Origin of the sequence: Aminobacter sp. LjRoot7, assembly GCF_964252895.1 — a bacterium.
Classification (GTDB): Bacteria; Pseudomonadota; Alphaproteobacteria; order Rhizobiales; family Rhizobiaceae; genus Aminobacter; species Aminobacter aminovorans_B.
Genome location: NZ_CAXUPX020000008.1, coordinates 1 through 112,893, shown reverse-complemented (window position 1 = coordinate 112,893; position 112,893 = coordinate 1). Strand labels below are relative to the sequence as shown.

General features: G+C 64.7%; 97 protein-coding genes, 2 tRNA genes and 1 pseudogene. 45 read left to right on the top strand and 55 right to left on the bottom strand.

The window, feature by feature from the left end:
* Positions 1–72: 72 nt before the first annotated feature.
* The gene (locus ACSQ3E_RS21380; protein ID WP_436124238.1) at positions 73–954 is read left to right on the top strand and encodes a glycosyltransferase family 2 protein; all 882 of its coding nucleotides are present in this window, start codon (positions 73–75) and stop codon (positions 952–954) included.
* On the opposite strand, the gene ACSQ3E_RS21375 is transcribed toward ACSQ3E_RS21380, so the two are convergent.
* Entirely contained in the window at positions 938–2,530 is a 1,593-nt protein-coding gene (locus ACSQ3E_RS21375; protein WP_436124367.1) for an alkaline phosphatase family protein, read from the bottom strand. The two genes, ACSQ3E_RS21380 and ACSQ3E_RS21375, sit on opposite strands and share 17 nt — an antisense overlap.
* Positions 2,531–2,762: 232 nt before the next feature.
* Between ACSQ3E_RS21375 and ACSQ3E_RS21370 the strand changes: the two genes are divergently transcribed.
* Entirely contained in the window at positions 2,763–3,137 is a 375-nt protein-coding gene (locus tag ACSQ3E_RS21370) for an SPW repeat domain-containing protein (protein ID WP_310325448.1), read from the top strand.
* 79 nt (positions 3,138–3,216) lie between these two features.
* Here the strand turns inward: ACSQ3E_RS21370 and ACSQ3E_RS21365 are convergent, their stop codons facing one another.
* From ACSQ3E_RS21365 to ACSQ3E_RS21305, 13 genes are all read right to left on the bottom strand, one after another.
* On the bottom strand, positions 3,217–4,065 hold the full coding sequence (locus tag ACSQ3E_RS21365) for a hypothetical protein (RefSeq protein WP_436124237.1): 849 nt from the start codon (positions 4,063–4,065) through the stop codon (positions 3,217–3,219).
* A gap of 235 nt (positions 4,066–4,300) precedes the next feature.
* The gene (locus ACSQ3E_RS21360) at positions 4,301–5,176 is read right to left on the bottom strand and encodes an outer membrane beta-barrel protein (protein WP_436124236.1); all 876 of its coding nucleotides are present in this window, start codon (positions 5,174–5,176) and stop codon (positions 4,301–4,303) included.
* 251 nt (positions 5,177–5,427) lie between these two features.
* Entirely contained in the window at positions 5,428–5,919 is a 492-nt protein-coding gene (locus ACSQ3E_RS21355) for a YbjN domain-containing protein (protein WP_436124235.1), read from the bottom strand.
* Positions 5,920–6,217: 298 nt separating this feature from the next.
* A tRNA-Leu gene (locus ACSQ3E_RS21350) sits at positions 6,218–6,302 on the bottom strand.
* 224 nt (positions 6,303–6,526) lie between these two features.
* The gene (locus ACSQ3E_RS21345) at positions 6,527–7,144 is read right to left on the bottom strand and encodes a 2,3-bisphosphoglycerate-dependent phosphoglycerate mutase (protein ID WP_436124234.1); all 618 of its coding nucleotides are present in this window, start codon (positions 7,142–7,144) and stop codon (positions 6,527–6,529) included.
* Positions 7,145–7,177: 33 nt separating this feature from the next.
* Positions 7,178–7,987, bottom strand: coding sequence for a 4-hydroxy-tetrahydrodipicolinate reductase (gene dapB, locus ACSQ3E_RS21340; protein ID WP_436124233.1), 810 nt, complete (start codon positions 7,985–7,987; stop codon positions 7,178–7,180).
* Position 7,988: 1 nt separating this feature from the next.
* Positions 7,989–9,878 carry an ABC transporter ATP-binding protein gene (locus ACSQ3E_RS21335; protein ID WP_436124232.1) on the bottom strand — a complete coding sequence of 630 codons (1,890 nt, stop codon included), beginning with the start codon at positions 9,876–9,878 and terminating at the stop codon, positions 7,989–7,991.
* A 51-nt stretch (positions 9,879–9,929) separates the two neighbouring features.
* Positions 9,930–10,952, bottom strand: coding sequence for a glucokinase (locus tag ACSQ3E_RS21330; protein WP_436124231.1), 1,023 nt, complete (start codon positions 10,950–10,952; stop codon positions 9,930–9,932).
* 26 nt (positions 10,953–10,978) lie between these two features.
* Positions 10,979–11,362 carry a methylglyoxal synthase gene (locus ACSQ3E_RS21325; RefSeq protein WP_436124230.1) on the bottom strand — a complete coding sequence of 128 codons (384 nt, stop codon included), beginning with the start codon at positions 11,360–11,362 and terminating at the stop codon, positions 10,979–10,981.
* A gap of 110 nt (positions 11,363–11,472) precedes the next feature.
* On the bottom strand, positions 11,473–12,567 hold the full coding sequence (gene mepA / locus ACSQ3E_RS21320; RefSeq protein WP_436124229.1) for a penicillin-insensitive murein endopeptidase: 1,095 nt from the start codon (positions 12,565–12,567) through the stop codon (positions 11,473–11,475).
* A gap of 90 nt (positions 12,568–12,657) precedes the next feature.
* Positions 12,658–13,572 carry an SDR family oxidoreductase gene (locus ACSQ3E_RS21315; RefSeq protein WP_436124228.1) on the bottom strand — a complete coding sequence of 305 codons (915 nt, stop codon included), beginning with the start codon at positions 13,570–13,572 and terminating at the stop codon, positions 12,658–12,660.
* A complete protein-coding gene (gene queG, locus ACSQ3E_RS21310) occupies positions 13,569–14,732 on the bottom strand; it encodes a tRNA epoxyqueuosine(34) reductase QueG (RefSeq protein ID WP_436124227.1) in 1,164 nt (387 codons plus the stop codon). The genes ACSQ3E_RS21315 and queG overlap by 4 nt, the downstream gene beginning before the upstream one ends.
* Positions 14,713–15,405, bottom strand: a complete 693-nt coding sequence (locus ACSQ3E_RS21305; protein ID WP_115729940.1) for a glutathione S-transferase family protein — start codon at positions 15,403–15,405, stop codon at positions 14,713–14,715. The genes queG and ACSQ3E_RS21305 overlap by 20 nt, the downstream gene beginning before the upstream one ends.
* Before the next feature lie 159 nt (positions 15,406–15,564).
* Between ACSQ3E_RS21305 and ACSQ3E_RS21300 the strand changes: the two genes are divergently transcribed.
* Entirely contained in the window at positions 15,565–16,371 is an 807-nt protein-coding gene (locus ACSQ3E_RS21300) for an undecaprenyl-diphosphate phosphatase (protein ID WP_436124226.1), read from the top strand.
* A gap of 251 nt (positions 16,372–16,622) precedes the next feature.
* Here the strand turns inward: ACSQ3E_RS21300 and ACSQ3E_RS21295 are convergent, their stop codons facing one another.
* The 3 genes from ACSQ3E_RS21295 to ACSQ3E_RS21285 form a co-directional block, all read right to left on the bottom strand.
* A complete protein-coding gene (locus ACSQ3E_RS21295) occupies positions 16,623–17,390 on the bottom strand; it encodes a sulfite exporter TauE/SafE family protein (protein WP_436124225.1) in 768 nt (255 codons plus the stop codon).
* A 14-nt stretch (positions 17,391–17,404) separates the two neighbouring features.
* A complete protein-coding gene (locus tag ACSQ3E_RS21290; RefSeq protein WP_310325411.1) occupies positions 17,405–18,379 on the bottom strand; it encodes a complex I NDUFA9 subunit family protein in 975 nt (324 codons plus the stop codon).
* Positions 18,380–18,565: 186 nt separating this feature from the next.
* Entirely contained in the window at positions 18,566–19,024 is a 459-nt protein-coding gene (locus tag ACSQ3E_RS21285) for a DoxX family protein (RefSeq protein WP_310325408.1), read from the bottom strand.
* 216 nt (positions 19,025–19,240) lie between these two features.
* Between ACSQ3E_RS21285 and ACSQ3E_RS21280 the strand changes: the two genes are divergently transcribed.
* The gene (locus tag ACSQ3E_RS21280) at positions 19,241–19,438 is read left to right on the top strand and encodes a CsbD family protein (protein WP_067955618.1); all 198 of its coding nucleotides are present in this window, start codon (positions 19,241–19,243) and stop codon (positions 19,436–19,438) included.
* Positions 19,439–19,667: 229 nt separating this feature from the next.
* Here the strand turns inward: ACSQ3E_RS21280 and ACSQ3E_RS21275 are convergent, their stop codons facing one another.
* From ACSQ3E_RS21275 to ACSQ3E_RS21250, 6 genes are all read right to left on the bottom strand, one after another.
* Positions 19,668–20,048 (bottom strand): hypothetical protein, encoded by a 381-nt coding sequence (locus ACSQ3E_RS21275; protein WP_115729934.1) that lies wholly within the window; start codon positions 20,046–20,048, stop codon positions 19,668–19,670.
* Between the two features lie 692 nt (positions 20,049–20,740).
* The gene (locus ACSQ3E_RS21270) at positions 20,741–21,766 is read right to left on the bottom strand and encodes an Ldh family oxidoreductase (RefSeq protein WP_436124224.1); all 1,026 of its coding nucleotides are present in this window, start codon (positions 21,764–21,766) and stop codon (positions 20,741–20,743) included.
* Positions 21,767–21,771: 5 nt separating this feature from the next.
* Complete coding sequence (locus tag ACSQ3E_RS21265) at positions 21,772–22,581, bottom strand: ABC transporter permease (protein ID WP_436124223.1); 810 nt, start codon at positions 22,579–22,581, stop codon at positions 21,772–21,774.
* Positions 22,578–23,300, bottom strand: a complete 723-nt coding sequence (locus tag ACSQ3E_RS21260; RefSeq protein WP_436124222.1) for an ABC transporter permease — start codon at positions 23,298–23,300, stop codon at positions 22,578–22,580. The genes ACSQ3E_RS21265 and ACSQ3E_RS21260 overlap by 4 nt, the downstream gene beginning before the upstream one ends.
* A 196-nt stretch (positions 23,301–23,496) precedes the next feature.
* On the bottom strand, positions 23,497–24,276 hold the full coding sequence (locus ACSQ3E_RS21255; protein ID WP_436124221.1) for a transporter substrate-binding domain-containing protein: 780 nt from the start codon (positions 24,274–24,276) through the stop codon (positions 23,497–23,499).
* 69 nt (positions 24,277–24,345) lie between these two features.
* Entirely contained in the window at positions 24,346–25,158 is an 813-nt protein-coding gene (locus tag ACSQ3E_RS21250) for an ABC transporter ATP-binding protein (protein WP_310325388.1), read from the bottom strand.
* A 235-nt stretch (positions 25,159–25,393) separates the two neighbouring features.
* Between ACSQ3E_RS21250 and ACSQ3E_RS21245 the strand changes: the two genes are divergently transcribed.
* From ACSQ3E_RS21245 to ACSQ3E_RS21235, 3 genes are all read left to right on the top strand, one after another.
* Positions 25,394–26,041, top strand: coding sequence for a TetR family transcriptional regulator C-terminal domain-containing protein (locus ACSQ3E_RS21245; protein ID WP_310325386.1), 648 nt, complete (start codon positions 25,394–25,396; stop codon positions 26,039–26,041).
* On the top strand, positions 26,038–27,615 hold the full coding sequence (locus ACSQ3E_RS21240; RefSeq protein WP_436124220.1) for a 5-guanidino-2-oxopentanoate decarboxylase: 1,578 nt from the start codon (positions 26,038–26,040) through the stop codon (positions 27,613–27,615). Before ACSQ3E_RS21245 ends, ACSQ3E_RS21240 begins: the two co-directional genes overlap by 4 nt.
* A gap of 124 nt (positions 27,616–27,739) precedes the next feature.
* Positions 27,740–28,447: an SDR family NAD(P)-dependent oxidoreductase gene (locus tag ACSQ3E_RS21235; protein ID WP_436124219.1), complete on the top strand. Its 708-nt coding sequence runs from the start codon at positions 27,740–27,742 to the stop codon at positions 28,445–28,447.
* A 62-nt stretch (positions 28,448–28,509) separates the two neighbouring features.
* Here ACSQ3E_RS21235 and ACSQ3E_RS21230 read toward each other — a convergent pair whose 3' ends face one another.
* The 5 genes from ACSQ3E_RS21230 to aroA form a co-directional block, all read right to left on the bottom strand.
* A complete protein-coding gene (locus ACSQ3E_RS21230; protein ID WP_436124218.1) occupies positions 28,510–29,652 on the bottom strand; it encodes an alpha/beta hydrolase in 1,143 nt (380 codons plus the stop codon).
* Between the two features lie 220 nt (positions 29,653–29,872).
* Entirely contained in the window at positions 29,873–31,570 is a 1,698-nt protein-coding gene (gene rpsA, locus ACSQ3E_RS21225) for a 30S ribosomal protein S1 (RefSeq protein WP_115729925.1), read from the bottom strand.
* Between the two features lie 170 nt (positions 31,571–31,740).
* Positions 31,741–32,379, bottom strand: coding sequence for a (d)CMP kinase (cmk, locus tag ACSQ3E_RS21220; RefSeq protein ID WP_436124217.1), 639 nt, complete (start codon positions 32,377–32,379; stop codon positions 31,741–31,743).
* A gap of 20 nt (positions 32,380–32,399) precedes the next feature.
* A complete protein-coding gene (locus tag ACSQ3E_RS21215; protein WP_436124216.1) occupies positions 32,400–33,101 on the bottom strand; it encodes an SDR family oxidoreductase in 702 nt (233 codons plus the stop codon).
* Between the two features lie 41 nt (positions 33,102–33,142).
* The gene (aroA, locus tag ACSQ3E_RS21210) at positions 33,143–34,483 is read right to left on the bottom strand and encodes a 3-phosphoshikimate 1-carboxyvinyltransferase (RefSeq protein WP_436124215.1); all 1,341 of its coding nucleotides are present in this window, start codon (positions 34,481–34,483) and stop codon (positions 33,143–33,145) included.
* A 174-nt stretch (positions 34,484–34,657) separates the two neighbouring features.
* Between aroA and ACSQ3E_RS21205 the strand changes: the two genes are divergently transcribed.
* Both ACSQ3E_RS21205 and ACSQ3E_RS21200 read left to right on the top strand, forming a co-directional pair.
* Positions 34,658–35,044, top strand: a complete 387-nt coding sequence (locus ACSQ3E_RS21205) for a TIGR02300 family protein (RefSeq protein WP_436124214.1) — start codon at positions 34,658–34,660, stop codon at positions 35,042–35,044.
* Between the two features lie 145 nt (positions 35,045–35,189).
* A tRNA-Ala gene (locus ACSQ3E_RS21200) sits at positions 35,190–35,265 on the top strand.
* Positions 35,266–35,595: 330 nt separating this feature from the next.
* On the opposite strand, the gene ACSQ3E_RS21195 is transcribed toward ACSQ3E_RS21200, so the two are convergent.
* Entirely contained in the window at positions 35,596–35,724 is a 129-nt protein-coding gene (locus tag ACSQ3E_RS21195; protein WP_436124213.1) for a hypothetical protein, read from the bottom strand.
* A 192-nt stretch (positions 35,725–35,916) separates the two neighbouring features.
* On the opposite strand from ACSQ3E_RS21195, the gene ACSQ3E_RS21190 reads away from it, so the two are divergent.
* The gene (locus tag ACSQ3E_RS21190; RefSeq protein WP_436124212.1) at positions 35,917–36,981 is read left to right on the top strand and encodes an SIP domain-containing protein; all 1,065 of its coding nucleotides are present in this window, start codon (positions 35,917–35,919) and stop codon (positions 36,979–36,981) included.
* Between the two features lie 9 nt (positions 36,982–36,990).
* On the opposite strand, the gene ACSQ3E_RS21185 is transcribed toward ACSQ3E_RS21190, so the two are convergent.
* From ACSQ3E_RS21185 to ACSQ3E_RS21155, 7 genes and pseudogenes are all read right to left on the bottom strand, one after another.
* The gene (locus ACSQ3E_RS21185) at positions 36,991–38,370 is read right to left on the bottom strand and encodes a serine hydrolase domain-containing protein (protein WP_436124211.1); all 1,380 of its coding nucleotides are present in this window, start codon (positions 38,368–38,370) and stop codon (positions 36,991–36,993) included.
* An 89-nt stretch (positions 38,371–38,459) separates the two neighbouring features.
* A complete protein-coding gene (locus tag ACSQ3E_RS21180) occupies positions 38,460–40,037 on the bottom strand; it encodes an ABC transporter substrate-binding protein (RefSeq protein WP_436124210.1) in 1,578 nt (525 codons plus the stop codon).
* Positions 40,038–40,084: 47 nt separating this feature from the next.
* The gene (locus tag ACSQ3E_RS21175; RefSeq protein WP_436124209.1) at positions 40,085–40,951 is read right to left on the bottom strand and encodes a MurR/RpiR family transcriptional regulator; all 867 of its coding nucleotides are present in this window, start codon (positions 40,949–40,951) and stop codon (positions 40,085–40,087) included.
* A 243-nt stretch (positions 40,952–41,194) separates the two neighbouring features.
* Entirely contained in the window at positions 41,195–41,500 is a 306-nt protein-coding gene (locus tag ACSQ3E_RS21170; protein WP_436124208.1) for a hypothetical protein, read from the bottom strand.
* A gap of 130 nt (positions 41,501–41,630) precedes the next feature.
* Positions 41,631–42,854, bottom strand: coding sequence for an alanine racemase (locus ACSQ3E_RS21165; protein ID WP_436124207.1), 1,224 nt, complete (start codon positions 42,852–42,854; stop codon positions 41,631–41,633).
* Between the two features lie 49 nt (positions 42,855–42,903).
* Positions 42,904–44,783, bottom strand: a pseudogene (locus ACSQ3E_RS21160) (ABC transporter ATP-binding protein).
* A 260-nt stretch (positions 44,784–45,043) separates the two neighbouring features.
* Positions 45,044–45,997: a LysR family transcriptional regulator gene (locus ACSQ3E_RS21155; RefSeq protein ID WP_436124206.1), complete on the bottom strand. Its 954-nt coding sequence runs from the start codon at positions 45,995–45,997 to the stop codon at positions 45,044–45,046.
* 165 nt (positions 45,998–46,162) lie between these two features.
* On the opposite strand from ACSQ3E_RS21155, the gene ACSQ3E_RS21150 reads away from it, so the two are divergent.
* From ACSQ3E_RS21150 to ACSQ3E_RS21125, 6 genes are all read left to right on the top strand, one after another.
* Complete coding sequence (locus ACSQ3E_RS21150) at positions 46,163–48,049, top strand: ABC transporter substrate-binding protein (protein WP_436124205.1); 1,887 nt, start codon at positions 46,163–46,165, stop codon at positions 48,047–48,049.
* A 110-nt stretch (positions 48,050–48,159) separates the two neighbouring features.
* On the top strand, positions 48,160–49,170 hold the full coding sequence (locus ACSQ3E_RS21145; RefSeq protein WP_436124204.1) for an ABC transporter permease: 1,011 nt from the start codon (positions 48,160–48,162) through the stop codon (positions 49,168–49,170).
* Positions 49,167–50,039: an ABC transporter permease gene (locus ACSQ3E_RS21140; protein WP_436124203.1), complete on the top strand. Its 873-nt coding sequence runs from the start codon at positions 49,167–49,169 to the stop codon at positions 50,037–50,039. The genes ACSQ3E_RS21145 and ACSQ3E_RS21140 overlap by 4 nt, the downstream gene beginning before the upstream one ends.
* Positions 50,040–50,060: 21 nt before the next feature.
* Positions 50,061–51,737: a serine hydrolase domain-containing protein gene (locus ACSQ3E_RS21135; RefSeq protein WP_436124202.1), complete on the top strand. Its 1,677-nt coding sequence runs from the start codon at positions 50,061–50,063 to the stop codon at positions 51,735–51,737.
* Between the two features lie 8 nt (positions 51,738–51,745).
* The gene (locus ACSQ3E_RS21130) at positions 51,746–52,837 is read left to right on the top strand and encodes an aminotransferase class I/II-fold pyridoxal phosphate-dependent enzyme (RefSeq protein WP_436124201.1); all 1,092 of its coding nucleotides are present in this window, start codon (positions 51,746–51,748) and stop codon (positions 52,835–52,837) included.
* 16 nt (positions 52,838–52,853) lie between these two features.
* Positions 52,854–53,651, top strand: a complete 798-nt coding sequence (locus tag ACSQ3E_RS21125; RefSeq protein WP_310325331.1) for a M55 family metallopeptidase — start codon at positions 52,854–52,856, stop codon at positions 53,649–53,651.
* Between the two features lie 10 nt (positions 53,652–53,661).
* On the opposite strand, the gene ACSQ3E_RS21120 is transcribed toward ACSQ3E_RS21125, so the two are convergent.
* Positions 53,662–54,744, bottom strand: coding sequence for a glycosyltransferase (locus tag ACSQ3E_RS21120; RefSeq protein WP_436124200.1), 1,083 nt, complete (start codon positions 54,742–54,744; stop codon positions 53,662–53,664).
* A 234-nt stretch (positions 54,745–54,978) separates the two neighbouring features.
* On the opposite strand from ACSQ3E_RS21120, the gene ACSQ3E_RS21115 reads away from it, so the two are divergent.
* The 6 genes from ACSQ3E_RS21115 to ACSQ3E_RS21090 all read left to right on the top strand — a co-directional run bounded on the left by ACSQ3E_RS21115 (position 54,979) and on the right by ACSQ3E_RS21090 (position 61,682).
* Positions 54,979–56,019 (top strand): ABC transporter substrate-binding protein, encoded by a 1,041-nt coding sequence (locus tag ACSQ3E_RS21115; protein WP_436124199.1) that lies wholly within the window; start codon positions 54,979–54,981, stop codon positions 56,017–56,019.
* Positions 56,020–56,213: 194 nt separating this feature from the next.
* Positions 56,214–57,038 carry an ABC transporter permease gene (locus tag ACSQ3E_RS21110; RefSeq protein WP_436124366.1) on the top strand — a complete coding sequence of 275 codons (825 nt, stop codon included), beginning with the start codon at positions 56,214–56,216 and terminating at the stop codon, positions 57,036–57,038.
* Positions 57,038–57,826, top strand: coding sequence for an ABC transporter permease (locus ACSQ3E_RS21105; protein ID WP_436124198.1), 789 nt, complete (start codon positions 57,038–57,040; stop codon positions 57,824–57,826). Before ACSQ3E_RS21110 ends, ACSQ3E_RS21105 begins: the two co-directional genes overlap by 1 nt.
* Before the next feature lie 6 nt (positions 57,827–57,832).
* On the top strand, positions 57,833–58,894 hold the full coding sequence (locus ACSQ3E_RS21100; RefSeq protein WP_436124197.1) for an ABC transporter ATP-binding protein: 1,062 nt from the start codon (positions 57,833–57,835) through the stop codon (positions 58,892–58,894).
* Positions 58,895–58,908: 14 nt separating this feature from the next.
* A complete protein-coding gene (locus ACSQ3E_RS21095) occupies positions 58,909–60,231 on the top strand; it encodes an amidohydrolase family protein (protein WP_436124196.1) in 1,323 nt (440 codons plus the stop codon).
* 41 nt (positions 60,232–60,272) lie between these two features.
* Positions 60,273–61,682, top strand: a complete 1,410-nt coding sequence (locus ACSQ3E_RS21090; protein WP_436124195.1) for a M20/M25/M40 family metallo-hydrolase — start codon at positions 60,273–60,275, stop codon at positions 61,680–61,682.
* Between the two features lie 198 nt (positions 61,683–61,880).
* Here ACSQ3E_RS21090 and ACSQ3E_RS21085 read toward each other — a convergent pair whose 3' ends face one another.
* Positions 61,881–63,755 (bottom strand): adenine deaminase, encoded by a 1,875-nt coding sequence (locus tag ACSQ3E_RS21085; protein WP_436124194.1) that lies wholly within the window; start codon positions 63,753–63,755, stop codon positions 61,881–61,883.
* Between the two features lie 157 nt (positions 63,756–63,912).
* On the opposite strand from ACSQ3E_RS21085, the gene ACSQ3E_RS21080 reads away from it, so the two are divergent.
* The gene (locus ACSQ3E_RS21080) at positions 63,913–64,836 is read left to right on the top strand and encodes a nucleoside hydrolase (RefSeq protein ID WP_436124193.1); all 924 of its coding nucleotides are present in this window, start codon (positions 63,913–63,915) and stop codon (positions 64,834–64,836) included.
* Between the two features lie 35 nt (positions 64,837–64,871).
* Here the strand turns inward: ACSQ3E_RS21080 and ACSQ3E_RS21075 are convergent, their stop codons facing one another.
* On the bottom strand, positions 64,872–66,053 hold the full coding sequence (locus tag ACSQ3E_RS21075) for a M20 aminoacylase family protein (protein ID WP_436124192.1): 1,182 nt from the start codon (positions 66,051–66,053) through the stop codon (positions 64,872–64,874).
* A 90-nt stretch (positions 66,054–66,143) separates the two neighbouring features.
* Here ACSQ3E_RS21075 and ACSQ3E_RS21070 point away from each other — a divergent pair, with 90 nt between their 5' ends.
* The gene (locus ACSQ3E_RS21070) at positions 66,144–66,845 is read left to right on the top strand and encodes a phosphoribosyltransferase (RefSeq protein ID WP_436124191.1); all 702 of its coding nucleotides are present in this window, start codon (positions 66,144–66,146) and stop codon (positions 66,843–66,845) included.
* Positions 66,846–66,941: 96 nt separating this feature from the next.
* On the opposite strand, the gene msrA is transcribed toward ACSQ3E_RS21070, so the two are convergent.
* Complete coding sequence (gene msrA, locus ACSQ3E_RS21065; RefSeq protein WP_436124190.1) at positions 66,942–67,676, bottom strand: peptide-methionine (S)-S-oxide reductase MsrA; 735 nt, start codon at positions 67,674–67,676, stop codon at positions 66,942–66,944.
* A gap of 332 nt (positions 67,677–68,008) precedes the next feature.
* Here msrA and ACSQ3E_RS21060 point away from each other — a divergent pair, with 332 nt between their 5' ends.
* Genes ACSQ3E_RS21060 through ACSQ3E_RS21035 form a run of 6 tightly spaced genes read left to right on the top strand, consistent with a single transcriptional unit; the run spans position 68,009 to position 73,006 of the window.
* Entirely contained in the window at positions 68,009–68,425 is a 417-nt protein-coding gene (locus ACSQ3E_RS21060) for a Rid family hydrolase (protein WP_436124189.1), read from the top strand.
* Positions 68,422–69,642 carry a pyridoxal phosphate-dependent aminotransferase gene (locus ACSQ3E_RS21055; RefSeq protein ID WP_436124188.1) on the top strand — a complete coding sequence of 407 codons (1,221 nt, stop codon included), beginning with the start codon at positions 68,422–68,424 and terminating at the stop codon, positions 69,640–69,642. The genes ACSQ3E_RS21060 and ACSQ3E_RS21055 overlap by 4 nt, the downstream gene beginning before the upstream one ends.
* Complete coding sequence (locus tag ACSQ3E_RS21050; RefSeq protein WP_436124187.1) at positions 69,639–70,430, top strand: ABC transporter ATP-binding protein; 792 nt, start codon at positions 69,639–69,641, stop codon at positions 70,428–70,430. Before ACSQ3E_RS21055 ends, ACSQ3E_RS21050 begins: the two co-directional genes overlap by 4 nt.
* Complete coding sequence (locus tag ACSQ3E_RS21045) at positions 70,427–71,155, top strand: ABC transporter ATP-binding protein (RefSeq protein WP_436124186.1); 729 nt, start codon at positions 70,427–70,429, stop codon at positions 71,153–71,155. The genes ACSQ3E_RS21050 and ACSQ3E_RS21045 overlap by 4 nt, the downstream gene beginning before the upstream one ends.
* Positions 71,152–72,054 (top strand): branched-chain amino acid ABC transporter permease, encoded by a 903-nt coding sequence (locus ACSQ3E_RS21040; protein WP_436124185.1) that lies wholly within the window; start codon positions 71,152–71,154, stop codon positions 72,052–72,054. The genes ACSQ3E_RS21045 and ACSQ3E_RS21040 overlap by 4 nt, the downstream gene beginning before the upstream one ends.
* A gap of 7 nt (positions 72,055–72,061) precedes the next feature.
* Positions 72,062–73,006, top strand: coding sequence for a branched-chain amino acid ABC transporter permease (locus ACSQ3E_RS21035; RefSeq protein WP_436124184.1), 945 nt, complete (start codon positions 72,062–72,064; stop codon positions 73,004–73,006).
* A 37-nt stretch (positions 73,007–73,043) separates the two neighbouring features.
* Here ACSQ3E_RS21035 and ACSQ3E_RS21030 read toward each other — a convergent pair whose 3' ends face one another.
* The 5 genes from ACSQ3E_RS21030 to ACSQ3E_RS21010 form a co-directional block, all read right to left on the bottom strand.
* Positions 73,044–73,742 (bottom strand): GntR family transcriptional regulator, encoded by a 699-nt coding sequence (locus ACSQ3E_RS21030; protein WP_310325286.1) that lies wholly within the window; start codon positions 73,740–73,742, stop codon positions 73,044–73,046.
* 105 nt (positions 73,743–73,847) lie between these two features.
* Positions 73,848–74,813: an ornithine cyclodeaminase family protein gene (locus tag ACSQ3E_RS21025; protein WP_436124183.1), complete on the bottom strand. Its 966-nt coding sequence runs from the start codon at positions 74,811–74,813 to the stop codon at positions 73,848–73,850.
* 51 nt (positions 74,814–74,864) lie between these two features.
* Positions 74,865–76,169 (bottom strand): NAD(P)/FAD-dependent oxidoreductase, encoded by a 1,305-nt coding sequence (locus tag ACSQ3E_RS21020; protein ID WP_436124182.1) that lies wholly within the window; start codon positions 76,167–76,169, stop codon positions 74,865–74,867.
* Positions 76,166–78,463, bottom strand: coding sequence for a molybdopterin guanine dinucleotide-containing S/N-oxide reductase (locus ACSQ3E_RS21015; RefSeq protein ID WP_436124181.1), 2,298 nt, complete (start codon positions 78,461–78,463; stop codon positions 76,166–76,168). The genes ACSQ3E_RS21020 and ACSQ3E_RS21015 overlap by 4 nt, the downstream gene beginning before the upstream one ends.
* A 23-nt stretch (positions 78,464–78,486) precedes the next feature.
* Complete coding sequence (locus ACSQ3E_RS21010; RefSeq protein WP_310325274.1) at positions 78,487–79,761, bottom strand: ABC transporter substrate-binding protein; 1,275 nt, start codon at positions 79,759–79,761, stop codon at positions 78,487–78,489.
* 562 nt (positions 79,762–80,323) lie between these two features.
* On the opposite strand from ACSQ3E_RS21010, the gene ACSQ3E_RS21005 reads away from it, so the two are divergent.
* Both ACSQ3E_RS21005 and ACSQ3E_RS21000 read left to right on the top strand, forming a co-directional pair.
* Positions 80,324–81,115 carry a cyclase family protein gene (locus ACSQ3E_RS21005; protein WP_436124180.1) on the top strand — a complete coding sequence of 264 codons (792 nt, stop codon included), beginning with the start codon at positions 80,324–80,326 and terminating at the stop codon, positions 81,113–81,115.
* 226 nt (positions 81,116–81,341) lie between these two features.
* Entirely contained in the window at positions 81,342–81,893 is a 552-nt protein-coding gene (locus ACSQ3E_RS21000; RefSeq protein ID WP_436124365.1) for a MarR family winged helix-turn-helix transcriptional regulator, read from the top strand.
* A 17-nt stretch (positions 81,894–81,910) separates the two neighbouring features.
* On the opposite strand, the gene ACSQ3E_RS20995 is transcribed toward ACSQ3E_RS21000, so the two are convergent.
* The 4 genes from ACSQ3E_RS20995 to ACSQ3E_RS20980 all read right to left on the bottom strand — a co-directional run bounded on the left by ACSQ3E_RS20995 (position 81,911) and on the right by ACSQ3E_RS20980 (position 87,625).
* Positions 81,911–83,443, bottom strand: coding sequence for an indolepyruvate oxidoreductase subunit beta family protein (locus ACSQ3E_RS20995; RefSeq protein WP_436124179.1), 1,533 nt, complete (start codon positions 83,441–83,443; stop codon positions 81,911–81,913).
* 17 nt (positions 83,444–83,460) lie between these two features.
* Positions 83,461–85,614 carry a thiamine pyrophosphate-dependent enzyme gene (locus ACSQ3E_RS20990; protein WP_436124178.1) on the bottom strand — a complete coding sequence of 718 codons (2,154 nt, stop codon included), beginning with the start codon at positions 85,612–85,614 and terminating at the stop codon, positions 83,461–83,463.
* A 278-nt stretch (positions 85,615–85,892) separates the two neighbouring features.
* A complete protein-coding gene (locus ACSQ3E_RS20985; protein WP_436124177.1) occupies positions 85,893–86,696 on the bottom strand; it encodes an arginine deiminase family protein in 804 nt (267 codons plus the stop codon).
* 98 nt (positions 86,697–86,794) lie between these two features.
* On the bottom strand, positions 86,795–87,625 hold the full coding sequence (locus ACSQ3E_RS20980) for an AraC family transcriptional regulator (RefSeq protein WP_436124176.1): 831 nt from the start codon (positions 87,623–87,625) through the stop codon (positions 86,795–86,797).
* Positions 87,626–87,794: 169 nt separating this feature from the next.
* Here ACSQ3E_RS20980 and ACSQ3E_RS20975 point away from each other — a divergent pair, with 169 nt between their 5' ends.
* Genes ACSQ3E_RS20975 through ACSQ3E_RS20965 form a run of 3 tightly spaced genes read left to right on the top strand, consistent with a single transcriptional unit; the run spans position 87,795 to position 90,401 of the window.
* Positions 87,795–89,051: a cytochrome P450 gene (locus ACSQ3E_RS20975; protein ID WP_436124175.1), complete on the top strand. Its 1,257-nt coding sequence runs from the start codon at positions 87,795–87,797 to the stop codon at positions 89,049–89,051.
* 15 nt (positions 89,052–89,066) lie between these two features.
* Positions 89,067–89,387 carry a 2Fe-2S iron-sulfur cluster-binding protein gene (locus ACSQ3E_RS20970; RefSeq protein WP_436124174.1) on the top strand — a complete coding sequence of 107 codons (321 nt, stop codon included), beginning with the start codon at positions 89,067–89,069 and terminating at the stop codon, positions 89,385–89,387.
* 60 nt (positions 89,388–89,447) lie between these two features.
* On the top strand, positions 89,448–90,401 hold the full coding sequence (locus tag ACSQ3E_RS20965) for a ring-cleaving dioxygenase (RefSeq protein ID WP_436124173.1): 954 nt from the start codon (positions 89,448–89,450) through the stop codon (positions 90,399–90,401).
* A gap of 18 nt (positions 90,402–90,419) precedes the next feature.
* On the opposite strand, the gene ACSQ3E_RS20960 is transcribed toward ACSQ3E_RS20965, so the two are convergent.
* Both ACSQ3E_RS20960 and ACSQ3E_RS20955 read right to left on the bottom strand, forming a co-directional pair.
* On the bottom strand, positions 90,420–91,976 hold the full coding sequence (locus ACSQ3E_RS20960; protein ID WP_436124172.1) for a VOC family protein: 1,557 nt from the start codon (positions 91,974–91,976) through the stop codon (positions 90,420–90,422).
* A 127-nt stretch (positions 91,977–92,103) separates the two neighbouring features.
* Positions 92,104–94,281, bottom strand: coding sequence for a malate synthase G (locus ACSQ3E_RS20955; RefSeq protein ID WP_436124171.1), 2,178 nt, complete (start codon positions 94,279–94,281; stop codon positions 92,104–92,106).
* Between the two features lie 183 nt (positions 94,282–94,464).
* On the opposite strand from ACSQ3E_RS20955, the gene ACSQ3E_RS20950 reads away from it, so the two are divergent.
* Positions 94,465–95,397, top strand: coding sequence for a sugar phosphate isomerase/epimerase family protein (locus tag ACSQ3E_RS20950; protein ID WP_436124170.1), 933 nt, complete (start codon positions 94,465–94,467; stop codon positions 95,395–95,397).
* Positions 95,398–95,527: 130 nt separating this feature from the next.
* Complete coding sequence (puuE, locus tag ACSQ3E_RS20945; protein ID WP_436124169.1) at positions 95,528–96,934, top strand: allantoinase PuuE; 1,407 nt, start codon at positions 95,528–95,530, stop codon at positions 96,932–96,934.
* Positions 96,935–96,967: 33 nt separating this feature from the next.
* On the opposite strand, the gene ACSQ3E_RS20940 is transcribed toward puuE, so the two are convergent.
* Complete coding sequence (locus ACSQ3E_RS20940) at positions 96,968–97,678, bottom strand: GntR family transcriptional regulator (RefSeq protein WP_436124168.1); 711 nt, start codon at positions 97,676–97,678, stop codon at positions 96,968–96,970.
* A 303-nt stretch (positions 97,679–97,981) separates the two neighbouring features.
* Positions 97,982–98,743: an aspartate/glutamate racemase family protein gene (locus ACSQ3E_RS20935; RefSeq protein ID WP_436124167.1), complete on the bottom strand. Its 762-nt coding sequence runs from the start codon at positions 98,741–98,743 to the stop codon at positions 97,982–97,984.
* Between the two features lie 444 nt (positions 98,744–99,187).
* Between ACSQ3E_RS20935 and ACSQ3E_RS20930 the strand changes: the two genes are divergently transcribed.
* The 6 genes from ACSQ3E_RS20930 to ACSQ3E_RS20905 are packed head-to-tail and all read left to right on the top strand — an operon-like array spanning position 99,188 to position 105,629.
* Positions 99,188–100,765: an ABC transporter substrate-binding protein gene (locus ACSQ3E_RS20930; RefSeq protein ID WP_436124166.1), complete on the top strand. Its 1,578-nt coding sequence runs from the start codon at positions 99,188–99,190 to the stop codon at positions 100,763–100,765.
* A gap of 12 nt (positions 100,766–100,777) precedes the next feature.
* On the top strand, positions 100,778–101,821 hold the full coding sequence (locus tag ACSQ3E_RS20925; RefSeq protein ID WP_310325237.1) for an ABC transporter permease: 1,044 nt from the start codon (positions 100,778–100,780) through the stop codon (positions 101,819–101,821).
* On the top strand, positions 101,818–102,681 hold the full coding sequence (locus ACSQ3E_RS20920) for an ABC transporter permease (protein WP_436124165.1): 864 nt from the start codon (positions 101,818–101,820) through the stop codon (positions 102,679–102,681). Before ACSQ3E_RS20925 ends, ACSQ3E_RS20920 begins: the two co-directional genes overlap by 4 nt.
* Before the next feature lie 19 nt (positions 102,682–102,700).
* Positions 102,701–103,699, top strand: coding sequence for an ABC transporter ATP-binding protein (locus ACSQ3E_RS20915; RefSeq protein ID WP_436124164.1), 999 nt, complete (start codon positions 102,701–102,703; stop codon positions 103,697–103,699).
* A gap of 2 nt (positions 103,700–103,701) precedes the next feature.
* The gene (locus ACSQ3E_RS20910) at positions 103,702–104,520 is read left to right on the top strand and encodes an ATP-binding cassette domain-containing protein (RefSeq protein ID WP_436124163.1); all 819 of its coding nucleotides are present in this window, start codon (positions 103,702–103,704) and stop codon (positions 104,518–104,520) included.
* Positions 104,521–104,540: 20 nt separating this feature from the next.
* Positions 104,541–105,629 carry a sugar phosphate isomerase/epimerase family protein gene (locus tag ACSQ3E_RS20905; protein ID WP_436124162.1) on the top strand — a complete coding sequence of 363 codons (1,089 nt, stop codon included), beginning with the start codon at positions 104,541–104,543 and terminating at the stop codon, positions 105,627–105,629.
* A 290-nt stretch (positions 105,630–105,919) separates the two neighbouring features.
* On the opposite strand, the gene tdh is transcribed toward ACSQ3E_RS20905, so the two are convergent.
* Entirely contained in the window at positions 105,920–106,942 is a 1,023-nt protein-coding gene (tdh, locus tag ACSQ3E_RS20900; protein ID WP_436124161.1) for an L-threonine 3-dehydrogenase, read from the bottom strand.
* A 16-nt stretch (positions 106,943–106,958) separates the two neighbouring features.
* Positions 106,959–108,161 (bottom strand): glycine C-acetyltransferase, encoded by a 1,203-nt coding sequence (locus tag ACSQ3E_RS20895; RefSeq protein WP_436124160.1) that lies wholly within the window; start codon positions 108,159–108,161, stop codon positions 106,959–106,961.
* Positions 108,162–108,311: 150 nt separating this feature from the next.
* Between ACSQ3E_RS20895 and ACSQ3E_RS20890 the strand changes: the two genes are divergently transcribed.
* Positions 108,312–108,893, top strand: a complete 582-nt coding sequence (locus ACSQ3E_RS20890) for a helix-turn-helix domain-containing protein (protein WP_436124159.1) — start codon at positions 108,312–108,314, stop codon at positions 108,891–108,893.
* 121 nt (positions 108,894–109,014) lie between these two features.
* On the top strand, positions 109,015–112,893 hold a 3,879-nt coding region (locus ACSQ3E_RS20885; RefSeq protein WP_436124158.1), incomplete at its 3' end, for a hydantoinase B/oxoprolinase family protein.

The following is a 112,893-nucleotide window of genomic DNA, read 5'->3' as shown; positions in this document are numbered from 1 at the left end:
CCGAGACGCTAGGATGTGCGCATAGTCCGGTCCGCCGGTTGTTGGGTGTGGGGGCAATTGACCGAACTCGGCTTGACGATCGCGATCTGCACCCGCAACCGGGCGTCTCTGCTCGCGCGATGCCTCGCGTCGCTCGTCGCTGCCGAGCGACCGACTTCAGCTTTTGAAATTCTGGTTGTCGCCAATGACTGCAGCGACGAAACCTTGCCCGTTGCCCAGGGTTTTGCCGCCCGGCTGCCGATGGTGGTCGTGGAGGAACCGCAAGCGGGACTGTCCCACGCCCGCAATCGGGCCATTGCCGAGGCGCGAGGACAGCTGATCGTCTGGCTCGACGACGACGCCCTGGTGCGGTCCAGCTTCCTGCGTGCCTACGAGGCCGCGATGGCCGCGTCGCCGCGATGCAGCATCTTCGGGGGCGTGATCGTTCCATGCCTGGACGGGGAGCCGCCCGCCTGGCTATTGGCCGGGCTGGACGTGGTGGAGAGCGCCTATGCGGCGCGGCGGCGAGCCGCTGCTGACATCTTTGCCGATGTCGATGCCGATCTTCCGTTCGGTGCCAACTACGCCATGGTGGCCGATGTCCAGCGCCGCTTTCGCTTCGACCCCGAGCTCGGCCGGCGGCCAGGCAACCCGTTCGCGGGCGGCGAGGAGATCGCGGTCATGCGTGCGGCACTTGCCGCGGGTCACGTCGGCCGCTGGGTTCCCGAGGCGATCGTCGATCATCTGATCGGGCCGGAACGGCAGACCGAGGCCTGGCTGTGGGGCTACTTCCATGCCGATGCGAAGCAGCGCGCCTCCGGGCGCCCGGCGTCGCTGTGGGGCCGGTTCAAGGCCGGCAGGGCATTTCGCCGCTATTGGCGGGCGCGAACAAGAGCGCAGCCCCAGGAGTGGCTGGCGTTGTTCGTCAAGGCGGCGCAGCTGGCTGGAAAAGCCGGCGTCAGGCCGGATCTTTAAGCAGCGTCTTTCCGCTAGGGGCCAGCTCCGGGGATACGCCCAGCAGATCCAGGATCGTCGGCACGACGTCAAAGGAACTGGTGATGCCGGATCGGCCGGCTTCGAGGCCCGGACCGGCACCGAACACAAACCCCCAATCGCCGGTATGGCCACCCGTGCGACGCCAGGGCAGCGGGCCGACGGTTCCCAGCCGCTCATGCGTCATGCCGAGAAGGCCCTTTCGAAAAAGCACGTAGAGATCGGCCTCATGCGGCCCGACTTCGAATGGGGACTTGCCAGCCCGGAAGGTTTCACGCACTGCCGGTTCGCCGCTCAGCGGATCGCGGCACTGCGACAGCAGCAATTCGAGTTCATCGAGGAGTGCATCATAGCCTTCGGGGCTCACAGTTCCCGATGCTTCCCGGCCGCACAGGTTCACGCGAATCTGTCCGTCGTAAAAGGCTGGAATGGCGAATGCGTCCATCTTTGGCCAGAAGGCGCGATAGCGCGTCGTGGGCATCCAGCCGATTCCGCGAGGCTCTCGCTGACGGCGAAGCGTTTCGGCGTCGCGCTGCCGTCCGATGCCAGTCTTGACCAGCGCGCGAGCGATGGGGCCGGGCCTGTCGGGCCATGGAACGAGCTTCCGCAGCGTCGGCTCCCAGCTCTCGTTTTCTTCGAGCAGCGGCGTGCCGTCGGCAAAGCGTGCCGCGGGCGTTAAGTCGCGCATATAGGCTTTGCCGAAGCTGCGCCGGTAGAGCAGCTCGGGCAGCAGAGCCATCGCGGGTACGTCGCCCTCGTTCATGCCCATGCCATGCATGGAAAAGGCTAGCACTGTCGCATCGGGGAAGGCGTCGGCGAGATCGCCGACCAACCGGTCTAGCGCTTCGTAGATACCGATCATCCCTTGTCTTGCCGGCGCTGCCGAGGCGTGATGATGGAGTGGATGCTCGGTGTCGATGCCGTGCCAGAACGGCTCGCTGCCGGAGTGCGCCTCGGATGGAACGACGATCGCCAGATCCCAGTCGGGAAGCCGATCGCGCAGCAGCCACAGGGCGATCTCGCGACGCCTTTCGACTGCAGTAATCAAGGCGGCGGCGGCCGCTTCCGTCTTGGCGACAGAAGGCCAGCAGAAGCCGTAAATCCATTCCGGAGCGGGGTAGGGGCCGAACTTGCCGGCGATTTCGGCGGCGAGATCAGGCGGGTTGGAATGGGCTTCGACACCGGGATCATGGGCACCCCAGGCGGCGAGGCCAAGGACATTTCCACTGTCGTCCAGCCGGCAATAAGGCAGGTCGAATGCCACCACCCTTCGGCCGGTGGCTTGCAGGTAGGAAGGGGCTGTGACCTCTTCCTGGATGACGTCGTATGTGGCTGGATCGAAACGTACCGCTGACCAGCGGCCGCCGTCGGACGGTGCAAGCCCGGTCGCGACGTGCTCCCAGGCCAGGCCCGAAAGCTTGTCGCGCCCATGGTCGAGCTGCAGGCCAATGCCGTTACGGCGCAGCCGGTTTAGATTGGGCAGGCGTCCTTCGCCGATCATTCGCTCGACGAGGTCGTAGTCCATCCCGTCGAGTCCAATTGCGATTACGCGCGGCATTTCCCCTCCAGCCTGAGTTCCCCGCGACCAGTATTGCCGAGCCAGCAAAGGTCGACAATGCCCGGATAGGGTGCGCCGGGCTGCGACGCTGGCGGTTCATTGAATTTCTTGCGGATTTCTGAGATAATATTCCCAGTGCGAGAACGCCCGACTGAGGAGTTCGACTAGCACGCACATAGTCCTCACGGGCGCTCGAGCTTAACTCGAACGTAGCCAAAGAGGATTTTTCGTCATGGCAACGCTTAATGTAATGGAGCCCCTGGGGCTCACCCGGCATCGGCGCTGGGAGGACATCGTGTCGATGATCCTCGGCGCTGCTATCATCGTGTCTCCGATGTGGTTCGGAGTGACCGAGATGCCGACAATGATGGCGGTTACCGCGCTCGTGGGTGCGGCGATCGTCGTGCTTTCCGGATTGGAGCAGATCTTCCTGCGGCGCTGGGAGGAAATCCTGCTGCTGTTCGGTGGCGTCTGGATGGTGGTGCAGCCGTTCGTCTTCGAATATGGCGGCGCGCTGCGCAGCTGGCACATCGGCCTCGGCATAGCCGTGGCGGTGCTGGCGGCCCTTGAACTCTGGCAGGACCGCGACCGCAGCCTCGAGGCATAGCAGCGGCGAGACAAAGGAGAGGGGGACTTTTTGGCATTGGCGAGCGCGGCTGCTCGAAACGCTGCGCACTTGCCTGAGGTCAGTCGGGGCGCCCCAACATCATCCTGCGCAGCTTGCGCAGGCGGTTCTGCGGTTTGCGCGCTTCGGCCTTTGTGTTCAGCCGGGCGATTTCGGCGCGAAAGGCGTCCTCCCGCGCCAGGCTCTCGGCAAGCTGCAATTCCAGACGTCGGATGCGGGCAGCCGCGGGCATCTGGCTGACCGCCGGATTGCGGGAGCCCAGATCGCGATTCCGCCCCACCGTATGTGGCCAGAGGTGCAGGTCGGAGTCCTGGTTGTCCACTGCCCATGCCGTCGGGCGGAAGTTGGCGGCGCGAAAGGCCACGTTGATAGAAAGCTGGTCCCGGCGCGAGTAGCGCATTACGTGGGAGGCCCAGGTTTCGAGCATCGAGATGACCTGCGCCGAGCGATGGTCGCGGATCAGGATACCCGTCCACCATGGGCGCTCCTCCAGCACTTCGGGGCAGCTCAGCGTGTAATGGTTGAGCTGCTCGAAAATGCGGCTCGGATCGTCAAATCCCTGCCTCGCCACCTCGAGGAATTCGTCCAGTACGGCTTCCCGGTAGGAGTGTGGCGCGACGAGGAAGCCGATCTCGGGGTCGAACAGCTCCAGCAGCCGTTCGGGCGGCTGTTTCAGGATCACGGAATTGTCGATGTAGATGGAGCAGTCATAGTCCAGCAGGTAGACATGCGGGCGGATTTTCAGCTCGCGCTGGCTGCGTATCGGATCTTCAGGAAACAGGGGCTCGACCACGCGACAGTTCCAGCTCTCGCTGCGCAGCGCAGGGTCGTCGGTCAGGCAGATGAAGGGAAGCTGGGAAGGGGAAGCGGCCGGCTGCTCGTTGAGGTGCTCATAGCCGCCGACAAGCACTGTGTAGACGCAGCATTTCATTCCGGACGCCTCAAGGTCTCAGGCCATGTGGCCATTCCGAACGTGAACGGCACGCCGTCGAATTTTCGGCGCTGCCGGGTGCTGCTTGCAGTCTGAAGATAGTTCGGGCGACTCGCAAGGTTCTGATGAAACGGCAGGTTGTAGATATCAGCAGAAGATAAAATAAAGGGCGCCGATTGGCGCCCTTCTTTCTACCTCTTCGGAACCGGCCGGCTTACTCGACCTCGTTGGCGTTGAAGGCGACCCATTTGCCGAAGGACGGCAAGTCGAGCGATCCGGGTGCACGGTCGGCATCGCGCAGGGTCGTACCCGAACGGAACTTCAGCCCGACCATGACGGTATGGAAGTTCTCGCCGTAGCGGTATTGGTCGCTATCGAGCGCGTGGTAGGAAATCTGGGTGAATTCATACCGGGCGAACAGCGACACCGGCCAGGTTTCCGGGCGGATTTCGCTCTCCACGTTGAAGTCGAAGACCCGGTTGGGCAGGTTATCGGTCCACTTCTTGCCGCCGGCATAGGCGCCGTCCAGCTTCACCGACCAGTTGTCGTTGAGGAAGTAGTTGATGCCAAGCCGGGCGAATGGCGCCTCGCGCGTGCCTTCGTCGTACCTGTCATAAGAATCGAGGTAGCCCGCCTGGGCGAAGACCGAGCCCCAGCCGGTCAGCAGCTTGCCTTCGGCGCCGGCGAACCAATAGTTCATCTCGCGGTTGGAATCGCCGCGGTCGTCGTGAATGCCGAGGCCGCCCAGGGCGCCGACGAGAAAGCTGTCCGTGCGATGGTAGAGGTGGACGGCGCCATGGCCATAGGCATTGGTCCTGTCGCCATCGGCGACGTCGGGCTTGCCCAGCGCTGCGGCCTGCAGATCGCCCTGGATGCCCCAGTTGGGCGCGAAGTCGTAACCCAGTGTCCCATCAAAAATCACGGTTGGACGGGTGTCGGCAACGCTCACGCCGCCTGATGATTCTATCCCCATCCCGCCAAGTGTGTTGTGGACGCCGGCGAAGGCGAGGCCGATGCGGTAGCCGATGGCCTGCTGGTCGGAAGTCTGTTCGCCCGCGATGGCTGTCGACGACATGCAAAGAAGAGCCATGGCGCTGGCTGCGCCAAGATAATTTTGAGATTTCACTGTGCCACCCCGGCTTTTGCTAAAAATTTGATGGTTCAAATATTCTAGGACTGAGCAATTATTGGCCAGCCCATAGCAATGGGCCAGACGAGAACTTTACGAAAACTTGGGAAGTTAAGAGGTCGTGTGGCATATTTGCCGCAGCTTGTTTATCGCGCGCTCAAGCGCGCGATTTGGCTGCGGTGCTTCCGGTTCTGCCTTCCTTGGGGCCTCGCTCAGCGCCAGCCGATATAGGTGGTGAACTCGGCCATCAGCGTGTCGAAGCGCTCGAGGTTCTGTGACAGGTTGGTCGACGTAACACCACCGCCACAGTCGATCAGGTAGTCGAAATAGGTATTGTCCTTGTCGTTGGAGGCGCGGCCGGCGACCTTCTTGTTGTTCCATTCGAGCGCCTTGTCCTGCATCGCCTTGTCGGTCTTGAAGCTGCTCTGGAACTGCACGCGCCGGCACTTCTGCGGCTCGCCACCCTCGCAATTGTAGAAATAGACCCAGAAGTTCATGCCCGACGCCTTGGAGTCGATGACCGGCAGGTTGTCGCTGTCGACGCCGACCTTGGCCTGGTATCCGGCCTTGGTCATGATCTCCCCGAACTCTGCGACGGTGATGCCTTCGACGACGGCCGGCGCGGCCTGTGGCTTGTCTTCCGCCTTTGCTGCGGTACCGGCAGCAAGGGCCAGTGCAGTGGCAAGAAGGGCAAAGCGCAGCATCGGCATGCTCCTCAGCAAGGTTGTGCAGTAATATTAGCACAACCTGATATTATCATCGACCATGGGCCAGCGGAAAGCTGACCATTTGGGCGATGATCGAAGGCAGCGGTGGTGGCGAGGATTGGCCGGCAAACACTTGCGCGTGCCGCTGGTGCCTTGCCGGGAAGCCGTTCAGGCTGGGCCTCGGGCGATGGCGGCGTGGCTCGAACCGGGCCTGGAAATCCGGGCAACAAAAAAGCCCGGCGAACCGGGCTTCTTGAATGTCTTCAGACAGTTGAAGCTGTCTAAGACAGGAAACTGGTGCCCAGAAGAGGACTCGAACCTCCACGCCTCGCGGCACACGGACCTGAACCGTGCGCGTCTACCAATTCCGCCATCTGGGCTGGTGGCGGTGATGTAAGCGGGCGAAGCGACTGTGTCAACGCGCTTTTTCAGCTTTTGCCGAGGAATGCTGCGGCAGGCCGCAAATGTCGCATTCAGCCAAAGGAGATGACGCAGGGGCCGACAGGCTTTCGAAGCCGGCGAAGGGTCGGGAGCCGCGCAGGCACGGCTCCCGAATGATCAAAAAAGCTGCGGCGTCCGGTTGGGCGCGCGGTGCTTTCGTGGCTTAGGCCAGCACGTCCTTGGATGCGACGGTCGAATCGGCGTTGAGCTTGTAGACGATCGGCACGCCAGTCCCGAGTTCGAGCTTGACGATGTCTGGGCCCGAAATGCCTTCGAGCGCCATGATCAGGGCGCGCAGCGAATTGCCGTGGGCGGCGACAAGCACGGTGCCGCCTGACAGCACGTGCTTTTGCATGTCGTGCATGTAGTAGGGCCAGACGCGCGCGCCGGTATCTTTCAGGCTTTCGCCGCCGGGGGGCGGGGTGTCGTAGGAGCGGCGCCAGATGTGGACCTGCTCCTCGCCCCACTTGGCACGGGCGTCGTCCTTGTTGAGGCCGTTGAGGTCGCCATAGTCGCGCTCGTTCAGCGCGGCGTTGCGGATGGTCTGGAGATCGCTCTGGCCGAGCGCGTCGAGGATGTGCTGGCAGGTGGTCTGGGCGCGTGACAGCGCCGAGGTGAAGGCGATGTCGAACTTCAGGCCGCGCGCCTTGAGCTTCTCGCCGGCCGACTTGGCCTCGGCATGGCCCTGCTCGGTCAGGCCGGGATCGCGCCAGCCGGTGAACAGGTTCTTGAGATTCCATTCGCTCTGGCCATGGCGGACGAGCACGAGAGTACCGGACATTTTTGCTCCCTTGGGTGGATGAAAGTTGAGAAGTTAAAGACCAAGCACGTCGCGCATCGAATAGAGGCCGGGCTTGCGTCCATGCGCCCACAGTGCTGCCTTGACAGCGCCACGGGCAAAGATGGTGCGGTCCTCGGCGAGATGCGACATGACGATGCGCTCGCCGGTGCCGGCGAGGATGACAGAGTGTTCGCCGACGACCGAGCCGCCGCGCAGCGCGGCAAAGCCGATCGTGCCGGTCTCGCGCACGCCGGTGTGGCCGTCGCGGACGCGCACGCTCTTCTCAGTGAGCGCGATCTTGCGGCCTTCGGCGGCGGCCTCGCCGAGCAGGAGTGCCGTGCCCGACGGCGCGTCGACCTTGTGGCGGTGGTGCATCTCGACGATCTCGATGTCGAAGTCGTCGGGTCCCAGCGCCTGGGCGGCCTTCTCGACAAGCACGGAGAGGAGGTTCACGCCGAGGCTCATATTGCCCGACTTGACGATGGTGGCATGGCGCGCCGCAGCGGCGATCTTGGCATCGTCCTCGGCCGAGCAGCCGGTCGTACCGATGACATGGGCGATGCGGGCCTGCGCGGCGTAGCCGGCGAATTCGATCGTCGCTGCCGGTGCGGTGAAGTCGAGCACGCCGTCGGCCTTGGCGAATGCGGACAGCGGATCGTCCGAAATAGGCACGTTGATGATGCCGACGCCGGCGAGTTCGCCGGCATCCTTGCCGAGATGCGGCGAGCCGGCCCGCTCGACGGCGCCGACGACACGCACGCCTGCCATGCTGTGCACGGTGCGCAACAGCACCTGACCCATCCGCCCGGCGGCTCCGACGACGACAAGACCCATCTCGCTCATATCAGGCTCCCTGAGGCAGCGCGTGCTGCCGCTCTACCATTGCAGTCTCGGCGGTATCATCCACCAGTCCAAGTGCGGCTTCGTCATGCAGATTGTGGAAGCGCGCATAGACGCCGTTGAGGTCGGCCATCAGCGCGGCATGGGTGCCTTGCTCGATCAGCCGGCCTGCGTCCAAAACGACGATATGGTCGGCATTGATGACCGTCGAGAGGCGATGCGCAATCACGATGGTGGTGCGCCCTTGCGTGGCGGTGGCGAGTGCCTGCTGGACGCGCGCCTCGGACTCGTTGTCGAGCGCCGAGGTTGCCTCGTCGAGCAAGAGGATCGGCGCGTTGCGCACAAGGGCGCGGGCAATGGAGACACGCTGGCGCTGGCCGCCCGACAATGTCGAGCCGCTCTCGCCGACCGGCGTGTCGTAGCCTTCCGGCTGGTCGAGAATGAAGTCGTCGGCGAAGGCCTGCCTGGCGGCGTCGCGGATGTCCTCGTCGGTCGCGTCGGGGCGGCCGTAGCGGATGTTGTCGGCGATGGTGCCTTCGAACAGATAGGGGTGCTGCGAGACATAGGCGATGGATTGGCGCAGCGAGCGCTTGGTGACGCCTGAAATGTCCTGGCCGTCAATGACGATGCGGCCGCCGTCGAGATCGTAGAAGCGCTGCAAAAGCGCGATCAGCGTCGACTTGCCGGCGCCCGAGGCGCCGACGATGGCCGTTGTCTTGCCACCGGCTGCGATGAAGCTCAGCTCGCGCAGGACGGGGATGTCGTCGCCATAGCCGAAGGAGACGTTGTCGAAGCGGATTTCGCCCTGACCGACGGCGATCGCCTTGGCGCCCTCGCTGTCTTCCTGGCGCGGCGGCGTGTCGAGGATCTCGTAGAGCATGCGGGCGTTGACCAGTGCGGCCTCGAGCCCGACCTGGGTGCGGGCAAGGCGGCGGGCCGGATCATAGGCAAGGATGAACGAGAAGATGAACGAGATGATGTTGCCGGGCGGCTGCATGTCGACAGCGGAGCGGTAGCCGGCGTAGCCGATGATGCCGGCGAAGATCGCGCCACCGAGCATCTCGGTGATCGGCGAAAGCCGCTCCGAGACACGGGCAATCTTGTTCGACCGTGCCTCGACGTCGCCGATCAGCCCGTCCATGCGCCTGGCGAGCTGGTCTTCCATGGTGAAGGCCTTGACGATGGCCATGCCCTGGACGGTTTCCTGCATCGAGCCGAACAGACGGGCCCCGACGAGGATGGCATCGCGGTTGAGGCGGCGCAGCCGGCGCATCAGGTAATTGACGGCAAAGACCAGCGGCGGGCCGATCAGCAGGACCAGCAGCGACAGCATCGGGTCCTGGTAGATCATGACGCCGACCAGCACGACGAGCGAAACGGCGTCGCGGGCGATCGAGGTGACCAGGATGTTGAGCAGGTCGCGCACGCCAGCGACGTTCTGGTTGACCTGGGCGATCAGCTGGGCCGAGCGCTGCGACGAGAAGAAGTCCATGCCGAGGCTCATCAGGTGGTCGAAGATACGACGCTGATAGCGGGCGATGAGGTTGTTGCCGACCTTGGCGAGGACGACCGCCTGGCCATAGGTGGACAGGCCGCGAATGACGAAGGCAGCGAAGATGGATAGGCTGATCAGCAGGATCAGGTCGGCGCGCCGTTCGTAGAACACCAAGTTGACCACGTCGCGCATGACCCAGGCGAGAAAGCCCGTCGTGCCCGAGATGGTGAGTAGGAAGATCGCCGCGAAGGTGTAGTTCCAGACGTAGTCGCGACCGTTTTCGGCGACGATGCGCTTGATGACGCCGACGATCTCGCTGCGCTTCGACGTCGTTGTCTGGTTTTGGTCGATGGTCAAACAGGCAGTCCTGTCGCTACTTGCGGAAACTGCGCCCCTCATAAAGCATGACGCCGCGAGGGGAAACCGCCATTTGCCGCAGTGCGGCAGTGGTTAGATCCGCCAGCGCCGATCGCCGGTCTCGATGCCGAACAAATCGGGATTGCGCGCATAGGCGGCGAGCCCGGCAAGGGCCGCCAGCGGGTGGGTGATGACATAGACCGGCATAGAGGCCATCAGCTCGCGATGCGGCGCCTTGTCTTCGAAGGCCTCGCGGAAATTGCCCTGTTTCAGCGCCGGCACGATCTTCTGGGCGATGCCGCCGGTGAGGAAGACGCCGCCCTTGCTCTTGAACACCAAAGCGAGGTCGCCGGCGGTCCGGCCAAGGCAGGTGACGAACAATTCGAGCGCCTCGACCGCGACAGGGTCGCTGCCATCAAGCGCGGTTGCGGTGACCTGCGCCGGCTGGGTCAGGACAGGCGTCTTACCGTCCGCCTTGGCAACGGCGCGGTAGGTGTTGACCAGCCCGCGGCCGCACAGGATCTGCTCGCCCGAGATGCGGCCGTCGAGCTTTTCGATATGCGGGAAGACCTCGAAGTCACGCTTGGAGCGCGGACCGATGTCCATGTGGCCGCCTTCGCCGGGAATAGGGATCCAGCGCCCGAGCGCGTGGATCAGGCCGGCGACGCCAAGACCGGTGCCTGGCCCGAGCACGACGCGGCCGGCGCCTGGTTCGGGCTCGCCGCCACCGATCTTTTCCATGTGCTCGTCGCCAAGCGCCACTACAGCCAGCGCCTGGGCCTCGAAGTCGTTGAGCACGAGGATGTCGACCAGCCCAAGCGTCGAAAACATCTGCCGGGGGCGCACGACCCAGGGGCAGTTGGTGAGCGCGATCTCCTCGCCCTCGACCGGGCCGGCGACAGCAAGGACCGCCGAGCGCGGACGCACCGGCGCGCCGTCGAGCACGGCCAGGATGGCGTCGTCGATGGTGGCGTAGCTGGCGGTCTGGACGATGCGCGGTTCGCCGGCATCCTTGTCGGCGCTCTCGACGATGGCAAAGCGCGCATTGGTCCCGCCGATGTCGCCGATCAGGATCGGAAAGGGGAGAGCCTGCGACTGGTCGCTCTGATGTGACATGCCCTGTTTCGTCCCCGTGCCGGCGTTCAGCCGTTCTCCTGGTTTTCCAGCATGATCTCGGCCGTCGCCCGGTTCAACGCCATGGGTATGTCGTAGACGATGGCAAGCCGCATCAATGCCTTCACATCGACGTCATGCGGCATCGGCGTCAGCGGATCAACGAAGAAAATCAAAAGGTCGATTTTGCCCTCGCTGATCAGCGCGCCGATCTGCTGGTCGCCGCCGAGCGGACCGCTTTTCAGCGGTGTCAGGTTGAGGTTCGGGCAGGCCGCCAGGATGCGCTGGCCGGTGGTTCCGGTGGCGACGATGTGGCAGGTCATGAGGAAGTCGACGTGATCGCCGGCGAAGGCGACGAGGTCATCCTTCTTCTCGTCATGGGCGATCAGTGCGAGACGCAAAGCTGGTGTCACTTAGGGTTCGTCCAGGCAAGCTAAATCGGTTGAAATTCCATAGACCGATTTTGGTCGCTTTGGAAGCGCGGGGTTGCGGCGATCCGCGCCCACCTACTTGTTGGCGGGGCCTATTTGTTGGCAGGCCGGGGGCGCGGCAGCGGGATGTCGACCGAAGGCCGGGGTGCGAAGGCGCTTGCCTCAGCCGGCACGCCGGGGTCGGCGATCACAGGCGTCTCCGCCACTGCCGGTGCCGAGGGGGCCGGTGTTGCCGCATATCCGGTATCGCCGGGGCCGTGGTAAGTGACGGCGGCTTCCGAGGTCGGCGAGGGGGCATCAAGCACGGCGCGGCATGCCTTGGGCAGGCTCGCCATCGTCATGATGTCACGCGCCCTGGGCTTGGCCGGGCCGGTTGCCGGGCGCCACGGCTCCTCGGTGAACCACCAGGCCAGCGACTTGTCGCAGCCGTCGCCTCGCGGCGTGGCATCCTGTTCCTTGCAGCCCTGCGAGCCCGGCTGGCAGCCGATGCGGACGTGGAAATGATAGTCATGACCCCAGAACGGACGGACCTTGCGCAGCCAGGAGCGGTCGCCGGTGACGGTGTCGCAGAGCTTCTTCTTGATGCCCGGATTGACCAGGATGCGCTCGACCTCGGGGTAGCTCGCGGCGCGCTCGAGCAGGCGCGTATGCGCCGGCGTCCAGCGCTTCTCGATGACCAGATGGGTCTTTTCGTTGACCATCGACACGGCGCTCATGTTCTCGCGCTCGGTTGGCGACAGCCTGCGGTCGGGCATCGGCGTCAGCCAGATGTCGGCGTCGAGGCCGATCTGGTGCGAGGCGTGGCCGGTCAGCATCGGGCCGCCGCGCGGCTGCGAGATGTCGCCGACGAGCAGGCCGGGCCAGCCGTCCTGGGTGGCTTCGCGCGACAGCTTTTCGATCAGCGCGATCATCTTGGGATGCCCCCAGCGCCGGTTGCGTGACAACCGCATCGCCTGCCAGGTCGGGCCGTCGGTGGCGATAGCCACGCCGCCGGAGAAGCAGCCCTTGGAGTAGAAGCCGAAGGATGCGGGCGCGATTGCCGCCGGCAGCTTCTTGTTGCCGAACAGGTCCTTGGCGAGCTCCGAAGCGCTGGCCGCCTGGATGTCGGTGCCGACAAGGCCAAGCGTCGCGGCCGCCATCAGGAGGCGCCCCGCCTTGCCAAGAAATCCGCTGAAAAATGCCGTCATGGAACCCGATCCTCTCAGCCAGCTTCGGCTGCCACGGTTACCTAGAGGTAAATTTCGGCACCCGCACCGCATTCTTTGCGCGACTTCCGCTCAGCCCTGCCTGATCGGGCTGCGCCTGTCGCTTTCGCCTTCGCCACGCCAGCTGCCGTCGGTCCACATGCTGTCCAGCGCCTTGCGGTAGTTGGGTATGCCGAACGCGTAGCCGAGCGCCTTGATCGTGGTGTTGGCGACACGCTTGTTTTCGCCATAGAAGGACCGCGCCATGGGCGAAAGTTGGGCAGTCTCGAAAGGAATTTCAGGGGGCGGTGTAACACCCATCTTTTCGGCGGCGTAGGCGACAACGTCCTGCGGCGGTGCGGGCTCGTCGTCGGTGACGTTGAAGATGCCGCCATAGTCGCCCTCGGCGAGGAACCACAGCGCGCCAGCGATGTCCTGGACATGGATGCGGTTGAATACCTGGTCCTTCTTGACCAACCGCTTGGCAGTGCCGTTTTCGAGATTGACGAAGGCATTGCGTCCCGGGCCGTAGATGCCCGACAGGCGCAGGATGGCGACCGGACGGGCGATCTGTTCACCAAGCTCGTGCCAGGCCTGCTCGGCGTCGAGGCGCATGGAGGAGCGCCCAGGCTTGGGCCGGCATGTGGCGGTCTCGTCGATCCAGGCGCCACCATGGTCGCCATAGACGCCAACGGTCGAGAGATAGCCGATCCAGCGCAGCAGCGGCATGCCGTGCGCAATCGCCTCGCGGGCGGCGTTGAGCACCGGGTCGCCGTCGTCGCCGGGGGCGGCGGAGACGACGAGATGCGTGGTCCTGGCCAGTTGCGCCCTGATTTCAGGAGTGAGATGGCCGTCAAAGACGAAGGGTTTTAGGCCCACGGCTTCGAGCGCCGGGAGCTTGTCCGGCGAGCGCGTCGTGCCCGATACCGCCACGCCGGCCGGCGCCTGTTGGGCGAAAGCCTTGCCGGAATAACCGGCGCCGAAGATGAAGAAGTTCTGCTCGGTCATGCCTGCGCCCGCGACTGTTCGACTTGGGTGAGCGCGGCCTGCCATTCCGCGATCACGTCGTCTTCGGTTTCGACCTTCAGCGCCTGATGCGCAAGAGCCGAAAATGCCTCAGCGCCGGCTAGCTGCGACAATGCCCAGACGGCGGCGCCCCGGACCAGCGGGGAGGCATCCGAGAGCAGTGCTTGGCACGGCTCGATCAGCGTGGCATCGGCGGAGTTGCCAGCTGCGATCATCACATTGCGGACGAAGCGGTCGCGGCCGATGCGCTTGACCGGAGAGCCGGAGAAGAAGGTCCGGAACGTTGCGTCGTCGAGGGCCAGCAACTCAGCGAGGCGCGGCTCGCGCAGGTCGTCGCGGGCGGCGAGCTTCTGCTCGGATGCGGCCTGGGCGAACTTATTCCACGGGCAGGCGGCAAGGCAGTCGTCGCAGCCATAGATGCGGTTGCCGATTTTTTGGCGGAATTCGAGCGGGATCGGGCCCTTGTTCTCGATGGTGAGGTAGGAGATGCAGCGCCGCGCGTCGATGCGGTAAGGAGCGGGAAAGGCGTTTGTCGGGCAGGCGTCGAGGCACGCGCGGCAGGAGCCGCAATGGTCGACCTCGGCGTCGTCGGGTGCGAGCTCCGCCGTCGTGAAGATCGTGCCGAGGAACAGCCAGGAGCCAAACTCGCGGCTGACTAGATTGGTGTGCTTGCCTTGCCAGCCGAGGCCGGCAGATTCTGCCAGCGGCTTTTCCATCACCGGTGCGGTGTCGACGAACACCTTCACGTCGCCGCCGGCGCGGGCGACGATCTTGCCGGCGATCTCCTTCAGCCGGCCCTTCATCACGTCGTGGTAGTCGCGGTTGCGGGCATAGACCGAGACCGCCGCGCGGTCAGGCATGGCCTGGAGCGCACGCGGATCGCTGTCGGGGCCATAATTCATGGCGAGCACGACGATCGAGCGCACCTCGGGCCACAGCACGGAAGGTTCGCTGCGCCGTTCCAGCGTCTCGGCCATCCAGGCCATGGAGCCGTGCAGGCCTTCGTCGACGAACTGTGCGAGGCGGGCAGGTGCGAGCGGGATGGCGTCGGGGCGCGTGACGGCGATGGCGGCGAAGCCGGCGCGGCTGGCTTCGCGCTCGATCAGCTGGCGCAGCGCGCTCTCAGAAATCGAGGTCCGCATAATGCGATGCCGGGGTCAGCCCGCGCACCCGATCAGTGAGCAGGGGCCGGAAGGACGGGCGCGACTTGACGCGCGTGTACCATTCGCGCGCCGAGGAATATTCGCGCCAGTCGATCTCGCCGAGATAGTCGAGCACCGAAAGCGATGCGGCGGCGGCAAGGTCGGCATAGGTGATGCGCGAGCCGGCGAGCCAGTGGCGCGTGCCGGCGAGCCAGTTGGTGTATTTCATGTGCTGGCGGATATTGGCGCGGGCGGCACGGATCGCCGCCGAATCGGGCGAGCCGCCACCTGCCGCTTCCGGCATCAGCGGCTTCAGCACGCGCTCACGGACGAGGTGCCGGGTGACTTCGCTTTCGGTCTTGGTCAGGTACCAGTCGGTCAGGCGGCGGATTTCGGCGCGTTCCATCGGGTCTTCGGCAAACAGCCGGCGCTCGCGCTTCAGCACGCCGCGGGTTTCGTCGATATATTCGGAAATGATCATCGCGCCGACGATCGGCACGTCGCCTTCGGCCAGAAGCACAGGTAGCGTTCCGGCCGGATTGAGCGACAGGAACTCCTTGCGCCGCGTCCACGGCTTCTCCTCGATCAGCGCCAGCTCCTCGCCATATTCGCCGAACGCCAGACGGACGAAACGGCATGTGGCAAACATCGGGTGGTGGAAAAGCGTCAGCATGGTCCTGCGAAATTCGTGATCGATGGCGCTCTGGCGAATCGCCTGATGCGTCGCTAGAGCTTCTGGGCCCGGCTCGCCGGGCTCTCGGGCGACCCGACCTATAGGGTGAGTTCCGCCGCATGACAAGCAATCGCGCATGAACGCCTCGCGGGGATTGGAATGGATAGCCAGACAATCATCAATGCACTGCTGCTCGGCCTGCTCGAGGGCCTGACAGAATTCATCCCCGTGTCCTCGACCGGCCATATCCTGCTCGCTGGGCATTTCCTCGGTTTCAACTCGACCGGCAAGACCTTCGAGATTCTGATCCAGCTCGGCGCGATCCTGGCGATCCTGTCGGTTTACGCCACCAAGCTGTGGCAGATGCTGGTGACATTGCCGTCCGACCCGAAGACGCAGCGTTTCGTCGCAGGCATCCTGATCGCCTTCCTGCCGGCGGCGATCATCGGTGCGGTGGCGCATGACTTCATCAAGACGGTGCTGTTCGAATCGCCACGCCTGATCTGCGTCATGCTGATCCTCGGCGGCCTGGTGCTGTTGTTCCTCGACAAGCTCGATCTCAAGCCGCGCTATGGCGACGTCACCAATTTCCCGCTGTCGGTCTATCTCAAGATCGGCCTGTTCCAGTGCCTGGCGATGATCCCCGGCACCTCGCGTTCGGGCGCCACCATCGTCGGCTCGCTGCTGATGGGTGTGGAGAAGCGCGCGGCGGCCGAGTTCTCGTTCTTCCTGGCGATGCCGACAATGGCCGGCGCCTTTGCCTACGACCTCTACAAGAACCGCGACATCCTGTCGGTGGCGGATTTGCCGGTGATCTCGGTCGGCTTCCTCGCCGCCTTCCTCACCGCATTGTTGGTCGTCCGCCACCTGCTCGATTACGTCTCGCGCAACGGCTACGCGTTGTTTGGCTGGTGGCGTTTGCTTGTCGGCGGCGTCGGGCTGATTGCACTGATAGTCTGGGGGTGATCGTCCCGAGGCGTCTGTGAAGGCAGGGTCGCCCTTCAGAAAATTGCAATGACGACGACGATCACCACAGCCCATACGGCACCGCTCACGACCGCGCCGAAGGCTATGCCCCTGCCGAAATTGTCCTCTTCCATGACACCCTCCGCACTGCAGAATCTGCGTCCGGTAGCCTGAAATAACAACGGCGCGGGGTCGAAAAGGTTGCAACCTGCGATAGGGGCTGCGCCTTCGTCAGGCAATGCCAGCCTGTCTCAGGTAAGTGCCATGAGACCGCGCCTGAGCAGGTCCAGCGCCAGCACGGTGATGGCGATCTTGAACCATTTGCGGAAGCTCTCTTCCGGCATGCGTTCGAGCAGCTTGGTGCCGTAGACGGTGCCGAGATAACCCGAGACGATCATCGCGCCGATCAGCGGCAGCCAGGCCCAGAAGGCGAAGCCGGCGAGGCCGAAGACGATGATCTTGAGCCCGTGTTGGGCGACCATGCCGGCGGCATGGGTGGCAACGAGCGCCTTGCGGTCATTGGCGAAAAACTGCGCGAACAGCACCGAGACCAGCGGCCCGGTGGCGCCGACGAGCATGCCGATCAGCGCGACGAGGACGCTGCCGATGGCAAGCCCGGTGCGGGTCAGCTTGTCGATGCCGGGGACCTTGGTCCAGGTGATGGCGATGACAAAGGCGCCGAGCACCAGCTTGAGCCAGGCGTCGGGCAGCTGGATGACGACGAAGGCGCCGATGACGGCACCGACGACTGAGCCGGCAATGAAGGGGGCGGCGACGTCCATGCGCACATTGGCGCGTTGGTGCCAGGCGCGGCCGGTGTTGGAGCCGAGCTGCACCGCGCCATGGACGGGGATAAGCGCAGCCACCGGCACGAACAGACCCATCAGCGTCAGCATGGCGATGCCGCCGCCGACACCGAAAGCTGCGGTCAGCGCCGAGGTAAAGGCGCTGGCGACGATGAGGACAATCCCGATGAGCGGGTCGAGTCCTTGCGGCAGAAGGGAGGCGAGGGCGTCCATGCGCCCTCAGCCGGTCAGGCTTCCGTCCGGCGCGTGAACTGTCCGGCGGCGCGGTAGCGCCAGAGGTAGCTCGGCAGGATAGATGCGGTCGACTTGGGCGCGATGCCGACGGCTGAGATGGTGCGGCCTTCGTCGAGGGCTGCCTTCGACACGACATTGTCGGAACGCAGCAAAAGGACCTGGTCCTTGGTCAGCAACGGATTGGGCAGCATGCCGAGGATCGAGGCCTGCAGGTTGGCGATCGACCACGGCACCGGCACCAGCGAGCGCTTGCGGTCGATGACCTCGAGCATCTCTTCCATGCACTGCTTGAAGCTCAGCACCTGCGGGCCGCCGAGCTCATAGATCGAGCCGCCCTTGACCTTGCCGTCGACGGCGCGCGCGACTGCTTCTGCGACGTCGCCGACATAGATCGGCTGGAACCGGGTCTCGCCGCCGCCGATCAGCGGCAGCACGGGCGAGAAACGCGCCATGTTGGCGAAGCGGTTGAAGAACTGGTCCTCGGGGCCGAAGACGATCGACGGACGGTAGATCACCGCGTTCGGCAGCGTGTCCAGAACGGCCTTTTCGCCGCGCGCCTTGGTCTGGGCGTAGGCGGATGGGGAGTTGGCATCGGCGCCGAGGGCCGACACATGGGTCAGCGAGGCACCGACGGCACGGGCGGCCTCGGCAACCGCACGGGCGCCGAACTCCTGCACCGTCGAGAACCGCTGGCGGCCGCCTTCATGCAGGATGCCCACGAGGTTGACGACGTGCGATGCGCCCTGGACGGCGCGATCGACCGACCAGCGCACGCGCAGATTGGCCTGCACCGGCTGGATCTGCCCGACATTGCCGAGCGGCTGCAGGTGGAAGGCGAGGTCGGGCCGGCGGCAGGCGACGCGCACGAGATACCCGCGCTTGGCCAGTGCCCGCACGACATGGCGGCCGAGAAAGCCGGACCCGCCGAAAACGGTCACGAGTTGCGGGGTCTGCAGAATTTCAGTCATCGCTGGCTCCGGTCGCCAAAAGGGGCAGAAGATGTAGCGTTTCTTAGCCCGTTTCGCGAAAAAGGCAATCATCGAGCGACTGCACGGAGCGGCCCGCGCCGATCTGGCGCGGGCATGCGGCTTGCCTTGGGAGGCAGGGTTCAGGGCATGATCGAAATCCGGTTTCCCGAAACGATCATGCGGGAACTAGAACTCGCGGCCGAGGCGCGCGTCGACCGAGTGGCGGTTGCCGCCGCGAATGACGAAGAACAGGAAGATCGCCGCCCAGATGATCGACTTCTCGGCGCCCTGGTAGCCCTGGCTCATCGTGACCCAGTGGAACCAGACCGTGACCAGAAGCACGAACATGGCGGCGAAGGCCGCCGGGCGCGTGAACAGGCCGATGGCGATCAGGATGCCGCCAAAGAACTCGGTGCAGGACAGAAGCAGCGACCAGAAGGCGCCGGGGTAGAAGCCGAGGCCCTCGACCATGCCGGCTGCGCCGAACGGATCGGAGATCTTGCCAAGGCCATGCGTGACCAGAGCTGCGCCGGCGACGACGCGCAGGACGGTTTCGGCTGAGTCGTGAAGGTTCGAATAAAGGCCGCGGAGCGCGGGGATGAACAGTCGGCGGCCGGAAGTTTCGGTCGTCAGGGTCAAGGACATGTCTCCGATTGCGGGGCTATGCACGATTGAAAATATTGCAACGCACCAACGCCGCGATGGCAGGGTCACGGTCAAGTCAACAAGGTTTGATATAAAGGTGATTGACAAAGTCAACTTTAAAAATTGTCGGAACCCTGCGCTGGCCGAGGCGTTGACCCCTCAGTGCGGCGGACCTGTCGTGCCAATCCAGACCAATCCCCGAAAGGAGAAAACGCGATGAATTGGAACCAGATCGAAGGCAATTGGGAGCAGTTCAAGGGCAAGGTGCAGAGCCAGTGGGGCAAGCTGACCGACGATGACCTCGACGTCATCAAGGGCAAGCGCAAGGAGCTCGCCGGCAAGCTGCAGGCCCGTTACGGCAAGGCCCAGGAAGAGGCCGAAAAGGACATCGACAGCTGGCTCTCCCGCCACTGAACCGTCTTTCGCAACGTGCCGCGGGCGATTTGCCCGCGCAAAGCCCCGCCAGCGTGCGGGGCTTTTTGATGCAGACAGCGCCGACAGTTCGCCAATGCAGAAAACCCCGCGCGAGGCGGGGCTTTCCGGATGGCCGCGATGCGGGCGACCGACGCCGAGCTAGGCCGTCGCCTTAGCGAGGGCATGATCCGAAAGCCGGTTCGAGACTTCCGGGATCATGCCCGAGGCGTCAGGAGGGTTCCCGGCAGGTCTTGCCACCCCAACCCTGCTGGCCCGACATGTTGCCACCTGCGGCCTTGCAGTCCTGGATGAACTTGGTGTTGCAGTCCGGGAACTTGCTCGAGCCGTTCTTGCAGTACTTGTCTTCGGTCGCGCCGCCATTGCCCGACGAAGCCTTGCCGCTTGGGCCGGACGGCTTGTCGTTGTCAGGGGCGTCGGAGATGTCGCCGGGGCCCGACGGGCCGTTGCCGCCCGGTGCGTCGGAAATGTCGCTCGGACCCGACGGACGGTCGCCGCCGCTCGGGCCAGCCGAGAAGCTGGCCGCATTGGCGCTGCCGATGGCACCGGCAAGCAGCAGGACGGCGGTCAGGATGGTGATCTTGGTTTTCATGGTCGTGTTTCCCTTTTCGAGGTTGCGTTTCGGGGTCGCAGAAACGCTCTGGTTTCCACGTCGGAACGATCTTTCGGTTTGGGTTCCCCCCGGTTGATCTGGCGAGCTCACCTCGCCTTGGACATGACTGGGTCGCCGTGGCTGCGGGAAAGGTTCAAAGGGAGTTCGAATTATTTTCGTGGGGGTTTCGCGGGGGCGTTTCTGAGACGCTGGGTGTAGTACTGGGCCATCGGAATAGCAGAGAAGTCACGGCATGGATCCCCGGGTCTCCTTGGCCCTTCGCTGTCGCTTCGGGCGTTCGTCACTCGAAAAGCCAAGCAGTTGGCTTTTCGTCCGCTTCGCGGACCGCTCCTCACCGCTTCGCTCCTGTTCCGCCCGAGGATGACGAAGGCACATAGGTTTTCGGCTAATCACCAAGGTTGGCGCTTGGCAGGCTTCGAGGTTTGTATTTGGCAGAGAGTTCAGTTCTTGGCCAACTTCCGGGCAACGCGGGAACAAGAACCTGGAAGCTCTCTGCCAATCTCTGACGTCGCCGATTGGCCTCGAGCCCCATGCCTTCGTCATCCTCGGGCGGAGCAGGAGCGAAGCGAACTGCGGAGACCCGGGGATCCATGCCGTGACGATGGAACCGCCGCCACGGTTCAGGGTGTGCCGGTGGTGACGCCCCAAAGCGGAGCAGAAAACGCTCTCACTCAGCCCACCTGTCGTGCGGTAAACTCGCTGATACGGGCGTGCAAGGTCGTAGGGATCGTGATGCCCCCGGCCTCCGAGCGGGCCCGCGCCGCGGCTTTTGCCGGGCCGGGGATATGGACGTGAAACTCGCCCGACAGCCGATCGAGCTGTTCGCGCATGCGGGTTTCGAAGCCGGGATCGAACAGCTTGGGGTCGAGCGCGACGATGAACAGCCCGGTGCCGGGCGTCTGGTGGCCGTCTGATATCGATGGCGCGTCGATCGACCAGTTGGCGCCCGAGACGCCGGCGGCAAGCACCTCGACCATCAGCGCGACATTGGCGCCGCGCGCGCCGCCGAAGGCGAGCAACACGCCTTTCATCGCCTTCCTGGCGTCTGTCGTCGGCTTGCCCTTGGCGTCGAGCGCCCAGCCCTCGGGGATCGCCTCGCCTGTTTCAGCCGCATGGCGGACATTGACGAAGGCGGTGGCGCTCGACGACTGGTCGATGATCAGAGGCGGCCCGTCAGCGGCGGGGGCGGCAAGCGAGATCGGGTTGGTGCAATAGACCGGCTTGGTCGAGCCGGAGCCGGCGACAAGTGCCGGGCCGTTGGTGGCGGCGAGCGCGACGAGGCCGGCCTCGGCGAGGCGGCCGGTGAAATAGCCGAGCGCGCCGCAGGTGTAGGCATTCTTCTGCGAGAATACGGTGACCCCGAACAGCCGGGCTGCCTTGGCGATCTCGTCGAAGCTGCGGTCGAAGCCGGTATGCGCAGCACCACCCTGCCCATCGGAGAGGTAGATCGCCAGCGCCGGACGGGTGACGACGGGCTCGGCCTTGCCGTCGATGCGCCCGGCCTCGAGCGCCCCGAGATAGTCGACATAATGCGACAGCCCGACGCTCGCCTGGCCGTCGGCCTCGGCGGCGACCGCAGCAAGCGCGATCGAAATCGCCGTTTCCTCGCTGGCGCCGGCACCGATGGCGGCGGAGATGCACAGGGAGCGGGCCTCGTCGAGGTTGAGCGTGACGGTTTCTGTCTTTGTCTGCGGCATGGGCGTCATCCCAGTCTGGACGGAATCTTCGCCTCCAGCTTGCGGAAGCCGAAGACGAGGATGCCGGTGATGATCAGGTAGATGAGGGCGAGCAGCAACAGCGGCTCGTAGACGATGAAGGTGTCCTGGCGCACGCGCGAGGCGACCGCGTAGATGTCGATGACGGTGATGGTGGCGACAAGCGGCGTCGCTTTGAGCTGCAGCACGGTTTCACCGGCCAGCGTCGGCAAGGCGCGATGGATCGCCTGCGGCAGCCAGATGCGGCGGAAGCGCTTCCACGGGCTCATGCCGAAGGCGCGCGCGGCTTCGAGCTGCCCCCTCGGCACGCCGGCGAAGGCGCCGCGCATCACTTCGCCTTCATAGGCGGCGTAGGACAGCGTCAGGGCGACGACGGCATAAGGCCATGCCTGCCTCAGGATCGGCCATAGTTCGGACTGCCTGATCCATGGATATTGCGGGAACAGCGAGCCGAGGCCGTAATAGAGCAGCCAGAGCTGCAGCAGGAGCGGGGTGCCGCGGATGACGGTACAGAAGGCCTTGGCCGGCCAGGCCACCCAGAACGGACCTGCGGCCTGGGCAAGCCCGAGCGGCACGGCGAGCATGAAGCCGAGTGTCACGGTGACGGCGAGGATCCAGATGGTGCGCCAGATGCCGAGCAGCGCCAGGTCGTAATATTTGGGCAGCCAGTCCCAGCGCATGAAGATGGCGGCGGAGAGTACAAGTGCTGCAGCGATGGCGATGAGCACGATGCGGTGCGGCTGCAGCCACTCGGAGCGGATGGCGGGCACAGTCGTGGCGGGCGTGGCGGTGCTCATCGGCCGGTCTCAGCTATCGGCGGCATGCCGCGCCGTGCCCAGCGCTCGATGCGGCCGATGATGACGTTGGAGAACAGCGTCAAAAGCAGGTAGAGTACGCCGGCAGCGACGAAGAAGGTGAAATAGGCCTTGGTGGTGGCGCCGGCCTGGCGCGTTTCCTGGGTCAGCTCGTTGAAGCCGACGACAGCCAGAAGTGCAGTGTCCTTTGTGGCGATCAGCCAGAGATTGGCGAGGCCGGGAATGGCGAAGGGCAGCATCGCCGGCAAGGTGATGCGGCGCAGCATCTTGCCCGGCGGCATGCCATAGGCGCGCGCCGCCTCGATCTGGCCCTGCGGTATGGCCAGGATGGCGCCGCGGATGACCTCGGTGGCATAGGCGCCCTGGACGATGCCGAGCACGCCGATGCCGGCGGCGAGGCCGGAGATGTCGACGGCGGCGTAGCCCATGCTGTCGAGGGCGCGGTTGATGAGGTCGGTGCCGGCGTAATAGAGCAGCAGGATCAGCACCAGTTCGGGCACGGCGCGGACAACCGTGGTGTAGATCTCCATCAGGTCGCGCACCATCGGGCTGCCATAAAGCTTGCCCCAGGCACCAGCAATGCCAATGGCGAGGCCGAGCCCGAAGGCGCCAACGGCGATCTGGATCGAATTGGCGAGCCCGCGCAACAGGTTGGCGCCCCAGCCGGGCGGGGAGATCGACAGCAGCTCGACAGCGCTCATTTGCAGCAGCGGGTTCAGCAGATGCTCGATATCAGTGGTCCTCTTGAAGACTGAAGAAGACGGAATTCCCCTCCCCCTTGTGGGGAGGGGCTAGGGGGGGCGCGCATCCGGTGCCCGAAAGACCCCCACCCGGAGGGCGTCGGCCTCGCGCCTCACGTCTGCGGGCGGCCCGCGCGTCTGCGTTCAGCCCCCTCACTCACTTGCCGTAGATGTCGAAGTCGAAATACTTCTTGGTGATCTCGGCGTATTTGCCGTTGTCGCGGATGCCCTTGATGGCGGCGTTGAACTTGTCCTTCAGCTCGGTGTCGCCCTGGCGCAGGCCGACGCCGACACCCGGTCCGAGCACTTCGAGGTCTTCGGCAACGTCGCCCTTCATGTCGCAGCAGGCCTTGCCGGCATCGGTGGCGAGGTAGGTGTTGAGCGACAGCGAATCCGCCTGCACCGCGTCGATGCGGCCGGCGGCGAGGTCGGCCTGGGCCTCGTCCTGGGTCTGGTAGATCTTGATCTCGGCGGCGGTGGCGCCGAAGTGCTTCTTGGCGTAGGCCTCATGCACCGTCGACACCTGGACGCCGATGATCTTGCCTTTCAACCCCTCAGGCGTGGCGTCGAACTTGGCGTCCTTGGCGCCGATGATGCCGGTCGGGGTGTTGTAGTACTTGTCGGAGAAGTCGATCGACTTCTTGCGCTCGTCGGTGATCGACATCGAGTTGATGATGGCATCGATCTTCTTGGAGTTGAGCGCCGGGATCAGACCGTCCCAGGCGGTCATGGTGACCTCGCACTGCAGCTTGGCTTCGGTGCAGAGCGCCTCGATCATGTCCATTTCCCAGCCGCTCCATTTGCCGGAAGCGTCGGGCGAGGCGAAAGGCGGGTAGGGTTCGGGCGCCATGCCGACCTTGATCGACTGGGCGCTGGCGCTTCCGGCGCCCAGGCCGAGCACCAGGGTCAGGGCTGCGGTTGCAAGCAGTGCTTTCATGCTGTCTCTCCCGTTATCGTTGTTTTGTCGTTCCCGTGATTTCGTCCGTCGATGCAGTTCCGGCTTGAGCTAGCCGATGCTGCGGATGAATTGCTTTAGGCGTTCCGACTTCGGCGCGCCGAAAATCTGTTCCGGCGGCCCTTCTTCCTCGACCTGCCCGTTGAAGAGATAGATCACATGCGTCGCCACCTCGCGGGCGAACTTCATCTCGTGCGTAACCAGCACCATGGTGCGGCCCTCGCGGGCGAGGTCGCCGATGACCTTGAGCACCTCGCCGACAAGCTCGGGATCAAGCGCCGAGGTCGGCTCGTCGAACAGCATGACCCGCGGCTGGACGGCGAGCGCACGCGCGATCGCGGCGCGCTGCTGCTGGCCGCCGGAAAGATAGGCGGGGTAGACGTCGCGCTTCTCGGCGAGGCCGACACGGGCCAGAAGCTTCTCGGCCTCGACGATGGCATCGGTGCGCTTGATGCCCAGCACATGCACCGGCACCTCGATGACGTTTTCCAAGAGCGTCATGTGGCTCCACAGATTGAAGCTCTGGAACACCATGCCGAGGCGCGAACGGATGCGCTCGATCTGGCGGCGGTCGGCGGGAATGCTGTCGCCGAAGCCGTTGGGCTTGAGGCGGATCTCTTCGCCATTGACCCGGATGATGCCGCTGGTCGGGTTCTCCAGGCAGTTGATGCAGCGCAGGAGCGTCGACTTGCCGGAGCCAGAGCCGCCGATGATCGCCACCACCTCGCCGTCGCGCGCCGACAGCGACACGCCCTTCAGCACATGCAGCTGGCCGAACTTTTTGTGCAGGTTCTCGACATGGATGGCTTCGGCGGCGACGCCGTTGGTCGGGGCAGGGTGCCGGGCTGCATCGACCGCAACCATCAGCGATGGCACCGGCGTGTGAAATTTGTCCCGTCAGCTGGCAATCGGCTGCTCATGGTCGCGTCGCGATGTTCCCCTGGGCGGTGAGGATGGACCCTTCTGCCTCGCGGCGTCAACGGCACCATATCCCGCTTCTTATGTGCCCATTACGGCACTTGCGGCGTTGTTATGCAAGTGTATAAATATTGCGGAGGGCGGGCTTCGGCGATTTTTTCCAGATGAAGCGAAGGTGGGCATGGCAGTCGCTGCGCGGAGAAAATTCCGCCGCGAAGGCGAGGAGCGCCGGCGGCAGGACCTGATCGAGGCGACGCTGGATTGCGTCGCCGAAAACGGCCTTCAGGGCGCTACCGTCAGGGCGATTGCGCTGCGCGCCGGCGTCACTGCAGGGCTGATCAGGCACTATTTCCCCGGCAAGGAAGAGCTGCTGCAGGCAGCCTATGCGACGATCATGGGGCGCATGACCGACCTGGCCAAGACCGCACTTGCGACCGTCGAGGAGAAGCCAAGGCTTAGGCTTGCCGCTTTCGTCGGTGCCAGTCTGGTGCCGCCGGTCATCGACGTCAGGACATTCTCGCTTTGGGCGAGCTTCATTGGCCGCGCCGGCTCGGACCCGGCATTGGGCGTGGCGCACAGGGCCGGCTATCTCGGTTTCCGCGACGAGGTCGAAACACTTGTCGCCGAGGTGTTTGCGGACGCCGGCCGACGGGCGAGCGAAGGCGAATTGCGCCGCCACGCCATCGCCATCAATGCGATCATCGACGGACTGTGGGTCGAGGGCTGCCTCGCCGGCGACATGTTCGCCAGCGGCGAACTGGCGGAGATCGGCATCGGCGCGGTCGAGGCGATGCTGGGCCTGAGCTTGCGGCAGGGAGAAATGGCATGACGACGATCGGCGAGGCGCTCATCGGGCAGCTGGAGGCGCATGGCGTCGACACGGTGTTCGGCATTCCCGGCGTGCACACGATCGAGCTCTATCGCGGGCTGGCAAGCTCCAGCATTCGCCATGTCACGCCGCGCCACGAGCAGGGCGCGGGCTTCATGGCCGATGGTTATGCCCGTGCCTCGGGACGGCCGGGCGTGGCCTTCGTCATCACCGGGCCGGGATTGACCAACACCATCACCGCCATGGCGCAGGCACGCGCCGATTCCGTGCCGATGCTGGTGATTTCAGGCGTTAACGCCCGTGCCACGCTCGGCAAAGGGCTGGGCTACCTGCACGAACTGCCCGACCAATTGGGCATGATGCAGAAGGTGGCGCTGTCGTCGCGGCGGGTGACCTCGGCGGACGAGCTGCCCGGCGCGATTGCAGAGGCCTTCGAGCTCTTCGCCACGGCGCGGCCGGGTCCGGTGCATATCGAGATCCCGCTCGACGTCATGCCGCTGCCGGCTGATGGTATAGCCTCAGTCGCAAGGCGCGCCACGCCTGATCTGCCGGACGAGGCGGCGGTTTCAGACGCTTTGCACCTGATCCGCACGGCCCGCCGTCCGCTGATCCTCGCCGGTGGAGGCGCGAAGCGGGCGGAGGCGGATCTGAGGGCGTTGGCCGAAGCGCTTGACGCGCCTGTGGTGACCACCACAAACGGCCGCGGACTTATGTTTCGCCATCCGCTCAACGTGCCGGCGAGCCCGAGCCTCAAGGCGGTGCGCGCGCTGATGGCCGAGGCCGATGTGGTCATCGCCGCCGGCACCGAGTTCGGGCCGACAGATTACGACATGTATGGCGACGGCGGCTTCGTGGTTCCCCAGACGCTCATCCGCATCGACATCGATGACGGGCAGCTGGCGCGGCGGCCGGTAACCGTGTCGATCCGCTCGGATGCGGGTGTGGCCCTGGCGCGGTTGAGGACGGCGTTGGGCGAAGCACATCCGAAAACTGGTGGCGAGGCGTGGGCAAGGGCGACACGCGAGGCGGCGTGGCAGGAAATCGGTCCGGCGATGCAGGCGCAGGTCATGGCCGTGGAGGCGATCCGCGACGCGTTGCCGGGCGCGATCATCGTCGGCGACTCCACTCAGCCGGTCTATGCCGCCAATCTCTATTACGACCATGATCGGCCGGGCGGCTGGTTCAATGCCGCGACGGGTTACGGTGCGCTCGGCTTCGGGCCGCCGGCGGCGATCGGCGCGGCCCTTGCCGTTCCGAATGCACCCGTTGTCTGTCTCAGCGGCGACGGTGGCTTCCAGTTCACTCTGCCCGAGCTGGGTGCCGCGCTCGATGCGCAGGCACCCGTCATCTTCGTCGTCTGGAACAATCGCGGCTATCGTGAGATCGAAACCTCGATGCTCGACGCCGGCGTCGAGCCCGTCGGTGTCTCGCCGGCGCCGCCGGATTTCGTCCTGATCGCGCAAGCCTATGGGCTTGAGGCGGAGCGCTTTCAGGATGTTGGCTTGCTTGGCGATGCCTTGAAGAAAGCACGCTCGACGGGAAAACCCTGTCTGATAGAAGTCTCCATAGACTAGGCCGCGCGTCGCGGCCTGGGCATTTTGCAGCCAAGTCACCACCTGGTGTCGCATGGATGCGGCCACAACAGAGAGATGGGGCGGCAGTCGGGCTGGATCTGGCGTCGGCTCCGGGGAGTTGAGCATGAGCAAGAATTTCGAGGGCCGGCACGTCGTTGTCACGGGTGCCACCGGTGCGTTGGGTGCGGCCGTGGCCAGGCATCTGCTGGCCGAGGGCGCCATCTGCCATTTGCCGATCAGCCGGGCGAAAGCGCCGGAGGGGTTCGAGTTTGCCGGCAACGACCGCGTCCATGTCGCGACCGGCGTGGACCTGACTGACGCCAAGGCGGTCGACGCCTTCTACGACGCTATTCCGGGCCCGTGGGCCTCGATCCATTCGGCCGGCGGCTTCGACATGGGGTCGATCGACAAGGTCGATCCCGATCAGTTCGGCCAGATGATGGACATCAACGCCAAGACCGCCTTCCTGTGCTGCCGTGCTGCCGCGCGCGGCATGATCGCCGGTCAGGCCGGTGGTCGCATCGTCAACGTCTCGGCCCGCGCGGGCATCGAGCCGCGCAAGGGCGGTGGCATGGTCGCCTATGCCGCGAGCAAGGCGGCGGTTGCGGCGCTGACCGAGGCGCTCGCCGAAGAGCTGAAGGGTGCCGACATCCTGGTCAACGCGGTGGCGCCGTCGACGCTCGACACCAAGGCCAACCGCGATGCCATGCCCAAGGCGGATTTCGCCAAATGGGTCAGCCTCGAAGCGGCCGCTGCTGCAATCGCGCAGCTCGCATCGCCGGCCAATCTGGTCACAAGTGGTACGGTGGCCGAGATCTACGGACGCGCTTGAGGATAGCCGCCTAGGGGCGGTCAGGCCGTAGTGGGGATCGCCGTTGCGCGATCCCTGGGCTGCTACTGTGTCAGCAGGCCGCCATTGGGCACGCCGAGCAGCTTGGCCGGCAGGTAGATGACCAGCGAGGCAGCACCCTTGATGACCTGGCCGCCGTCGGCCAGGATCGTCTCGGCCGGGGCGCCTTCGCCCCGTTCGGTGACGTCGTTCATCAATCCACCCGAGGTCGTCAACGCCATCAACGTTGGCGAGCTGGCGAAGACGCCATGGCTGCCGCCGTCAAGGTTGGACGTGTCGAGTACGGTGATGTTTTCGGCCTGAAGGGCGGCGACATCGGCGCCTGAGCCGACGCGCGGATGGCCACCGGTCAGCCCGCCCGACAGGTTGAGCGCCTTGTCGCGCTTCGACACCAGGATCATGAACGGGTTCGGCAGCTTGTCTATGTCGCGCAGCTGGCTCTGGAACACGTCGATGTCGATGTCGGGTGCAGCCAGCACGAGGCCGTTGATGCGGCTGATGTATTTTTCGCGGCCGCTCAGCGACAGGCTGCGCAGCGCCTCCATCACGACATAGCTACCCATCGAGTGGCCAACGAGCACGATGCGCTTGGCTTTGCTGCGCGCGGCGATCTCGATGGTGTCGGCAAGGCCGTCGCGGCTGTAGGCGGCGCTGTCGCGGTCGTAGACATAGAGCGGCAGCGATCCGGCCGACGGCCAGGCGTAATGCAGCGCCACCGCCTTGACCTTGTAGTCGTGGACGATCTGGGCATTGCGGAAGATGCTGTCGGCGAAATTGTTGTTGTAGCCGTGGACGAAGATGAAGATCTCGCGCTCGGCCTCGGGACGCCGCATCAGGTCGGCGTCGAGGGCGGCGACGAACTGCGCCTTGTCGTCATAGGGCTGGAAGGTGCGGGCGATGAAGTTGCGTTCCGGGCTTGGCGTGCGGCTCGTGCTTTCGACCTCGCCGGCGACATGCGTCTTGGGGATGCCGATCTCGAACTTGGCGAAGTTGAGCTGCTTGGCGCGTTCCGCCGAAAAAGGCAACGACAGGTCGTTCGAGCGGGCGCGCATGGTCGAGACGTAGATCTGCACAGTGGACGCGGATTCGCCTTGCTTGCCGTCGTTGAGGCCAAGCACGGCCCGGCCGCCGCAGCCTGACAGGACCAGCAACACGAAAAGGACGGTCAGAAAACGCAAACTGGGCATGGGCAGGCTCTGAACGCAGGCAGCAAGTCCTGGATTAATGCGCAGCAATTCCCGGCCACGGCAACCTTGGACAAGCCGATCACGCCCGGGACGGAAGCATTCGGATCAGCCGTGAAGCATTCCGGCATCACTTCGGGCCGTGCTCGGCATGCTCGCCAAAGAAAAACCCCGCCGGATCGCTCCGGCGGGGTCTTTCAGTTCACGACAATGAGCTGTTGGCTCAGTTGTTGCGGTTCTTCAGGGCTGCGCCCAGGATGTCGCCGAGCGAAGCGCCGGAGTCGGTCGAGCCGTACTGAGCGACTGCTTCCTTCTCTTCAGCGATTTCCAGCGCCTTGATCGAGACCTGCAGCTTGCGGGTCTTCTTGTCGAAGGCGATGATGCGGGCGTCTACCTTCTGGCCGACGACGAAGCGCTCGGGGCGCTGCTCGTCACGGTCACGCGACAGGTCCGAACGCTTGATGAAGGTCTCGATGCCGCTCTCGACGAGACGGACTTCGAGGCCACCATCCTTGATGCCGGTGACTTCGCAGGTGACGACGGCGTTCTTGCGCAGTTCGCCCGAGGTCGAAGCTTCACCGACTGCATCCTTGCCGAGCTGCTTGATGCCGAGCGAGATGCGCTCCTTCTCGATGTCGACGTCGAGAACCTGAGCCTTGACCATGTCGCCACGGTTGTACTCTTCGATGACCTGCTCGCCCGGACGGTTCCAGTCGAGGTCGGACAGGTGCACCATGCCGTCGACGTCGCCGTCGAGACCGATGAACAGGCCGAATTCGGTCTTGTTCTTGACTTCGCCTTCGACTTCGGTGCCGACCGGGTGGTTACGGGCGAAAGCTTCCCACGGGTTCTCGAGCGTCTGCTTGAGGCCGAGCGAGATGCGGCGCTTGGCCGGATCCACTTCGAGCACGACCACGTCGACCTGCTGGGTGGTCGACAGGATCTTGCCGGGGTGCACGTTCTTCTTGGTCCACGACATTTCCGAAACGTGGATGAGGCCTTCGATGCCCGGCTCGAGCTCGACGAACGCACCGTAGTCGGTGATGTTCGTGACGGTGCCGGTGATCTTCTTGCCGATCGGGAACTTGGTGCCGATGTCCGACCACGGATCCGACTCGAGCTGCTTCATGCCGAGCGAGATGCGGTGGGTTTCCTGGTTGATGCGGATGATCTGCACCTTGACCGTCTGACCGATGTTGAGGATTTCGGTCGGATGGTTGACGCGGCGCCATGCCATGTCGGTGACGTGCAGCAGGCCGTCGATGCCGCCGAGGTCAACGAACGCACCGTAGTCGGTGATGTTCTTGACCACGCCCTCGACAACCTGACCCTCTTCGAGGTTCTGGACGATCTCCGAGCGCTGCTCTGCACGGCTCTCTTCGAGAACGGTGCGGCGCGACACGACGATGTTGCCACGACGGCGATCCATCTTGAGGATCTCGAAGGGCTGCGGGTTGTGCATGAGCGGGGTGACGTCGCGGATCGGACGGATGTCGACCTGCGAACGCGGCAGGAAGGCAACGGCGCCGTCGAGATCGACGGTGAAGCCACCCTTGACCTGGTTGAAGATGACGCCTTCGACGCGCTCACCCTTGGTGAACTTCTCTTCGAGCTTGACCCAGCTCTCTTCGCGGCGAGCCTTGTCGCGCGACAGCATGGCTTCGCCAAGCGCGTTTTCGATGCGCTCGACATAGACTTCGACGGTGTCGCCGACCTTGAGCTGGCCGTCCTTGGCCTTGGCACCGAATTCCTTCAGCGGAACGCGACCTTCGACCTTCAGGCCGACGTCGATGATGGCCATGTCTTTTTCGATGGCCGTAACGATACCCTTGACGACCTGGCCTTCGCCCGAGTGACCGTCCGAGAAGGACTCTTCGAGCAGGCTCGCGAAATCGTCGCGGGAGGGATTAGCTTGTGACATTGGATCTCCTGGTGCGTCCCGTCTTGCGGGAGCGGCGCCGTGGGTTAGCGTTGCGTTGACCTGCCAACATCCCGGGCCAAAGGCCCTTGGCCGCCTAAAGCGGCAAATCGGCGCAAGAAGAATGCGGACAGGTCGGTTAAGTGGCGAAATCCGGAGATTTCAGCCTGTTCTCAGCTTCCAAGGACCCGATCAACGATATCCCTGGCTGCGGAAAACGCGGCTTCTATATCCATTTCCGACGTATCGAGCAAGTGCGCGTCGTCGGCGGGACGCAAAGGCGAGTCGGCGCGGCCGGTGTCGCGCTCGTCGCGGCGGACGATATCGGCGAGGATACCAGTGAAATCGGCGCTGCCCCCATTGGCCTCGATCTCGGCCAGCCGGCGCTGGGCGCGAACCTCGGCGCTGGCCGTGACATAGAGCTTCACGTCGGCATCCGGGCAGACGACGGTGCCGATGTCGCGGCCGTCGAGCACCGCACCTTGCGGTGCCTTGGCGAATGCGCGCTGCTTGTCGACAAGGATCTTGCGTACCTCGGGGATGACCGCGACCTTCGATGCCGCCTCGCCGACGGCATGCGCCGACAGCACCTTGCGGTCGAGATGGCCGAGATCGACGAGCTTCGCCGCCTCGATGGCGTGCGCTACGTCGTCGAGTGGCCAGCCCTTCTCAATCAGCATGTGGGCGACGGCGCGATAGGTCAGCCCGGTGTCGAGCAGCGCCAGGTGGTAATAGTCGGCGAGCCGGCGGGCGAGCGTGCCCTTGCCGGCGCCCGCCGGGCCGTCGATGGCGATTGTGATTGAAGCAGGCATGTCCTGGCGCGGATCCTTGGTCAGACGCCGCGCATCAGGCCGCCATCGACCTTCAGGCTCTGGCCGGTGATGTAGGCGGCGCCCTCGGAGGCGAGGAAGGCGATGGTCGCGGCGATTTCGGCCGAGGTGCCATAGCGCTGCATCGGCACGCCGTCGCGGCGCTCGTCGGTCTGCGGCAGGCTGTCGATCCAGCCCGGCAGCACGTTGTTCATGCGGACATTATGCGGGGCGTACTGGTCGGCGAAGAGCTTGACGTAGGCGGCGAGGCCGGCGCGCGCCACAGCCGAGGTCGGGAACATCGCCGCCGGTTCGCCGACCCATGCGGTCGAGATGTTGACGATGGCGCCGCCCTTCTGGGCAACCATGATAGGCGCCACGAGGCGCGTCGCGCGCACGACATTCAAGAAATAGACGTCGATGCCGGTGTGCCACTGCTCGTCGGTGATCTCGAGCAGAGGCGCGCGTGGCCCATGGCCAGCGCCGTTGACCAGCGTGTCGATGCGGCCCCACTTTTCCATCGTCAACTCGACGAAACGCTTGAGGTCATCATTCGACTGGTTGGACCCGGTGAAGCCGAGCCCACCCAGCTCCTTGGCCAGCGCCTCGCCCTTGCCCGATGACGACAGGATGGCGACGGCATAGCCGTCTGCCGCCAGCTTCTTCGCCGCCGCAGCCCCCATGCCGCTGCCGCCGCCGACGATCATCGCTACTTTGTTGGTCATAAGCTCGCTCCTCGGTTGCGTTGCCGGTATTATGCGGCGGTCTACTCGATCTCCGCTCCCAGATCGGCCATCAGGCCCATGAATTCCGGGAAGCTCGTGGCGATCATCGCCTGGTCGTCGACGGTGACGGGCTTTTCGGAAGCCAGGCCCATGACCAGGAAGCTCATGGCGATGCGGTGGTCGAGGTGGGTCTTGACGGTGCCGCCGCCGAGGCCCTTGCCGCCGGGCACGCCGCGGACGGAAAGCGTTGTCTCGCCTTCGGTGCAGTCGGCGCCATTGGCTTCGAGGCCGCGGGCGACAGCCGCTAGGCGGTCGGATTCCTTGACGCGCAGCTCTTCCAGCCCCTGCATCAGCGTTTCGCCCTCGGCGAAACAGGCGGCGACGGCAAGAACGGGGTACTCATCGATCATCGACGGCGCGCGCTCGGCAGGCACCTTGACGCCCTTGAGTTCGGAGCCGCGCACGCGCAGGTCGGCGACGTCCTCGCCGCCGGCATTGCGGCGGTTGAGGATCTCGATCGAACCGCCCATTTCGATCAGCGTCGTGATCAGGCCGGTGCGGGTCGGGTTCATCAGCACGTTTTCAATGGTTACGTCGGAGCCCGGAACGATGAGCGCTGCCACCAGCGGGAAGCCGGCCGAGGACGGGTCGCCGGGAACGGCGATGACCTGGCCGGTGAGCTTGCCCTGGCCTTCGATGAAGATGTGGCGCACGCCCTGCTCGTCGGTCTGCACCTCGATGTTGGCGCCAAAGCCCTTGAGCATCTTTTCGGTATGGTCGCGGGTCATCACCGGCTCGATGACGGTGGTGATGCCGGGCGTGTTGAGGCCTGCGAGCAGCACGGCGGACTTGACCTGGGCGGACGCCATCGGCACGCGGTAGCTGATCGGCGCTGCCTGGCGCGGGCCGCGCAGCGTCAGCGGCATGCGGTCGCCGGGGGAAGCGTTCAGCACCTGCACGCCCATCTGGCGCAGCGGATCGAGCACGCGGCCCATCGGCCGGCCCGACAGCGAGGCGTCGCCGATGAAGGTGGTTTCCATGTCATAGGTGCCGACCAGGCCCATTGTCAGGCGCGAGCCGGTGCCGGCATTGCCGAAGTCGAGCGGCGCTTCAGCCTGCAGAAGCGCGCCGTTGCCGGTGCCCTTGATGACCCATTCGTCGCCGCGCTTTTCGATATGGGCGCCCATCGCCTTCATCGCGTCGCCGGTGCGCATCACGTCCTCGCCCTCGAGCAGGCCGGTGATCCGGGTTTCGCCGGAGGCCAGGCCGCCAAACATGAAGGAGCGGTGCGATATCGACTTGTCGCCGGGCACGCGGGCGGTGCCAGACAGGGATTTCGACTTCCGGGCGACGGCCGGCTGGGGCACAGCTTGATGCGACATGGTGGTTCCTCGTGCGGGACGCCCGCGAAACCGGGCTTTCCCAATGATTGCGGCGGTGTCGTAGCATCGATTGTCGTGATGGTCATCCCCCATTGCCCCTGCCGGGGGATTTGGCTTTGACAGCGCCACAAACTGCGGCTAAGGGGACCAAAATCGAGAAAGACGAGGCCTGACGTGGCGAAATCCGAACTTGGCACAAAACGCGTCGACCCGGAGACGGGCCGAAAATTCTATGACCTGAACAAGGACCCGATCGTCTCGCCCTACACGGGCAAGGCATATCCGCGTTCCTACTTCGACGATGGCAAGATCGCCGCCATCCTCGAGGAAGAAGAGGAAGTCGAAGCCAAGGAGCTCGACGCCGAGGATGAAGGCGCCGAAGTCGTGTCCCTGGAGGATGCCGACGACGAGGCCAAGGGCGGCGACGACCTGCCGGATCTGGACGACGATGATGTCGATCTGGGCGACGACGATGACGATACCTTCCTCGCCGACGAGGAAGAAGAAGACGACGACGTATCCGACATGATCGGCGTCGGCGACGACGACGACGAGATCTGACACGGCTTTTCGGGAAACCGAAAAAAGGTTTCGATCAAGGCTTGCCAATGGTCGAATGCGGCGCTAGAAGCCGCCAACAACACCGGCGCGGACGACAAATTCGCGCCGACCTTTGCCGGAAACGGCACCCGGTCCAGGCCGGTGTGGGGCCATAGCTCAGCTGGGAGAGCGCCTGCATGGCATGCAGGAGGTCAGCGGTTCGATCCCGCTTGGCTCCACCAAATTTCTTCACGAAGTCAGCACGTTAGAGACAGTGGCCAGCAGGCCGCTTCGTCGTGCCGAACCTGTTTTCCTTAGTCACATCAAGATTTCGGCCGCATCCGCTCAGTTGGCTGGCGTACCCGCCTTGTCCGGATGGAGTGCTGCGGCCAGATCGCGCACCGCGTCCGCCGTGCGTGGGCTGAACGCGATCATATAGGCGCCGTCGAGCACGACCAGTGCCCCGATTCGCCACGGCGGGCGTGGTGCTCAGCGCCGGGATGGAAAACACCTGCTCCGGCGTCGGCCTCCTTTGCCGTCGTTCATCATCAGGACGACGTCCCACCCGCGCGTCACGATTCGCTGGCCGGCATGGTGAGCGCCGCGAGCAGCAGGCAAAGCAGGGCAGCGCGGGCGATGGCGCGCGACCGGAGCAAGGCTGTCGGGCTTGCCGGGAAGCTGAAAGGCTCTGCACGGTCCATGTCGTCGGTCCTGGGGGCTGCGGCAATGAATTAACTTGACTATCATAATCAAGTTTAACTACTCAAGCCCATGACGCGGGGAGACCGATACCCGTCGAGCCAGCTCGGTGCGGCACCCGCACATTCAGCCAGCAATTTGCCCAGGTGGATGACCTGGGGGCCTGAAGTGACACGAACCGGAAGCGAACTGACATGACCGACCTTCAATCCCGCGCTGAACTGCAGCTGCAGCTTTCGCCTGATCAGCTCGAGAAGATCCGCGACCGGCTGGAAAGCTTCGACGCGAGCGCAAGCGAAGAGGGCGATGCCGTCAATTTCCGCTTCCTCTTTGGCGAAGCCTCGCTGGTGATGCCCAAGGGTGCACTGATCATGCGAGCCAGGTCGCCGCATCCCGACGGCCTGGCCCGGCTCAAGGATTTGATGGCGACGTCGGTGGAGTTCTACGCCAGCGAGAGCCAGCCGCAGATCGTGTGGCAGGGCGACCTGTCGGGCCAGGGCGAGCTGGAGCAGTTTCGCCTGGCGACCGTCGTCGACGCGATGGAGCTTACGCCGCACATGAAGCGGGTCCGGCTCAAGGCGACTAACCTCGAACGCTTCGCCTCGTTTGGCGGCCTGCACATCCGCATGCTGTTTCCGACGGCCAGCGTGCCGGACCCGGTCTGGCCGGTGCGCGGCAACAACGGCCTTGTGTCGTGGCCGGACGAAACCAGGCGCCCGCCATCGCGGGTCTATACCATCCGCAGGCTGGATGTGGCCGGCGGGCATTTCGACGTCGATTTCCTGATCCACGAAGGCGAGAGCGTCGGCTCCAACTGGGCGTCGGCTGCACGCGAGGGGGACAAGGTCGGCATATTGGGACCGGTCGGACGTCCGCTCAGGCCGGCCGACTGGTTTGTCATGGGCGCCGACGAAACCGGCCTGCCGGCGGTAGGACGCATGCTCGAAAGCCTGCCGGCAACGGCGCGCGGCGTCGCCTTCATCGAAGTTGCCGACGAGGGCGAACGCCAGCAGATCGACAATCAGACCGCGATCGAGGTGAAGTGGCTGTACCGCAACGGTGTAGCAGGCGGCGAGAGCACTGTTCTCGCCGATACGGTCATGTCGGCTGCCTGGCCGGAGCAGGTATCAGGCTTCGGCTGGTTCGCGGCGGAAGCCGAGGCGGCAAAACGCGTGCGTGACCACTGGCGCAGCGATCTGTCGCTGGGCCGCGATCAGACGATCGCCTCGGCCTACTGGACGCGAGGCGACGCCGGCTGATCGCGGCGATCACTCCATGTGAAAGCGCATTGCGCTGACGCGGCCGTCCGACTGGCGGGCGACGGTCCAGTGCATGTGATAGCGCCCGGTCGGCAGGCGGTAGCGGCGTCGGCCGTTGCCGTCGTCGTCGACGAGTTCGAGCGGCGCCGGGCCAAGGTCGGATTCGCTCTCGACGATGACCTGTTCGAACCAGTGGTTGCTCCATAGCTGCCAGGCCTCGCCGGTGAAGGCGTCGCGCGGTGCATTGCGGGCAGCTATCGCCCTGATCAGGCCATTGTCCGCGTTTGTGCGCTCGGGTGCGCTGTCGGCGATCGGCTCGTATGGAGCCACGGCAGCGTCGACGATGCCGGCGATCTCAGCCGCGATGCGCGCGACCTGGGCGTCGTCGATATTGGCCAGCACCGCGACCGACAGTTTCTGGGCCGGGAAGCGGGCGAGCTCGGCGCGGAAGCCATACCAGGTGCCGCCATGCCTGATCTTGCGCTGTCCGCGCACTTCGGAATTCTGCCAGCCAAGCGCATAGCCATTGATCGCCGGGCGGCCGTCGCGCATCAGCGCCGGTTCGAACATCTGGTCGACGATGTCGGGGCGGAACACCTGCGGCCGGTCCAGCTCGATGAACCAGCGGGCAATGTCGCGCGGCGAGAAAAACAGTCCGCCATCGCCGGTGCGCAGCAACGTCGGTGCGGTCCAGCAGCGGTTGCGCAGCTCGCCATTGTCGCGGCTGTAGCCCTGCGCGCGGTTGGGCACGATGTCCGTCCAGCTGGCGTCGCGGGCGCTGGCCATGCCGGCCGGCGCAAACAGCTGCTCGCGCAGCAGCGCGTAGTAAGGCTTGCCACTGACGAGGGCGACGATCAGCGATGCCAGGATGTAGCTGGTGTTGGAATAGCGGTAGCTTTCGCCAGGGGCGAAGGCGAGCGGCGAGAGGCTGGCCAGTGCCAGCAGCTGGGCGTCGCTGTGGTCCTGCCAGAGATTGAGCGGCACGACGTCGTTTTCGATCGGCGCCGGCGCAAAGGCATCGCCGAAATTGCCGAGGCCGCTCATCATCGTCAGCAGCTGGCGGATGGTGATAGCAGCCCATGTCTCCGGCCCTTCGGTCAGATAGCGCCTGACCGGATCGTCGAGATCGAGACGGCCCTGCTGCACCAGAAGCAGCACGGCGGCGGCGGTGAACATCTTGCCGGTCGAACCCGAATGGAAGATCGAGTCCGATGTGGCAGGCACGTTGTGCTCGACGTCGGCAAGGCCGTAGCCACCGAGATGCAAGATCTCTCCGTCATGGACGATGGCCACGCCAAGGCCGGGGATTTTGCTGTGCTCCATCTCCTGTTTCAGGTGGTGTGCCAGCGCGGCGGCGAGGCCGGTGGCGGGTTTTTCCAAAATGTCCATTGCCAGTGTCTTTCATTGCGTGCGGTGGCATGCATGCGGCGCTGTCGCGCCGCATGGTCCGATGCCGACTTTCGGTTCGGGTTGGGGCGTCAGTCGGCGGGCTTGACGTCGACGAGCGAATAGGGCGCCCGGAACGGCTGGGGTGCAGCAAGCCGGGTCTTGTTGAAGACCATGGTCTGGGCCGGTTCGTGGACCGGCGCGCCGACGAAATTGGCGAGCAGCTGGCCGTGGAAGTTGCGGAAATTCGTGACGCGCTCGTCCCAGGACTTCGAGCCGTACATGGCGAGCTCGCGCAGCTCCTCGGACTTCGGGTCGTTCCACATCGACAGGTTCCAGGAATCCAGCCGCTTGGCGCTGAAGAACCAGTCGAGAATGTCGGCATTGGTCCAGGAATAGGGCTGCAGCACAAGCTCGCGTTCGGGCTTGCGGAACTGGTCGCGATAGGTACCGGCGTCGAACACGGTGATCTCGGCCTTCACGCCGATGGCCTTGAGCTGCGCCTGGATGATCTCGGCGGTGCGCTTGTATTCGGTGTCGGCGCGGGCCCAGAGCTGGACTACGAGCGGCTTGCCGTCCTTGGCACGGACGCCATCGGCGCCGCGCACCCAACCGGCCTCGTCGAGCAGGCTGGCGGCCTTGGCGGCGTCGTGCCTGATCTCCAGCACCGGATCGACCTTGGCTTCGCCCAGTGCCGCGACCAGGAACTGGTGCGCTTCCTTGCCGACACCGCCATAGACGCTCTTCAAGATAGCAGCCTGGTCGATGGCAAGTGCTGTCGCCTGGCGCACGCCGATGTCGGTGAAGGGTGCTGCCTGGGTGTTGATGGCGACGAAAGTCACGCCATAGCCGGGGAGCTCCCGGAGGTCGATGTCGGCCTCGTTCTTCAGCTGCGGCAGGAAGTCGGTCGGCACGTCGAGCAGCATGTCGACGCCGCCGGTCTTGAGTTCGAGGAAGGCGGTCGAGGCGTCGGGGATTTCGCGCGCGGTCAGGCGCTTGATGTGCGGCGCGCTTTTGTTCTCCGTCAGCGCGCTGCCCCAGTTGTAGTCCTCATTGGCGACGAGGATGGTTTCCTGGCCGACGACGAAGCTTTCGAGCTTGTAGGGGCCGGTGCCGACGGCTTCGATGACGCCATAGTCCTGGCCACCCGCCTCATAGGCCTTCGGGCTCGGAATGCCCATGTTCATCATGGCGAGGTTGAAGATCAGGTTCGGCTCGGGACGCTTCAGAACGAAGCGCACGGTGTGGTCGGCGACGACCTCGACACGCTCGATGGCGTCGACCATGTACTCGTTCTCGGTGCCCTTGAACTTGGGAATCCACCAGGCGATGGTCGCCGCATTGAACGGCTCGCCGTCGGTGAAGGTCACGTCCTTGCGCAGCTCGAAGGTCCAGCTCAGGCCATCGGGGCTGACCTCCCAGGAACTGGCGAGATGCGGATGATAGGACTGGTCTGCGGCCTGCTCGACGAGGCGGTCGTAGATCAGCCCGGCGGCCATGTTGAGGGTAACGGCGCGGATCGGATCGTAGCTGGCGGCACCCGACTCCTGTCGGCCGATGACGATTGTCGCTTCGGTTTCCTGGGCCATTGCAGGCGCGGGCGAAAGCAGCCCGACGGCGATGCCAAACGAAATGATGGATGCAGAAAATAGGAACCTGCGACGGTTCATGAACCCCTCCCAAGGATTGCGTTGTGAAGTGTGTGCGGGTAGCGGCGCTACGTCTTGCGGCCGGCGTGGCCGACGAAGTCGCCATAGAGACCGGACAGCCGGTCGAGCCGGTCCTCGACCTCCGGCCCGAGCTCGCCGATGATGCCGTTGAGCATCAGGTGGATGAGGGTCAGCATCGGCCCGTTGGTGTCCCAGAACAGGTTGATTTCCGAAGGCACTGCGAAGACCTCGCTGGTGCAGTCATGCGCCCAGTCGCAGAACAGGTCGGTGACAAGCGTCACCGGCATGCCGGCGTCGGTGCTTCGGCGCGCCAGAAGGGCCGCCTGGCGGGAATAGCGGCGGGCATCGAACAGGACGAGCGCCGAGTCTTTCGGGTCGGCGAGCAGCACCTCGGAAAAATTGCCCGAGGAATGATCGACAAGATGCACGCCGTCCCTGACATATTGCAGCAGGTGGGCCATGGTCGCTGCGATGCCGCGCTCGCTCTGGAAGCCGGTGATGTAGACATGCTTCACCGTCGCCAGGCGCTTGACCACGGAAGCCCATTGCGGCGTCCGGACCAGCTCGTAGACCCGAACGGTGGCGGCGAGTTCGAGCTCGAGGCTCCTTGCCAGGTCGCCGCCACCTTCGCGGGTGCTCGCTTGGAACTCACGCAGCCGGTCGCCGATCAGCCACGGGCTGTCGGAGACATCGATCTTGAGGTCGGCCTTGAGATCCTTGAAGTGCTGATAGCCGATCGAGCGACAGAAACGGCCGACCGTCAGTTCGCTGACGCCGACCTTTTCGGCGACGGCCATCGCAGTTTCGAACGGCAGTTCACTGAGATTGGCCAGCATGTAGGTGGCGATGGCCCGGCTCGCACCGGCGCCATTCTGCAGGCTGTCTGTCAATCGTTGGCGTACCGTTCCGCTCATCTGTTCTCCTCCTGCAAATCAGACTGTCAGTTTTCTGAAATTTAATCAACAGTGTTATTTTTCTGACATTATGGATGAGCGAGAGGCGCACGCGATGCACTGTGCTCGGTCCTGCCAGAGAGGAATTGGCCATGAGGACTGTGAAGGCGAATGCGGTCGCCGGTCGCCTCTAGTCAGGCAACTTTGGACGTCATCGAGCCCGGAATTGATGGGGTCAGCGCAGGTGTGTTTCGCGCAGTGAACTTAGCGGCACTTGCGCTGCCTGACCGAGTCGATGGCGGCCTGCTCCTGGCGCAGGCCGTAGATCCTGGCCGTCTGCCGGTCCTGGATGGCGGTGACGGCCTTGGTGCCGCCCGGTGCCCAGGCCGGAACGTTCCACTGGCCGACGCTGCCACGGCTGATGGCGGTGCGCGAAATGCCAGCGGCTGTTGTGCCCATGGCGACGTCGAGTTCGGCGCAGGCCATGGCGTCGTATTTCAGGGGATCGACCGGGCCGACCGAACCGGGCCCGGATGCGCAGCCAGCCGCCAAGGCCAGGGCGAGGAACAATGCGGTCCTCGCTGAAGCACGAGCAATTGCCTTCATCAGACCAGACTAACAAGCCCGGCCGGCAATTGGAACCGGGTGGCGCGCCTGTTGGCGCGAGCGGCGTGGGACGCTTGTGGCGGGCGCGCCCCGCTCAGGTCTGGCAGTTGCGGGCGTTTACCGGCAGCGCCAAAGCTTCGCCTTCGTCGCGGCGGAGGACGAAACTGTCGAAATTGGCGATGGTGGCGCAGGAGTGGTTGGGGAAGACTCTGACGCGGCTGCCGAGCGGCAAGGTGCGGCCGGCCACCGGCACGAAGCCGTGCTCTTCCGACATCCGCTCGAGCGTCCACACGCCGGCGTCGCTGCCGCCTTCGGCGCCTATGACGATGCCAAAACCGTTGCCGCCCATGCCATGGGCGCCACGGTCGGAACTCATCGTCTTGGAGCCGGCGTCGATGATGAAATGCGTGTCGTTGGAGGCAACGACGCGGGCAACGACGGACAGGGCAAGATCGTCGGCGCCGCAGATGCCGAGGCGGAGCGCGGTGCCGTCAAGGAAGACGTAGTTGCCGGGGCGGATGCAGTCGACAGCCTGCAGCGGCGCGCCGAGGCAGGTCGGCGTTGCCCCGACCGACAGGCAAGGCACTGCGAGGCCCAGGTTCTTGAGCTCGGCGGCGAGGCCCGCCAAGGCCGCTGCCTCGTTGCGCGCGACAGCGGCAAGGTTGTCCGGATCGGTGGCGGCATAGGAGTGGCCGGCATGCGACAGCAGGCCCGCGAAGTGCAGGCCGGGTGCGGCGGCGATCTTTTGGCAGACAGCGATCGCCGCGGGATCGTTCGGCTTGAGGCCGACGCGACCGAGACCGACATCGACCTTCAGGAAGACGCCGATGTCGACGCCGTGGCGCACGGCAGCGGTGGAGAGCGCGTCAACGCCTGTTTCGCTGGCGGCAATCGTGCGCAGTTCGGTGCCGTTCGCCTTCACCGCCGGCAACAGGCGGTCGAGCGAGCCGGCATTGACGATCGGATAGGCAACGATGACCGAGGGGATGCCGGCCTCGACGAAAACCAGCGCCTCGCTCGGCTTGGAGGCGGTGATGCCACGGGCGCCAAGTGCCAGCTGCCGCTTGGCAAGGTCGATGCTCTTGTGTGTCTTGACGTGCGGGAACATGACGAGGCCGGCGGCATCGGCGCGGGCCTGCATGGCTTGCATGTTGCGGGTCAGGCGCGTCTCGTCGATCTCGACATAGGGTGTCGGCCTTTCCACCGCCGCCGGGCGCCGGAGGCCGTCGATCTTCAGCTGCGCCTGGGGTGCGGCAATGTCGTGGGCTGTGCTGGCGGACGCCGGGGCGGCCGCCAACGACATGTTCGAAGGGGTCATTTTGGGAATGCTCTGATTTGAAAACCGGGAATGCTTGATAGGGCAGTCGTTAGCCCGCCGCCACCTGTCGCACGTAGTGGGTGGATGAAATCTGGTGCATCGGCAGCTCGACGGGTACGAAGTCGGGCGCGCGCATGGCGCTCGGGATTTCGTCCGACATCGGCACCCGTCCTTCCGGACGGCGCGTCGGATCGGCGATGGGAACGGTCGACAAAAGCTTGCGCGTGTAAGGATGCTGCGGGTTGCCGAAGACCGAGCGGCGGTCGCCGATCTCGACGATTTCGCCGAGATACATCACCGCGACGCGGTGGGCGATGCGCTCGACCACGGCCATGTCGTGGCTGATGAACAAAAGCGCGATCTGCATGTCGCGCTGCAGGTCCATGAGAAGGTTGATGACCTGCGCCTGGATGGTGACGTCGAGCGAGGCGACGGCCTCGTCGGCGACGATCAGGCGCGGGTTGAGGGCAAGGGCACGGGCAATGCAGATGCGCTGGCGCTGGCCGCCTGAGAAGGCATGCGGGTAGCGCTCGAGCAGCTCCGGCGCGAGGTCGACCTTGGCCATCAGGTCGGCGGCGCGGGCGCGCATGGTCTCCAGCGAGCCGAGCTTGTGCACCCGCATCGGGTCGATCAGCGACTGCTCGATGGTCATGCGCGGGTTCAGCGATGAAAACGGATCCTGGAAGACCATCTGGGCCTGGCGTCGAAACTTCGCCACCACCTGCCGCGGCGCACCGAGCAACTCGACGCCGTCGAAGCGGATCGAGCCGGAGCGCGGCTTGTCGAGCTGCATGATCGAGCGCGCGACGGTGGACTTGCCGCAGCCCGACTCGCCGACGAGCGCAAGTGTTTCGCCGGGGAAGATGTCGAAGGAGACGTTCTCCACCGCATGGACGCGGCCGGAGACGTGGCCGAACAGGCCGGCCTTGAGGTCGAAACGGGTGACCAGGTTGCGGACTTCGACCAGCGGCCGGCCAATTTCCTTCATCGGGGAGGATGCGTTCATTTGCTTGCCTCGGCGAGCTGGCGCTCGGGCTCGAACACCAGCAACGGGAATTTTTCCGGTGCGTCCTTGTCGGCCATGCTGCCGAGGCGCGGCACCGCCGAAATCAGCGCGCGGGTGTAGGCGTGCTTGGGCTTGGCGAAGACGTCGTAGACGGTTCCCGTCTCGACGATCTCGCCCCTCAGCATGACACAGACCCGGTCGGCGACTTCGGCGACGACGCCCATGTCGTGGGTGATGAACAGCACCGACATGCCGATCTCCTGCTGCAGCGCGCGGACAAGATCGAGGATCTGCGCCTGGATGGTTACGTCGAGCGCCGTTGTTGGCTCGTCGAGGATCATCAGCGATGGCCGGCAGGCAAGCGCGATGGCGATCATCACGCGCTGGCGCATGCCGCCGGAGAGCTGGTGTGGATACTGGTCGAGGCGGCGCTCGGCATCGGGCACGCGCACCAGCTTGAGCGTATTGAGCGCGATCTGGCGTGCCTGCACCAGTGTCTTGCCCTGATGGTGGACGACGGCCTCGGCGATCTGGTCGCCGACGGTGAAGACCGGGTTCAGGCTCGACATCGGATCCTGAAAGACAATCGAAATTTCGGCGCCCCGCAGCGCCTCGACGCGCTTTTCGGAGAGCTTGGCGAGGTCGGCGACCTTGCCGTCCTTGAACCGCATCAACACCCGTCCGCCCGTAATGGCGGCGCCGTCATATTCGGTCAGCCGCATGATGGTCATCGCGGTCACCGACTTGCCCGAACCGGATTCGCCGACCAGCGCCACGGTCTCGCCGCGCGAGATGGTGAAGGAGATGCCACGCACTGCGCGGAACCTGGCGCGGGAGCGGACGGCGAAGGAGACCTCGAGGTCCTCGACCGAGAGGATGACATCCTCGGGCAGTTCAGGCGGGGAGGGCTTGGCAGGGATCATCGGCACATGGACCCGGTTTCAACGACGAGATGTCGTGTCGGGGCATCGAACGCAACGGTGCCGTGTTCTGTCAATAGGGCCGGCTGGGGCGGTTGCCTGCCTCGGGGCGGTCAGGCGTGGACCGTGAAGCGGTATGCCGACGTAAAAGCCAGCGAAATCAAGGTGTCGCGATAACCGGGGTAAAAACTATGCGCATCACGCATTGCCTCATCTGTCTTCGCATATCGTGACCAAAGTACAATTCGTGACGCTTACGACCGTCAGGCTGCGTCCAGAGCAGCCTCGAACGTGCTCTTGTACTGGGGCAGCTCGGCGCATTCCCTGAGATGCTGCCACAGCGCGTCGCTGTCATGGCTGCCGGCGCCGGCCCGCCTGAAGATCCTGATCTCCATTTCAAGCGACATCTGCTGGCCGCCGATCTGGACGAGCTGGCCCTGCTTCATCGCCTCGGCGACGCAGATCTGCGGCAGCCAGGCAACGCCGCGGCCCGCGACCGCCATGTGCTTCAAGCCATCGGCAAGTGCGGACTGGTAGACGGTGCTGAGGTTGAGCGGCCGGCGCCAGCGCGACTGGATCAGCGTCGCCAGCTTGCCGATGTAGCCGTCGCTCCAGGAATAGGCGAGGTAGGGAATCTCAGTGCTCTCCGGCACGTCGAGGTCGAACAGCGCCCTGCCGTTCTCGTCGGTTCCGGACACCAGAATGAGCCGATCCTTGCCGATTAGCAGGGTTTCGAAGGGTCCACCCTCCAGAACCGGCGGGCCGTCGGGGTGGACATAGGTGATGCAGAAGTCGCACTGCCCGGAGCACAGATGGTCTACGCTTTCGAGGAAATCGGCCGCGTGCATGCTGGTGCGCAGCGGCATGCGCGAGATCAGCGGCGAGCTGATCCACTTCGGAAAGAAGTACATCGCCAGCGTGTGCAGCGAGGTGAAGGTCAGCATTGCCGAGCTTTCACCGGCGACGTTTCGGCAGTCAGTGCGCAGCCGATAGGCCTCCCGCACAAGCCGCTGGCAGCCTGGCAGGAACATGTTGCCGGCGCGGGTCAGCTGTACCGGATAGGTGCTGCGGTCGATCAGGTCGGCGCCGATCCAGCTCTCCAGCGATTTGATGCGGCGGCTGAAGGCCGGCTGCGAAATATTCCGCGCGGTGGCCGCCGTCGAGAAATTGCGCGTCGCGGCGATTTCCAGGAAATCTTCAAGCCATTGCAGTTCCATGCCGGCCCTCATGCGTGTTTTGCATAGTCCATCCTATCTACACATTGGACAGACCGGCAAGCGCTCTTCTAGCCTTTCCGCAACGAGAAGAGAAACTTCCGCCTCCACCACAAGGGAACGATGATGAAACGAGCCTTAGCCCTAGCCCTGAGTTTAGGGCTCGGCATGACGGTTGCCCCCGCCATGGCCGAGACCAAGAATCCTGGAACCTTCGTGTTCCTGTGGACCGACGACATCCTGTCGTTCGACCCGGCCTACATCGACAACACGCCGAGCTCGTATGGCGTGCTCAACGTTTACAGCCGGCTTTTGAACTACAACGGCTCGAAGATTTCCGAGTTCGTGCCGTCGCTGTCGACAGAGGTGCCGTCGCTCGAAAACGGCCTGATCAAGCAGGGTGACGACGGCTCGGTGAGCTACACCTTCCCGATCCGCAAGGGCGTCAACGCACACAAGGTCGGCATCAAGGGCGCCGACGGCAAGATCGCCTGGGAATACTATGACAAGCTGACCGATGCGCAGAAGGCCACGATTGAGCCGGGCTATGGCCAGATCACGCCCGAGGACGTGCGTTATTCACTGCTGCGCGCCATCCTCCAGGGCCGGTCGTCGATGTCCAGCGCGATTGCCGAAGTGATCAGCGCGGGCAAATACACCGATATCTCCAAATGGGTCGAGGCCGAAGGCAAGGTCAAATCCATTAACGATGCGACGCCCGAGACGCTGCGCAAGGTTTACGACCAGCTCGCCTCGCAGATCACCGTCGAAGGGGACAATGTCACGCTCAAGCTGCCGAAGTCGTTCCCGGCGACACTCGGCGTCATCGCCCTGCCATTCGGCACTTCGATCGTCGACAAGGAATGGGTCGCCTCCGTCGGCGGCTGGGATGGTTCCGGCGACGACTGGAAGAAACATTATCGTCCCGAACTCGGCGACAACCCGCTGTTTGCCGCTGAGAACGGCACCGGCCCGTTCATGCTCGAGGAGTGGGACCGCACCGACCGCCGCATCACGCTGAAGCGGTTCGACAACTATTTCATGGGTCCAGCCAAGCTCGAACGGGTCGTCATGCGCACCGTTCCGGAATGGACGACGCGGCGTCTGCAGCTTTTGTCGGGCGACGCCGATTTCGCCACCACGCCGGTGGAGTTCCTCGACGAGCTGAGCAAGACCGACGGCATCAAGGTCATCGACGGCCTGCAGAAAGTGTTCTCGCGCGGCATCTTCTTCGCCTGGCCGCTCGACGACAACGACAACCCCGCCATCGGTAGCGGCAAGCTGGACGGCCAGGGCATTCCGCCTGATTTCTTCGGCGATATCGACGTGCGCAAGGGCTTCAACTACGCGCAGAACTATGACGCGCTGCTGAAGCAGGTGCTGCTTGGCAAGACTGTCCAGTCGCGCGGCCCAACCGTGCGCGGCATCATGGGCTATCGCCCGGATTCGCCTGTTTACAGCTACGATCCGGTTAAGGCTGAAGAGCACTTCAGGAAGGCGTTCGGCGGCAAGCTGTGGGACACCGGCTTCACCTTCACGGCCTATGTGACGGAAGGCTATCCACAACTGACCGCCTCCTTGTCGGCACTGCAGCAGGGCCTGTCGCGCATCAACCCCAAGTTCAAGATGCAGATCCAGGCGCTGCCATGGGCTTCTGTTTCGGATAAGATCAACAACCGTGAAAAGCCGGCGGCTCCACTGACCGTCATGGGCTGGGGTCCCGACTATTCCGATCCGGGTGGTCCACTGGGTGCTGCGACCTACTACCTCTCGCCGACCGGTCTCGTTGGCGGCATGGTCGGCCAAGGCTACCGCGACCTGATGGCGGAGAAGTTCAAGCCGCTTTTGGACGAAGCCTGGGCGTCGAACGATCCCGCCGTGCGCGAGCCGATCTACGCCAAGCTGCAGGACATGTCGTACGAATACGCCACGACCCAGTTCCTGTGGGAGGACTTCGGCTATGTCGTCACCCGCAGCAACATCGACGGCTATGTCGATAACATGGTCCTCTATGGCGCCTGGGACTTCTACCCGGTGACCAAGGCCAACGACTGATTTGGCCATTGGCACGTCGGGCGGCAACGCTTGCCCGACGTGCCCACTGCTTCATTTTCCCTGAAATCGGAACGTGTGAACCCGTGCTGAATTACGCACTCAGACGACTGATGATGTTGCCCATCGTCTTGTTCGCTCTGTCGTTGATGATCTTTGCGCTGCAGATGTCGCTCTCGCCGACACAGCGTTTGGCGGCTTACGCGCCGTCGCCTGACTACCTCAAGGGTGGCCAGGAAAGCATCCGCAGGATGATCGAGCAGTACGGGCTCAACGATCCTTTCTACATCCAGTACGGCCGCTGGATCGGCGGCATCCTGACCGGCAATCTCGGCTGGTCGGAAACGGCCCGGCAGCCGGTGTCGACGGCTCTGATGTCGTTGTTTCCGGCGACGCTGGAGCTGGTGGTCCTGGCCTTCGTTCCATGCCTTTTGCTTGCCGTTTTCCTCGGCTCGCGCGCTGGCATCTACCTCAACCGCTGGCCCGACCACATCATCCGCATCTTCACCATCCTCGGCTGGTCATTCCCGGTCTATGTCTTCGGCCTGTTGATGCTGCTGATCTTTTATTCGGCGCTCGACTGGTTTCCGCCCGGTCGGCTCAGCCAGTGGGCGCAGACGATCGTCAGCTCCGACGAGTTCATACGCTACACCGGCGCCAACACTGTCGATGCGCTGCTGAACGGCAATTGGGCGATCTTCGGCGACTCGCTTCGCCATCTCGCCGCACCCGTCATCACGCTGACCTATGTCAACGTTGCCAGCATGACGCGCGTGATGCGCACCTCGATGCTGGAGACGCTGCGCCAGGATTATGTCCGCACGGCCCGCGCCAAGGGCCTGCCGCGTCGCGTGGTGGAGCTCAAGCACGCACGGCGCAACGCGCTGTTGCCGGTGGCCACCGTCGCCGGCATGGAACTTGCCGTCATGATGGGCGGCGTCGTCATCACCGAAACCATCTTCGACTATGCCGGCCTCGGCCAGTTCGCGGCCAAGACGGCAGCCGGTCTCGACTTTCCCGCGGTTCTTGGCTTCGGGCTGTATTTCGCGGTCGTCCTCGTGGTGATCAACCTGATCGTCGATCTCATCTATCCGCTGCTCGATCCGAGGGTGAAGACGCAATGAAGGCCCTTCGTTACCTTGCGCGCAACCCGGTCTCCTTGCTGGGCGTTGCGATCCTTCTCGCCTTCGTCTTGATCGCCATCTTCGCGCCGGTCCTGGCACCGCCGCAAAGCTACCAATTGTCGCCCTATGACACGCCGCGCGCCGGCTTCCTGGCCACGCCGCAGCCGCCGTCTCCGGAAGCGATCTTCGGCACCACCCAAGGCCAGTATGACATCTTCTACGGCATTGTCTGGGGCACGCGCACGGCCTTCAAGATCGGCTTGGGCGTTGTGGCCATCTCCGTCCTGATCGGCACGGTGGTGGGCGCGGTCGCCGCCTACTATGGCGGTCGGCTGGACGAGCTTCTGATGCGCATCGTCGACGTCTTCATGGCGGTGCCGTTCCTGATCGCCGCGATGGTGCTGACCGCGCTGCTCGGCAAGGGCATCACCCCGATCACCATCGCGCTGACGACATTTGGCTGGATGAGTTACGCCCGCATCGTTCGAAGTGAGATCCTGAGGATCCGCGAGATGGACTACATCCACGCCGCCAGGAGCTATGGCGCCAGCGACCTCAGGCTGATCGTGCTGCACATCTTGCCCAACGCGATGTTCCCGGTGCTCGTGCTGGCGACAATGGCCACCGGCTCGATGGTGCTGTCGGCGTCGGCGCTCAGCTTCCTCGGGGTCGGCACCGAAGAAGGTTATGCCGACTGGGGCCAGTTCATCGCCTATTCGCGCAACTGGATCGTCGGCCAGCCCGGCAATCCGTTCCAGTTCTGGTACACGCTGGCCTTCCCCGGCGCTGCCATCTTCCTTTTCGTGCTGTCGTGGAATCTCGTCGGCGATGCGCTGCGCGACATGCTCGACCCCCGCCATTCCCATTGAGACCTGCCAAGGAGCATAATCATGTCTTCCCTGTCCGCTGCATCGATCGAGCTGTTAGAAGACCTGATCCGCTACGAGGTCGAGGACAAGGCGATCCCGTCGATCTCCTATGCGCTCGTCGGCCGCGACGGCGTTCTGGCCGAGGGCCACATCCAGCGCCATGACCGCCATTTCGACATGCGCGAGGACACCTGCTTCCGCATCGGTTCGATCACCAAGACCTTCACTTCGCTGGCGATGATGCAGCTGGTGGAGAAGGGGCTTGTCGACATCGACGTCGACGTGTCGACCTACCTGCCCGGCTTCCATCCGATCAACCCGTTCGCCAGTGCCGAAGGTGGTCCGCATGGTTCGGTCATCAGCCTGCGCAAGCTGATGACGCACACCTCTGGTCTCGTGCGCGAGCCGAAGAGTGGCCACTATCTCGACGCCACCCGCCCGCCGCTCGAGGAGACAGTCAATGAGCTCGCAACCTCGACGCTGAAGCAGGATCCGAGCATCGGCATCATGCACTACTCCAATGCCGGCATCGCCGTCGTCGGGCGGGTCATCGAGGTGGTGACCGGCCAGAGCTATTCCGACTACGTCGCCGAAAACATCATGAAGCCGCTCGGCATGAACCAGTCGTCCTGCGGCATGGCGCCGGGTATCCGCGAGCGGCTCGCGCCCGCCGACATGTGGACCCTGGACGGCGACACGCCGGCACCGGTGTTCAGCCTCGGCGGCTCGCCGGCGGGCAACATCTTCTCCACGACCGGCGACATGGCGCGTTACGTCCAGTGCCTGCTGCGCGGCGGCTTCAATGCCGAGGGCAAGTCGATCATTTCGCCGGCCTCGCTGCGCGAGATGTGGACGCCGTTCGGCAAGCGCCCCGACAGCCTGGACAAGTCGATGGCCGGATATGGCCTGTGCTACGGCGCCGGCGAGGTCGATGGCTGGGAGTCTGTCGGCCATGGCGGCGCGGTCTATGGCTATGCCTCGCACATGCTGATCCTACCAGGTGCGGGCATCGGCGTGCTGATGTTTGCGACGCTCGACTTCGCCAACCAGATCGCCTCGCGCCTCGGCGTCGACGGCCTGCGTATTGCGCTGTCCGAACGCAAGATGGGCATGCCGCTGCAGCGCGTGCAGCGTCCGCCTGTCATCGCCGACGAGCAGTTCAAATCCTTGCCCGGCTATTACAGCGACGACGCCACGCAGGAGGTCGTCGAGGTCAAGGCCAAGGACGGTAGGCTGTATCTGATGGGCGACGGCGTGCCGCTGCAGATCCGCCCCGTCGCCGGCAAGGACTTCGTCATCGACGGCCGCATCTACGGACGCGGTGCCGGCTATGCCCACATGAACCTGTCCTTCCCCGAACCGGGCAAGCTGGTGTGGAAGGACGCGAGTTGGACACGCATCGAAGCGCCTGTCGACGAGGCGGTGCCGGTGGAGATCGAACCGCATCTCGGCGAGTACGGCCCGGACTTCAACATCACCTATCTCAGCTACAGCCATGGCGGGCTGAAGTGCCTGATCGAGTATTTCTGCACCCACACGTGCGAGCCGGTCGAGGCGGGGCGCTTCCGCATGCATGGCAAGCTCTATGAGGACGAAATCCTCGAGCTCGACGCTGTCGACGATCATGGCAGGCGCGGCATCCGCGTCGGACCGATGTTCCTCGAGCGGCGCCCCTTGTCCCGGGCGGAGGCAGCCTGAGCAGCAGCATGACCGTACCCTTCAAGATGGAATCGCCGATCGGCGCCCGCATGGTGATCGGCGGGCGCGAGGTCGACTACTACTGCGGCACCTCCTACTTCTGCCTGCACGGTCATCCCGAGGTGATCGAGGCGGCCTGTGCTGCCACCAGGCAGTATGGCATGGGGCCGGGCACGCTGGCGCATATGCAGGTCTATGCCGACCTGCAGGAGCGGCTGCGCCAATGGTTTGGTACCGAGGAGGTCGTCTACATGATCTCGGGCTACACCAGCCCGATGGTACTGCTGCAGGGCCTGCGCGAGGATTTCGACGTTATCTTGATCGACGCAGCGACGCATTACAGCACCCGCGACGCGATCCCGACGCTGGGCAAACCGGTGCACGAGTTCCGTCATGGCGACGCCAATGACCTGGCAGAGCAGCTGGCGCGGCATGTCGGGGCAGGGCAGCGGCCAGCGGTGCTGACCGACGGGGTGTTTCCGTCCTCCGGCCGGCTGGCGCCACTCAACGATTTCAGGCAGGCGATGGCACCCTATGAGGGCGCCTTGCTGTGCATCGACGATTCCCACGGCGTCGGCGTGCTCGGCGAGAGCGGGCGCGGTTCGCTGCAGCATGCCGGGCTCGAAGGCGAGGGCAATTTCCTCGCCGGCACGATGAGCAAGGCCTTCGGTGCGCTGGGCGGTGTCGTTCCCGGTGATGCGGCATTGGCAGAGAAGATCACCCGCAACGCGATGATCATGCGCGGCGCCTCGCCCGCGCCGCCCGGGTTGGCGGCCGCCGCCGCCGCGTCGTTGCGGATCCTGCAGACGACGGACAGGCGCGCCAGGCTGGCCCGCAATGTCGGCCAGATGCGCAGCGGCCTGCGCGGCCTCGGCTTCGAGGTTGCCGACACGCCGGTGCCGATCGTCACCATCAAGGGCGCCACCGACCTCGAGCTTTTGCGCGACCGTCTTGCCGAGCGCGACATCATCGTCAGGGTCCAGCAGCCGGGCGGCTACTCCGATGCGTCGGATGTGCCGAGCATGCGGCTGGCGGTGTTTTCCGAGCATTCCCCCGAGCAGATCGACCGGCTGCTGCGGTCGATGGCCGAACTTATCTAGAACGAGGATTATCATCATGAAGGTGTTCATCAGCGCCGACATCGAAGGCACCGCCGGCATCACCGTCTGGGACGAAGCCCGCAAGGGTCATGCCGCCTACGAAGAATTCCGCGAATACATGACCGACGAGCTGGTGGCGGCCTGCGAAGGCGCCAAGGCCGCCGGTGCGAAGGAAGTGCTGGTGAAGGATGCGCACTCAACCGGGCGCAACCTGATCCTGTCGAAGCTGCCGGCCTATGTTACCATCGTCAGGGACTGGAGCGGCCATCCCGACATGATGATGTTCGGCATCGACGACAGCTTTTCGGCCGCCCTTTACACCGGCTACCACAACAAGGCCGGCACCGACACCAACCCGCTGGCACATACGCTGACGGGCACGGTGTCGCGGCTTTTGATCAATGGCGAGGTGGCGTCCGAATACACGCTCAACGCGCTGTGCGCGGCGCGTTATGGCGTACCTTCGGCATTCCTTGCGGGCGACGCCGGCATGTGCGCGGAGGCCAAGCTTCTGGTGCCGCGCATCGGCACCGTGGCGACCAGCGAGGGTTTTGGACCTGCCACGAAGTCGCTGACGCCGAAGGCCTCGGTCGCTGCGATCCGCGCCGGGGTAGAAGAGGCGCTGTCGCGCGATCTCAAGACCTGCCTGCCGAAACTCGCCGATAGCTTCGAACTGGTGGTCGAATACACCAACCCGCACGAAGCCTATCGCGCCAGCTGGTATCCCGGCGTCGAGCATCCGGCCCCCCGCACGCTGCGCTTCCACGCCAAGGACTTCTTCGAGATCCAGCGCGCCATACGCTTCATCGTGTAGCGGGAACGGGTTATGGCCGGCGTCGCCTGAACGAGCGCGCCAGCCGCTTCACCGCAGCCTCCACTGTCCGGCCCGGAGCGAGCGGCAAGCATTGCGCATAAAGCGCGAGCTTGCCCGGCACTCCGCCCGGCGGGCTGGCGAGCATGCGGGCAACGATGCTTTTGCGGAGCCGGTGGCGGTCTTCGGCGTCGGCAGCACGCGCGAAGGGCTGCTCTACCTTCAGGAACGCCTTCAGAGCCGTCAGCATCCTGGCATAAGCAGCGGCCCGCCGCTCCTTGGCGACATCGCCACCATTGAGGAAGTTGGCGATGTCGAGCGCCAGCGCATCGTCGTAGAGATCGTATGTCAGGCCGATCCTTGGCCACAGCGCTTCGCGGATGCGATGTGTGCGGTTGCGCGGTCTGACCGCGTTGGTGGCCGTCAGGCCCTGGGAGTTTATGCGGTAGCGGGTCAGCGGCTCGACAAGATTTCGCATACGGCAGTGCGGCAACATCTCGAACCACAAATAATGATCCTGCGAGACAAGCTCTTCCGGACGGTAGCGTCCAGCGGCCTCGTAGCAGCTGCGGCGGAAGGCGACGGTCGAATGGTAGAACGGGCACTGGAACAGGATCGTCCAGCGCACGTCGGCGTCGGTCAGCGGCATGGGGCGCACATACAACACCCGGTCGTTTTCGTCGATCAATGTCACGGCACTGCCGACCAGCCCGACCTCGGGATCCTCGTCGAGCGCCGCCACCAGGCGCCCGATACGCGCCGGCTCAGAAATGTCGTCGGCATCGAGCCGGACGATGATGTCGGCGCGCGATGCCTCGATGCCGCGATTGGCCGCAGCGGCGGTGCCGATGTTGGTCGGATTGATCACCAGTCGGATACGGGGATCGCGACGCGCGAGGCTGTCGAACAACTCCGCCTGGCCGGTGCCGTCGTCAACGATGACAAGCTCGAGGTCGCGAAAATCTTGAGTGAGGATGCTGTCGACCGCCGCATCGAAGAAGCGCAGGTCGTTGTAGACGGTCATCACCACCGACACGCGTGGGCGGGTGTCGCTGTGCTGGGCGGATTGGCTGGCTGGGGCGTTGGGCTGGGTCATGGCGCGGCACCATATCCCGGCTCTTTCGCATTTCACAACCTGCAGCGGTAAGACGGCTATAGTAAGCGAGCACGCCAGGCGACGCCTGGAAAGCGCCTATCCGCCTCATGATGCAGCAGATTATGATGTGCGTTGCACAACATTTGGAGTTGCACCTTAGCTGTCACGAAAATAGGCTGGATTGTCCCTCCGTGCGCCCGCAGGTGCCAGGGCGTCAAACAACAGAGGCTTTCCATGACACGACTTCACACCCTTCTCGCGGCTGGCGTTGCCGGCCTCGCGACGACCCTCGTCGCCGCGCCGGCGCTCGCCCAGGGCAAGACCCTGACCATCTCCTGGTGGGGCTTCAACGGCGACAAGCTCGACGAGTACATCGTCAAGCCGTTCAAGGAGAAGTGCGGCTGTGAGATCGTGTTCGAGACCGGCAACAACGCCGACCGCCTCAATAAGATCAAGATCCGCAACGGCGAGGGCGTCGACGTCGCCTACTTCACCGACGCCTATTCGCAGATCGGCATCAAGGAAGGCCTGTTCCAGCCGATCGACAAGTCGAAGGTGCCGAACCTCGAAGGCCTCTACGATCTCGCCAAGGCACCGCAGGGCGAATTCGGCCCGGCCTACACCATCGGCCGCGTCGGCGTGATCTACGACACCGCCAAGGTCAAGGCGCCGATCACCTCGTGGAACGACCTCTGGAAGGAAGACTTCAAGGCCTCGCTGTCGCTGCCGGGCATCACCACCACCGCCGGCCCGATGGCCGTGATGATCGCTGGCACCCATGCCGGCGTCGATCCCTTCACCGACACTGACGGTGCCTTCAAGGCGATCGAGGCGCTGAAGCCCAACGTCGTCAAGAATTACAACACCGGATCCGAGTTGGTGAACCTGTTCTCGACCGGCGAGATTTCGGCTTCGGTCGCCCAGGACTTCACGCTCGCCCAGATCCAGGCCGCCGTGCCGACCGCCGCATGGGCCAATCTGTCGGACGGTGCGATCGCCACGCTGAACACCATCAACATCCCGAAGGGCGCTGCCAACGTCGAACTCGCCCACGAGTTCATCAACTTCGTGCTGTCGAAGGAAGTGCAGCAGAAGACCGCCGAGAACGGCGTCGATGCGCCGGTCGTCAAGGCCGTCGAGCTGACGCCGGAGCAGGCCAAGCTGTGGACCTACGGCGCCGACATGATCGCCTCGCTGAAGCAGGTCGACTACGAAAAGCTCAATTCGGCCAAGACCGACTGGGTCGATCGCTGGAATGAAGTGTTCGGCATGTAATTGCCCTCAGGGCGGGAAGGCATGGCTTTCCCGCCCGCCATTGTGTGCTCGGGGCCACGCCCGAGGCATTTTCTTGCCGCTGTCACAGCCCTTGCGGCATTCTGCGCCTTTCGCGGCCGCCCGATGAAGGGTAGCACGCCGCAACAAGATGTCCCGGACGCCATCTGTCCGTGGAAACTGGAAGAGATTTCATGCTGAAACGCTTTGCCGGATGGTGGCTCGCAGGGCCGGCTACGCTGGCCGTATTGGTGTTCCTGGTGCTGCCCGTCGCGGCCACCATCGCCACGACCTTCGGCGAGGATGGCGGCATCTTCGCCCCCTACATCGCCTTCTTCAACAGCGGCTTCCGCCGCACGGTTCTGTGGCGCACCATCGAGATTTCGCTGGCGACCACCACCATCTCGCTCGTCGTCGGCTTCCTGACCGCCTATGTCGTGTCGAAGTCGCCGGGCAAGCTGAAGAGCCTCTTGATCATTGCAGCGGTCTTCCCGCTGCTGACCGGTGTCGTCGTCCGCTCCTTCGCCTGGCTGATCATCCTCGGCAAGAACGGCATCCTGAACAACTTCCTTGTCGGTATCGGCGCGGTCAGCGAGCCGCTGTCGATGCTCTACACGCAAGGGTCGGTCATCGTCGCGATGGTCTATCTGTTCGTACCGCTGATGATCCTGACGCTCGTCGGCGTGCTGGAGAACATTCCCGACGACGTCGTCCAGGCCTCGTCGTCACTGGGCGCCACGCCGGCTGCCACCTTCCGGCAGGTCATCCTGCCGCTCGCCGTGCCCGGCCTCATCGTCGGTGCCGTTCTCGTCTTCACCGGTTCTTTCACCGCCTATGCCACGCCCCAGCTTCTCGGCGGCGAGCGCCAGATGGTGATGGGCACGCTGATGTACCAGCGCGCCATGGTGTCGTTCGACTGGGTCGGCGCATCCACAATCGCAGCAATCATGGTGGTGATCACTGTCGCCGTCGTTCTTGCCATGAGCCGCGTCGCGCGGCGCCTCAACCCGATGGCGACATGATGACCAGCCGTATCAATCCCCTGCTGATCCTGTTCACCGTCCTGGTCTACATCTTCCTGATGGGGCCGCTGATCATCGTGCTTGGCGCGTCGGTCAGCGACACCACCTATCTGACCTTCCCGCCGCAAGGTCTGACGCTGCGCTGGTTCGAGAACATCTTCGAGATCAGCGCCTTCCGCCGCACCATCATTACCAGCCTCGAGCTCGCCTTCCTGGCGACCGGTCTGGCGTTGCTGGTCGGCATCCCCGCCGCCTATGCGCTCAACCGCTACCGCATCAAACTGCCGACCTGGCTGTCGACTGTCTTCGTGCTGCCGATCCTGGTGCCCGAGATCGTGCTCGGCTTCTCGCTGCTGAAATCGGTGGCGGTGGGCATGGAGACGCCGATCTTCCTGACGCTGCTCGTCGGCCACATGCTCCTGGTACTGCCCTATTGCGTGCGTGTCGTCTCGGCCAGCCTTGCCTCCTTCGACTTCTCGATCGAGGAAGCCGCCGTCAGCCTCGGCAGCCCGCCGGTGAAGACCTTCTTCACCATCGTATTGCCCAATGTCCGATCGGGCGTGATCGCGGCCTTCATCCTCGCCTTCATCACCTCGATCAACGACGTGTCGACGTCGCTGTTTCTCACCGGTCCCGGCATCTCGACCTTGCCGATCCAGATCCTCGCCCATGTCGAGCAGTTCTTCGATCCGACGATCGCGTCGGTGTCGGTGCTGCTGATGCTGCTGACCGTCGCAGTCATGGCCATCGTCGAGCGCACGCTCGGCCTCACCTTCCTTGCGAAGTAGACCCATATGACCCAGGCACTTACTGTCCAGAATCTCACCGCCCACTACGGCGCCACCAAGGTGCTGGAGGACCTGTCGCTGTCGGTCGGCAAGGGCGAGCTCGTCTCGCTGCTCGGCGCCTCGGGCTGCGGCAAGACAACGACCTTGCGGCTCATCGCTGGATTCCTCGAGCCGACCTCCGGCTCGATCCGCCTCGGCGACAAGGACCTGACCCGGCTGCCCGCCTACAAGCGTGACATCGGCCTGGTGTTCCAGAACTACGCGCTGTTTCCGCATCTTTCGGTGCTCGACAATGTCGCCTTCGGCCTCAAGCAGCGCGGCGTGGCCCCGGCCGATCGCGAGAAGCGCGCCAAGGCGATGCTCGAACGCGTTGGTCTTTCGCAACTCGCCGACCGTCTGCCGGGCGCACTGTCGGGCGGCCAGAAGCAGCGCGTCGCGCTCGCCCGCGCACTCGTCATCGAGCCGCCGCTTTTGATGTTCGACGAGCCGCTGTCCAACCTCGATGCCAAGCTGCGCGTCGACATGCGTGTCGAAATCCGTCAGCTGCAGCGCGCCAATGGCACGACCTCGGTCTACGTCACCCACGACCAGGAAGAAGCGTTCTCCATCTCCGACCGCGTCGCCATCATGAATGCCGGCCGCATCATGCAGTTCGATACGCCCGAGACGCTGTACCAGCGCCCGGCCAACGCGTTTGTCGCCCGCTTCGTGGGCTTCGAGAACCTGGTGCCGATGAAGGTCTCCGCGCGCGACGGCGCGACCGTGACGGCAGTGACCGGCGACGGATCGTTACTCAAGCTGTCCCAGGACCGCTTCGGCGCGATCCCCGATGCGTTCGTGCTGGCTGCTCGCGCGGACGGCCTTTCCGTGTCGACCGACGCCACGGCCGAAGGCATCCCGGCGACGCTTGGCCTCAGGACCTATCTCGGCCGCGCCTACCAGTACCAGGCCGACACCGCCGCCGGCCAGCTGATCGCCAACGGCTCGCTGTCGGCGCCGCTGGAGCCGGGCGCCCAGGCCAAGCTCGTGCCCGTGCCCGACCAGTGCTGCGTGTTGAAGCCGGAATGAACTGAGGACTGTAGATGTCCATCCTCATCGCCAACGCCACCGTTCTCCCTTGCACGGCGGACATGCCGGTCATCGACAAGGGCTGGGTCCATGTCGAGGGCGAAGTCATCAAGGCTGTCGGCGCGGGTGAGGCCCCCGAGGTCGCCGGCGCCGAGATTGTCAATGCTGGTGGCGACCTCGTCATGCCCGGCATGGTCAACCCGCATTGCCACATGGCGATGACTTTGTTCCGGGGCTTGGGTGAAGACGTCGACGACCGGCTCTACCGCTACATCCTGCCGCTGGAACGCAAGTTCGTGCGGCCGGAGGCGGTGCGTGCCGGTACGGCACTTGCAGCACTTGAGCTGATCGAGGGCGGCGTCACGTCGGTCGCCGACATGTATTACTTCGAGACCGAGGTTGCCCGCGTCGTCGCTAAGGCCGGTATCCGTGGCGTGCTCGGGCAGACCATCGCCGACTTCGATCCGCCGGATCACAAGTCGGTCGACGAGGGCTTCGCACTGACCGAGGCGCTTGTCGCCGAGTTCGCAGGCCATGCGCGTGTCATCCCGTCCATCGCGCCTCATGCCCCTTACTCGACCGGCATGGCAACGATGGAGCGCATCGCCCGCTGGGCGGACGACCATCCTGACGTACCCGTGCAGATGCATCTCGCCGAGAGCGATGCCGAGATGGAGTGGGCTGAAAAGACCCACGGCATGCGCCCGGTCGAGGTGGTCGAGAAGGCCGGGCTGCTGCGCAAGGGACTGATCTGTGCCCACTGCCTGCATGTCGACGAGACAGACATCGAGCGCATGGCTCACGCCCAGGTCTGCGTCGCCCACAACGCCCGCTCCAATGGCAAGGCCGGGCGCGGCATCGCACCCGTCGAGGCGATGCGCAAGGCCGGCATTCCCGTTGGCATTTCGACCGATGGCGCGATGAGCGGTAACACGCTCGACCTGTTTTCGCAGTTCGCGCCGGTGTCGATGTTCCAGAAGCTGCTCGGCCACAGCCGCAAGCCGATGGCCTCGGTCGATGTCGTGCGCATGGCGACCCGCGACGGCGCCAAGGTGTTGGGGCTGGACGCCAAGGTTGGCTCGCTCGAACCGGGCAAGCAGGCCGACATCATCCGCGTCAGCCTGTCGTCGCCGCGCCAGCAGCCGATTTACGACATCTATTCGACGCTGGTCTTCGCCACCATGCCGACCGACGTGCGCGACGTGATGGTCGGTGGCGACTGGCTGATGCGCGGCCGCGAGGTGCTCAGCCTCGAACGCAAGAAGGTGCTGCGCGACGCGCTGCAGGTGGCGCAAAGCTTCAAGGCCGAGATGGCTCGCATCGACGCTGCGGGCTGAGTTTCGGAACCGTCCGGTTAGTACTAGGGAAGGACAAAGCCATGAACAGATCGGAAGCCTCGGCGCAGCTCGACAAGGTGCTCGCCAATGTCGACGCCAACATCGACGGCAGCCTGGAGCGACTGTTCGACCTGATCCGAATTCCCTCCGTCTCGACCGATCCGGCGCATGCACAGGACTGCAAGCGTGCCGCCGAATGGCTGACCAAGGAGCTCGGCGAACTCGGCTTCGACGCCTCGGTGCGCGCGACCGCAAGGCATCCCATGGTGGTCGGCCACGACCGTACCGGGCAAGGGCCGCATATATTGTTCTACGGCCACTACGATGTTCAGCCGGTCGACCCGCTGGCGCTCTGGCATTCCGATCCATTCGAGCCGAAGCTGGTACCGCAGCCTGACGGCGAGACCCACATCGTTGCCCGCGGTGCCTCCGACGACAAGGGCCAGTTGCTCACCTTCGTCGAGGCGTGCCGCGCCTGGAAGGCCGTCACCGGTAGCCTGCCGATCCAGGTGTCGGTGCTGTTCGAGGGCGAGGAAGAAATCTCCAGCCCGAGCCTGCCGCCCTTCCTCGACAGCACGGGCGCCGAGCTCAAGGCCGATGTCGTGCTGGTCTGCGACACCGACATGTGGGATGCCGAGACGCCGGCAGTGACCACCATGCTGCGCGGCGTGCTGAAGGAGGAGATCGTCATCTCCTGCGCTAGCCGCGATCTGCATTCGGGCATCTACGGCAACGCTGCGCGCAACCCGCTGCAGGTGTTGTCCGACATCGTCTCCAGCCTGCGCACATCAGACGGCGGCGTGTCGGTAGACGGCTTCTATGACGGGGTTCGCGAACTGCCCGACGCCATCAAGGCGCAATGGCAGCGCCTGCCCTTCGACGACAAGGGCTTTTTGGGCGACATCGGCCTGTCGATTCCCGCCGGCGAAAACGGCCGATCGGTGCTCGAGCAGGTCTGGGCGCGGCCCAGCTGCGAGATCCATGGCATCATCGGCGGCTACACTGAAGAGGGCTTCAAGACCGTCATCCCGGCCAAGGCGCAGTCCAAGATCTCGTTCCGTCTCGTCGCCGGCCAGGACCCGGAGAAGATCCGCGACGCCTTCCGCGCCCATGTCCGCGCCCGCATCCCGGCCGATTGCTCGGTCGAGTTCATCGACCACGGCGCGAGTGCCGCGACCGTCATGCCGATCGACGGCGATTTTCTCACCAAGGCGCTGGGCGCGCTGACCGAGGAGTGGGAGCGCGAGGCGGCCGTTGCCGGCAGCGGCGGCTCGATCCCCATCGTCTCCGCCTTCAAGGAAAAGCTCGGCATGGATTCGCTGTTGATCGGCTTCGCCCGCTTCGACAACCGCATTCACAGTCCGAACGAAAAATACGACCTGTCGAGTTTCCGGAAAGGCATCCGCTCCTGGGCGCGCATCCTTGCGGCCTTTGCGGAAGATAAGGGCTGAGGCCACCAGTCGTCATCCCGAAAGCCGGAGCGAAGCGAAGGCTATCCGGGACCTATTGACTGGACCATCTTATGGCGCGGCTCGGTACTTGCCTCGGCGCGCTTCATCGATGTCTCGCGAAGCCAAAACCCGGCCGCGCCGAATTGGGTCCCGGGTCTCGCTGCGCTCGCCCGGGATGACGGCATCTCTGCTTCGATCCTACCAAACCACCTTGTGGCTCTCACCGGTCTGCACGTTCACGAAACCCTGCGGCACCGCGTCGGTCGGCGCCACCAGCACCCAGCGCCAAGGCGCGCAGGTCAACGTGGCGAACTGCAGCCGCTCGGGGAAGCCGGGGAACCAGCGCGGCGAGAAGGTCGGCTCGTAGAGCCAGTCGATCTTGTTGGCTTCGGCGTAGAGCGTTTCCATCTCGGCATCGAGCGCCTCGGCGGGACGGTTGGTCATCAGCCCGCCGACCTCGTAATGCACGTCGGCGACCACCTTGCCGCCGGTCACCAGCGCCCAGCCGCCCTGGTTTTCCGAGATGCGGTTGACCACTTCGGCCATGGCGGCGTCGGACGAGCCGACCACCCAGATGTTGTGCTGGTCGTGCGCCACGGTGCAGCCGACCGCTGTATCAGGCGTCTTCGGCCCGCAGCCGAGCCAGAACATCTTGGCCACGCGGCCCTTGCCCGAATAGCGGTCGATGACGGCGAACTTGGTGACGTTGCGCCCGCTGTCGCGCTGCACCTCGCCATCCGCCACCGGCAGCTCTGTTGTGATGAAATTGTCGTCCCAATGGAACGGGCGCAGCAGCGCTGCCTGCATCGTCGTGCGGCCCGGTTCGGCTGCGATGGCGAAGTCCGCGGCGGTGAGCTTGCGGCCGACATTGACCGTCTTCGTCGCCCAGTCGGGCCAGTCGATGTCAGGCAAATGGCCGGTGAAGGTCTTGCCCTCGGACACCCGCTCGCCGTCGGCCCAGACCTCCGAAATCGACACGGTCGCCGCCTTGTCGAGCAGCACCATGTCGGCGAAGCGGCCGGGCGCGATGGAGCCGACGAAGGGCGTCAGTCGCATGTGCCGCGCCGGGTTGATCGAGACGCACTGGTAGGCGATCTCGGGTGCCAGCCCGCTTTCGATGGCGAGGCGGACATTGTGGTCGGTCGCGCCCATCTTCAGCGTGTCGGAGGCGCTGCGGTCGTCTGTGGCGAACGCCACCTGGCTCCAGTCGCGCAGGCCGCGTTCGAGCAGGCCCTTGATGATGTCGGGCATCGAATGCGGCCGAATCTCGATGAAGATGCCGCGCCGGAGCTTGTCCCATGCTTCCTCCGGCGTCCACGCCTCGTGGTCGGAGGACAGGCCGGCGGCGGCGAAGGCATTGATCGACGGCAGGTCGCGCAGGCCCGCGCCATGGCCCTCGACCACGCCGCGCTTCTCGAAGGTGGCCTGGATCATGCCCCAGAGCCGGCCATAGGACGGGTTCTCCGGGTTCCAGACGGCCGGCCAGTCCATGACCTCGTCGAGACCGGCGACCATCGTGCTTTTGCCGAGGAAGCCGATCTGCTCGGCATAGCCGAAATGCCCGCCGCCGCCTTCATAAGCCGTCGGCGGAACCGCCGAGCCGGGCAGCGGAAAGATCTTCATCGGCGAGCCGGCGCGGCGGGCCGTCAGCCAGAATTCGAGATTGTTCGGGCCGTTGACGTTGGAGAATTCGTGGCTCGCCTCGCAGGTCCAGGTGTTGCCGCGCGGCATGACGAGCGCTGCCTCGTGCTCCGGCGTCAGGTGCGAGCTTTCGATGTGCTTGTGCACTTCGCCAAAGCCGGGCACTGCCGAAAGATGGGTGCGATCGATCGTTTCGCGCGCCGTGCCCGGGAAGGAGCCGGCCGGGCCGACGTAGGCGATGCGGCGGCCGCGGATCGCCACCTCGCAATCATCCATCCAGGTGCCGGTGTGCACGTCGAGCACGCGGCCAAACTGGACCAGCCGGTCGGCCTCGCGCTTGCCGAGGGCAGTAAGCACGAGGTCCTGCCGGATCAGGATTTCGTCGGCGGGATCGATGAGGAGATCGGTGGGCAAAGGAGCTGTCTTGGTCATGGCCTCGCCTCTACTGCATCGCCCTTGAAATCGGAACCCGTTTCCGCTGTGCCAGCATACAGCGGTCGAGCTGTGCTGGGACAAGCATTTCGGCTTGATTCACGTGATGCGATGATGTGAAGCCAGTCGGAGTTGATTTGGAATGAAAGGTCGCGCCATGCAGCTGAAATCCACCCGCAAGGTGATCATCGACACCGATCCCGGCATCGACGATGCGGTGGCGATCCTTTTGGCGCTGAAGTCGGCCGAGTTCGACGTCATCGGCATCACCACCGTCGCCGGCAACATCGGCATCGCCACCACGACCCGCAATGCCGGCCGCATCCTGGCGCTGGAAGGGCGTGTCGACGTGCCTGTCATCGCAGGCGCTGCCGGGCCGCTGTCACGCAAGGGTTTCGACACCGCCGACATTCACGGCAATGACGGCCTCGGCGGTGTGGCCTTCCCCGACGCACTGACCCTTCCTGTGGCCGGCGACGCCGTGACATGGCTGCGTGACACGCTTGAGGCTGGGGAAGCCGGCGCCATCGACATCCTGGCGCTCGGCCCGCTCACCAACATCGCCCGCCTCGTCACCGAGCATCCGGAGGCTGCCCGCCGCATCGGCCGCGTCATCGCCATGGGCGGGGCTGTCTACGAACCGGGCAACATCGGCCCGCGCGCCGAGTTCAACATCGCCGCCGATCCGGAAGCCGCCGAGATCGCCTTCGCCGCCGGGCTCGACATGACGTTGATTCCGCTCGACGTAACCCGCAAGGTCCGCGCCACGCGCGACGACACGGCCATGCTGCAGTCATCCGGTGTGCCGGCGGCTGTCGCTTCGGGCGCGCTGATCGACGCCTATTTCCAGTCGACCACGGGCGGCGAAAGCCGGCCGCTGCACGACCCTTGCGTGATGCTTCTGGCGCTCGACGAGGCTCTGTTCACTTGCGAGACGTTGAAGCTTGCCGTCGACACCGGCACCACGCGCGACGCCGGCGCGCTCACGGTTTCGGAAGACGGTGCTCCGGTCTCGGTGGCGCTGAAGGTCGAGAGCGCGGCAGTACTGAAGCTGCTCTATGACCGGCTGAAGGCGGTGTAGCGCGTCGTAGCTTTTCAGCGCGTCGACGACGGCAACTACGCCGCCGCCAGCTCCTGCTCCACCAGCGTCGTCCAGAACTTCACCCCGCTCGCCAGCGCATCATCGTTGAAGTCGTAGCGGCTGTTGTGGTGAAGCGCGCCGTCGACGGCGGGGCCGTTGCCGAGCCAGACATAGGCACCCGGCACCTCCTGGCTGAACATGGCGAAGTCGTCGCCGGCGGTCGATGGCGGGAATTCGGTCATCACCTGCTCGACGCCCAATGCCGCCTGCGCCGCCGCCAGCGCCCGGCGCGTGGCATCCCTGTCGTTGACCACGGGCGGCATCTGCCGGAAATAGCGATACTCGGCCTCGATGCCGTAGAGCTTGGCCGAGCCTTCGGCCAGCGCGCCGATCTCCTCTTCCAGCTGGTCGCGCACGGCGGCGGAATAGGCGCGCGAGGTGCCGCCGATCCTGACCAGATCGGGGATGACGTTGAGCGCCTCGAAGCTGCCGGCTTCCATGGCGCAGGCGCTGACCACCGCCGGCTGAAGGGGATCGACCCGGCGCGCGACGATTGTGTGGAGTGCGGTCAGGAACTGGCCGGCTGCGGTCATCGCGTCGCGGCCGAGATGCGGCTTGGCGCCATGGGTGCCGATGCCCTTGAAGGTGACGGTCCAGCGGTCGGACGAGGCGAGCTGCGGCCCTGAAACCACCGCCATGCTGTCGGTTGCGATGCCGGGCATGTTGTGCAGGCCATAGACGGCATCGACCGGGAACTGCTTGAAGAAGCCGTCCTCGATCATCGCTTTGGCGCCGCCGCGGCCTTCCTCTGCGGGCTGGAAGATGAAATGCACAGTGCCAGAGAAATTCTTGCGGCGGGCGAGCTCACGGGCGGCACCCAGAAGCATGACGGTGTGGCCGTCATGGCCGCAGGCGTGCATCTTGCCCGACACTGTCGACTTGTAGGCACGGTCCTCGGCCATTTCGGGCATGGCGAGCGCGTCCATGTCAGCGCGCAGAGCAATGCGCCGCGCGCCTTCGCCGAGCTTGAGTGTGCCGACGACGCCGGTCTTGCCGAGCCCCGCCTGCACGGCGATGCCGGCTTCGGCCAGCATCTTCTGGACGATGCCTGACGTCCGCACTTCCTCGAAGCCAAGCTCAGGATGGGCGTGGATGTCGCGGCGCAGGGCCGTCAGCATCTCGATTTCGCCCTTGTCGTGCCCGGCCGTCGATGTCATCACGCAAACTCCGTTCGGCCCGGTTCCGCAATCTGAGGCGCCCAGGGCCATCGGCGCCGCATGTCCCCTTCTGCAACAGAAAGGCCCGTTGTGCCACTCGCTCCGCATCAATTCTGGCAGACAGTTTTTCCCGCAGGCACGTTTGATGCAACCCCGGCGGATGGCTTCAGCGACCTCTATCCGGCCTCTCTGCCCGACGGGCGCCAGATCGCGCTGCCCGTCCGTGTGTTGCCGGGTGACGGCAGCCGGGCGGTGGCCTCGATGATTGTCAACCAGGCAAGCTTTGCGGTCGAGGATGCGCTGTCGGACGCCATGGCGGCAAGTGCCCGGGCCTATGCGCCAGATGTGGTAATCGGCGTGCCGACGCTCGGCCTGCCGCTCGCCAACGGCGTTGCCCGGCGTCTCGGCCATGAGCGCATGGTGGCGCTCGGGACGTCGCGAAAATTCTGGTACAGCGAGGAGCTGTCGGAGCCGATGAGCTCGATCACCAGCCCCGAACACGCCAAGCGGCTCTATCTCGATCCCCGCATGCTGCCGCTGCTCGAAGGCAGACGGGTGCTGGTCGTCGATGACGTTGTAAGCTCCGGTAGCTCGATGCTGGCGGTGCTGAAGCTATTGGCCAAGGCCGGCATCCAGCCGGTGGCGGCGGTCTTCGGCATGCTGCAGGGTGATGTCTGGCGCCGGGCGATCGCCGAACTCGATGCCGGCTTCGTCGAACGCATCCACGGCGCCATTACCTCGCCGCGGCTCAGCCGCAGCACCAGTGGCGGCTGGTTCCCGGCGCAGTACTGAGCTTCACCCACGCGGCTGCTTCCAGGGGGCCATTTGGGACTTCCCGGTCGGGCACATCGCGCCAAGATGCCACCTCTGCTGGAATGCCTTTTGCTGTCAATTGGACGCCTTGGCCTCCGAGACCAGCACTGGGTCGCTGCGGTAGCGATCCGGGAACAGGCGCTTGAGGTTCTCGATCTTCGGCAGGTCGTTGTAGACGATGTAGGGGTAGGTCGGGTTCAAGGTCAGGAAGTCCTGATGATAGTCCTCCGCCTTGTAGAAGGCACGGCCGGGTTCGATCGTCGTCGCGATGGCCGCGTCGAAGACCTTGGCCTTGTCGAGCTGAACGACATAGGCCTTGGCGACCTTCGCCTGTTCGGCGTCGGCCGGGAAGATTGTCGAGCGGTATTGCGTACCGGTATCTGGGCCCTGGCGGTTGAGCTGGGTTGGGTCATGCGCGACCGAGAAGTAGATCTGCAGGATCTGGCCATAGCTGATCTTGCGTGGATCGAAGGTGACCTTGACCGCCTCCGCATGGCCGGTCGCGCCGCTGCCGACGACATTGTATTGCGCCGTCTGCTTGTCGCCGCCGGCATAGCCTGACACGGCGTTGGCGACGCCCTCGACGTGCTGGAACACGCCCTGCACGCCCCAGAAGCAGCCGCCTGCCAGCACGGCCACCTCCGAGTTGCCTTGCGCCGCTTCGTCGAGCGCGGGAGCCGGAATCTTGATGCCCTCCTGCGCGGCACTCGGTGTCGCCAGAGCCCAGGCGCCAAATGCGGCGGCCGCGGCTGACAGCCAGAATGCCGGCCCGCTGGCAATCTTTCTCACGTTCGAAAATTCGCGTGTCATCCAACTGCTCCAGTTCGTCGATCCTGGCGGCGCCCTTTGAGAGACGCCTGGGTTCGCCCGGCCAGGCCGGCCGATGCCCGCCAGAACAGGATACGGAGATAGATGTGGCTTTGTTACGCGGAATCGGCATGGGTCACGCGCAAGTGACTGCTGCTGCGGCCGGTCCGATGCGCAATCCAGACGGCCCGGCGTCCACCCTCGATCGTTTGACGCTGCGAATCCTGCGCCCCCGACCCAAGACACCCGCGATTTCGAGGCGGTTGATCTCACCGCGAACTTGCGTTATTACGATGATGGTTTGATCAAATGAGCGTGCAAAGCAGAGGCGACCAATGACCAGAAAAGCAATCTATTCGGGCTCTCCTTTCGAGGAGCTGGCTGGCTATTCACGAGCCGTGGTCGATGGCGACTGGATCTTTGTTTCGGGCACCGCGGGATACGATCCCGAGATCGGCGGCTTCGACCCTGACGCGGCGGTGCAGACCCGCCGTGCGCTCGACATCATCGCCGCCGCTCTGGCGGAGGCCGATTCCAGCATGCGCGACATCGTGTCGGTGCGCGTCAATCTTGCCAGCCGCGACGACGTCAATGCCGTCTCGCGCCTGCTCGGCCAGACCTTCTCCGATCCGCGCCCGACCAACACCACCGTCATCGTCGGTTTCGCCGTCGAGGAGATCAAGGTCGAGCTCGAGGTGATCGCGCGACGTCAGGCCACCACCACGGCAGATGCAGTCAAGGTGGGACAATGAGGCGGGTCGCGCGGCGTATCTCCGGGACGCCACAGAAGTCATTCGGCATGTACCAGAAGGCCGCGGCACTTGCCGGCAGCGGGCGCGACCTGATCCATCTGGAGCTTGGTCGTCCCGCCGCCGACACGCCCGAACACATCAAGCAGGCGACGATCGCGGCGATCCTGGCCGGCGACGTCCACTACAGCGATCTCAAGGGCACGGCGAGCTTTCGTGAGGCACTGGCCGAAAAGCTGCGCAGCCAGAACGGCATGGATGTGAGCGCAGCCGACATCCTTGTCACCAACGGCCTGACGCATGCCTCGTTCGCGGCCTTCCTCGCCTTGCTCGATCCGGGCGACGAGGCGATCCTGCTCGACCCGTTCTACCCCCAGCACATCGGCAAGATCGAATTGGCCGGCGCCAAGCCGGTGTTCGTGACTTTGGATGCAGCCGACGATTTCGCGCTCAAGCCCGAGCTGATCGAGGCCGCCATCACCGAGCGCACCCGGATGATCGTGCTGGTCAATCCGGTCAACCCGACCGGCCGCGTCTACTCGCGCGCCGAACTCGAAGGCCTTGCCGAACTGGCGATCCGGCGCGACCTGCTCGTCGTCTCCGACGAGGTCTATGAAGACATGGTCTATGATGACCGCGAGCATGTCAGCATCGCGGCGCTGCCCGGTATGGCCGAGCGCACCATCACCGCTTTTGCATTCACCAAATCCTTTGCCATGGATGGGTGGCGTCTCGGCTACATGGCAGCACCCGCCTGGGCGATGCCCGGGCTGCTCAAGATCACGGCCAACGACGCCACCCACGTCAATACATTTATCCAGGCCGGTGGTCGTGCTGCGATCACCGGCCCTTCCGAAGTGCTTGCCGAACTCGTCGACCATGACCGCCAGAAGCGCGATCTCGTCGTCCGCCGCCTCAATCAGATGCCCGGCGTGAAATGCCCGTCGCCGCAAGGCGCGATCTACGCCTTCCCTGACATCTCGGCCTTCGGCATCCCGTCGCAGGCGCTGGCTGAACGGATCCTCGACGAGGCAGATGTGGTCGTCGAGGCCGGCAGCTTCTACGGCCAGTCGGGCGAGGGCCATCTGCGCGTCTGCTTCGGCTCGGAGAGCCTGGAGCGGCTGGACGAAGGCATGGACCGGCTGTCAAGGTTCTTCAACGATCTCTGGGACGGCCGTGACGGGGCGCCGGCCAGCGAAGCAAAGCGGGGCAGTGCATGACACAGACCGGCGATGTCATCCTGCAGACCCGGGGGCTCTCCAAGAACTTCGGTGCGCTTAAGGCCGTGGACGGTGTCGACATATCGGTCAAGGCAGGCCAGATCACCGGCCTGATCGGCCCCAACGGCGCCGGCAAGAGCACGCTGTTCGGTCTCATTGCCGGCGAGGTCCAGCCGAGTGCCGGCGAGGTGATCTTCGACGGCCAGTCCATTTCGGGTCTCCGCCCCGACAAGATCTTCCGCGCCGGCCTGGCGCGGACCTTCCAGATCCCGCGGCCGTTTCCCCAGATGTCGGTGCTCGAAAACGTCATGCTGTCGGCCACCGGTCAGTCGGGCGAGACATTCTGGAACAACTGGTTCCGCAGCGGGCTTGTCGCTGCAGAGGAACGCCGCGCCCGCGAACGGGCGATGGAGGTGCTCGCCTTCACCGGTCTCGCCGACAAGGCGCGCGACCTGGCCGGCGTGCTGTCGGGCGGCCAGCAGAAATTGCTCGAACTTGCCCGCGTCATGATGGTCGACCCGCCGCTGATCCTGCTCGACGAGCCGACGGCCGGCGTCAACCCGACGCTCATCGAGACGCTGATCGACAAGATCGTGGCGCTCAACGAGCGCGGCGTCGCCTTCCTCATCGTCGAGCACAACATGGATATGGTCATGCGCATCTGCCGCCACATCGTGGTGATGGCGCAGGGGCGGGTGATCTTCGAAGGCGACCCGGCCGGCGTGATGAAGGAGCAGCGCGTCGTCGACGCCTATCTTGGTGACGTGACAGTGGGAGAACTGGCATGAGCGCGCCCGTCTGCGAGGCTCGTAACCTGCGCGCCAGCTATATCCCCGGCATGCCGATCGTCTTCGACATCTCGGTCACCGTCGATGCCGGCGAACTTGTCACCTTGATCGGCCCGAACGGTGCCGGCAAGTCGACCTTCCTCAAGGCGCTCGCCGGGCTGGTGCTGGTCGAGGGTGGCGAGGTCAAGCTTGGCGGCCGGCGTATCTCGGGGCTGCCGACGCACGAGATCATCGCCACCGGCGTCGGTTTCGTGCCGCAGACCAGCAACGTTTTTTCCTCGTTGTCGATCGAGGACAATCTGATCAGCGGCGGCCACACCTTGCCGCGTTCGGTGCTGCGCGAACGCGTGCAGCGCGCCTTCGAGCATTTCCCGGCACTGGCCGACCGTCGTCGTGCCGCGGCCAACGTGCTCTCCGGCGGCCAGCGCCAGATGCTCGCGGTGGCACGCGCGCTGATGACCGATCCGCGCGTCATCATGCTCGACGAGCCGACGGCGGGGCTTGCGCCGAAGATCGTCCACGAGGTGCTCGATGATCTGCGCCGCCTCGCCAAGAGCGGGGTCGCGGTGCTGATGGTGGAGCAGAACGCCAAGGCGGCACTTCGGGTGTCCGACCGTGCTTATGTCCTGGTCGAGGGCCGCAACCACATGACGGGAACGGCGGCCGACCTGCTCGACAACGACGCCATTGCCGAAGCATTCCTGGGCTTCCGGAGGAAATTATGATCGGACAAGCCATCGCCGACGGTCTGTTGACCGGCGGCATCCTCGCGCTCGGGGCAATCGGCTATTCGCTGTGCGCGCATATGCTGAAATTTGCCAACTTCGCCCATGCCGAAATGCTGACCTGGGGCGCCTACATGGCGCTTGCCGTCATAACCTTCCTGCCCGCTGGCCAGCCCATCGGCCCGTTTTCTTTTGGCTGGCCGCTGCTCGTGGCGATCGTCGTCTCCTGCATCGGCACCGGCTTGATCGCCATCGCCGCAGACACGCTGGTGTTCTCCAGGCTCAGGAAGCGTCGCGCCAACAGCCTGACGCTGGTTTTCGCCAGCTTCGGCATCGCGCTGATCCTGCGCAATCTGGTGCTCTTCGTCTGGGGCGCCGACGCGCATTACTACGGCCAGGAACTGCAGATCTCGCTCGAGGTCCTGCCCGATATCAGGATGATGCCCGACCAGGTGCTCGTCCTGGCGCTGACAGTGGCACTGGTGGTGGCGCTGCATCTGTTCCTGAAATACAGCCGCATCGGCGTCGCCATGCGCTCGATGGCCGAGAACCCGGCTTTGTCGCAGGTCTGCGGCATCGACATCGCCAAGGTGGTGCGCTGGACCTGGATGCTGAGCGGCGCCCTTGCGGCAATCGCCGGCGTCTTTGCCGGACTGACCGTGCAGATCCGTCCTGAGATGGGCTTCAACATGCTTCTGGCGCTGTTCACCGCCGCGATCCTCGGCGGCACCGGCAGCCTGTTTGGCGCGGTCGCAGGCGGGCTGATCGTCGGCCTCGCCGAAAGCCTGTCGGCACTGGTCATTCCGACCGGCTACAAGGCGGCGGTGCCTTTCGGCTTGCTGCTCATCATCCTCTACCTCAGGCCGCAGGGTCTGTTCTCCAGGTCGGCACGCGTGTGAGGCTCAGATGATCGGATTTGTTTCGTATCTCGTATTCTTCCTCACCGTCGCGCTGATCCTCGGCATCGCGACACTCGGGCTCAACCTGCAATGGGGCGGCACCGGCCTGTTCAACGCCGGCATCGTCGGCTTCTACGCCATCGGCGCCTATACCTTCGCCATCCTGACGGCGCCACCGCGACCGGAACTGCTCGGCAATTTCGAGCTGCCCTGGATCGTCGGCGTGGTCGGCGCGATGGCCGTCGCTGCATTGGCTGCCCTGATCACAGGGTTGGCCACAGTCAAGTTGCGAGGCGATTACCTTGCTGTTGCCACTTTCGGCATCGCCGTCACCATCCAACTGGTGGCAACCAACTTCGAGGCCTTGACCGGCGGCACGATGGGCATCGCCTCGATCCCCAACCCGTTTCGCGGGCTGTTTGCGACGCCGCTGGCCAACAATTTCGGCTACCTCGCCGTCATCGTGGCGATCCTTGCCGTCGCCTATGTCGCCCTCGAGCGCATCGCGCGCTCGCCATGGGGACGCGTGCTCAAGGCGATCCGCGAGGACGAAGTCGCCGCCGAGACGCTGGGCAAGAACACCCGTAGCTTCCGGCTGCAGGCGTTCGTCATCGGCTCGACGCTGATGGGCCTTGCCGGCGCGCTCTATGCCAGCTTCATCGGCTTCGTCAGCCCGTTCGACTTCCTGCCGATCCTGACCTTCCAGATCTGGGCGATGCTGATCATCGGCGGCAGCGGCAACAATCGCGGTGCCATCCTCGGTGCGGTCGTCGTCTGGGGCATCTGGAGCGTCATTGGTGCGGCGGCGTCGAAGATGTTGCCCGTGCAGCTTCAGATCTATGGCGGCGCCGCCCAGGCGATGATCATCGGCCTGGCGCTGGTGCTTGTGCTCTTGCTGCGTCCGCGCGGGCTGATCGGCGAGCGGCCGGTCACCTCGCGGCACGCCGCCTGAGCATCGGGCTGAACGGGCCGGCGCTTGCGCCGGCCAGTCAGTTCGTCTCGACGGCTTCCTTGCACAGCCGGCGCAGCAGCGCCTGCGTCGTCTCGATGTCGCCCTTGATCGCCTTGGCGGCGCCACGTGCGTCGCCGGCATCCATAGCCTCGATCAGGTCGCGATGGTGCGAGCTCGGCTGGTACTTGCCCGACACCAGCACCGGCTCGATATGGCCCGACAACATGCGCATATAGGGGCCGAAGCGCAGCCACAGGCTCTGGATGAACTGGGTGATGACGGGCGAGCCGCAGCACTCGTAGATGGCGAAATGCAGCTCTTGGTTCCGGACCATCATGTCCTCGAGGTTGCGGTCGTTGGCGGCCGCCTCATGCTCCTCGACGAGATGCCGGAAGGTCTTGCGGTCGGCGGGCGTGGAACGCTCGGTTGCGAGCTTGGTCGCCAGCGTTTCCAGCGCGATGCGCGTCAGGCAAAGGTCGTCGAGAGCCGCCAGGCTGACGGTCGGAACCTGCGCCGAGCCGGTGGTCAGCACCACCAGCGCGTTCTCCGCGATCAGCCGGCGCAGTGCCTCGCGCACCGGCATGTGGCTGGTCTTGAACGTGTCGGATAGCATAGCGATGGTCAGCGTCTGGCCGGGATCGAAATGGCCCGACATCAGCGCCTTGCGCAGCTGGCGATAGATACCGTCCTGTATCGTCGAACGCGACGACACAGGCTCCAGGAAATCGACGCTCATCCAGCTTCCTCTTTTGATCAAACGATGAATGTGCACATAGCATAGAAATCGCGCCGCGCGGTATCAAGCCGGCACGGCGCACATGAACTGTTTGCTGTGAGGGCGCTACCAGTCGACCTTCTGGCCGAGGCCGTTGTCGATCGCGTTCTTCACGGCGCGGATGGCTGCCGCGGCATCCTCAACGGCAATGCCGAGCGACTTGAATACGGTGAGTTCCTCAGGCGACGACCGTCCCGCATGCAATCCGGCAAGCACCTCGCCGAGTTCGGCGCGGGCATGGTCGGGGCCGATCACGCCGCGTTCGAGCGGCTGCAGCAGCTCGCCGCACTCGACGGAGGCCTGGCTGCGCGAATCGACGAAGAAGGCGGAAGTGGCAACGATGTCGTCGCCAAGCTCGCGGGCGGTGCGGTTGCTCGAGCCGACGGCATTGATATGGCAGCCCGGCTTCAGCCAGCTGAGCTCAACGATCGGCTCCTTGGAGCCGGTTAGCGTGCAAACGACATCGGCATCGGCGACTGCGGCCCGAGCGCTATTAGCCATCTCGGCGCCGCTGTTGCGGGCGAGTTCGACGAGCTTGTCGCGCGAGCGGCCCCAGAGCACGAAGGTTGCGTCTGGGATGACATGGCGCAGCGCTTCGATATGCGTCTCGGCCTGCGTTCCGGTGCCGAGCATGGCGATCGTCCTTGCGTCAGGCCGGGCCAGCGCCGCCGTTGCTACGGCCGAGGTCGCGGCCGTGCGGCGGGCGGTGATTTCGGTGGCGTCGAGCACGGCGCGCAACTGGCCGGTTTCGCCGTCGTTGAGCAGCACGGCGCCCTGGTGATTGTCGAGGCCACGCGCCGCATTGTCGTGCGCGACCAGCACATCCTTCAGGCACCAGAGCTTTTCGCCGCCAGCTTGCGAGAATGTCGGCATCAGCCCCATCAGTACCTCGCCGGGGCCGGCATTGAGCTGCTGGCGCGGAAACAGCCGGTAGCCGCCAGTGGCGAAATCAGCCAGTGCTGCGCGCATCGCGTCGATGCAGTCGGCCATGGGCAAAGCGGCGGCGACGGCTTGCCGGTTGAGGATCAGCATCGAAGACGGCTCCTTTGCTAGGCCAGACAGATATGCCGCCATAGCAGGCGATTACAATCCCTGGCGCCGGTCGTGCCACCGGGCCTGGGCGATGGCGACCGACGGGGCAGCGGCGGCGAAACTGCGAAACGGCAGGGCGCGCGGCGAAGCTTGCGGGATCGGCAATGCGTCGAGCGGCATGCCCGACGCAGCGTCGGCCAGCACCTCGCCGAGCATGGCCGTCAGGGCGATGCCACGGCCATTGCAGCCGATGCCGCTGATGAAGCGCGGGCCGAATTCATAGACATGCGGCAGGAAGTCGGTGGTCATGGCGGCGGTGCCGCGCCAGATGCTTTCGACCGCAGGCAGTCGCTGCAAGCCGAGCTCGGCCTGCAGGCGGCCTGCGACCATCGCGGCCATGCGCGCCTCAGCGCCAAGCGGAAGCATCGACATGCCGCCGCTGATCAACCGGTTGTCGCGGTCGAGCCTGAATGTGAAGAGGTTGGCGCGCGTGTCGGCGACGGGGTTCCGTTCCGGCGAAATGCGCCGCACCGTGGCCTCGTCGAGCGGGGCGGTGGCGATCTGGTAAACGCGCAGCGGCACGACGATGCGTCCGAGGCGGCGGGCAGCACCCTGTTCCGAGGCATTGGTGCACAAAAGGACCGTATCGGCGTCGATCGTGCCTCGTCCGCTGCTCAGCCGCCAGCCATTGCCCGATTGCTCGACGGCCTGGACGGGCGCGTGTTCGTGGATCGATGCACCGGCCTTGATGGCAGCACTCGCCAATCCATAGGCGTAGTTGAGCGGGTGCAGCGTGCCGCCGCTCTCGTCGATGAGGGCGCCGGCGTTATGCCTGAGGTTGGCGCGGCGGCGCGCCTCGGCAGCATCGAGCATACGCACCGGACGGCCCAGCGCCTGCCAGGCCTCCGCCCGGCGTTCGAGGATGCCGAGCATCTTGTCCGAATGGGCGACATGCATCCAGCCAACCTGCTCGGCATCGCAGGCGATGCCGAGTTCGCGGATGGTTTCGTAGACGCGGTCGGCGCCGCCGCCGATCATTTGCAACAGCCTGTGGCCGCGCTCCTCGCCAAGCTTGCCAACCACCGCCGCAGGGTCGGCCTTGGCGAAGTTGGGCACGACGAAACCGGCATTGAGCCCGCTCGCGCCGCTGCCGATCGTCTCGGCCTCAAGCACGGCGACACGGGTGCCACGACGGGCGAGGTGGAGTGCCGCGGTCAGGCCGGTGAAGCCGGCGCCGATGATCGCCACGTCGACCTTGCTTGTCGCGGGTAGCGGCTGGGTGGCAGGCGCCGGATTGGCGGTTTGCCACCACACCGTACGCATGTGCTGGTGCGGCGCGGTCTGTGCGGTGGTCATGATCTGGCGAATTCCGGCAGGCAAAAGGCGGTGACGGGTGGAACCGGCCCGGCAAAGGCTGTGATTTCGACCAGGCATGTCTGGGCGCTGCAGCCTTGCGACAAGCCGGACGCCGGCATGTCGAGAGTCAGAACGTTTGGGTTGCCGTGCTTTTCGAGCCCGGTCTCCGGGTCGGGGTCGAACCAGGCGCCGGTGTTGAGCCGCGCCACACCGGGCATGATGTCGCTGGTGATGGTCACTGCGGCCAGGCAGCGGCCGCGATCGTTGAACAGTTCAACGATCTGGCCTTCACCGAACCCACGTTGCACGGCATCCCCAGGGTTCATGTAGACCAGCTCGCGGCCATTCGACTTGCCGCCGGCACTGTGCGGGCTGGCGTCGAGCTGGCTGTGCAGTCGGCGCGCCGGCTGGTCGGTCAGAAGGTGCAGCGGGTATCTGGCGGCAAGTCTGGATCCCAGCCACTCGGCCGGTTCCATCCATGCGGCGTGGCCGGGACAGTCTTCCAGGCCGAAGCCGGCGATGCGTTGCGAGAAGATCTCGAGCTTGCCCGACGGCGTGCCGAGCGGCTTGCTCTCCGGATCGGCGACGAAGTCAGCGAGCATGGTGACTGGGCGGTCGAGCGGGGTGAGGTCGATCAGCCCGTCGCGCCAGAAGGTTTCGAAATCGGGCAGGTCGAGCCCGCGCGCGCGATTGAGCGGCCGGCATTCCTCGTAGAGCCGCGACAGCCAGCCGGCGGCATCGAGCCCTTCTGAGAAGGTTTCGCCGCAGCCGAGCCGCTCGGCCAGCTCTGCGAAGATGGCGTAGTCGTCGCGGGCTTCACCTGCCGGCGGCACAGCCTGCTTCATCGCAACGATGAAGGCTTCCAGCGTCGCCGAGCCGATATCGTCGCGTTCGAGCGAGATCGTAGCCGGCAAAACGATGTCGGCGCGCTTGGCCGTCGGCGTCCAGTACTGCTCGTTGACGATGACGGTTTCCGGCTTCTGCCAGGCCTTGAGCAGGCGGTTAAGATCCTGGTGATGGTGGAACGGGTTGCCGCCGGCCCAGTAGATCAGGTGGATGTCGGGGTAGTTCTGAGTCTTGCCGTTGTAGGTGAAGGGCGCGCCGGGATTGAGCAGCATGTCGGCGATGCGCGCGACTGGGATGAAGTCGGGAATGCCCGGCTTGAGCTGCGACAGCGTCGGGCCCTTGATGCGGGTGTGGGCGCTGCCGACAAGATTGGCCGCGCCATAACCCACGCCGAAACCGCCGCCAGGCTTCCCAATATGGCCGAGCATCGCCGCCAGCGTCACCACCATCCAGTAAGGCTGCTCGCCGTGGCTGGCGCGCTGCATCGACCACGACACATTGAGCATCGTGCGCGACGATGCCATGCGGCGCGCGAGATCGACGATTGTGCCGGCAGGCACGCCGCTGATTGCCTCGGCCCAATCCGGCGTCTTGGCCGTGCCGTCGACGGTGCCGGTGAGATAATGGAGAAAACGCTCGAAACCGGTGCAGCAACGGTCGAGGAAGGCTTTGTCGTGCAGGCCCTCGCTGTACAGCACCCATGCCAGCGCCAGCATCAGGGCGGTGTCGGTATTGGGCCGGCAGGCGATCCATTCCGCCGCATCGGCGACGGCGCCGAAATTGTCGCGCACCGGGCCGATATTGACGAAGCGGGTGCCGGCCGCACGCATGCCGGCCAGACCCGCCGGCACGCCGTGCAGGGCGACGCCGCCGGCGTTGATCTGGGCGTTCTTGACCGGCACGCCGCCGAAGCTGACGAACAGCTCGCAATGCGCAGCCAGAGTGTCCCAGGAGGAATGGCCGGCCATCAGCTCGTCCATGCTGGCCACGATATGCGGCAGCACGACATTGGCTGCGCCCAGGCTGTAGGAATCAACATGGCGGACATAGCCGCCGGCAGTATTCAGGAAGCGGTGTACCTGGCTTTGCGCGTGGTGAAAGCGGCCGGCACTCGACCAGCCATAGGAGCCGCCGAAGATCGAGGAATTGCCGTGGGTGGTGCGGACCCGGTCGATTTCGGCGGCAGTGAGGTCGAGTGCGTGGTCCCATTCGACTTCGACGAAGGGATCGCTGCCGCGCCGTTCCGGAGCCGCTCCCGGACCATGATCGAGCCAGCTCTTGCGTATGGCCGGTCGCCGGACCCGGAGCCTGTCGAGCGCCGGGTCGAGCTGGTAGAGGCCGATCGGGCTCGGGTCCCGATCGCGCCTGAACGGCTTGAGGGCGGGCAAACCGTTTCCACGGGGTTCGACCTCGTAGGTGCCCCAATGGGAAAGGGTGTAGCTGGTCATGCCCGTCCGGTACCCGTTGTTGCTTAGCCGTCGATTTCCGCCAGCAGCTTAGCCATATCTTCGGCGCTGATGGTCTTGTCGATGACCAGTTCCTCGCCCTCGATGTGCCAGGTCAGCGCGGGGCCGCTGATGTCGCCATTGACGTCGAACTCGATCGGACCGAGCGCGCCGACATATTTGATCGGCTTGCCGGCCTTGACCAGCTCCAGCGCCTTCTTGAACTCCGCCGGGCCGGTGCCGATGACTTCGCCGTCCGGCGTCTGGGTCTTGCGGATTGCGTCGCGGATCGCCGGGCCGGACAGGTCGGGCGCGATGTTCATGGCAAGGCCGAGGATGGTCACGGCGTCATATTCGTTGGAAATGCCGGGGCCATCGGCGCTGATGTTGTAGGCCGCCTTGAACGCTGCCTTGAACTCGTCGAGCGTGGCGCTCTGGGTCGAGGTGTTGTCGGTGCCGAACGCCTTGGTCAGGTACTTGGCGCCGACCGCCTTGACGAAGTCGGGGCTGCGCAGCGCGTTGTTGAGGATCAGCTGCTGCGTGCCGCCAAGCGAGATCCATTCGCGGGCGATGGTGGCGCCGTCCTGCGGGAAGGCGACGATGAACATCGCATCGGGCTTCTCGGCCAGCGCCGCCGAAACTTCGGCACGATAGGACGCCTGGTTTTCGTTGAAGGCGACAGCCTTGACCACTGCGCCGCCGAACTTCTCGGTCGCCTTGGTGAAATCCTTGACCAGGCTCGCGCCGTAGTCGGTGTTTACATAGATCATGGCGATGCGCTTGAGGCCGCGGTCGGCGGCGATCTTGGCCGGCAGGTAGGAGAGGTTCTTGACCACCGGGAAGGTGCGGAAGAAGAAGCCGCCGGTCTTGCCTTCCTGCGCCATCGTCGTCAGCACCGGGGCCGAGGAGCAGCAGGCGATCTGAGGGATCTGCGACGGTGCTGAAACCGAGGTCAGGATCGGGATGGTGACGCCGCTGCCGATGCTCGCCGACAGCGCCTTCACGCCCTCGACATCGACGAGATACTTGGCGGCGTCGACGCCGACATTGGGCTGGCCCTGATCATCGCGCAGCACGAACTCGACCTGGCAGCCCTTGACGCCGCCGCCTTCGTTGATGTTGGCGATGGCGAGCTGCGCGCTGTTGCCGATGGCCTTGCCCACCGCGCCCATCGAGCCGGTCAGCGACAGCACGCCGCCGATCTTGACCGGGCAGGCGGCGTCCTGGGCCATGGCCGACGAGGTGGAAAATGCGGTGGCTGCAAGCAGGCTGGCCAGCAACAGGCCCTTGGTTTTGTTCATCAGTCCGTTCCCCTTGTTTGGATGATGGCAGCCGCGTGCTCGTCTCAGGCCTTCGTGCCCGTTGGATGAGCCGTCGCGGAATGGTTCCTCACTTCCATCATTTGATCATAAGCGCACAAAATTTTTAGCTTGTAAAGCGAGGTGGAAGGACGTGATATTCGAGCGCCCTGGAGGCCGATTGGTAAAAATATGTATTTCTAATCATATGGTTGGGTAGTTTAGGTGCGCCTTGCATAGCCGCGAACGGCGGTAGTAAAGCGCCGTTTCTGGATTTCGGATTTTCGTCGAATTTGTGCTGGGCCGGGAGATTTTCGCCTGTCCGTAGGCTGAAAGCGGCTACGATGCGACGGTCGGTTAGGGCCAAGGTCAGGCCCGCTGGCATCTCGACAGCTGCGCTTGGCCAGCCAAAACCGGCCAGAACCATGCATGCGGGGATATTCGGGCTTGAAGGATGCCGATCCTGTTGGCATCTGGGCAAAAATAATATTTGCAAATGCATATGACTTGATTAGGCTGAAGCAAACCTGGCCTTCCGGACCGGGCAAAGAGGAGGAGAGCCAAGATGACAGCCACCCAGACGCTGGCGGATTTCGCGTCGGCAATCGCCACGGGCGCGGTCCAGATCGTCGACCTGACGGCGCCGCTGGGACCGGAGACGCCGGTCCTGTATCTGCCGCCGGATTTCGCCAAGAACACGCCGAAGTTCAAGATGCACGAGATCTCGCGCTATGATGCCAACGGTCCATGGTGGGCCTGGGGCTGGATGGAACTCGGCGAGCACACCGGCACCCATTTTGATGCCCCCGTGCACTGGATCTCCGGCAAGGACGTAGCCCAGGGCACGACCGACACGGTGTCGCCGCAGTCCTTCGTCGCGCCTTGCGTCGTCATCGACTGCTCGAAGGAGGTCGCTTCCAATCCGGACTTCCTGCTCACTGCCGACGGAGTGAAGGCCTGGGAGGCCGTGCACGGCCAGATTCCGCGTGGCGCCTGGGTGCTGATGCGCTCGGACTGGTATCCGCGCAACACCTCGACCGAGGCCTTCCTGAACGCCGACGAGAATGGCCCGCATACGCCGGGACCGAGCGTCGATTGCGTTCGTCTGCTGGTCGAGCGCGGCGTGCTCGGCTTCGGAAATGAATGCGTCGGCACCGATGCCGGCAGCGCGGTGGCGATGGATCCGCCTTTCCCGGCGCACAGCCTGCTGCTCGAAGTCGGCAGCTACGGCCTCGCCAGCCTGTGCAACCTCGACAAGCTGCCGGCCACGGGTGCCGTGCTGGTCGTGGCGCCGCTCAAGATCGTCGGCGGTACCGGCAGCCCGGTGCGCGCCTTCGCGCTCGCGCCACGCGCCTGATGCCGCGCGCCTGATCAAGCCTCATTGGGGACTGCGGCGGCTCCCACCGCCGCTGTCGCCGCAAGTGGATGGGCACCATCGGTCTTGCGGCGTAGGGCCGGGTTGCCTTGTGGCGCCCGGCCTTTTCGTTTGATGCGCGGTGCAATGCTCTGGACGGTTGCCGGATAATCGGCTTCATGGCAATCCGAACAGCGTCGAACTCCATCGAGCCGAACGGGTAGCAATGATCACGAAATACTTCACCGGGTCGTTCAGGGAAGCTGGCGACGGCAACCGTCTGCCCAGCCTCGGCGAAATCGGGCTCAACCGCTTCGCTCCACACCTCATCAACCGCCTGTCGGCGAGCTACAACGCCAACCTGCAGGAACGGTTGCGCCCGCTCGACCTGACCACACCGAAGATGCGGGCGATCGCACTCCTGACGATCTCGCCGGGGCTTACCGTCAACGAACTGTCCTTCCTTGCTGTTGTCGAACAGTCGACGATGAGCCGCACGCTCGATGCGCTGGAGGAGCAGGGTTTTGTCCGTCGCCAGTCACGCGCCGACGACATGCGCGTGCGCGAAGTGCACATCACCGATGCCGGCCGCGATGTCTTCCAGCAGTTCTGGCCGGTGCTGTTCGGCATCTTCTCGCAGCTGTTTGAAGGCATCGAGCCCGACGAATACGATGCCTTTATCGTCACGCTGCACAAGGTCCTGCGCAACATCGACCGGATCGGTGGCGGCGGTGAAGCTGCGGCCAAGAACGGCGACGCAAAGGCCGACGCCGAGGCCTAGTCGGCGCTGCGAGCTCGTCAGGCGAAGCTTCGAACCGTCGCCAACGCGCCGTCGAGCGACTTGCCGGCCTCGTCCTGCAGTGCTGCCTGAACGAGGCGCCTGAGCCAGGTCCCGCCGTCCTCGCGTGCCTTGAGCAGGGGCACCGCCGACAGCACCTTGTCGAACTTGCCCTGGCCGCGGCTGTGCGTGTCGGAATAGCCCTTCACCAGCCGGCGGCTGCCGATCACCGCGGAGGCCAGCTCGTAATTGGCGGGCAGGAGGGCTGAGGCCGTGTCCAGCCAGCTTGCGATATGTGCCATTTCGCGCTTGTGGCGCAGCATGGTGCGGCGCATCGGCTTGAGGCTGGAGAGTGCATAGAGCGCCACGAACCAGCCGACGGTGCCGGTGCGCACGCGCCGGCCCTTGCTGAACAGGCGTTCCAGCAGCTTGAGCAGCGTCGGGCGGTTCTCGATGAACTGGCCGAGAAACGCCGGCATGGTGCCGACAACTTCTTCGGCGCGCGGATGCATGTATTCGGTGGTGTAGACGAGCTGCTCGCCGGTGGCGCCGGTCTCCTTGCGGACACGTTCGAAACGCGTCGCGCGCGTCTTGAGATCGGCGACCCGCACGACATCGTCATAGGCCATGGCGATGGCGAGATATTTGGCGATTTCCTGGCTGAAGCCGAAATTCCTGGCTTCGCCGCCGGCATCGCGGTCAAGCTTGAGCAGCCGCGCCGCCGTGTCGAGATACTCCCCGGCATAACGCGGGTCCTGGAAGTCGACGAGCTTCTTCGCGCCGGCATAAAGCATCGGCGCCAGCACCGGCGGGAACTCGGCATGGATGCGGTCGAGCAGCCGGTCGAGCTTTGGGTGCCCGACCGACAAGGGCGCGTCCGGCAAAAGCTTTTCAGGCTTCCTGGCCACTTTATCCGGCTTGCCGTCGCAGGCGCGGTCGAAGGCGGCGCCAAAGGCCCGCAGGCTGGTCTCGACGCCCTTGCCGCCGGCGCGCACCGCAGCCTCGAAGGCCTGGCGTGGAAAGGGCAGGACATCGGCGCCAGCCAAGGCGCCGAACATAGCCGACGAAATGACGCTGCCGTTGTTTTCGGCCAGTGTCTGCATGTCGAAGATGATCGTCTTCCTGGCTGCGACGCCAAAGGCATCGACGACGGCGAGCGGATCGCCAATGCCATCGCCCGGCACCTCCTTTTCGCCGACGGCGTAGGAGCGGTGCGTCGAGGCGATCAGCGTCGTCCTGTCGGGCGTCACAAGTCCGCGCAGCATCGAGCGGCCGGCCTCCATGAACTCGGCGGCGAGCACGACATCGACATCGCCGGGCGTCGGCATCAGCGACAGTACCGGCATCTGGCCGCCCTTGGGCTTGAGCATCTCGACATAATAGATCGTGGCGCCGGTGCGCTGGGCGACACCCGGCACCGAGGTCGACTGCGCCACCCAGCCCTCGGCCTCGGCAAGCGCTACCACCCAATCGGCGAGCACGCCGCCGCCTTGTCCGCCCATGGCAACGATGGCGATCGAGATCGGCTTGTCGTCGACTGAAATCGGGGTCATCGCACTGCTCATGTCGTTCACCCGAAGACCACGCGCCGGGCTTCGCGGCGGCGCTGCAGGAAGCCGATCACGGCGTTGCGCAGCCTGGCTGCGAAGCGGTCGCGCCGGGTGGGGTTATAGATGATGTCGGCGCGGTAGAAGGACGGGCACAGCACCGCCGCTTCCGAGACCTCGCCGCAATTGCCGCAGCCGACGCAGGTGTTGTCGATCGCCACCACCGGATCGTCGCGTAGCGGATCGTCGGTGTGCTTGAGCGAAAGCGACGGGCAGCCTGACAGGCGGATGCAGGCATGGTCGCCGGTGCAGGTGTCCTCGTCGACGCCGAAGCGTTCGCGCACCATGCGCTGGCCGGATTTCACCGCCTTGGAGAACAAGGGCTTTTCGCGGCGCTGTCGGTTCAACATGCACTCGGAGGAGGCGACGATGATCTTCGGCCCTTCCTCCTTCGAGGTCAGCGCCTCCTTCAGCGTGTCGCGCATTTTCGCCACGTCATAGGTGCGGTCGATCTGGCGCACCCATTTGGCGCCGATGCCCTTCACCGCCTTGACGATCGAGTTGTTGGTCGAGCGCTCGGGATTGTCGGCGCGTGAAGAGAGGATGTCTTGGCCGCCGGTCGCCGACGAGTAGTAGTTGTCGACGACCATGATGACGCCGTCATGCTTGTTGTAGACGGCGTTGCCGACCGAGGTGGTGAGCCCGTTATGCCAGAAGCCGCCATCGCCCATGACCGAGATGGCGCGCTTGCCGGCGTCGACGTTGAAGGCGGATGCCGAGGCTGGGCCGAGGCCATAACCCATTGTCGAGCCGCCGATGTTGAACGGTGGCAGGATGGAAAACAGGTGGCAGCCAATGTCGGCCGAGACGTGGTGTTCGCCGAGCTCCTGCTCAACAAGCTTCATGGCGGCAAAGATCGGCCGTTCCGGACAGCCGGTGCAGAAGCCGGCGGGGCGGGCGGGCACGACGGCGTTCAGCGCCTTGACCTTCGGATCGGCAAGCACCGCATCCGCGCTCGGCAGCGGCGGTCGGTTGCCGAGAAGCGCTACGGCATGTTCTTCCAGGAAGGCCTGGATGCCGTTCATTAGCACGGCCGCGGTGTAGTCGCCGCGGATCGGCAGCATGCCCTTGCCGGCGAGCCAGGTGTTGATGTCGCGCCGGCGCAGGATTGAGTTCACTGCCTGCTCGAGATAGTCGGGGTGGCCTTCCTCGACCATCAGCACGGCGCGTTTGCCGGCGCAGAATGCCGACACCTCGTCGTCGATCAGCGGATAGGTGACGTTGAGCACATAGAGCGGGATGACCGTGTTGCCGTAGGCGTCGGCAAGCCCCAGCAGCTGCAGCGCGCGCATCACCGAATTGTACATGCCGCCTTGCAGGATGATGCCGACATCGCCCTCGTCGGGACCGAACCATTCGTTCAGCTTGCGGCTCTTGATGAAGTCGATGGCCGCCGGCCAGCGCTTCTCGATCTTCTCGCGGTCGTGCACGGTGATCGACACCGGCGGCAGCACGATGCGGTCGAGGTCGCGCACCGGATTTTCCAGCGCTTGCTTGATGGTAAACTCAGGGCGCTTGTTGTCCTTGGCGATGAACTGGCCATGCACATGGCAGGCGCGGATGCGCACCTGCATCATCACAGGCGTATTGGACGCCTCCGACAATTCGAAACCGTCCTCGACCGATTTGACGATCGATTCGAGATTGGGGCGCGGGTCGAGCAGCCACATCTGCGATTTCATCGCGAAGGCATGGCTGCGCTCCTGCGGGATCGACGAGCCTTCGCCATAGTCCTCGCCAAGGATGATCAGTGCGCCGCCCTTGACGCCGCTCGAGGCAAGGTTGGTCAGTGCGTCGCAGGCGACATTGGTGCCAGCCGTCGATTTCCAGGTCACCGCGCCACGCAGCGGATACATCACCGAGGCCGATAGCATGGCGGCAGCCGCTGCCTCGGAGGCGGAAGACTCGAAATGCACGCCGAGTTCGTCGAGCACCGGCTTGGCGTCGGCGAGCACGTCCATCAGATGCGAGATCGGCGAACCCTGGTAGCCGCCGACATAAGACACGCCGGACTGCAGCAGCGCCTTGGTGATGGCCAGGATGCCCTCGCCGCGAAAGAGATCGCCCTCACCGAGCTTGAGGTCTTGGACCTCCCGCGCAAAAGACCGTTCCGCCATGTCGACCCTCCCAGGCGTGGCAAGACCGCTGCCACCATGGCTCGACGCCCCTCAGGGCCGCCAGGCTTGCCGGGCGTCGAGCTGCATATCTATGAAAATGCATATTCATGAAAATGCATGGATCTGTCAATCGCTCAGGGGCGGACCATATCCTTAGGGAGAAGAATATGTGGAAGGGCAGGCGTTGGTCATCGCCTGTCCAATGCATGAGATGCATGTCGGTGCATATATAAACAAGTCGGCGTCGCGGCATCCGCCTGCGACGCCTGAAATTCCGCTTAGCTGGTCCGGCGATGCCAGCGCAGCGACATGCAGGACAGGCCGGCGTCGACCTTGCCGATCTCGGTCGTCTTCACCGGCACAACAATGTAGCCGAGCCGGTCGAGCATCTCGATCGTGCGCGGATAGTCCGAGCCGACCATGACCACGCCATTGACGCGCAGCGCGTTCGCCGCAGGTTCCTCGCCTGCCGGGATCGTCACCTTGCGGAAGCCATCGAACACGCCGGAGCGGCCAAGCCTTTCCGTGGTCAGCATCGTCTCGTCGTCGAGCAGCGAGCAGTCGGTCTTGAAATGCAGCACGCCTTCGGGCGTCTGCACGATCTCGGCCTTGCGCCCCAGCCGGTCAAGGCTGGCGACGAGGCCTTCGGCGCCGGCGCGGTCGGTGCGGGCCGACAGGCCGATCATCACGCTTTTGGGCGTCGTCAGCACGTCGCCGCCGTCGGCGAAGCCGGGCGAGGGCAGGTCGAGCACGGTGCCGAACATTGCTTTCAGCGTCGGCGCGATCTCGGCGGTTTCTTTGATCCGCGTCTCGGCGCCGGGCCTGAGCAGGATCGCCCCCTCGGGAAAGACGAGTGCCGGGTCCTCGACGAAGATCGAGTCCGGAAAGCTTTCCAGCGCCGGCAGCACGGTGACCTCGACGCCCGCCGTCCGCATGGCTGCGATGTAGGCAACATGCTCTGCCTTGACGCCGTCATAGGTCGGGTTGCCACGGTCGTCGGCGCGCAGGCCGTTGACCACCGAGCGCGCCGGCTCGCGCACGATCGCCGCGTTGAATTCGTAGACGGCTGGCTTGGATGTCATGCGGCGTGCTCTCTTGCTGGGGCATTGGATCGACCGCAGCCTGCCCGAAACCGCAGGTCATGTCGACGGGCAGAGCATGGGCCAGGGTGACGGATGCGTCACTGGCCCCGCGCGCGCCGAAACTCGCTCGGCGACTGGCCTGATATGCGCCGAAAATCGCGGCTGAAATGATAGGGATCGGCATAGCCTGAGCTCAAGGCCACCGCCGATATCTTGGCGTCGGAGGAAGTCAGCAGCCGCTTGGCGAGGTTCATCCGTTCGTGGCGCATCCAGTCCATTGGCGTGGTGCCGGTCTTCTGGCGGAACTGGCGGTGCAGCTGTGAAGCGCTGAGGCTGGAGATATCGGCCATGTCCTCGATCTGCCAGTTGCGGGCGATGTCGGCCCTCAGTGCCCGCATCAGCCGCTGGATGCGCTCGCCGCTGTCTTCTTCCTGCTCGCCGCGCTCGGCGACCAGCAGGGCGACCAGCTGGCCGACGATGGCGCTCGACAGCGCGTCGGTGGTCTGGCTGCGATGGGCGAGTGTTGCGAGCGCCTGTTCGAACAGCGGCTCGGCCGCGCTCGATCCGGAAAAGACCGGCTGTTGGCCGACACGCAGGAAGGCAAACACTGCGTCGAGGCCGTGGCCGTCGATGCTCATCCAGAGATAATGCCAGTGGTCGGCTTCGGGGTGGCACCCATGGGCGTATTGCATCGCCGTGTCGAGCCAGACGACGCTGCCGGCCAGGGCGGCGAAGCGCTGGCCGGCGACCTCGATCAGGCCGCGGCCGGAGATGGTCAGGATCAGCGTGTGGTGGTGGAAGCGGCGCGTCACCAGCCCGTTGTCGCCAGTGAAGCGTGTGCGCCCGGCGACCAGGATCTTGTAGGGATAGGCCTCGGCATGCCGGCCCGGTGTGTGGAACAGGATTTCGTCGCGATGGTCTTCGGTCATTTTTGCGCAGGCCGGTCAGCTGGTCCGTTGCCAGCGTTGTAGCGGCATGCTTCCGACGATGCGAGTTTTATCCATCAAGCCGCGAGTTCGGTGCATTCAAATCGGCGCCATTGCCGCTAGCCTAAGGCAGGCTGCCGCATCGTGGCGGCAATCCAGTTGGAGCGACCAGATGGCGACCGCTACCCCAAAGGCAAGCGTATCAGGCACGGCATTCGAGCCGCTGTCGCCAGCTTTCGCCCAGAACCCCTATCCGGCCTATGCGGCGCTGCGCGACATGGGCGAGCCGCAGTTCTTCCCCGACTTCGACATGTGGCTGGTCGCCCGCTTCGACGACGTTGCCGGCATTGCCCGCGACAACTCGATGGTGCGCTCGCCCGACTTCTTCATGTCGGCCGAGGAAGTGCATGAGCAGAAGCGGCTGCAGAACTGGCTCGACATACCGCATCATGAGCGCTTCGTTCAGTTCTCCATGCTCGACAGCGATGGCGAGGTGCACGACCGGTTGCGCAAGCAGGTGTTCCGCGAGTTTACCCCCGCCTTCATCGCCCGCCAGCGCGGCATGATCCAGAGCTTCGTCGACAAGCTGATCGATAGCCTGATCGACAAGGGCGAGATCGATTTCGTCGAGGACCTCGCCGCCCAGGTGCCGGGCCACATCATCGGCCGCGTGCTCGGCGTGCCTGACGAGGATTGCCCGCAACTGCGTGGCTGGTCGGAAAAGGTCGTGCAGTTCTTCGACATCAACCGCACCGACGAACGCAAGGCGCTGGCCGAGCAGGCAACGACCGAGTTCTACCACTATCTCCAGAAGCTGATGGCCGAGCGCCGCGCCGCGCCGCAGGAAGACCTGATCACCCGCCTGATCGCGGCGCAGGATGCCGGCCAGCTCAACGAGGACGAGCTTGTCTCGACCTGCATGCTGATCCTGATGGCTGGCCACGGTTCGACCATCGACGTGCTGGGCTCGGGCATGCATGCGCTGCTGCGCTTCCCTGACCAGATGGAGCGGCTGCGAAAGGACCCCAGCCTGATCCACACGGCGATCCAGGAGATGTTCCGCTTCGAATCGCCGCTGCCGTTCTTTCACCGCTACTCGACCACCGACTGCGTGGTCGGCGGCAAGGCGTTTGCGCGCGGCACCAAGTTTGGCCTGCTCTACGGTGCGGCCAATCGCGACCCCGAGGCCTTCGGCGATGACGCCGCCAGCTTCGATGTCGGCCGCAACCCCAACCGTCACCTCGCCTTCGGCGGCGGTGCCCATTTCTGCCTCGGCAACCACCTGGCGCGCCTCGACATGGAGGTGATCTTCACCACGCTGATCAAGCGGCTGAAGTCGATTGCGCTCGCCGATGCCGAGCCCCAATACAAGCCCGGCCTGTCCGTGCGTGGCCCCAAGGCGCTGCGCCTGACACTGACCCCGGCCTGATTCAGGAGATAACTTATGTACCGCGTAACCTTCGTCGACGCCGACGGCCAGGCAACCGAGCTCACGGCCAATGAAGGCCAGAGCGTCATGTCGGTGGCCGTCGCCAATGGCATCGACCAGATCCTCGCCGAATGCGGCGGCTCCTGCGCCTGCGGCACCTGCCACTGCTATGTCGACGAGAGCTGGACCGAAAAACTGCCGGCGCCTGACGATTCCGAGCAGGGCATGATCGAATGCTTGATGAACCCGACGGAGCGCAGCCGGCTGACCTGCCAGCTCAAAATGTCGACTGCCCTCGATGGCCTCGTCGTGCATTTGCCGCGCGAGCAATATTGAGCGTGGCCGCCCCCGCCTAAAGGCGCTATCTCTAGGGCTTCCCGGTAACAGGAGGCTCTGATGACGCTGCAACTGACGGGCATTCACCACCTCACCGCGATCACCGCCGACGCCCCCGGCAATCTGCGTTTCTACACGCAGACGCTGGGCATGCGGCTGGTCAAGAAGACGGTCAACCAGGACGACACCAGCGCCTACCACCTGTTTTACGCCGATGGCAAAGCAAGCCCGGGCTCGGACCTGACCTTCTTCGACTGGCCGGTGGGGCGCGAGAAGCGTGGCACCCACAGCATTTGCCGCACCGGCTTGCGGGTTGCCGGCGAGGCGTCGCTGACCTGGTGGCGCGAGCATCTTGCGGCCAAGGGCATCGAGGCCTCCGAAATCACCGATATTGGCGGCTACCGGTCAGTCGATTTCGAAGACCCCGAGGGCCAGCGCCTGCGCCTGGTCGATGATGGCGGCAGGGGGCCGGCCAACGAGTGGTCGGCAAGCACCATCCCGGCTGAACACCAGATCAGGGGCCTCGGGCCGATCACCATCAGCGTGCCCGACCTTGCCAACACCGAACTGGTGCTGACCAAAGTGATGAACTTGCGCAAGCTGCTCGATTTCCCGTCGCCCGACGGCGAGGGCCATGTCCATGCCTACGAGATGGGTGAGGGCGGGCCGGCGGCAGAGCTGCATGTCGCGGTGCAGCCCAAGCTCAACCCCGCCATGCAGGGCGCCGGCGGCGTCCACCACGTCGCCTTCCGCACGCCTGATGTCGAGCAGATCCACGAATGGACGGCGCGGCTGCAGGAGTTCCGCCTGCCGTCGAGCGGCGAGGTCGAGCGTTATTATTTCCGCTCGCTCTACTTCCGTGAACCCGCCGGTGTACTGTTCGAGATCGCCACCGACGGCCCGGGCTTTGCCGTCGACGAGCCGATGGAGACGCTCGGCGAACGCCTGTCGCTGCCGCCATTCCTCGAGGGCAAGCGGGCTTCGATCGAGGCAAGGCTCAAGCCCCTGGTTTGATCCCGCTGGGGCGCGTTGCTAGAGGCCGCGAGCGGCCAGCCACTCCCTGACGATCTCGATGTCGGCCGCCTCGAAGGCGTGGCCGGAGGAGATGGTGCGGGCGTCGACATGAGCACCAGCATCGCGCAGCAGGCCTGTTAGCTCGGGGCCGAAGCTGCTGAACACATCGACATCGCCTGCGACCAACAGCACCTCGGCATCCGACAGGTCGGCCGCTGGCAGCGGCTCCAGCACCATCGCTGCACGCAGCAGTGCAGCACGGCGGATGACGTGTGGGTGCAAAAGCATGGTGGCCGCCAGCATGTTGGCGCCGTTGGAGTGGCCGACGAAGACCAGCTTGGCGGGGTCCAGCTGGTAGGCGTCGATAGCCCCCTCCACGAACGCAGCCAGCGCTTCCGCCTCCGATGCGATGTCCGCCTGGTCGAACTTGTTGGCGGAGAAGCGGCGGAACCAACGCGGCGTACCTTCGTCGGTGGCGCGGCCGCGCAGTGCCAGCAAGGTGGCGTTGGGCGCCGCCTTGGCGGCGAAGGGCAACAGGCTGGTCTCGTTGCCGCCGGAGCCGTGCAGCAGCACGATCGTCGTGCCATCAGGGTTTTCGGGCGTGTAGAAACGATGGACGAAGGGCAGCTCGCGATAGATGACACGCTCCTCGCCCGGCCAGGCGAACTGGGGCAGCATCGTCTTCAGTTCGTCGATCTTGTCGGCGCGGTCGGGCGGCACGAACAGGTGCGTGCCGAGCTCGGATGGGTCTTCGTCCACCGCCATACCGGGCGCGTCGGTCGCCAGCTCGATCAATGTGCCGCCCGGCTCGCGCACATAGAGCGAGTAGAAATATTTGCGATCGTGGACGTTGGTGATCGAGGAATTGCTGGAGCCCAGCTCGCCATGCACCCGTTCGACCTCGGCGACATCCTGGGCACGAAATGCGATGTGGTCGATGGTGCCGGTGCCCGGCGCGCTCGACCAGAAACCTTTGGCGTCCCTGACGTCGATGATGTCGCCGGAGTGGGAAACCAGCCGGCGGATGAACTCGGTGCTGGTCTGGGGCCGATAGCCAAAATGCCTGGCGACAAAGCTCTCGGTCAGCTCGGGCACCTCTGTCATGATGGTGGCGCCGCGGATGCGGCGGATGGCGTGCTCAACCGGAACGCTCGAACGGTCCCAGTCTGCAGGCATGGGAAAGCCCGCCACGCCGACCAGCTTGACGATCACCCCGTCGGGATCCTTCAGCCGGAGCGTCGGCTCGCCCATCTCTTCCGTCGGGCCCAAGATTTCGATGTGATGCGACAGCGCCCGTGTCAGCCAGAAGCCGATGCTTTGGGGATCGATGGCGAGTGCGATCTCGCTCGGCTGGCCGTGGCCGATGCGGCCGGGCCCGCCGTCCTCCCAGACCAGGAAGGTGATCAGTGTGCCCGGATTGGCGGCACCGTCGCCATAGAACAGGTGCAACTGCGTCGCGTCCTCATAGCCGCCGGTCTGCTTGACCAGCCGCAGCCCGAGAAAGCCGACATAGAAGTCGACATTGGCCTGCACCTTGCGGGTGATGAGCGTGATGTGGTGGATGCCAGCGCCCATGACGCACCTCCGGCCGATTTGCTGTTGCCCGACATTCCCTCAGCCGGGCGGGAGGTGCAACCGATGTTCGGCTCGCCAAAAAGAAAGGCCCCGACAAGCGGGGCCTTTCGATGTCGTCTTGGGAGACTCAGGCCGGCGGCGCCTTGGCCTCGCGGCGGCGGGCATGCAGCACATGCTCGGTGTAGCCGCTCGGCTGCGTACGGCCGTTGAAGATAAGGTCCTCGGCCGCCTTGAAGGCCGGGCTGTCGAAGTTTGGCGCCAGCGGCTTGTAGCCTTCAGTTTCGGCGTTTTGCCTATCGACCACCGCTGCCATGCGCCGCATCGTCTCGCGCACTTCGGTCTCGCCGACGATGCCATGGCGTAGCCAGTTGGCGACATGCTGGGAAGAGATGCGCAGCGTGGCGCGGTCTTCCATCAGCCTGACGTCGTCGAGGTCGGGCACGGTCGACACGCCAACGCCCTGGCCGACCCAGCGCACGACATAACCGAGCAGGCCCTGCAGGTTGTTTTCGAGCTCGGCCTTGATCTCGTCTGCGCTGTAGCTGCGGGTTGCCAGTGGAATGGTCAAAAGGTCGGCAAGCGAGACATGTTCCCGGCTGCGCAGTTCGTCCTGGACGGCTGCGACATTGACGAGGTGATAGTGCATGGCATGCAGCACCGCCGCCGTCGGCGTCGGCACCCAGGCGGTGCTGGCACCGGCGAGCGGATGGGCGATCTTCTTGTCGAGCAGGCCGGCCATCTGGTCGGGTGCCGCCCACATGCCCTTGCCGATCTGGGCACGGCCGGGAAGGTTACGGGCGATGCCGACATCGACATTGTTCGCCTCATAGGCCTTGAGCCAAGTGGCGGATGCCATCTCGGACTTGCGCATCATCGGGCCGGCTTCCATCGAGGTGTGGATTTCGTCGCCGGTGCGGTCGAGGAAGCCGGTGTTGATGAAGACGGTGCGGTCGCGCACCCTGGACATGCAGGCGGCGAGGTTTGCCGAGGTGCGGCGCTCCTCGTCCATGACGCCGATCTTCATCGTGTATTTGGGCAGGCCGACGAGTTCCTCGATGCGCTTGAACAACAGGTCGGACAGGCCGATTTCGTCGGGGCCGTGCATCTTCGGCTTCACGACATAGACCGAACCGGTGCGGCTGTTGCGCACCGCGTTTTCGCCGCGGATGTCCTGTGCCGCACTGGCAACGGTGATCGCAGCGTCGAGGATCGCCTCGGGCACCGGATTGCCGGCTTCGTCAAGCACGGCGTCGGTGAACATATGGTGGCCGACATTGCGCACCAGCATGGTCGAGCGGCCATGCAGGGTGAGCGTACCGCCGCCGGGGGCGGTGAAAGCGCGGTCTTCGACCAGCTTGCGGGTGACGGTCTTGCCGTCCCGGACAAATTCCGAGCTCAGGCTGCCATCCATCAGGCGCTGCCAGTTGCGGTAAACCACAACCTTGTCCTCGGCGTCGACGGCCGACACCGCATCCTCGAGATCCATGATGATCGAGATCGCCGCCTCGATGACGACGTCTGACATGCCGGCGGCATCGAGCGCGCCGACCTGATGCTCGCGGTCGAACACCAGCTCCATGTGCAGGCCGTTGTTGACCAGAAGCACGCTCTTCGGCTCATGGCGCGGGCCGGTGAAGCCGGCGAACTGGGCAACCGAGCGAAGGCCGGTCTTCGTGCCGTCGGCCAAGGTCACCTGCAGCTTGCCGCGCTCGACGATGTAGCTGGCGGCATCGGCATGGCTGCCCGCAGCCAGCGGCACGGCCTGGTCGAGGAATTCGCGGACGCGGGCAATGACCAGGCTGGCGCGGGCCGGGTTGAAGGCCTTGCTCTTCTCAGTGCCGTCGGTCGCGGGAATGACATCGGTGCTGTAAAGCGCGTCATAGAGCGAGCCCCAGCGCGCGTTCGCTGCGTTCAGCGCATAACGTGCGTTGGACAGCGGCACCACCAGCTGCGGGCCGGCGATGGTGCCGATCTCGGCGTCGACGTTCTTGGTCGCGACCTGGTAGGCGTCGGCGGCGGGTGCTGCCACCAGATAGCCGATGTCGCGCAGGAACTGCTCGTAGGCCGTCGCATCGTGCGGCTTGCCCTTGCGCTCCAGGTGCCAGGCATTGATCTTCGCCTGCAGTTCGCCGCGGATGGCGAGCAACTCGTGATGCCGGGGCGCGAGGTCGCGGATGATCTCCGAAAGCCCGCTCCAGAACGCCGTGGGCTCGAGCCGGGCGCCGGGCAGCACCTCCTGCTCGACGAAGGCGCGCAGCGCAGGGTGGACTGAAAGGCCGGCGACGCTTTCATAGGTCTGGGTCATGGGAGGCTCCTTCGATACGCGCGAGGCGCGGCAATTCCATAGGAAGCTGATGACAGAGATTGTATCCATTGACAAGCATTTGTTGATACAAGATAGTATCCAAGCGCTTGGGTCGCCAGGCTGGTCGCTGTCCGCCGCGCCCAGATGGCTGCCGCGCACCATTTTCTCCGGCGAGGCGTCAGCATGATCGGCATCATCAAGAGTTCATTGCCGGACGGACGGAGCCTCTCCGCTGCCGAGGCGCTGCAAGCTGCCGCGAAGCTCGGGCTGCAGGGCCTGCTGTTCAACTCGCTGTTCGACGTCAGCCCGACGCTTGATCCGGCGGAACTGGTGGCTGCCCGCGCCGAAGCCGCCCGCTTGGGCCTGGAAATCTCGTCGATGCTCGGCATCGTCAATCGGGCGCTGCCCACCCGCAGCCAGCCGATCGTCGACGCCGGTGGCGGCGACATGCAGATGGGCATCGAGCGGCTGGTCGAACTCGCCGCCGGCATCGGCATCCGCGACATGTTCTTCATCATCGGCATGATCGAAGACCGCTTCGAGGCTGAGGTTAGCTGGCAGGCCCAGCTCGACGGCGTGACTGAGCTGCTTGGCCGCTGCGCGCCTGTCCTACGCCGGCACGGCGCGAAGCTGTTGCTCAAGACCCATGAGGAGATCGCGACGTCAGAGATCGTGGCGCTGGTCGAGCAGGTTGGCGCCGACGTGCTGGGCGTTGCCTTTGATCCGGTCAACGTGTTGTGCCGCCTGGAAGATCCGGTCGCCGCGGCCAAGCGTGTCGCGCCTTTCGCCACTCAGCTTTATGTCGACGATGCCGTCATGCGTTTCCAGGAAAACGGCATCCGCCGTTTCCTTGCGCCGCTCGGCGAAGGGTTCGTCGATTGGGATGCGATCCGACCGCTGCTGCCCGGCGCAAAAGTCTGGATCGAAATGCATGCCGGCCAGTTTGCCATGCCGGTGTTCGACCGGGATTGGCTCAAACGGCAGCCGCCGGTTGCCCGGGAGGAATTCGCGTCCGTGCTGGCCATGGCGGCGAAGTTTGGGACGCGCGAGGTGCCCTGGGATCAGGCAGCGCCTGTCGCGCGGCTGACACAGGCATTGCGTAGATGCCTGCCATAGCCTTCTCGCCGAGATATTGGATACGATTTTTACACTGAGTAGCATTTGAGGCGTCGGGTTTTGCCGCGACGTCGGACGTCAACACCCAGTCATTCGCGCGGAAAGCGACCGCGCACCCAAGGAGGCCTTGATGCGATATCCCCGCGACATGCGTGGGTACGGCGAGAACCCGCCCCATGCCAACTGGCCGGGCGGCGCCAATGTCGCCGTGCAGTTCGTGCTCAATTACGAGGAAGGCGGCGAAAACAACATCCTGCATGGCGATGCCGCCAGCGAGGCTTTCCTGTCGGAGATCCCGGGCGCCGCGCAATGGCCGGGGCAGCGCCACTGGAACATGGAGTCGGTCTATGAATACGGCGCCCGCGCCGGCTTCTGGCGGCTGCATCGCCTGTTCACCGACCACGACGTGCCGGTTACCGTCTATGGCGTCGCCACTGCCTTGATGCGTGCGCCCGAACAGTTGCGCGCCATGCAGCAGGCCGATTGGGAAATCGCCAGCCACGGATACAAGTGGGTCGAGCACAAGGATATGCCGGCCGACGAAGAGCGCGCCCAGATCCAGGAGGCAATCCGCCTGCACACGCTGGCCACAGGTGAGCGCCCGACCGGCTGGTACACCGGCCGCTGCTCGGTCAACACAGTCGACCTGGTCTCCGAGGAGGGCGGCTTCGCCTATGTTTCCGACACCTATGACGACGACCTGCCCTATTGGCGTGAGCACCAGGGCCGCGAGCAGCTTGTTATCCCCTACACGCTCGAGGCCAATGACATGCGCTTCGGCACGCCGAACGGCTTCAACTCGGGTGACCAGTTCTTCGCCTATCTCAAGGACACGTTCGACTATCTCTATGCCGAAGGTGCCGCCGGCCGGCCGAAGATGTTTTCGATCGGCCTGCACTGCCGCCTCGTCGGACGCGCCGGCCGCATCGCGGCCCTCAAGCGCTTTATCGAATATGTGCAAAGCCACGACAAGGTCTGGATCGCGCGCCGCATCGACATTGCCCAGCACTGGGTGAAGGAACATCCCTATGTGAGGCCGAAGCTGGTGCCGTCGAAGATGGACAAAGCTGGCTTTGTCGAGACGTTCGGCCAGTGCTTCCGCAATGGCGTGCTTCTGACCGAACGCGCTTTCGACGGCGAGCTGGCCCCGGTCAACGACAGCCCCTATGGCCTGTTCTTTGCGCTGCGCACCCAGTTCCGCGCCGCCAGCGAGGCCGAGAAGTTCGAGGTCCTGAAGGGCTACACGCCGCTCGATCCACGCATCAAGGCGGCAAGGATCGTCGCCGATGAGACGGACGCGAACAGCCTCGACGCCATGACCGCCGACCAGCAGCAGCGGTTGCTGGACCTGCTCGGCGCCTATGAGGAAAAGTTCGGCTTCGGCGCCATCTTTGTCGTGCGCAACTACACCACCGCCTCCCTGCTGGCTTCGCTGGGCGCGCGGATCGAAACGGATCGCGACACCGAACTTGCCGTTAGCTATGGCGAGGTCGAGCGGTTGGCGGAGATCCAGGTCGAGGCGCGGTTCGCCGCGTGACTGTGAAGGGCCGGCACGAGGCCGGCCCTTTCGTCAGGCGTAACGCGACAGGATTTCGCTGAGATTGCGCTTGGTGCGCTTGGTCTGGCCGATATTGGCCTGCTCGAACACCTGCTGCAGATGCTCGATGATCGCGTCGGCGCTGGCCTTGGGATCGCGGGCCCTGAGCGCCTGCAGGATCGCTGCGTGCTCGTCGACGCTGCAGTCGGTTTCCTGATGCGTGCTGTGCTGGGCAAGGATCAGCGACGTCCGCGAGATCAGCGACTTGAGGAAACCGGCGAGCACCTCGTTGCCGGCCATCTGGGCGGCGAGCAGGTGGAACTCGCCCGAGGCGACGATCGCCGCGGTGTGGTCGCCGGCGTGGCGGATGCTGTGTTCCTTTTCCAGGTGCTGTTCCAGCATGCCGATCTGCTTGTCGGTGACGACGGTTGCCAGCTTGGAAAAGATTTCGCGTTCGATGGCATTGCGCGCCTCGAACACCTGTCGTGCCTCGTCGGGCGTCGTGCTGGCGACGAAAGCGCCGCGGTTCTGCCGGAACTCGACCAGTGATTCGGTGTGCAGGCGGTTGAGCGCGGCGCGCACGATGGTGCGGCTGACAGAAAACAGCGCACCGATCGATTCTTCGCTGAGTTTTGTGCCGGGCGTCAGTTCGCGCGCCAGAATGGCCCTGAACAGAGCCTGATAGATCGCATCGATCTTCGATCCGGCTTTCTCGTCGAGATCAGTATTCGCAGCTTTCGCCATTCCCTCACCAGCCAGTGTTGTACAGGCAGCGCGTAACAATGCTACGTCTCAGATGCATCGGCGCACGGCGGAAGACAAGAGGAATGCAAGCCTTGCTTCGTTGTTCGTTTTATATTAGCCGGTGTCGTACGATGCAGCCGGCGTGCCATAGCCGCCGAATTTCCTCCGCTGCAAGCCAGCGCAGGCGCCTTGTTTGCATTACGGCCACTCTAGCACATGTTTTCTAATACAATAGCGAAAACTATTGCGCGCAATCGTAAGGTCTTTTGAATACGATTTGAAAATGCGCTGATTTTCTACCGATCAGCGCCCGCCGCTCCGGCGCTGCATTTGGGGTGCCGGCTGACCCAGTGCCTGCGTGAGGAAGGGTGACAGGCCAAAGGTCTCGGTCGCGGCCAAGGTTGCATTCGTCGCCGGTCGCGGATTTTCAGCCAGACGCAACGCCTTGCCGACGGCCATGCGGTGAGGGTCGAGAACCGGCACTTCCGAAGTGGCGATGACCTCGGGCAAAACGGGGATCAGGCCGGCGCCGCCGAGGACGATGCGTTCAGCCCCGAGTGCCTTGGCCTCCTTCGCCAGGAAGTCGGCGATGGATCGGGCATCGTCGGCTACCGCTTCGATGGACCGGATACCGGCAATCCTGTCTCCTAGGCCGAGTTTCAGCACTAGTTCGCCGAGCATCTCGCACCAGACGGTTCCGTTGGTCGAAACGAGCGAGGTTCCCGGCAGGGCGGCAGCAGCCAGCAGACCGGCTTCGGCAAACCCGATGACCGGCAGTCCGGTCATTTCGGCAAGCGCCTCGCGACCGGGGTCGCCAAAACAGGCAAGCACGATCGCGTCGGGGCTCGCTCCTTCACCAATGGCCTTGGCGGCGGCATCTAGCACGGCGTGTGCCGCGATCGAAACCGCAACGCGGGTCGAGATGTAGCTGAAGCCAAAGCCCGCCGTAACGGTCTGCAATTCGGCGGCGCCCGCCACCTCGTCGCGCGCGAGTGCGTCGATGACCTGGCTGACGCCGGTCGAGGTGTTGGGGTTGATGACGAGCAGGCGAGGCAGGCGGCGCATCGAATTCCTTTGATATGACGGTCTTTGCTTACGTACGCTCCCGTCGAAGAGGGCGAACCGCCTGCAGCCCGGTCTTGATATCATTGTATCAGATGTGATGTAAAGTTTGTATCCAAAAATTGGATGCAGTTCTGCCCAGAAGGCAAGCAGATTGCCTTCGAAACCGGCACCTATCGGAATGAAAAATGACCGCTCGGTGCTGAGCTGTATCCATCCTTGCGGTTGCGATGTAGGACGGTTTTTCACGGGGTAGACGCCGTGGCTCGGGCGGAAGTTTCTTAAGCGATTGTTTTAATGTGATTTTCGTGGCGGTGTCGCAATCACCTAGCGTGTACACACATCGCGCAACATTTATGTATCCACTGGAAGAAAAATCGGATACAAAAGCAATGGGAGCGCCTTTGCGAAAAGGCAGAGTTAATTCAGCATATGGGAGCGACAATCATGCATGCTTTCTTCTCGGCCTTCTCCGCGCTGTCAGGCAGCCGGCGGCAGTTTCTGGCGACAGTGGGGGGCGCGGCCCTCGCCGTGGCGGTCGGTTTCGGCGGCGCGTCAGCTTTTGCCGCGGATCGCGAACACACGATCATCGTCGGCCTCGGCGGCCAGATCAACACGCTCGATCCGCTGCGCGCCGACTACAACCAGACCAACACGATCATCAGCGCCGTCTACGATACGCTGGTGACCTATGACGAGACCAAGCTCGTCGGTTCGCTGGCGACCGAATACGCCTATGCCGACGACGCCAAGTCGATCACCTTCACCCTGCGTCCCGACGTGAAATTCCATGACGGCACGGCGCTGACTGCCAAGGATGTCGCCTACACGCTCGACCGCCTGAAGCGCCTCGGCACCGGCGTTGCCTCGCTGATCGATGGCTATGACTCGACAACCGTCACCGACGACACCCACCTGACCATCAACCTGTCCAAGCCGAACACGCTGTTCCTGCCGTCGCTGAGCAAGGTCTACATCCTGAATTCGGCGCTGGTCGAAGCCAACAAGGGCGCCGATGACGGCCAGGGTTGGCTGCAGGCGCATGATGCCGGCTCCGGCGCCTACGTGCTGGGCGACCAGTCGCAGGCCGTGGTGATCGACCTGTTCCCGGGCTATTGGGCAGTCGAAGCTGGCCGCCCCGAATCCATCGTCTTCCGCCGCATCGACGAAAGCTCGACGCGCCGCGACGAACTTCGCGCCGGCAACATCGACGTCGCCTTCGGCTTTGCCGACCGTGATGCCGCCGCCATGGCCACCGACCCGGCGCTGAAGGTCGTGCCGATCAACACCAGCTACCAGACCGAGGTGCTGTTCAACACCAAGGTTGGCCCGACCGCCGATCCCAAGGTGCGCAAGGCTCTGCGCATGGTCTACGACTATGCCGGCGGCCTGCGCGGCATCCGCGGCGGCAACGGCAAGATCGCCAATGGCCCGCTGCCGGCCCGCCTCGACTGCCGTCCCGAACTGCCCGAGGTGAAGCGCGATCTCGACGCCGCCAAGGCCATGCTCGCCGAAGCCGGTGCCGCCAACCTTAAGCTCAAGATGAACTTCCAGCCGGTGTTCGAGCTGCAGAAGCAGGAAGCGACGCTGTTCCAGTCCAACCTGCGCGAGATCGGCGTCGAGCTCGAACTCGAGCCCATCGCCTTCCCGAACTACCTCGCCAGCCTGAAGGATCCGAACTCGATCCCGCAGATGATGCTGCTCGAAGACTTCGCCCAGTTCCCTGAAGCGGGCATCATGCTGGTCAAGGGCTACAAGTCGGATGCAGTTGGCACCAACCGCACCGGCTATGCCAATCCTGAAGTCGACAAGCTGCTCGACACGGCCCTTGCCACCGCAGACGACGCCAAGCGTTGCGACATCTACAAGCAGGTCCAGACCATTCTCGACAATGATTCAGTGATGGTCGACATGTATGGTGTCTACAAGCCAGCCGCCTACCGTGTCGGCACGCTTGCAGACCTCAAGGCCAGCATGCTCGCCACGCCCGCCGAGCCGGCGGACTTCCGGCTCGCCAAGCCGTAAGCGAGGTCTGAGATGCTCGCGTTCCGCGCCTACTCCTGGTTCCTCGGCCGACGCCTGGGCCTGACACTGTTGACCCTTTGGGGGCTGGCCTCGCTGGTCTTCCTGATGATCAAGCTGATGCCCGGCGATGAGGCCCAGATGGCCGCCGGCGCGGACGCTTCCGCCGCCCAGATCGAGGCGGTGCGTGAAAGGCTGGGGCTCGATGCCCCGGTCATCATGCAATATCTGAGCTTCCTGGGTCGCCTCCTGCGCGGCGACCTGGGCACTTCGATCGTCACCCTCCAGCCCGTTCTGGCCGACCTCGAAAAGGTGCTGCCGAGCACGCTGGAGCTTGTCTTCATTGCCATGCTGCTCAATCTGGCTGTCGCCATCCCGGCCGGCATCGTTGCCGCCTACCGCCAGGGCGGCGTCTTCGACACGACCAGCCGCGTTACCGCCGTCATGCTCGGCGGCATGCCCGCCTTCTGGCTCGCGCTGGTGCTGCAATATGTGCTGGGCAGCGTCTGGCGCGTGGTGCCGATCTCGGGCCAGCAGGGCTATGGCATGAACTCGCCCGTTGTCACTGGCGCGCCGACGCTCGATGCACTGATCGCAGGCAATTTTGCCGGCTTCTTCGACACACTGCATCACATCATCTTGCCGGCCGCCGTGCTGGCGGCGTTGTTCGCCACCCAGATCTTCCGCACCCTGCGGGCGGCCTTGCTCGGCGTGCTGCGCTCGGACTTCATCATGGCCGTGCGTGCCAAGGGCGCCAGCGCCCGCCACATGCTGGTGCGCCACGCTCTGCCCAACAGCCTCAACCCGGTGCTGACGCTGTCGGGCACCCAGGCCGGCGCGATGATCGGCTCGGCCGTGCTGGTCGAGACCGTCTTCGCCCGCCAGGGCATCGGCGCCTACATGTTCAATGCCGTTGCCCAGAAGGACGCCTTTGCGGTGCTGGGCTCGGTGATGTTCATCGGCACCGTCGTCTGCCTCGTCAACCTGATCGTCGACATCCTCCAGCTTCTGGTCGACCCGCGCATCCGCGCCGCACAACTGGGGAGCCAAGGCCAATGACCGCCCCTGCAATCGCCCATGCCCAGCCGGCAACCGCCCGCCGCAAGGAAGGCTTCAGCGCCTTCGAGATCTTCGTCTTCACGCTTGTCATCGCGCTTTTGGCGATCGCCGTCTTCGGACCGTTCGTTGCGCCCGACAGTATCTACAACTCCGACATCGCCAATTCGCTGATGCCGCCGAGTGCGGCCAACTGGTTCGGCACCGACGACCAGGGCCGCGACGTGTTCTGGCGCCTCATCGTCGGCGCCCAGACGACGCTGCTCTCAGCCTTCCTGGTGGTGACGCTCTATTCGCTGATCGGCGTCACGCTCGCGACTGTCGCCGCCGCCGGCCCGCGCTGGCTTGACGAGGGGCTGATGCGCATCACCGACATCGGCCTGGCACTGCCCGGCATGATCGTGGCACTCGGCTTCGCCGCCGCCATGGGCGCCAGCCTGCGCTCGGCGATCATCGCCATGGCCATCACCGGCTGGCCGATCACCGCCCGCATGCTGCGCGGCATCATGCGCCAGACCATGGAACAGCCTTTCGTCGCCGGCGCCCAGGTGCTCGGCGTGTCGAAGTGGCGGCTGATGACCAAGCATGTGCTGCCCAATTCGCTCGACGTTTTGATCGTCAAATGGGCCGGGGACATCGGCACCACGGTGCTGGTCCTGGCGAGTCTGTCCTTCATCGGCGTCGGCGCCCAGCCGCCGAGCGCCGAGTGGGGCGCCACCATTGCCGCCGCCCGCGGTTATGTCTCGACCGCCTGGTGGACAGTCGTCGCCCCCGGTGCCGCCGTCGCCATCACCTCGATCGCCTTCGGCTTGCTCGGCGACATCATCCAGGTCCGCCGCGACCCGTCCTTGAGGGGCAACTGAGATGAGGACCGTGCACCCCATGCCCGACCAATCCACTGTTACCCCGCTTCGTCCGCCGCTCGTCACCGTCGACAAGCTGACCGTCGACATGCCGCTCGGCCGCAGCGGCTCGAGCGTCCGTATCGTCGATGGCGTCGATTTCAGCATCGGCGTCGGCGAGCGCGTGGCGCTTGTCGGCGAGTCCGGCTCGGGCAAGTCGCTGACGGCGCGTGCCTTGATGCGGCTCGACCGCCTCGCAAAACTGTCCGGCCGGGTCGACTTCGACGGCACCGACCTGCTCAAGCTGTCCGATCGCGACATGGGCAAGCTGCGTGGCAGCTCCATCGCCATGGTCTTCCAGGACCCGATGAGCTTCCTCGATCCGCTGATGACGATCGGCGACCAGGTCGCCGAGACGTTGCGCATCCGCGGCATCGGCAAGGCCGAAGCGCGCAAGCGGGCGCTTGCCGTGCTCGACGAGCTCGGCGTTGACCGCGCCGCGGAACGTCTCGATGCCTATCCGCACGAGTTCTCCGGCGGCATGCGCCAGCGCGTCGTGCTCGCCATGGCGCTGGTCGGCGAACCGCGTCTGCTGATCGCCGATGAGCCGACGACCGCACTCGACGTGCGCGTCCAGGACCAGGTGCTCGACCTGCTCGACGACGTGTCGACGCGACGCGGGCTGGCGGTGCTGTTCATCACCCACGACCTCGGCGTCGTCGCCGGCTTCGCCGAGCGCGTGATGGTCATGTATTCGGGCCGCATCGTCGAGGACGGCGAGGTCGCCAGCGTCTTTGCCAAGCCGAACCATCCCTATACCCAAGGGCTGATCAAGGCGGTGCCGCGTATCGACCAGGATCTCAACACGCTCTATGCCATCCCCGGTGCGCCGCCGCCGCCGCTGGCGCGGCCGAGCGGCTGCCCGTTCCACCCGCGCTGCGACCAGCGCTTCGACCGCTGCGACAAGGACCTGCCCTCGCTGCTGCCGGTCGGCCTGTCGCGTGTCGCCTGCCACCTGCTCGACGGAAAGGGTGCCTGACCATGATCATGTCCATCGACAGCATCAGCAAGTCGTACAACGCCTTCCCCAATCCGCCGGCCAAAGTGCTGCACGACGTGACGCTCAACGTCGACACCGGCGAAGCCATAGGCCTTGTCGGCGAATCCGGCTCCGGCAAGTCGACGATCGCCAAATGCATGCTGGCGCTGATCAAGCCGGAAGAAGGCGCGATCACCTATGACGGCATCGACGTCATCCACGCCAAGGGCGAGGATCTCCGGCGCTTCCGCCGCGAAGTGCAGATGGTGTTCCAGGATCCCTATGGCAGCCTCAATCCGCGCATGACGGTGGAGGAGCTGATCGGCGAGGGGCTGCTGATCCACAAGCTCGAGCCGACGGCGGCTGCACGCCGTGCCCGCGTTGCCGAGATGATGGAGATGGTCGGCCTCAACCCCAACGACATGGACCGCTACACGCGCTCCTTCTCCGGCGGCCAGCGCCAGCGCATCGCCATTGCCCGTGCGCTTGTTATCCGCCCGCGCATCCTCGTCTGCGACGAGCCAGTGGCAGCCCTCGACGTGTCGGTGCAGGCGCAGGTCATCAACCTGCTGCAGGACATGCAGAAGAAGCTCAACCTCGCCATCGTCTTCGTGGCGCACGACCTCGCCGTCGTTCGGCACCTCTGCGAAAAGATCGTCGTGCTGCACAAGGGCAAGGTCGTCGAGCAGGGCACGCGCGAGCAGATCTTCGACAACCCGCAAATGCCCTACACCCAGGCGCTGCTGGCGGCGGTGCCGGTGCCTGATCCCGTTGTTGGCCGCGCTCGTCGTGCTGCGCGCCGCCTCGAAACCGCAAACTGACATTACCAAGGAGACTGCCGATGCGTATCGGTGTCGATGGCCGCAAGATTCCCGAAGCCGCCAAGCGCGGCCCTGTGGCCAGCTTCGATCATGCCAAGGAATTGGGCATGGAAGGCCTGTTCTTCCGCACCGTGCTCGACATGAGCCCGACGCTCGACGCCGGCTATCTCGGCGAGATCAAGCAGCGCGCCGACGAACTTGGCATGTATCTCGAAACCGGCCTCGGCAAGGTCAATCCTTATGCCACGCCGGAGGCGCCTGAACTGCGCCTGATCGGCGATGGCGACATCGTGCTCGGCTTCCGCCGCATGATGGAGGCCTGTGCGGCTATCGATTGCCGCGAGCTGTGGGTGGCGACCGCTAACTACAAGCCGGCCTATACCGGCCGCTTCGCCTATGACCGCTTCCGCACCGACGTGACCTGGCAAGAGCAGCTCGACGCCACCGCGCGTTTCCTCAAGAAGCTCGCGCCGATCGCCCGCGACCTCGGCATCCACCTGAACCTCGAGACGCATGAGGAGATTACCTCCTTCGAGCTGGTGCGGCTGGTCGAGGAAGTCGGTCCCGACACGACCGGCATCGTCTTCGACACGGCAAATGTGCTGCAGCGCGCCGAGCACCCGGTCTGGGCGGCCAAGCGCGTGGCACCTTATGTGCGCCAGTCCCACATCAAGGACGCGCTGATCGCCTATGACGGCGAGGTGCTCGATTTCCAGATGCGCCCCTGCGGCGGCGGCGTCGTCGATTTCCGCGCCATCATGCCGATCCTGGCCGCGGCCAATCCAAACCTCAACCTGTCGATCGAGAACTACGAGTCCTTCTCCGACCGGCCGCGCAACCCGCCGAAGATGATCATAGAGATCGCCGACCCGAAATGGCTCGCAGGTCACCCCGACCTCGGCGTCGAGGAATATGCCGACTACATGAAGATGGTGCAGGATTACGCCGCCCGAATCGCCAGTGGCGAGGTCATGGACCGCGAACGCTTCGCCGCCTGGGCGGTGAAGAATTACCACTATGCCGAGACTGTCGACTACATCAAGAAAAGTGCCGCCCATGTCAGGGGCATCTGCGAGGAGCTTGGCCTGCCGCTGAAGAAGGCGGCGTAAGCCGGCTCATCGGCTCGAATAATAAACCCGCGGAAGGCAGCTTCCGCGGGTTTTGTGTTTGTGCTTGGGGTCCCCGCCAGTTCCCCCTCTCCGGCCCTTCGGGCCACCTCTCCCCAGAGCGGCGAGGAAATGCGCTGCCGCGATGGCGGCGCTCCTCCAGCTTGGGTTCCTCGCCCCTCTGGGGAGAGGTGCCGAGCGCAGCGAGGCGGAGAGGGGCCTTTCTGAAACCCGAGGCCTACAAAAAAGGCCGCGCTAAGCGCGGCCTTTCCTTCAAACTTCGTGGTAAAACCCTACCACTCCAACACGATCTTCCCCGCCTCGCCGTTCGCCGCGTTGTGGAAGGCGGCCTGGTAGTTGTCGGCCTTCATGCGGCTGGTGATGACCTTGCGGATGTCGAGGCCGCTTTCCAGCATCGCCAGCATCTTGTGCCAGGTCTCGAACATCTCGCGACCGTAGATGCCCTTGAGCGTGATCATCTTGAACACGATCTTGGAAAGATCGATCGGGAACGGCTTGGCCGGCACGCCGAGCAGCGCGATGCGGCCGCCCATCAGCGTGTGCTCGATCAACTGGTCGAAAGCGGCAGGCGAGCCGCTCATCTCGAAGCCGACGTCGAAGCCTTCGCGCATGCGCAGCCGCGCCATGGCGTCGCGCAAATCTTCCTCGGCGACATTGACGGGGGTAACGTCAGCCACCTGGGTGGCGAGTTCGAGGCGCTTGGGGTTGACGTCGGTGATGACGACATGGCGCGCGCCGCAATGCCGCGCTACCGCCGCACCCATGATGCCGATGGGCCCGGCACCCGTGATCAGAACGTCCTCGCCGGCGACGTCGAAGGACAGCGCCGTGTGCACGGCGTTGCCGAGCGGGTCGAGGATGGCGCCGAGCTCGTCGTCGATGGTGTCGGGCAGCGGCACCACGTTGAAGGCGGGGATGCGGACATATTCGGCGAAGGCGCCCGGCAGGTTGACGCCGATGCCCTGTGTTTCCGGATCGAGGTGGTAGCGGCCGGCGCGGCTGGCGCGGCTGCGCATGCCGATGACATGGCCTTCGCCCGAGACGCGCTGGCCGACCTTGAAGCCGCGCACATGGGCGCCCAGCTCGACGATCTCGCCGGCATATTCATGGCCGGTGATCATCGATACCGGCACGGTCTTGGCCGCCCATTCGTCCCACTTGTAGATGTGGATGTCGGTGCCACAGATGCCCGTCTTGTTGACCTTGATCAGCACGTCGTCGGGGCCGACCTGCGGTACGGGCCGGTCTTCCATCCAGATGCCGGGTTCAGCCTTGGCCTTGACCAGTGCGCGCATGGGAAAACTCCTGAAATCAGATGATGCCGAGCGACTTGCCGGCGTCGGCAAAGGCGTCGATGGCGAAGGTGATGTCGGCATTGTCGAGGGCGGCCGACATCTGGGTGCGGATGCGCGCCTTGCCCTGCGGCACCACGGGATAGAAGAAGCCGGCGACATAGACGCCGCGCTCGTCGAGCGCCTTGGCCATTCGCTGCGCCAGCACCGCATCGCCCAGCATCACCGGGATGATCGGCGTCTCGCCCGGAAGCAGCGTGAAGCCTGCCTGGGTCAGGCCGTCGCGGAAGCGCGTGGTGTGGCGGCCGAGCTTGGCGCGCAGGTCGTCGGCGCTGCGTGCAATCTCGATCGCCTTCAGCGAGCCGGCGGCAACTGCCGGCGCCAGGCTGTTGGAGAAGAGGTAGGGACGGGCGCGTTGGCGCAGCAGGTCGATGATGGGCTGCGACGCGGCGATGAAGCCGCCCATCGCGCCGCCCAGCGTCTTGCCCAAAGTGCCGGTGACGATGTCGACGCGGTCGCCAGTGCCGGTCAGCGCGGGCGTGCCGCGACCCTCTTCGCCGATATGGCCCGTCGCATGGCAATCGTCGACGGCGACGATGGCGCCATAACGCTCGGCGAGATCGCAGATCTGCTTCAGCTTGGCGACGTGGCCATCCATCGAAAACACACCGTCGGTGACGACCAGCTTGAAGCGGGCGCCGTCGGCGGCGGCCTGCTTGAGCTGGGTCTCCAGGTCGTCCATGTCGCCCTGGGCGTAGCGGAAGCGCTTGGCCTTGGAGAGCCTGACGCCGTCGATGATCGAGGCGTGGTTCAGGCTGTCGGAAATGATGGCGTCCTCGGCGCCGAGCAGCGGCTCGAACAGCGCGCCATTGGCGTCGAAGCAGGCGGCAAACAGGATCGCATCGTCCTTGCCGAGATAGTCGGCGATGGCATGTTCCAGCTCGCGGTGCAGCGTCTGGGTGCCGCAGATGAAGCGCACCGAGGCCATGCCGAAGCCGAATTCGTCGAGGGCGGTCGCCGCCGCCTTGCGGATGTCGGCATTGTCGGCGAGGCCGAGATAGTTGTTGGCGCAGAGATTGACCATCTGGCGTTCGCCAGCCGGACCCTTCACCTTGATGCGGCCGGCCTGCATGCCTGAGATCTGGCGCTCGCGCTTGTAGAGGCCGTCGGCCTCGATACCCTGGAGAACGTTCGAGATGTGGGAAAGGAAATCCTGGTTCAACGGTCTCTCCATCCATTAAGATGGAAATTCCGATATAATGGATATGATGGCAAGTCTAGTGGAATCCCGTTGGGCCAGCAGGCCAGACGCAAATGCCTCGCAGGACGGCCAAGCCAGTGCTATCAGTGGGCCGCTTTTGGGGGAGGCGACATGGAAGTGAACGACGCGCCGAAGATAGGCCCGGTGATCCAGAAGGAACGCAAGGAGCGCCATCTGACGCTCGACCGGCTTGCGGCGATTTCGGGCGTTTCGCGCTCGATGCTGTCGCAGATCGAGCGCGGCGAGGCCAACCCGACATTCGCCGTCCTGTGGTCGCTAACCCAGGCGCTCGGCATCGATTTTTCCCAACTCATCGCTGGCGGCATCACCCACCAGCGCAAGGCCGAAGCCATCGAACTGGTGACGCTGGCGCTGACGCCTGAAATCAAGAGCCCCGATGGCGCCTGGCGGCTGCGCATTCTGAGCTCGCCGGCGCTGGCCGGCCGCATCGAATGGTACGAGGTTGAGATAGCGCCTGGCTGCATGCTGCAGAGTGCGCCGCATGCGCCTGGTACCTTCGAGCACCTGACTGCCCACACCGACGGCCTGTTGGTGGAAACTGAACAGGGGCGCCAGGCGCTGAAAACAGGCGAGACGGCGCGTTATCGTGCCGATGTCGCTCACGAAATCACCAATAGCGGCCTGGAAACCGCCCGTGCGCTGATGGTGGTTCTCTACGACCAGGACAACTAATCCCATCGGTCACGGGTTGGCGCGGGCTTTCTTCTCTTGACGAGGCAGTAAGCCTGCCGCTTCCTCCCAGCCAAGCGGCAAGGCTTCTCGGAGCGCCGCGACCGCGAAAAGGGAGAGCGTCATGTCGGGCAAGTGGGATTTCTGGGTCGACCGTGGCGGCACCTTCACCGACGTCATCGGCCGCGACCCGGAGGGTGGTCTCCATCCGCGCAAGCTTCTGTCGGAAAATCCAGAGGCCTATCGAGATGCCGCGATCCAGGGCATCCGTGACCTGCTTGGGCTGGCGCCGGGCGTGGCGATTCCGTCCGGCAGCATCGGCGACATCAGGATGGGCACCACTGTCGCCACCAATGCGCTGCTCGAACGCAAGGGCGACCGCGTCCTCCTTCTCATCACCAAGGGGTTCCGCGATGCCCTGCGCATCGCCTACCAGGCCCGGCCCGACATCTTCGCCAAGGAAATCATCCTGCCCGAGCAGCTCTATGAGCGTGTCGTCGAGGTCGATGAGCGCGTGCGGGTCGATGGCACCGTCGAGCGCCTGCTCGACATCGCCGAGATCAAGCAGCAACTGCTGCAGGCCAGGGCCGACGGCATCGATGCCGTGGCCATCGTCTTCATGCACGCCTGGAAGTTCCCCGAGCACGAACGCGCCGTCGCCGCCGTCTGCCGCAAATGCGGGTTTGCCCAGGTCTCCGTCAGCCACGAGGTCTCGCCGCTGATCAAGCTGGTCGGGCGTGGGGATACGACTGTCGTTGATGCCTATCTGTCGCCGATCCTGTCCCGGTACGTGCAGCAGGTGGCGGGGGAACTGGGCGCAACGCCAATCTCCCCCCTCGTGGGGGAGATGTCGGCGGAGCCGACAGACGGGGGCGCCGTCCCGCAGACCTCTCCTCTGGATCGCGCCGAAAGTCAGCTCTCCACGTTGCCCCCCTCTGCCCTGCCGGGCATCTCCCCCACAAGGGGGGAGATTGGCCAATCGGACGGGCCCCGCCTGATGTTCATGATGTCCTCCGGCGGCCTGACTGCCGCCGATCTGTTCCAGGGCAAGGACGCGCTGTTGTCAGGCCCCGCCGGCGGTGTCGTCGGCATGGTCGAGACGGCAAAGCTCGCCGGCTTCGACAAGGTGATCGGCTTCGACATGGGCGGCACCTCGACCGACGTCGCCCATTATGACGGCGAATATGAGCGCAGCTTCGACACCGAAGTCGCCGGCGTGCGCGTGCGTGCGCCGATGATGCGCATCCACACGGTTGCCGCCGGTGGCGGATCGGTGCTGCATTTCGAGGCCGGGCGCTTCCGCGCCGGTCCCGATTCCGCCGGCGCCAATCCCGGCCCCGCCTGCTACCGCCGTGGCGGCCCGCTCGCGGTCACCGACGCCAATGTCATGCTCGGCAAGCTGCAACCCGATTTCTTCCCGGCGATCTTCGGCCCCAAACAGGACCAGCCGCTCGATGCTGGCGTCGTGCGCGAAAAATTCGCTGGCCTGGCCGGTGAGATCGGCGACGGCAGAACACCCGAAGCCGTCGCCGAGGGCTTCGTCACCGTTGCCGTCGAGAACATGGCCAACGCCATCAAGAAGATCTCGGTCCAGCGCGGCTACGACGTCACCGAATATCTGCTCAACTGCTTCGGCGGCGCCGGCGGCCAGCATGCCTGCCTGGTGGCCGACGCGCTCGGCATGGAGGCGGTGCTGATCCATCCGTTCTCCGGCCTGCTGTCGGCCTATGGCATCGGCCTGTCCTCGGTCTTCGCCTCGCGCCAGCAAGCGCTGCTCAAGCCGCTGGCCGAGGAATCGCGCGACCAGATCGAGGCCTTGATCGCCAGCCTGCGCGCCGAGGTGCTGGCAGAACTCGCCGGCCAGGCGATTGCGGAGGACAATGTCGCCGCGCGGCCGATCCTGCATGTGCGCTATGACGGCACTGACACCGCCTTGCCGGTCGGTTTCGAGCACGGCTCGATCGCTGACGCTAAGGCTGCCTTCGAGGCCGCCCACAAGGCGCAATTCGGCTTCATATATAAAGACAAGCCGACGGTGGTCGAAGCGGTGGTGCTGGAGGGCCGCGATGGCAGCGCCCGCGGGCTCTCGGAACAGGAGTCCGCGCTGGACGACAGGCCGGTCGTCGCCTCTGAGGCCCAAAAGATATTCACCGAGGGCGCGTGGCACGATGCCGGCATCTTCTGCCGCACCGCCATGAAGCCCGGCCACAAGGTCTCGGGGCCCGCTCTTATCATAGAGAGCCACCAGACAATCGTGGTCGAGCCGGGCTGGGCCGCCGAGATCACCGCCCGCAACCACGTGCTGATGCGGCGCACCGAAAAGAAGCAGCGCCGCGCCGCCATTGGCACCGCCGCCGACCCGGTCATGCTCGAAGTGTTCAACAACCTGTTCATGTCGATCGCCGAGCAGATGGGGGTGACGCTGCAGAACACCGCCTATTCGGTCAACATCAAGGAGCGGCTCGACTTCTCCTGCGCCGTCTTCGACCGCTCGGGCGCGCTCGTCGCCAATGCCCCCCACATGCCGGTGCATCTCGGTTCGATGGACCGCTCGGTCGAGACCATCATCCGCCTCAACGAGGGCGACATCCATCCGGGCGACGTCTTCGCGCTGAACGCTCCTTATAATGGTGGCACGCATCTACCTGACATCACTGTCGTCACGCCGGTGTTCGAGGATGTGGATTCCTCTCCCCGTTCACGGGGAGAGGATGGCGGCAGCCAGGTGAGGGGCAGCGCAGGCGAGGCCGATGATCGAGCTGGCCCCTCATCCGACCCTTCGGGCCACCTTCTCCCCGCAGGCGGAGAGAAGGAAGAAAGTCCCCGCATCCTCTTCTGGGTCGCCGCCCGCGGCCATCACGCCGATGTTGGCGGCACCGCCCCTGGCTCGATGACCCCTCTCGCGACGACCGTCGACGAGGAGGGCGTGCTGTTCGACAATTTCCGTCTCGTCGAGCGCGGCACGTTCCGCGAGGCCGAACTGCACCGCCTGCTCACCGATCATCCTTATCCCGCGCGCAACCCGCAGCAGAACATCGCCGACCTCAAGGCCCAGATCGCCGCCAACGAAAAGGGCTTGGCGGAGCTGAGGAAGATGATCAGTCATTTCGGCCTCGACGTTGTCGAAGCCTATATGGGCCATGTCCAGGACAATGCTGCCGAAAGCGTGCGCCGCGTGCTCGACCGCCTGCCCGACCATGCCGAATACGAATACCCGACCGACACCGGCCAGGTGATCAAGGTCAAGATCTCCATCGACCGCGCCGCGCGCAAGGCGACCGTCGACTTCACAGGGACGTCGCCTGTGATGAAGAACAACTTCAATGCGCCGGAGCCGGTGGCCCGCGCTGCCGTGCTTTATGCCTTCCGCGTCATGGTCGAAGACAACATCCCGATGAATGCCGGCTGCCTCCGGCCGATCGACATCATCATCCCCGACGGTTCGATGCTGCGGCCGGCCTATCCGGCCGCCGTCGTCGCCGGCAATGTCGAGACCTCGCAGCACGTCACCAACGCCATCTTCGGTGCCATGGGCGCGCTCGCCAACGCCCAAGGGACGATGAACAACCTGACCTTCGGCAACGCCACTTATCAGTATTATGAGACGATCTGCTCCGGCTCGCCGGCCGGCCGCATGAACGACGGGCGCGGCTTCGCCGGAACCTCTGGCGTTCACACCCACATGACCAATTCGCGCCTGACCGATCCAGAGATTCTCGAGCTGCGTTTCCCCGTCCTGCTGGAAGACTTCCGCATCCGCGAGGGCTCGGGCGGCAAGGGCCGCTGGCCGGGTGGCGACGGCACCAAGCGCACCATTCGTTTTCTCGAGAAAATGGAGTGCTCGATCCTGTCGTCGCACCGCTCGCGTCCGCCGCTCGGGCTGGATGGTGGCGGCGAAGGCCAGAAGGGGGCGACCAAGGTCCGCCGCAACGACGGCACGATCAACATGCTCAAGGCCTGCGACCAGACGGTGCTCGAACCGGGCGAGGCGGTGATTGTTATT

What these genes read in the sequence shown, in the direction of transcription:
- ACSQ3E_RS21375 (WP_436124367.1), bottom strand. Translation starts at nt 2,530, where the DNA reads ATGCCGCGCGTAATCGCAATTGGACTCGACGGGATGGACTACGACCTC.
- ACSQ3E_RS21285 (WP_310325408.1), bottom strand. Translation starts at nt 19,024, where the DNA reads ATGTCCTTGACCCTGACGACCGAAACTTCCGGCCGCCGACTGTTCATC.
- ACSQ3E_RS21315 (WP_436124228.1), bottom strand. Translation starts at nt 13,572, where the DNA reads ATGACCGAGCAGAACTTCTTCATCTTCGGCGCCGGTTATTCCGGCAAG.
- ACSQ3E_RS21235 (WP_436124219.1), top strand. Translation starts at nt 27,740, where the DNA reads ATGAGCAAGAATTTCGAGGGCCGGCACGTCGTTGTCACGGGTGCCACC.
- ACSQ3E_RS21260 (WP_436124222.1), bottom strand. Translation starts at nt 23,300, where the DNA reads ATGAGCGCTGTCGAGCTGCTGTCGATCTCCCCGCCCGGCTGGGGCGCC.
- ACSQ3E_RS20990 (WP_436124178.1), bottom strand. Translation starts at nt 85,614, where the DNA reads ATGGCGGAACGGTCTTTTGCGCGGGAGGTCCAAGACCTCAAGCTCGGT.
- ACSQ3E_RS21105 (WP_436124198.1), top strand. Translation starts at nt 57,038, where the DNA reads ATGACCAGCCGTATCAATCCCCTGCTGATCCTGTTCACCGTCCTGGTC.
- rpsA (WP_115729925.1), bottom strand. Translation starts at nt 31,570, where the DNA reads ATGTCACAAGCTAATCCCTCCCGCGACGATTTCGCGAGCCTGCTCGAA.
- ACSQ3E_RS21020 (WP_436124182.1), bottom strand. Translation starts at nt 76,169, where the DNA reads ATGACCACCGCACAGACCGCGCCGCACCAGCACATGCGTACGGTGTGG.
- ACSQ3E_RS20950 (WP_436124170.1), top strand. Translation starts at nt 94,465, where the DNA reads ATGATCGGCATCATCAAGAGTTCATTGCCGGACGGACGGAGCCTCTCC.
- ACSQ3E_RS21015 (WP_436124181.1), bottom strand. Translation starts at nt 78,463, where the DNA reads ATGACCAGCTACACCCTTTCCCATTGGGGCACCTACGAGGTCGAACCC.
- ACSQ3E_RS20995 (WP_436124179.1), bottom strand. Translation starts at nt 83,443, where the DNA reads ATGACCCCGATTTCAGTCGACGACAAGCCGATCTCGATCGCCATCGTT.
- ACSQ3E_RS21330 (WP_436124231.1), bottom strand. Translation starts at nt 10,952, where the DNA reads ATGTCACATCAGAGCGACCAGTCGCAGGCTCTCCCCTTTCCGATCCTG.
- ACSQ3E_RS21300 (WP_436124226.1), top strand. Translation starts at nt 15,565, where the DNA reads ATGGATAGCCAGACAATCATCAATGCACTGCTGCTCGGCCTGCTCGAG.
- ACSQ3E_RS21255 (WP_436124221.1), bottom strand. Translation starts at nt 24,276, where the DNA reads ATGAAAGCACTGCTTGCAACCGCAGCCCTGACCCTGGTGCTCGGCCTG.
- ACSQ3E_RS21125 (WP_310325331.1), top strand. Translation starts at nt 52,854, where the DNA reads ATGAAGGTGTTCATCAGCGCCGACATCGAAGGCACCGCCGGCATCACC.
- ACSQ3E_RS21370 (WP_310325448.1), top strand. Translation starts at nt 2,763, where the DNA reads ATGGCAACGCTTAATGTAATGGAGCCCCTGGGGCTCACCCGGCATCGG.
- ACSQ3E_RS20965 (WP_436124173.1), top strand. Translation starts at nt 89,448, where the DNA reads ATGACGCTGCAACTGACGGGCATTCACCACCTCACCGCGATCACCGCC.
- ACSQ3E_RS21230 (WP_436124218.1), bottom strand. Translation starts at nt 29,652, where the DNA reads ATGCCCAGTTTGCGTTTTCTGACCGTCCTTTTCGTGTTGCTGGTCCTG.
- ACSQ3E_RS21050 (WP_436124187.1), top strand. Translation starts at nt 69,639, where the DNA reads ATGACACAGACCGGCGATGTCATCCTGCAGACCCGGGGGCTCTCCAAG.
- ACSQ3E_RS20940 (WP_436124168.1), bottom strand. Translation starts at nt 97,678, where the DNA reads ATGGCGAAAGCTGCGAATACTGATCTCGACGAGAAAGCCGGATCGAAG.
- ACSQ3E_RS21180 (WP_436124210.1), bottom strand. Translation starts at nt 40,037, where the DNA reads ATGAACCGTCGCAGGTTCCTATTTTCTGCATCCATCATTTCGTTTGGC.
- ACSQ3E_RS20925 (WP_310325237.1), top strand. Translation starts at nt 100,778, where the DNA reads ATGCTCGCGTTCCGCGCCTACTCCTGGTTCCTCGGCCGACGCCTGGGC.
- ACSQ3E_RS21060 (WP_436124189.1), top strand. Translation starts at nt 68,009, where the DNA reads ATGACCAGAAAAGCAATCTATTCGGGCTCTCCTTTCGAGGAGCTGGCT.
- ACSQ3E_RS20930 (WP_436124166.1), top strand. Translation starts at nt 99,188, where the DNA reads ATGCATGCTTTCTTCTCGGCCTTCTCCGCGCTGTCAGGCAGCCGGCGG.
- ACSQ3E_RS20910 (WP_436124163.1), top strand. Translation starts at nt 103,702, where the DNA reads ATGATCATGTCCATCGACAGCATCAGCAAGTCGTACAACGCCTTCCCC.
- tdh (WP_436124161.1), bottom strand. Translation starts at nt 106,942, where the DNA reads ATGCGCGCACTGGTCAAGGCCAAGGCTGAACCCGGCATCTGGATGGAA.
- ACSQ3E_RS20955 (WP_436124171.1), bottom strand. Translation starts at nt 94,281, where the DNA reads ATGACCCAGACCTATGAAAGCGTCGCCGGCCTTTCAGTCCACCCTGCG.
- ACSQ3E_RS21075 (WP_436124192.1), bottom strand. Translation starts at nt 66,053, where the DNA reads ATGACATCGACGGCCGGGCACGACAAGGGCGAAATCGAGATGCTGACG.
- ACSQ3E_RS20935 (WP_436124167.1), bottom strand. Translation starts at nt 98,743, where the DNA reads ATGCGCCGCCTGCCTCGCCTGCTCGTCATCAACCCCAACACCTCGACC.
- ACSQ3E_RS21005 (WP_436124180.1), top strand. Translation starts at nt 80,324, where the DNA reads ATGACAGCCACCCAGACGCTGGCGGATTTCGCGTCGGCAATCGCCACG.
- ACSQ3E_RS21010 (WP_310325274.1), bottom strand. Translation starts at nt 79,761, where the DNA reads ATGAACAAAACCAAGGGCCTGTTGCTGGCCAGCCTGCTTGCAGCCACC.
- mepA (WP_436124229.1), bottom strand. Translation starts at nt 12,567, where the DNA reads ATGACGGCATTTTTCAGCGGATTTCTTGGCAAGGCGGGGCGCCTCCTG.
- ACSQ3E_RS21215 (WP_436124216.1), bottom strand. Translation starts at nt 33,101, where the DNA reads ATGACCAACAAAGTAGCGATGATCGTCGGCGGCGGCAGCGGCATGGGG.
- ACSQ3E_RS21305 (WP_115729940.1), bottom strand. Translation starts at nt 15,405, where the DNA reads ATGCTGACGCTTTTCCACCACCCGATGTTTGCCACATGCCGTTTCGTC.
- ACSQ3E_RS21080 (WP_436124193.1), top strand. Translation starts at nt 63,913, where the DNA reads ATGCAGCTGAAATCCACCCGCAAGGTGATCATCGACACCGATCCCGGC.
- ACSQ3E_RS21120 (WP_436124200.1), bottom strand. Translation starts at nt 54,744, where the DNA reads ATGACCCAGCCCAACGCCCCAGCCAGCCAATCCGCCCAGCACAGCGAC.
- ACSQ3E_RS21190 (WP_436124212.1), top strand. Translation starts at nt 35,917, where the DNA reads ATGACCGACCTTCAATCCCGCGCTGAACTGCAGCTGCAGCTTTCGCCT.
- ACSQ3E_RS21150 (WP_436124205.1), top strand. Translation starts at nt 46,163, where the DNA reads ATGACGGTTGCCCCCGCCATGGCCGAGACCAAGAATCCTGGAACCTTC.
- ACSQ3E_RS21115 (WP_436124199.1), top strand. Translation starts at nt 54,979, where the DNA reads ATGACACGACTTCACACCCTTCTCGCGGCTGGCGTTGCCGGCCTCGCG.
- ACSQ3E_RS20975 (WP_436124175.1), top strand. Translation starts at nt 87,795, where the DNA reads ATGGCGACCGCTACCCCAAAGGCAAGCGTATCAGGCACGGCATTCGAG.
- ACSQ3E_RS21090 (WP_436124195.1), top strand. Translation starts at nt 60,273, where the DNA reads ATGAACAGATCGGAAGCCTCGGCGCAGCTCGACAAGGTGCTCGCCAAT.
- ACSQ3E_RS20890 (WP_436124159.1), top strand. Translation starts at nt 108,312, where the DNA reads ATGGAAGTGAACGACGCGCCGAAGATAGGCCCGGTGATCCAGAAGGAA.
- ACSQ3E_RS20905 (WP_436124162.1), top strand. Translation starts at nt 104,541, where the DNA reads ATGCGTATCGGTGTCGATGGCCGCAAGATTCCCGAAGCCGCCAAGCGC.
- ACSQ3E_RS21240 (WP_436124220.1), top strand. Translation starts at nt 26,038, where the DNA reads ATGACGACGATCGGCGAGGCGCTCATCGGGCAGCTGGAGGCGCATGGC.
- ACSQ3E_RS21030 (WP_310325286.1), bottom strand. Translation starts at nt 73,742, where the DNA reads ATGAGCGTCGATTTCCTGGAGCCTGTGTCGTCGCGTTCGACGATACAG.
- ACSQ3E_RS21355 (WP_436124235.1), bottom strand. Translation starts at nt 5,919, where the DNA reads ATGCTGCGCTTTGCCCTTCTTGCCACTGCACTGGCCCTTGCTGCCGGT.
- ACSQ3E_RS20980 (WP_436124176.1), bottom strand. Translation starts at nt 87,625, where the DNA reads ATGACCGAAGACCATCGCGACGAAATCCTGTTCCACACACCGGGCCGG.
- ACSQ3E_RS21165 (WP_436124207.1), bottom strand. Translation starts at nt 42,854, where the DNA reads ATGACCCCTTCGAACATGTCGTTGGCGGCCGCCCCGGCGTCCGCCAGC.
- ACSQ3E_RS20915 (WP_436124164.1), top strand. Translation starts at nt 102,701, where the DNA reads ATGCCCGACCAATCCACTGTTACCCCGCTTCGTCCGCCGCTCGTCACC.
- ACSQ3E_RS21040 (WP_436124185.1), top strand. Translation starts at nt 71,152, where the DNA reads ATGATCGGACAAGCCATCGCCGACGGTCTGTTGACCGGCGGCATCCTC.
- ACSQ3E_RS21290 (WP_310325411.1), bottom strand. Translation starts at nt 18,379, where the DNA reads ATGACTGAAATTCTGCAGACCCCGCAACTCGTGACCGTTTTCGGCGGG.
- ACSQ3E_RS20970 (WP_436124174.1), top strand. Translation starts at nt 89,067, where the DNA reads ATGTACCGCGTAACCTTCGTCGACGCCGACGGCCAGGCAACCGAGCTC.
- ACSQ3E_RS21155 (WP_436124206.1), bottom strand. Translation starts at nt 45,997, where the DNA reads ATGGAACTGCAATGGCTTGAAGATTTCCTGGAAATCGCCGCGACGCGC.
- cmk (WP_436124217.1), bottom strand. Translation starts at nt 32,379, where the DNA reads ATGCCTGCTTCAATCACAATCGCCATCGACGGCCCGGCGGGCGCCGGC.
- queG (WP_436124227.1), bottom strand. Translation starts at nt 14,732, where the DNA reads ATGCGGACCTCGATTTCTGAGAGCGCGCTGCGCCAGCTGATCGAGCGC.
- ACSQ3E_RS20920 (WP_436124165.1), top strand. Translation starts at nt 101,818, where the DNA reads ATGACCGCCCCTGCAATCGCCCATGCCCAGCCGGCAACCGCCCGCCGC.
- ACSQ3E_RS21280 (WP_067955618.1), top strand. Translation starts at nt 19,241, where the DNA reads ATGAATTGGAACCAGATCGAAGGCAATTGGGAGCAGTTCAAGGGCAAG.
- ACSQ3E_RS20985 (WP_436124177.1), bottom strand. Translation starts at nt 86,696, where the DNA reads ATGACATCCAAGCCAGCCGTCTACGAATTCAACGCGGCGATCGTGCGC.
- ACSQ3E_RS21135 (WP_436124202.1), top strand. Translation starts at nt 50,061, where the DNA reads ATGTCTTCCCTGTCCGCTGCATCGATCGAGCTGTTAGAAGACCTGATC.
- ACSQ3E_RS20960 (WP_436124172.1), bottom strand. Translation starts at nt 91,976, where the DNA reads ATGGGCGCTGGCATCCACCACATCACGCTCATCACCCGCAAGGTGCAG.
- ACSQ3E_RS21045 (WP_436124186.1), top strand. Translation starts at nt 70,427, where the DNA reads ATGAGCGCGCCCGTCTGCGAGGCTCGTAACCTGCGCGCCAGCTATATC.
- ACSQ3E_RS21145 (WP_436124204.1), top strand. Translation starts at nt 48,160, where the DNA reads ATGATGTTGCCCATCGTCTTGTTCGCTCTGTCGTTGATGATCTTTGCG.
- ACSQ3E_RS21195 (WP_436124213.1), bottom strand. Translation starts at nt 35,724, where the DNA reads ATGGACCGTGCAGAGCCTTTCAGCTTCCCGGCAAGCCCGACAGCCTTG.
- dapB (WP_436124233.1), bottom strand. Translation starts at nt 7,987, where the DNA reads ATGAGCGAGATGGGTCTTGTCGTCGTCGGAGCCGCCGGGCGGATGGGT.
- ACSQ3E_RS21130 (WP_436124201.1), top strand. Translation starts at nt 51,746, where the DNA reads ATGACCGTACCCTTCAAGATGGAATCGCCGATCGGCGCCCGCATGGTG.
- ACSQ3E_RS21250 (WP_310325388.1), bottom strand. Translation starts at nt 25,158, where the DNA reads ATGGTTGCGGTCGATGCAGCCCGGCACCCTGCCCCGACCAACGGCGTC.
- ACSQ3E_RS21360 (WP_436124236.1), bottom strand. Translation starts at nt 5,176, where the DNA reads ATGGCTCTTCTTTGCATGTCGTCGACAGCCATCGCGGGCGAACAGACT.
- ACSQ3E_RS21265 (WP_436124223.1), bottom strand. Translation starts at nt 22,581, where the DNA reads ATGAGCACCGCCACGCCCGCCACGACTGTGCCCGCCATCCGCTCCGAG.
- ACSQ3E_RS21100 (WP_436124197.1), top strand. Translation starts at nt 57,833, where the DNA reads ATGACCCAGGCACTTACTGTCCAGAATCTCACCGCCCACTACGGCGCC.
- ACSQ3E_RS21245 (WP_310325386.1), top strand. Translation starts at nt 25,394, where the DNA reads ATGGCAGTCGCTGCGCGGAGAAAATTCCGCCGCGAAGGCGAGGAGCGC.
- ACSQ3E_RS21275 (WP_115729934.1), bottom strand. Translation starts at nt 20,048, where the DNA reads ATGAAAACCAAGATCACCATCCTGACCGCCGTCCTGCTGCTTGCCGGT.
- ACSQ3E_RS21025 (WP_436124183.1), bottom strand. Translation starts at nt 74,813, where the DNA reads ATGCTGATCCTCAACCGGCAAGCCGTCGCCGCCGCTTTGCCCATGGCC.
- ACSQ3E_RS21095 (WP_436124196.1), top strand. Translation starts at nt 58,909, where the DNA reads ATGTCCATCCTCATCGCCAACGCCACCGTTCTCCCTTGCACGGCGGAC.
- ACSQ3E_RS21085 (WP_436124194.1), bottom strand. Translation starts at nt 63,755, where the DNA reads ATGACCAAGACAGCTCCTTTGCCCACCGATCTCCTCATCGATCCCGCC.
- ACSQ3E_RS21295 (WP_436124225.1), bottom strand. Translation starts at nt 17,390, where the DNA reads ATGGACGCCCTCGCCTCCCTTCTGCCGCAAGGACTCGACCCGCTCATC.
- puuE (WP_436124169.1), top strand. Translation starts at nt 95,528, where the DNA reads ATGCGATATCCCCGCGACATGCGTGGGTACGGCGAGAACCCGCCCCAT.
- ACSQ3E_RS21185 (WP_436124211.1), bottom strand. Translation starts at nt 38,370, where the DNA reads ATGGACATTTTGGAAAAACCCGCCACCGGCCTCGCCGCCGCGCTGGCA.
- ACSQ3E_RS21270 (WP_436124224.1), bottom strand. Translation starts at nt 21,766, where the DNA reads ATGCCGCAGACAAAGACAGAAACCGTCACGCTCAACCTCGACGAGGCC.
- ACSQ3E_RS21140 (WP_436124203.1), top strand. Translation starts at nt 49,167, where the DNA reads ATGAAGGCCCTTCGTTACCTTGCGCGCAACCCGGTCTCCTTGCTGGGC.
- ACSQ3E_RS21055 (WP_436124188.1), top strand. Translation starts at nt 68,422, where the DNA reads ATGAGGCGGGTCGCGCGGCGTATCTCCGGGACGCCACAGAAGTCATTC.
- ACSQ3E_RS21335 (WP_436124232.1), bottom strand. Translation starts at nt 9,878, where the DNA reads ATGAGGGGCGCAGTTTCCGCAAGTAGCGACAGGACTGCCTGTTTGACC.
- aroA (WP_436124215.1), bottom strand. Translation starts at nt 34,483, where the DNA reads ATGTCGCATCAAGCTGTGCCCCAGCCGGCCGTCGCCCGGAAGTCGAAA.
- ACSQ3E_RS21175 (WP_436124209.1), bottom strand. Translation starts at nt 40,951, where the DNA reads ATGAGCGGAACGGTACGCCAACGATTGACAGACAGCCTGCAGAATGGC.
- msrA (WP_436124190.1), bottom strand. Translation starts at nt 67,676, where the DNA reads ATGACACGCGAATTTTCGAACGTGAGAAAGATTGCCAGCGGGCCGGCA.
- ACSQ3E_RS21345 (WP_436124234.1), bottom strand. Translation starts at nt 7,144, where the DNA reads ATGTCCGGTACTCTCGTGCTCGTCCGCCATGGCCAGAGCGAATGGAAT.
- ACSQ3E_RS21035 (WP_436124184.1), top strand. Translation starts at nt 72,062, where the DNA reads ATGATCGGATTTGTTTCGTATCTCGTATTCTTCCTCACCGTCGCGCTG.